Below are 115,343 nucleotides of genomic sequence, written 5' to 3' on the forward strand. Positions count from 1 at the left end.
GCTCTTTTTATTTCTCTAGCTTCTTTCGTCTGATTAATAAAATCATTTAACTCAGAAATAATGTCCATGTTCATTTTAAAATTTAGACAACAATTAATATTATACCTGTTTTGACCTATTTAGGATTGCTATACATCTCACACCGGGTGTGGTTATACCTTTGGCGTTGGGCTAAGCGTAGACATCCCAACAAATCAAAAAGATGGGTTAAACAACGTTACTTCAAGACTATAAAAGGCGCAGATTGGGTCTTTACCTGTATAGGTGAAAATCGAGGAAGAGAGAAGTCATTCACTCTCTATTCTATTGCATCCACCCCCATTGAACGCCACATAAAGGTCAAGGGAGAAGCGTCACCCGATGATCCGAGCCTAAAAGAATATTGGAAAAAACGCCACCAAAAATACGGTAAAAGCTATTGGGAAAAGAACACCAGCAATTACCAAATAGCTCAGAACCAAAACTGGGTATGCCCCATCTGTGGCGAACCACTTTTCAACGGTGAGGAAATCGAAACCCATCACATAGTACCTGTAGCGAAAGGTGGAAGGGACGACATCGAAAACCTAACGCATTTACACAGAGCGTGTCACAAGCAGGTACACACATCAAAATCCAAGTTTGAAAGCTTGAAGTAAGGCTTGAGCCGTGTGAGTGCGAAAGTCTCATGCACGGTTCGAGCTCTTAGGGGCGGGGAGTAATCCCCAAACCTTACCCGACACTCCTTGGGCCTGTGAAACTTTACTCTTCCGGTTAATGTTATAAAGTCGGTGGATTGGGTGGTACAGGCGGATGTTGAGGGGTTGGTGGGACTCCAAAGGCCGGTGTCAGGTTCGTCCATGTTTTATCTCATGGCCATTTTAGACCGGCTCAAACCAAATGTAGATTACCCGCATTCTAAGTGGGCATCGGCCAGATATCGTATCCCATCGGCACCGAATCTTATCCCACCGGCACCCAACTAAACATGGACTAAATTAGCGCACCGACATCCCCGACGGACAGAGGTCAGCTTATCCCACCGGCACCCAAATAAACATGAGTAAATCACGCCAAACCACATACCCAACTAAACCGGGGCAATCACGCAATACCACATACTCCGAAGCCACTTCGGTAATAAAAGCAGACCACCAGCCTCCTAATTAATTTCCTAAAAAATGCCATCCGCCATCGGCCCCATTTAGTCAACGATCCGCAAGCAACTCAAGAATCAACTAAACACCCCGGCAAAACGGCAATATTATCGTTCCAATGAGACTAATGTTTGTGTCTGCTACTTGGCTGCTGATGTCAACTTCGTTATTTCTACCCCATCTAAGCTGATGAAGAGCAGCGAAATGCTTTTCACCAGCATCCTGACAAGAGCAAAGAAAACGCCGCCTACCACCTGCTTTTTACAGCGAACTCTCTAAGAGGCGGCCTCTTAAACCTCATTAAACAGTTCGGTTCGTAGTTGAGCCACTTTTTCTGTAAATTCCTTCAAGTATTTAGATGATTTTACATCGTCCATAAAAGCGGCCTTAAAGCTATTTCTTGCAAGCTTCTCAATATCAGCGGCTATTAAATTAAATGTCTCCGCTACTTGCAAATAATTTTCTACCACATCTGCACCAAACATGGGTGGATCATCTGAGTTTATAGTGACAAAAACTCCTGCATCCATCAACTGCTTTATTGAGTGTTGAGCCATAGTAGGAAACACTTTTAACTGAATATTACTGACCGGACAAATTGTGAGCGGAATTTGGATGTCTACCAGGTGTTGTACTAATTTATTCTCTTCAATAGCACGCACACCGTGATCAATGCGTTCAATCCCCATTGATAGCGCATCCCAGACACTTTCTGGCCCTACATCTTCACCAGCATGAGCAACTAGCCGAAATCCTAATTCTTTCGCTCTCTCAAATGCAGCTTTATGACGAGATGCAGGATTACCGGCTTCTTTACTATCCATACCAATACCAATGATTCCTACATCATGGCGACTGGCATGGGCTAATTCCACCATATTCAAGCTCACTTCTTTCTCAGTAGTTCTGTCGATATCAGCAATAAACCACATCTCAACATTATATTTTTCTTGAGCAATTTTGCGCCCTCTCGCAATGCCTTCATTGACTATATGCCAAGGAATTCCACGTCTCTGATGTGCGTCATAACTCAAGAATACCTCGCGGTAAGTAATTTTTTGTCGCGCTGCATCTGCTCCTAATTCTACTGTAACCGTCTCAAAATCGTTAGCCGTTTTTAAGGTTGATGCCGTAAATGATAAAATGTCAATAAATTGGTTAAGATTTTTAAATTCAAAAAAATTCCTCGCACCTGCTTCATTTTCAAAGGGTAACTCAATAGAATTACTTAGGGCTAACTTCAATAGAGTAGCCGGTTGAATTGAACCTTCTAAATGACAGTGCAATTCGGCTTTAGGAATATTTTGAATAAATGCTCTTAATTCTGAGGTAAGCATAACCGCTGCTCCCAAAACTACATGACAGTTTGTTGACAAGGAAATATTAAGGTAGTCGGGTTTGATTTACCAATTACCTAAACTGGGGCTAAGGTATTCAGAAATTCTGAATTTACTATTAGCCTATTAACGATAATTTTATCTTAGCATTTTTTTAGCTAAAATCATGTCCCAAAAAAAGTTCCGGCTACTAAAATATATTCGGCTCACGGGGCTAACAAAGTTAAGCGGTCTTTCTTTATCAAGTTTTTAGGTGCTTTTTTAATTGTATTTACAGTAAAATTAGTATCAATAACCCTGTCAATAAGCAGCTATTGTGTTAGGCTTGATTTGTCAAGTTTTTAGTTTGATTTTAACTGGAATGACCCCTTGGTTTTGGCCTAAGCTGTGTTTCTTTTCAGCTAATGAACTCCCATAAGGGGGCTGAAATCATACATTGCCCGTAACTATGCCAGCAATTTCTCATCTTTTCCAACCAATAAATCCCCCAAAGACACAGAAATCGCGGAAGAAGTGGGGAACGTGGAGAGGCCGATTAATCTGCCAGCGTGGGGGATGTTGAAAGGCGGGTGAAACTTTAAGGGTTGGTGGAACTCGCTTTTAGCCGGTGCATTCCCGAAAAGCCGGTGGAACTCGCTCGTGCCTATGAAAATCGCTCGTGCCGGTGTCTCGCTCGTCCACGCTTCATTTCATGGAATTTCACAGGGCGACTAAAACAAAATGTAAATTATCGGCAGCCCAGGCGGACACCGGCCAATATCGTATCCCACCGGCACAAACTAAAACATGGGCAAATTAGAGCACCGGCCCCCCAAAAACCTAGACAAATCCCATACACCGGCACCCCAAAAAACCGGGACAAATTACGCAATACCCCAATAAACATGGGCAAATCACGCAATACCACCGGCCTCTATTAACTCCAAATAATGGGATCAGCCACCGGCCCCCTTTACCCCACGATCCGCAAGGCCCTCCAAAGTCAAGAGAAAATTTATGTGGATTCACCGGCACCCCTAGATATTACAGCGCTGGTGGATCTTGCCGAGGCGGTGGATTGGGTGGGACAGTCGGATCTGTCGGGGGCCGGTGGATCTTGCCGAGGCGGTGGATCTGTCGGGGGCCGGTGGATCTGTCGGGGGCCGATGGATGGGGTGGCACAGGCAAATTTCGCTCGTGCCGGTAGATGCGATGATACGAGTGAATTTTATGAGTCCGATTGATACAGAACCTATTGGTGAAATTAGAAAATTAAAAAGGCCGATTAAAAAATATTTCCATCTATGATCTGGAAAGCAACGCTCAGCACCTATCGGCTGTGTAAGTAGGGGGCATCAAGTTTAGCCGTAACGCACCATTAAATGTGATAGCTTTAAATTAGACCTTTATGTCGAATCGTCTATTGTGGCTAAAGATCGTTTTCATCAAGTTGTTAAAATGGCTCTTACGAAGGATGGGTGGAATATTACTCACGACCCACTTAAGATTAAAGTAGGTGGTGTAGAGATGGAAATTGATTTAGGAGCAGAACGATTACTTGCAGCAGAGCGAGGAGATGAAAAAATTGCAGTGGAAATCAAAAGTTTTTTAGCCAGTGCTTCGGCAATTTCAGAGTTTCATACAGCACTAGGAGAATTTATTAATTATCGGGCTGCATTACGCCGTGAAGAACCAGAGCGTATTCTCTATCTTGCTATACCAGATCTAATTTATAACAGCTTTTTTCACCTTGATTTTCCAGCATCAGTGCTGCAAGAAAATTCCGTGAAGTTGATTATTTACGATATTGAAGTGGAGCAAATTTCACAAGGTCAGGACTAACCGATAAACTAAGCCTCTATCAGCAGATTGTCCAGCAGATATTGATGGATTATGCTGAAGTTAAACCAGCTTATGGTGATATTGAAGTTGAAACTATCTTTGATACACAACGAAACCACTATCAAATTGTCCATTTGGGGTGGCAGCATAAACGTTGGGTTCATCATTGTATAGTACATCTTGATATTCGTAATGAAAAAATCTGGATTTTTTACAATTCAACCGAGCATGATATTGCAGCAGATTTAGTAAATTTAGGTGTACCAAAACAAGATATTGTGTTAGGTTTTTATCCTCCTTTCATGCGGGAAATGAGTGATTATGCTGTGGGCTAAAAGTAGGAGCATTACAGAACAGAAGCCATAGCAGAAGTTAGCTCTATTTTTTCATCTTGAAACGATGGACTTTTCGGGGCCGGTGGATATTGAGACACCGGCTTCTGCGGAGGGAGTAGAGGATGCAAGAGGCCGGTGAATTTGCCAGCGTGGGGGGATGTTGAAAAGGCCGGTGGAACGCTTGGGGGCCGGTGGATTTTTAGGGGCCGGTGGATCTGTTAGGACTCACCTTAAATATTTGTGTTAAATCATTGATTGTATATCCATCGTAGCTCAATTTAATACACTGCGCTCTTTGTCTTACTTGGTGATATTTACTACGTTTAGAAAATTTTATAACATCTTAATTTTTTTCGGCGCTTAAGCCTTTAATAAAACGCATATTAAAATGTTTTATTGCCCGATTGTTTGGCCATTTATAACATGAAAACATAAAAATTTTAACATAAAAAATTAATTGAGCCTGATTATTTATTAATATTCTGTAACCATCTGAGCTAAATGGATTATTATTAATCTATTGATTACTAATTATTTAGTGTAATTTTACAAGAAATTGGTATCAAACGCCTCTTTCTATTACTGATTTTTATTTTAGAAACTGATAGAAAAGGGATATAACTACTCACCCAGACTTGATATTATTCGGCTTGACCGATTAAAATAAAACCGGCCCAATCTTTGGGCTTGGGATAATTTTTCATCGTAATTAACATCGCTTGACGCAAGGCTTGGGCTTTATCAGGGGTTTGTTGGAGTTGCTGATAAAATGTTTCCATCAGTTCAAAGGTTGGAGTATCGTCAACTGTCCACAGGGAAACAATTAAACTCGTAACGCCAGCCGCCATTAAGGAACGAGATAACCCTAAAACCCCATCGCTGGTAATAGTTCCTGCTCCTGCATTACAAGCACTTAAAACCACTAAATCAGCCGTTAAATTTAACTGGAGAATTTCCTTTGAGGTGAGTAAACCATCATCAGAAACAGAGGTGGAAAGGACGACCGCACCTGGAATTCCAGACTCGGTTAAATCACTCATAATTCCGTGAGTAGCAAGATGAATATAACGGGCATTTTCTATTCGTTGAATGACGTTAGATTCGGTGGCATTTTCACCTAATAAGGGTTCAGTTTTAAGCATTTTAGCAATAGCGATAGCTTCTTTTTCACTGGCGGGAAGCGGGTTTAAAAGTTGGGGTTCTTCTCCAGGGACGAAAGCAAATTTGGGCATAATTGGATTGCCCAGAACTAAAGCTATATCACCTTGATTTCGTTGCTCTTTCTCTGCCGTTAATTGTAACAATTGAATCGACGGGGAAGTTAAAATAGTATGCTTTTGAATTAGATAATTTCCTTTTTCATCTACTAAAGCCTGAAAAGGAACTAAGAATAAGTCTTGATGAGGAATAAAAATAACCCGGTCTTCGGGATTTTCGGGTAATAAATCTGCAATGGGTTCAATTAAAAGCTCATACAGTTTATTTAATTGCCTATTTAATTGTTCGTCATTCATCTGCTGTACCGTCAGTGATGAAATCCCTGAGTCTAAACTAGCACGAGTTCCCCGAACTAGCTCATTTAGGGAAGGAAGTGCTGGCAGTTCTTCTGGACTTAACATCGGAACAAGGTTATCTGTCTTTAAATTCGTTAAATCAACAGACCGAAACTGCACAGCACCATTAGGTTGTACAACCCAAATTAGTAATGTAGAATTTTGCTTAAATTCATCAACAATAACCGAATATTCAACTAAGGTGGCATTTTGCAGTTTAGCCACTTTTTGAATATCCGAAAAATTAGGGGGTTTTACAGAAATTGAGGTTAATCTTTCCGGTGATATATTATTTTGTGCTACTAACTCAACAAACGCTCTTGCTCTGCCGCGTTCAGCAATTTCTAACGCTTTTTCAATTTGGTTTTGCTCAATTAATACCTGTTGCAAAACGCCATAACTTTTTGATAACGTTTCAAAGAAAGAAACTTTATTTCCATCACTTAATCCTGGGCGTAAAGACTCCACAGTTTCAATGGCAGAATAGAGGGTTTGAGTAGCTTCAGCAAGTTTGCCAACTTCAAACTCAGCAGATCCAATATTAATTAATGTGACCGCTTCTCCCCGTTTATCTCCGATATTTTGGCGAACTTTTAAAGCTTTTTGATAGAACGGGAAAGCTTGAGAGTGTTGATTTTGAATTCGATAAATATAACCGATATTATTTAAAGCTTGTCCAACCGCTTCTAAATCTCCGATTTTTTCCATTATAGGCAAGCCTTCTTGATATAACCTTAAGGCTTTTTCATACTCTTTAAAACGTTCATAAACGGCTCCTAAATTAATCGTTACTTGACCAATACCTTGAGCATCCTGTTCTTGTTTGGCTAAAGTTAAGGATTGTTCAAAAGCCAGTTTAGCTTGTTGATATTCGCCTAAAGAAACATAAGCTGCACCGATATTATTGAAAAGAATTCCTTCTGTCCAGCTATCATCTAAAGTTTTAACTACAGTTAAGGCTTGTTGAAAGTAGGATAACGAGTTTCGATGCTGTCCTAAAACCCGATAAATAGTACCTAAATTCGATAAAATATTGACTTCTCCTGACTTTTCGTCTAGTTTCTGAACCAATTTTAAAGCTTTTTCAAATCCTTGAATTGCCTGGGGATATTGACCTAAAATAAAATAGGCAGTGGCTTGATTATTTAAGGCTAAACTTATCCCTTCTTCATCGTTTAATTCTTGAGACAGTTTTAAAGCCTTTGTCGCCAACTGAAGGGCAAGTTGAGCGTTCCCTGTATTGCGGTGAACTAAGGCTAAATCATTAAGATAGGTAGCTTCTAAAATTTTATTTTGTTGTTGTTGTGCGAGCGCCAATAACTTCTCTAAAGTGAGACGTGCCTCCTCAAACTTTCCTTGATCAATGAATTCGGATGTACTCTTATACATCCGTTCTAACTCAGCATTTGACTGAGCGAATGCCACAGGTATCATCAAGCCAAATTGTAATTGCATCAACACTGTAATGCTCAAAAGACCCCAACGAGAAATATTGAAACCCATAAATTTTTAGAATAAAAAATATCGACTTAATTTGCTAAAATCTTACCTGATATTGGAATTTACCCTTTATTAATCCAAAATCGAAATGACTGGACTCGACGAACAACTCCGGAAACTCATTGCTGAAACCTGCAAACACTCCCCCAAAAGTGTTGAACGTCGTAAGGGTTTTACTCAAATTATTCGCCTGATTCAGAAATCGGGTAAATTGTGGCACGAGTCTACTCCAGACTATGAAGACGCATGGCAACACACCATGACTTTTCTTTACCTAAATCTTTGTGAAGCGAGGACGGCAGCCCAGTATGACCCAGACAAAGCAAGTATTATCACCTGGCTTAATTTTTATCTTAAAGGACGTTTAAAAGATTATCACCGAAAACATCAACAGCAGCAACAACGTTACATTTCTACAGATATTCCCCTCTGTGAAAATCTCAATCTTCTCGATACATTGGAAGCACCTCCTGATATTCCACCGATTTTAGAAGAAGTTCGTCACTGGGCGCAAACTGATGCCACTGGAGAGTTACGCAACAGTCACGTTCGCAGACGTCCAGACATAACGTGCCAATTGTTAATTTTAAGTCGCTTGCCTCCAGAAACCAACTGGGAACAGCTTGCGAAGGAGTTGGGAGTTCCAGTCAGTACCTTAAGTAGCTTTTATGAAAGAAATTGTCGCAAGTTTTTGCGTAATTTTGCTCGGTCACAGGGATATCTTGAGTAGTTGACTGGTGACAGCGAAGCACTGAGCCTGTCGAAGTGTTGACAGTTCTGAAGAGAGGCTAGGGGTTAAAAAAGAGGAAAAATGGCTAATAAAGGTTTGAATTTGGAAGATTACGCTTTACCCATTGTCATATCCCAGGAAGCGAGGGATATTGCCACACAATTTGCGTTGCGACATCCGAAAGGGGGTAAGCGAGAACAGGTTTATCTGAATACATTGGCAGTTTGGGGGGTTCATTGTTATTTAAAATGGATGCAAATTGCAACGGAATTAGAGATGAGTGATAGTTGGAACCCCATTACTCAACTCTGTGGAAATGTGGCAGATTTAAAGATAACTGATGTAGGACGTTTAGAATGCCGGCCGGTGCGAGAAGAACAACAAATGGTGATAATTCCTCCAGAGGTTAGAATTGACCGAATTGGATATGTTGTGGTGCGGATTTTGGAGTCTTTAAAAACAGCAGAGATTTTAGGGTTTGTCCCAACTATTTCGCAGGAAATTTTACCCTTAGCACAGTTACAACCTATCGAAGAATTGTTAGTTTACTTAAATCCATCTCAACCCGGAGTATTTCAAACTCCTGTCCGATTAAGTTTATGGTTGATTGATGAATTTGAGGGGCTTTGGCAGTCGGTTTCTCGGCAACCTGCTTTAGGATTAAGAAATTCATCGCGCAGTGATGAAGAGTTTGTTCAAGGAGCCAAATTAATTGATTTAAAAATGCAGTTGGGGAGTCAATCTGTTGTTTTGTGGGTGGCATTAACTCCAGAAACACAAGGACAAATTGCCGTCAGGGTTCGCTTATATCCTGCCCCCCAAGATAGCTATTTACCGCCGAATGTTCAACTAATTTTAGTTTCTGAAACCGGGGAAATTTTATCGGAAGTTCAATCGCGTTTACAAGATAATTATATCCAACTCCCTCGGTTTCGAGGAATGCCAGAAGAACGATTTAAGATCACCGTTCGTTTAGCGGAGGCATCTGTGACAGAAATATTTATTTTTTGATGATTTTCAAAAGTTGTAGAGAGGGTGACTTCAAAAAATTTTTTAATTTATAGTAAGCTATAAGTTGTTACCCTCAACTTTGTGATGCTACCAACCCAAATTATTGACGAAAGTGATGTAGGTTGGGTTGAGGAACGAAACCCAACACTCTCGACGCTTTGATGGGTTAGGCTACGTCAACTATCACCGTACGCTTACGCTCTACCCATTCTACAAATAATTAAGTGCTTCTTCTTACCCACGCTTTGATGGGTTTCGCTTACGCTCTACCCATCCTACAAATAATTAAGTGCTTCTTCTTACCCACCCAAATTATTGATAAAAAATGGCAGAAAAACTGGTTATTATTGATTTAGGAAAAGGTTCCTTAATAGAAGGATTTCCTTCAGTTACAGCACGACTTTGGGACTTAGAAAATTCCCGCCCGATTAAAATAACGGGTTGTTTGCCGGCTGCTCCGGAATTGATCACGTTTTATCAGCGTTGGCGGTTCATTTATCAAGAGCTATATCATACTTTAGGGATTGGATCTCGAATTGAACTCGATCAAGAAGATGTTACTCATGTTTCCGAAGTTGAACTTCAGGAACTCTGTACTCAATATATTGATCAGTTTAATGAATGGCTTAACTTTGCAGAATTCCGTAACATTGATCAACAGTTGCGTTCGGCGCTACAACCGGCTGATGAAATTTCAATCATCTTAGAAACTGATGATTTCCAAGTGCGACACTTACCTTGGCAATTGTGGAGTTTTTTTTACGATTATCCTCATGCAGAATTAGCCCTCAGTCAACCCCAATATAGTCGTAAAATGCAAACTTCTGTTTCGCGTACTAAAATTAGAATTTTAGCGATTTTAGGCAATAAAGTTGGAATTGATATTGCAGAAGATCGAAAGCTTTTAATGACCTTGACTGATGCGGAAACTGTATTTTTAGTCGAACCCAACCGCCAAGAACTTGATGATGCGTTATGGAATAGTCAAGGTTGGGATATCCTTTTTTTTGCGGGTCATAGTGAAAGTCAAGAGCAGGAAGAATCGGGAAGCTTTAAAATTAATTATCAAGATAAAGTCTCGATTAAAATGTTATTGCCGGCTTTTAGAAAAGCGATTGAAAAAGGCTTGCAAATTGCTATTTTTAATTCCTGTGATGGTTTAGGTTTAGCCACTGAACTTGCCCAGTTAAATATTCCTCAAACGATTGTAATGCGGGAACCTGTGCCTGATGTTGTCGCTCATACATTTTTAAAACATTTTTTACAGGAATTTTCCCAAGGTCAATCTTTATATTTAGCAGTGCGACACGCGAGAGAACGGTTATATATCTTAGAAAATCGTTTTCCTTGTGGCACTTGGTTGCCTGTTATTTGTCAAAATCCGGCAATTGTGCCGGTGCGTTGGCAAGATTTAAAACAAAGTCAAACTATCCAAAAATCACCCAGTTTTCAGTTTAGTAAACTTGGCAAAATCGGATTGATGAGTTTAGCAATTACGCTTTTAGTTTGTTTAATTCGTCAGTGGGGATGGCTCCATTTTGGGGAGTTGAAAGTTTATGATGTAATGATGCGATCACGTCCCCTCGAAAAACAGGATAATCGTTTATTGTTAGTTTCCATAACAGAAGAAGAACTTAAAACATTTGGAAACGAGACTGCTTATGATCAAATTTTGGCTCAATTTTTACAAAAACTTGGCGAATACAAACCCCGAACTGTTGGATTAAATCTTTATCGAGATATGCCGGTTGAGCCGGGATATCAAGACTTAAAAAATCAATTTAATAAACAAGATAATCTATTTTTTATTTGCAAAAAACCTGATAAAAATGATCCTGGTGTTCCTGCTCCGCCGGATGCTCCTGGCCTGCGAGTTGGATTTAATGATGTGATGCGAGATTCTGATAAAATTTTACGCCGTCAACTTTTATATTTCACTACTTATCAAGGATGTAAAGCCAATCGTTCTTTAGCCCTTCAACTCGCATTTCATTATTTAAAGCAGCAAGGAATTCAACCCCAAAACTACCAGAAATATGAGATTAAATTGGGTGAGGTGATTTTAAAACCGATGGAATCTGATATCGGGCTTTATCCAAATTTTGATGGAAAAGGATATCAAATTATGCTCAATTATCGGTTGTCTGAACCCATTGCTCCTGAAGTTACATTTACGCAAATTCTGAATGGCGACGTTGATCCAAATTTAATTAAAGATAAATTAGTTTTAGTGGGTAATAATGGCACCAGTGTTCAAGATGAAGGTCATCGTACCCCCTACAGCCCAGATCAAGAGGTGCGAGGATTAATTATTCAGGCGCAAATGGTTAGTCATATTTTGTCTGCGGCTTTAGACAATCGTCCGTTGTTGAAAGTTGGGTCAAAATGGACGGATGCGCTGTGGATCGGGTTGTGGACGCTGTTGGGTGGGCTGTTGGCAAGGTTGAGAAGTGATCGCACCGGAATGATGATCACCTTGGGAATTGCAGCAGGAGTGTTATACGGCGTTTGTTGGGGGTTGTTTCTTGTGGCGATTTGGGTTCCTTTCTTTCCCGCGCTTTTGGGGTTGGTGGGAGCGGGGCTTTGGGTGTGGAGATCGCTTTTTAATAAAAAAATCTAAAAATTGCGTAAAACCTGTGTTGCCGGTCAATAAAGATTTCAGGGCGGATTAAATTCCCCCAATTGCTCAAAAATACAGGATTTTACTGTCATCTATGATCCACCAGAAGTTATTTTTATTGTTCGTTTTAGCTGGAATTTTAATGACGCTGAATTCCACAAAAGCCGGCATTGCTCAATACCCTGCACAGTCTTTAGAAGTCGCTGTTGAATTTCAAGATCCAGATCGGGGTGAACCAAATGAAGATCGTCAGGGTTCCTCCAGTCGTACAAATTGTCCGGCAGTTTCTAAACCTTTAACGGCATTAATTCCTGAACACAATAGGGGGTTAACGTTGTCGGGATATCCGACTTTTATGATTTATGTTCCCTACAGTTCAACCCCAGCTAGAGATGTAGAATTTGTTTTGTTAGATGAAGAAGAGAATGCAATCTTTAAACAGAAAATGCCTTTGATGGGAGCGCCTGGAATTGTCAAATTTAAGTTGCCCCAATCTGCACCGATGTTAGAAGTTGGTAAACAATATCGTTGGCAATTTTTCTATCGTTGTAATCCGAGATTGCGGGCTGAGGATGATGGTGTTGAAGGAGTGATCGCACGAATTAATCCCAGTGAAAATTTAACCAGTCAGTTAGCAAAAGCAACAACACCCCTAGAACAAATTCAAGTGTACGCTAAAAACGGATTATGGTATGAAACTGTGACTTTATTAGGAGCATTGCGGCAGGAAAAACTTCAAGATCAACAAATTTTGAAAGAGTGGAAAGAGTTGTTAGGCTCTATTGGGTTGGAAAATTTAGCCGGTGAACCTTTTGCTCCTTGTTGTCAACCTTAAAACTCAAAAGTCAAATCTAATATCGTAGGGTGGGTGACACTCCACAGATTAACGTTGGCATAGCAATGCTGCTGATCTCACCCACCTTTCTCAAAATTTTTCAGGAAATTTGCGTAAATCTGTTTTCCGGCACCAATAGATAGACAGGTCAAGCTCTCCAGCTTGTACAAATTATCACGAGGTTAAAGCGATGAGCGGCTGCAACGGTGATCCGGGTGCGAGTGGTTACGACAACAACGACCACGAATATGATTATGAGCGGGATGTTCAGGATAGTTATGACGACTGGCGTGAACAAAACGCCTCTCTTCTCGCGTTAGAACGAGATGCAGAACGGGAGATGTGGGAGGCAAATGAATGTGACCCCGATTGAGAGCAACTATTAAGACGGTTAAGATTGCCTCAATTAGAACTGACACGAATTTTATCTAAGATTAACCTCCCATTATCTCCAATTAATCGCGCCTAATTTTGTAGGGGCAGGTTTTGTAAAATGGTTCAAACTTCCCGCCAATTTAACTCAATCTGCGCCATTTCCATTACTCAGCTAATCGGAGTTATCATTGTATGGATTTCTTAATCAGCATTATCATTTGCCTGTTTTTAGGGTGGTTATTTTATGAATGGTTTAAGACAACCCCGTTAGGTTCAGCTTTCCTTGAAGCGAGAAAGCAAGAAAAAATTTTTAGCTCGATGGTTGAGGCAATGAATGAAGTGCCAATATCGAATTTAGAAGATTTGGAACGTCGGGCTTTATTTAAAGCATTGTCAGGGGATCATCAAGGAGCGATTGAAGATTATTCCCAAATTCTCTATCAAGATCCGAATAACACAACAGCCTATTTAAATCGAGGAAATTCTCGTTATTTAATAGGAGATTACCGAGGCGCATTACAAGACTATAATCTGTTGATTGGTCTTGATGCCCAGTATGCTAGTGGTTATGTGGGCAGAAGTAATGCAAAACGGCTACTCGGAGACTATCGGGGTGCAGTTGCAGATTGTGATCAAGCGATTAGAATTAACCCAAATGATGATAATGCTTATGTTAAACGAGGGTTAGCTCGATTGAAATTGGGCGACCGCACCGGAGCCATCCAAGATTTTGATAGGGCACTGAAAATTAATCCTCAAAATGTAGAAGCCGTACATCATCGTTAGAGTGGCAAGGGTTTTAGCCGATCTAATTTAATTTAAAACCCAAAAATCCTTGGAGTAAACTCGGAATAGCCTGAAACCTGTCCAGTTTAAGCTTTAGCTCCCAAAAAGGACAAGCCAATCAGTCCAGGTGAAATCTAAACAAATATTAAAATTCAGTAATTCTACTGATTTGGAGAACTTCATTTAATGTATAAAATGTAAATATATGGGGCAAAAATGGAGATATTTATCAGTTAAATCCTATCACTGCTTTCTCTTTGAATACCCATATTGTAAATTCAAGACTGAGGAATCTCTAAATTAGTTTGAGATTTTCAATTGACAGTATCTAACCTAAAAAAAGGATAAAGCACAGTATGAATAATTCATCTCCTGAATTTTTACCACAAGACATTGATATCTTAGATTTTTTAAGAATAGAGCTAGTGAATCTGAGTGGATTTTCCACATTAGCTTATGAGTTGATTCAAAATGCAGAAGATTCTAAGTCATCTTGGATCAGATTCAATATTTGTAAGGATGCGCTGATTGTTGAAAATGATAGCGAATTTAGTGAACAAGATTTTGCCAAAATGCAAAGACTAGCTGGAGGTGACAGACGGGCTGAAGACGAATGGACAATAGGCAGATTTGGAATTGGTTTTACCTCAGTTTATCAAATTACCGATCACCCAGAAATTATCTCTTCTGGTAAGCACTGGACTTTTTATCCTGAAAAAGAATCTAATTCCAGAATTAAACAAGTTCTGTTAGAGAAAAAATCTCCAGGTACTCGTTTCTGTTTTCCTTGGGCTAGTTCAGATACCAAAATTCGTCAGAAGTTAGAAGTAGGAATTATTTCTCCAGATTCAGTTAATCAATTTTTTAAAGATATTTCGGAAGCTGCTCCAAAGTCAATGATTTTTTTACAAAATCTTAAAAAAATAGAAATTCAATATGAGAATAATTTAATTAAAATTTTACAAAAAAAAGATAAAGGAAAAACTATCATTGAAAGTATTGATCAACTCAAAAAAATTACTACTTATAAAGGCTGGTATCTTCTTGATGGTAATTTTAATGAATATGCTAATGTATTAAAAGCCAAATCTCAATTGACTATCAAAACGAAACGTCGAGCAGATGTTGTTGTCGCTATTCCTGATAGCAATCAAGATAATTTTTCTGGTTTTTACTATGCTTTCTTACCAACTAAACAAGAAACTCAACTGCCTTTTCATATTAATGCAGATTTCTTCACACTTTCTGATCGCAAAGGAATTGTCTTAGAACAAGGCGATCAAACTATATGGAATGGATTAGCAATTATCGCAGCTGCCGAGATCATTCAGCAAAACCTAATACATCTCAGAAATATTCTAGGTCATAAACATCTCTGGAGTTTCTTAAGCCAGATTGAAGTACAATCTCAGGATCAATTATTAAAATTTTTATGGCAAAAACTATATCCTAAAGTTCAGTCTTCAGAAATAATTTTTACATCTGCAAACAAATGGCAGTCTCCCCAACAAGTCTGTTTGTTAGAAAAAAAAGAAGAATATAAACTCTCCGCAGTTTTAGAGAAAGCCTTGGAGAAAATAAAACGTTCTTCAATCGTACATTCTGATCTGCACTCTTATTCTAGTTTGCTCAAAAAAGTTGGAGTAATTTCACTAGATGCCTCAATGTTAGCAGATGCTCTTTTTGCGTGGGGATTAGTTAAAGCAATAGCTATAAATCAAGTACCGGATTGGATCAAGTCTGAAACTCAGCGAGATCAGTTAGCAAAAGAAGTTGGAATTTTATTTACTCGTCAGTCAGTTGGGAAAGATACAAGCGCTAAAGATAAGTTAAAAAAATGTGCAATCGCCCTAAGTAATGATAAGCAACTATGTCCTCCTATTAACTTGTACCACGCCAAACCAGAAACAGCTACTTTATTTAAAATTTTAGGTGTTCCGCAATCTTTCCTAGCATCTGGTAATCCCAAAGAAATTGAAGATTTAGTTGCTAAATTCACTGTTGATAAAGCTATTGAATTGTTAGAAAAAATTAGTACATCACAATTAGAAAAACAATGGCGGGAGAATCGGAACCTTATATCTGAAGTGATCGGATGGTTAGAAAATCATCAACAAAATATTTTACAACCTGAAAGAAGGCTGTTAGATCGTGTTCGCAAGTTGTCCATTTTTCCTAGTTCTGATCGACTTCGCCCCTTAGAAGGTCTGGCAATTCCTGGCTCTTTTGAAGACACATTAAATCTAGCTTCATTGGTGGATATTCAATATGTGCGTGGACACATACATTTTTTGGTAAAGCTAGGGGCAAAATCTTTAACTTTTTCAGAGTATGCTAGTGAACAAGTTCCCAAAGCTTTCAAAGAAAAACAAATTTCGCCTGAAGCTCGCCGTCAATTAGTTTGTCAATTAGCAACGCATCTGGAAGAAATTGAAGGAAACAAACAAATCCGACAGCTATTATCTCAATGTCCTCTAATTGAATGCAAAGATGGTCAGTTTCGCTCTGCTGATGAAGCTTACTTAGACAGTGAATCTGTTCATAAAATTTTTAGCAATTGGACTTTGGAAAACCAAATCGCGGTCTTACCAAAGAATTGTGCAGAAAAAGCTCACAAGTTCTTGAAATGGCTACAAGTAGTTGATCAACCACGCCTGATTCATATTTTTCAAATCATTAACGCCCTGAAAGCAAAGGAGCCGAAAGGAACTACCAGAAAACAGATGCAAGAGATTTTTGAACATCTCACTGAACGATGGGAATCATTAAAATCAAGAACGTTAGAATTTGAGCCTATAAATTCTTTAAAATCTATGGCTTGGTTGCCTGTAAAAGAAGATGAAACACAATGGTATTGTCCTAATCAAATATTTACTAGCTTCTACCATTATCTAGTTGATACTCAAGTGAAATTTCTGGATATTGATACTAGAGTGGAACTGCAAGCTGAAGCTAATAAATTTAGTGAATTTTTAGGGATTAAAACTACACCTCAAGTACAGCAAGTTATCGAAAATCTATTAACCTGCTCTCAGCAAGGTTACTTCTTGGATAATCGCGTTTATAAATTTTTACAAGATAACATTGATCTGATCAATGATAATAATCTTGAAAGGCTAAAAAATAGCTCAACTATTTATCTGGGGCAGAACAAATATATCCAACCTGAAAAAGTTTTTTGGAACGATCATCCTTTTGGAAAATATCGTTATCATTTACCTGACCATTTACATTCTTATTATACGCTTTTTCAAAAATTAGGGGTTTCTGACTCTCCAGAACCAATCGATGCTATTTTCCTGATCGAAGAAATTAGCAAAAATTTTGAAAATGATAATGTTTGCTTAGATGACGAAAGTTATAAGGTACTCCTTGATTGTTGGAAAATTTTAACCCAGGCTAAAATTGAAAATAGTTTTGGAAATGATAACAACGAGCTACAAAAATTTAAAAATTTGAGTACCCAAAAAGTAATTCCTAATGCTAAAAGAGTTTTAACCATTCCTGAGCAGATATTTTTTGTAGATCGTCCTAATTTATTGGAAAAGTTAACTTTTCTCCAGAGTAACGAAAATGTTATCCCTAGACCGGCAGAAGCTTGGTATGCAATGGAAGCTGTTGGTGTTCGTCCATTAAGTCAGGCAATAAAAACAAAATTAACGCAACTAGAGCCTACCAATCCCAATGTAGATCAAGTCATAACCAAAAGATTGAAAAATAGAAAATCTTTGATCAAGCGAGTTCTTCAAGGGCAGCTTTTGACTACTTTTCAAGCTGGAAATTTGGATTGCTGGGAAAAATTAATTGTTAAAAAAGCCAGCTTGATTAAAGTCCGTTATCACTTTGAGTTACATTCAACTCCTGAAGAAATAATACAAGTTTATCTTGATTATAGCCAAGGAAATCATCAATATATTTTGTACTATCAATTACAAAATGGAGTTGAACCTTGGCCCCACATAGCGAGGGAAATTGCTTATGCCATTAATCCTAATGCAGAAGCTGGAAAAGTTGCCGCAGGTATCAAAGAAGTGATTATGGCAAAAACACCCAAGGCTGCATCTGAAATTCTGGATGCTCTTGGTTATGCACCAAGTTCTGATCCTATTCCTCCTGATGAAGAAAACCATGAAATTGAGAAACTTTCAGTACAAGAAACTTCCCATGAAACAACTACTATTACATCAGAATATCAAGGTACAGGCGATCCAAAATATGGTGCTTTAGGGGAAAAATGGTCACAACTTTTTTATGAATGGCTGGGTTATCAACAGATAATTAAACAAGAAGCTTCTGCTGGGTTTGATTTTCTTTGCACCCAACCTACAAAACAACAAGGGTTGAAGCCATTACTCAAAGTAGAGGCAAAAGCTATTAGCACTCCTGTCATTCGCATAACTATGAATGAATGGACAACCATGATGGATATTCAAAATCGAGAAAAATATGAACTTCTAATTGTTGTTCATACGAGTGGTTCAGTTGAAACAATAATTCGTGTCATGCACGTTTGGTCTACCTTCACTCGCATTTTTTCACAACTCAACGAACAAGATTTAACATCAGCACCTTACAAAAGTGAAAAAATTGATTTTCTAATTGGTTTGCAACGCAGCGCTCCTCAATACCCTGTTCAAAATGATGTTTTAATCAACTGGAAAAAATTAATAGACTCTATACCTCATCCAAACGTCAAAATCTATTCTCCAATAGATGAGAATCAATTCAGACCATTGAATTAAGATTGAACTCATGTTAACAGCCGGTGAACCCTTGGACTCTTGCTGTCAACCCTAATCTTAAAATCCAGAAACCCCCTCTCTCCGAGAAACCCGGTTTCTTCTCCGCCACCCAGACCTACTCAAAAATTTTCAGGAAATTTGCGTAAATCTGTTTTCCGGCATCAATAGATAGACAGGTCAAGCTCTCCAGCTTGTACAAATTATCACGAGGTTAAAGCGATGAATGACAACAACTTCTCTCTTCTCGCGTTGGAACGAGATGCAGAACGGGAGATGTGGCAATAAATCTGACTTTGATTGAGAGCCACTATTAAGACGCTTAAGATTGCTCAAATTGATGGCGATAAGCTTTGCTTAAGCCGTCCGCTATCCCTGTTTCTTGGCACACTACAGATAGCGTGCTTGCCTAATTCCTGGTAAATTTTCTAAAGCAATTTAAGTGTAAATACTGATGTGTTAAATCACGCGAACAGGTTTAATCAAAGGACAAGTAAGAAACAACCAACGACAAATAACTAACAAATAACCAAACTAGAGGATTACAATTAAATGGGTAATGTAGTTGGCATAGACCTGGGCACAACAAACTCCGTAGCAGCCTTTAAGTGGGCTGAGATCGCAGTCGTCAAAGATCAAGAAAACAGTGGAAAAAATCAGGAACTGACCCGCTCGGTTATTGCATTAGACGAAGGTAAACTTGTGGTGGGGACGAAAGCCTATGATCAGCTAAGAAATAATCCAGAAAACGTGATTATTTCCATCAAACGTTTGATGGGGCGCGGATTTAACGACCCTACAGTGCAACAGCAATTGTCTCGCTTAAACTATAAAATTACCCAGTCAACTCAGGGCACTGATAACAGCCTCTCTGTTTGGTTGGATGGGCAAGAATACCAACCAGAAGATATCTCTGCGGAAATTCTTAAAAAGGTGGTGGAAAATGCCCAGCTTCATCAAGAAAAGAAAGCCGATCACAAAGGTAAAATTACTCACGCAGTTGTGACGATTCCGGCTTATTTTAATGACAAACAGCGTTACGCTACTCAAACTGCTGTCCTACGAGCGGGTTTAGGATTACTGGAACTGCTACCCGAACCCACTGCTGCCGCTATTTCTTATAGATTTAAACAGGATTCTGATGAGTGCAACAATATCTTGGTTTATGATTTTGGTGGCGGCACATTCGACTCCTCTTTAATTACTGCTTCTGGCGATCAGTTTATCGAGTCTGGTAAAGCTGGCGATTTGTGGTTGGGGGGCGATGATATTGACCACAAGCTTTTTGAATTCGTTAAAGCTAAAGTAGCGCAAGAAGAAAAAATCGAGAATATCGATGTTTTAATTGCCAAAATGCCCTATTACCATCGGGTTCGCTTTTTAGCCGATGTCAAATTTACTGTAGAGCAAGCGAAAATAGATTTAAGCACCAAGGAGACAGCACAAATTATACCCGCGACTCCCCTCTTAGACGAATTGGGAATGGCAATTCCCATTGATGTAAAAATCACTCGCCGGGAGTTGGAAGAAATGATTTTGCCATTGGTAGAACGCACGATCGCAATTTGCCAGGATACTTTGAAATATTCCGACTATCCCGCCGATCAAGTTGATATTGTTTTGCTGGTCGGGGGTTCTTCAAAAATTCCTTTAGTTCAACGCAAAGTCCGCGAAGCATTTGGTGCAGATAAGGTAGTAGTTCATCCAGACCCCATGCTTGCGGTGGCCGAAGGAGCGGCTATTGTAGCAGCAGGATTGGTACCAGATAAAGTTTCTACTGTTTCCCGCGATTACTTTATTGAATTGGTGAATGAACCGCGATATAAACTCATCGAACAAGCGGAGATGCTGCCGATAAATACAGCCCATACATTTCGCACAGAAGCCGACGGACAACGATTGATTCACTTTAAATTTTTCAGTCCTGATCTGGTTAGTGAAGACATCGATGGCCTCAACCGGGACGAACGCATTGGGGAGATGTGGTTAGCACTCGACAAACCTTATCCACGAGGTACAGAAGTAGTAGTTACAGTAGAACTAGATGAGAAAAATAGTTCTTTGCAAATTACCGCAGCCCTGAAAAATAACCCAGCCGTTAGAGTCAGTTGTTCGTTTTCGCGGGGTGGCGTAGATGAAGAAATTGCCAGCGAAGTAGAGCGAACAATTGCTGAATTGAATCAAGCAGGTAACTTGACAGAAACAGGGGTGCAAACTGCTTATGAAATTGCCGGTGCAGCCATTTCTGCCTCTAACCAAATTCGAGGTCAAGATAATAAACCGCAAGCTGATCGCGTCGCAGTTGCTCAAAGTAAACTTAAGCAATTAAAAACATTTGCTTCAGAAGATCGGGATGTGGCTCAGTTCTTTGTGCGGGAATTTGAATTCCTCATGGAACATTGCTCCTTTATGCTTCCTGATGCTCAAAAACAACGGATTCAAAGTCTCACCAAACAACTCAAAGATGCGATTGCTATTCATAATCTATCGGCAATGCAAAAACTCATCGAAGATGCAGAACGGGAAATGAAAAATATGCCCGAAGAAATCCAAAAGTTATTACTTGCCAAAGATGCCATCCGAAAAGCCAATTCTGTTGACCCCACTCGCGCTAGTTTCATGGCAGATAAATTACAGCGTGTGATTCATGCAATGGAGCATGAAAATATGAATGAAGCTAATCGCCTTTGGAACGAACTCGTTCCAGATATCCGCGAGTATGGATTGCGCGAAGTTTCTACTGCAAATATTGCGACGGGAATTACACGATGAAAACTTATCTCACTTGTCCCGTATGTGATCGCCCCAAAATTGAAGGAAACATCTGCCCTAATTGCGAAACTGATTTATCCCTAATTCGCACCCTCACAGAACTGCCAGAACTGCCTTCCGTACCAACCAAATCAACAGCGATCATGCCTTTGGTGCCAATTGGAGTCGCAATTCTCATCCTGTTATTGGGGATAAGTTTAGGTGCAGTTGGAAATTCATTTTATGTGCAGCAACGTCAACCGGCAGTTGCGAGTATTTCTCCGGCTTTAAAAACCACAGTATCCCCACAAGTTAATCCCACAGTTAATCCCACACAATCGCTAGTTGCCACCTCAAAAAAACCCGACGAAGAATCCCTCCTTTGTGGCGGATTTTATTACAAAGTAAAGCGCGGTGATTCTTTATCGCTCATTGCGAAAAAGTTATATGGAGATGTAAATTTATGGCCGCGAATTGTAGCCGCAAATTCTAACCTAAAAGGTCGCGTAAATACTTTGGCAATCGGTGAGATATTGCTGGTGCCAAATTTGGAGGTAAATTGTTTATGATCGTTGATCAAATCAATCGGGTAAGCAGTCTTTTATTAGGGGTGAACTTTGCTGAAGTTTCGCGGCAAGTTTCCTATTCTAAATTCCTATTCCAAGAGGCTAAAAATCTCTCTAGCCAAAAGAAGCTACCAGAAGCGATTGCCAACGCTGAAGAAATTCTCAATTTGTGGTATCCCATTGAGTCGGTTTCTGAATTCATTGTGCAAAAATTTACCGTAGAATTTCTGTTAGCGGAAGTTAAAGATAGTTTGTCTCTTTGGAAACTTAAATGGAAAGAGCAAACAGAAAAAACCGAAAAATTGCTGAATTCAGCTAATCAAGTTTTGGCGAAAGAAACGGGAGCTTTACCGAGTATAATAGCCTTGTCTGACGCACTGCATCTTTACCAAAATTCCTATTCAATCTATCCTGACGAGCAGGTGGCTATCGCTTTGAATCGATGCAGAAATCTCCTGAAATGGCGACAAAAATATCAGTCACTCGTTGAGTCAGCGGAAAAACTCGCAAAACAGAATTATTTTCAACAAGCAATTTCTCGATATAAAAAAGCGCAAGAACTGTTTGCCACCGATGAGGTGGAGGCAGCGATCACGCATCTTTATTCTCAGCTTGAAAAAGAGGAGAGGTTTGCAGCAACTTGGCGTCAAACCTATCAGTTATCCTGTGAGGGAAAATTTCGAGAAGCGCTCGCCCTTTTGGAAACCGGACTAGCTCAATTTCCCCGTTCTGATGGCCGCGATTTTTTATTAAAATTACAGAATATTGTCCGGGGAATCGAACAGTTTCATCAGGGATGGAGTCACGAAAAAGCTGGGGATTTTTATCGAGCCTTACTCTGCTACGAATCCGCCCAAAAATTATTACCAGATATCCCAGAATGCACGCTCCGAAAAGCATCAGTTGCCGTTAAATTTGGCCAGTTCGATAAGGCACTTGCCACTTTAGAAGCGGTGACAGGAAATCAAGCGGCTTATCTTCGGGGATTTGCTCATGGGAAAAAACAGAATTGGCAGCAAGCTAATCAAGAATGGCAGTCTATTTCAGATCCGAGAGTTGAGCAACAGCGCCAAATTTTGAAGATTTTGGTGGAACGTGATCGCACCCTCAGTTTACAGCAAATCGAGCAATCTGTTGATGCGGCAAATTTTGAATCGGCAAAATCAATCAGTCTTCAATTTATCAACAAATTTGGCACCTATGAACTCGTCAAAACCAATTTAGAACAGCATATTATCCCTCGGATAGACCACGAAATTTGGCAAGGTAAAAACTGGCAGCAAATCGCCGAAACTGCGGCACAAGTTTGGCGGGATAAGGGCGATATTGTTTCCCTACATAATTGGGCGATCACTACTTACTACTGCTGGCAAAATAACCCAAATAAATTTGCACAGTTTATGCCAGATTTTATTGTCACTTGGTCAAGTGCAATCGCCAATATTTACCAAGACTCTTCTCTGAAAAATTTGCCTTGGTTATCAAATACAGCAGTTGACTTAAACGCAGCCACATCAGACTTGCAAAAAATCCTAGAAAATGCCGTTGACTCCCTCAGAGATCGAAGTTTAAACGATTATTTGCGTCTGCGCGATCTTTATCGTCAGGAAATGGTGGCACTGCGTTTGATGGGAACTCCGGCAAATTCAGGAGCGAAAAAAAATAATTTGTACTTGACTCCTGGTTTTTGTTCGCGTTCTCAGATTTCCATAAATCAAATTGAAGTTTCCCTAAAAAATTTCCATAATTCTAACGATATATTGCGGGGACTTTATACGAATTGGGGATTAGCGGTAGCTGCTTGTGTTGAAGGAGATATTGCTCGCGCTATTCAAATTAAACCGGCAATAAAACCCAACAAAACTAGCGAAGTTTTTGCTCAAAAATTTGTCTTGTACCATGAAGGTTGCTATTATCTTCAACAAAAACAATGGCGGCAGGCTATATCGTCTCTCAAGCCAGCGGGTTTAGCCATCAAAGCGAATGGAGAATGGAGTCAAGAAATAGACCGACTTTGCCAACAGCAGCGTCATGCTATTTCTGATTTTAAAGAACATCTAAATTTTGCTCAATCTTGGTATGAATTATTAGGAAGTCAACCAGCTAGAAGCTATTTAGCAGAATATCAAGCGGAGCAAATTCGTGAGCAATTAGTTGCGGAAACAATTCAGGAAACAACGGCACTTAAAAAACTTGAACAAATTAAGCGAATCGACCCTAAAAATCCGGTAGTCCTTGACCTAATTGATCGCCTTGAGATTATTCAAGACGCTCGAAAAGTCGATGAGCTTGTCAAGGCACATAAACTAGAGCAAGCCGTTCAACAAGCCAAGCGCTCACGCCATCAGAAAGTCCGCGATAATCTGACAGAATTTTTCGTCAAGGTATTTATTGAAGGATTCAAAAGTGGTGAATTAAAGTTTGAAGATATTGTTAAATTAGGAGGTTGGATCTACGAACTTTCTCCCGAAGATTCTACGGTTCAAGAAATTTACAAGTGGAGTAAAGAATTTAAAAAAGTTCAGGATTTAATGAAACTTGATCGCTTTGATGAAGCGGTGAACTATGCCAAGTATTCCGGCTGCGATCCGCTTAAATATTATCTGGCGGATTTATTTATAGTGTCTCTGATTAAAGGGTCAAAATCTCAACAAATGTCTTATGAGTTGATCCAGAAGTTTGGCCTATGGGCTTATAAACTTTGCCCGGATAAAGTTGAGTATCAACCAATTTATCGTGATTTAGGTATTCGTAGTTTCTTTTAGGAGGTTTTAAATGGAAAACAAACAGTGTTCTGCCAATCCTTACGATATTCTCGGTGTTTCCCCGGCTGCATCAAAAGCAGAAATTACCAAAGCTATGGGGCTCGCCATGAAGCGCAAGGAATATCCCCTTCAGGAGATTGCCGCCGCGCAAAAAAGTCTCCTAGACTCACAAAAACGCATCATCGCTGATTATCTGCGTCCGATTTTACCACCGATTAAACGGTTCAAGCGAACAGATTTTTCTAGCATACAAACTACTGCCCCACAATTAAATTTACTGGCAGACTTTGAAGCACCAGATTTGGATATTGAGAGGAAAGTCGTTAACTATATTAGAAACGATATTAATCCAAATTTGCCATCGCATTTCGCCGAAATAGATACAAAGTTAGAAGCCGGGGCACAACTTCCCTCTCAAGAGGAATTATCCGTTAAATTTATTGGCGCTAGTTTAAGCAAACTCCCTAAAGTCATCCCCCAAGCTGAGATAAACCCGGAATTAAAATTTAATGGTAGTCATCTGGTTTTAGATGGGATTAGATTTTTTGCCTGGCTATTTGTTTTTGGCCAGATTTTTTCTACGGTTGTCTTAGCTTTTAACACCGGACATGAATTACAAAAAGAGCAAGAACAAGCACAGAATATCGAATATTTAACCTCATCGGAATCCCCAGAAGTTCCACAGAGACAACAGATAACACAACTATCGGAAACACCGGCTTTTGTAAGGCAAGAAAAACAGCGCTCACCACGAACGGAACCAGTGGTTAAACCTGAATTTTCCGAACTTTATTATGCTAAGGGCTTTCCCCAAAATACCTGTGGCGATCAAGTCCCTAGTGGCACAAATGAGTGGTATCCGGTTTATGTAAACTATAGCGAGGATAATTTAAATCGAGTTCGCAATTTTTACTGTAGAGATGCGTTCAAAAAACAGAGACAAACTGGCGAAATATCGGTTCAAGTTGCCTCGTTCTTGAATCGATCTGATGCTGTAGAGTTTGCAAATATTCTCAAATTTGATTTGGATAGTGGAGAAGTTGGCAAATCATCTAGCTATAATTTTGATGCTCCCTCAGTTCGGGCTAATGCCGCCGATCTATTAAGAAACAAAAGTAATTCATTTCCTCTAAGTTCTTGTGGGGATAGTCATCCAGGTAGGATTAATGTGTGGTATCCTGTCAATGTGAATTATAGCGTAAGCAATCTAAGATTTATGCAGAAAAATTACTGTGCAGATGCCTTTGTTAAATATGTCAGAGAGACTAACACAGATATGATTCAAGTAGCATCTTTTCTGAATATCAATGATGCCAGAGAATTCGCCAATTTCTTAAAAACACAAGTTGGTAGCGGAGAACTTGGCGAAAGTTCAATTTATTAATCAATCACCAATATCTTTTGTGATTTGTCATTATGTCAGGAGGGGCAAAAAATACCCACACCCCTACAAATAACCAATAACCAATAACCCATGACCAATCTAACCTTTAACGCCGAACTGCGAGACGAACTTGTAAACAAATTGGGAAACCTGGAAAAAGAACGAGTAGGACTCCAACAAGAATTACGCGAACAAAAGTCACAAGCAATAGCCGCTAAAGAGGAACTGTTTTTAGAGCTATTTGATGTTTTTGATGCTGTGGAATTTTTACTTGATTATATGGAGCAGCATTCTGAACTTCCTCCTCAATTTATTCAGCGTTTACCTAAGTCTCTCTCAATTGTGCAAAAGAAATTGCTGGGGGTACTTCAGCGGCGTCAAGTTGAACTTTTAGAACTGGAAGGAACTAAACCTGATTTCGATTTTTGCCGGGTAGTGGAACGAGAAGTGCGAGCGGATGTTGAGGATCAAAGCATTACTAAAATTGTGCGCCGAGGATTTCGTCATGGGGAAAAAATTCTGCGACCCATCGAAGTGATTACTTCTAAAAAAGAATCATAATCAGCCGATTACTATCCCAAACCGGCTTTCTTTGTGTAACTCCACAGTTAACGATAATATCCACCAGAGAAACCCGGTTTCTTCGTTATCCCTGGGCTGTGAGAAACCGGGTTTCTTTCTGTAACTCCACAGTTAACTGTTACAGCCTATTCGGGGTAAAGCTGAGATACGCGCCAGTGCGATTCGTTCTGGAAAAATCCAAAATCTGGGGAGATTCCAGGCTTCAATAGAGTAACTTTATCAGGAATTGATTCCGCACTTTAATCCTCTACTGAGGGCAACTTGATACCCCCATTTTACCTTGATAACTCAACTACAAAACCCTACAAACCAGCGCTCCGTAAAGTGTCGGTTTTTTAGTTCCTGGGGTAATGTGGAATCTTAGACTACTAGAGAGAACTACTAGATATTAGTGGCCGGTGCGCTACCCAAGGCAAAAGTTATTATTGTTGACCTATCCCATATCCTATCTAAACTTCGAGATTTGATGAATTTTCATCGAATGTTTGTGCAGTTTACATATTCCTGAACAGCTTTATCTTCCAAACTTATGCTTATACCCTTAATGATTTCTCTATCCCAACCTGTGCAGTTAGCGCAAGCGGAACCATGCAAAATGACGGTATTTTTCAATAGTCGCATCCGGTATGACGATGAGATTAACAATTGCCCCATCTTAAAAGGTACTTTTTATAACGATGATTGGAAAGTTGAGCTTAGCCAGTGGGAGCCAGGACTATATGTTTATCGAGGAACTAACCGGATTACTGGGGATAAAATTGAACTTATGTCTTCGCAAATTGCCGGGACTGTAGATCGACCGCAGTACAGATTCAAAAATGGTGAAGTAGTATATGCTGTCAGTTTCCAACGGTCTGATCCTAACACAATTCGAGTAGAAATATTTGAAAACTCAACACGAATTTTCAATCAACTTTTGAATCGTTAATTATTTTATTCATCCAATAGTTACGGAGGTTGTGTAATGACTTTTCAAGAAATAATTGATTCCATTGAGACTTTGCCGGTTGAAGAGCAGGAATATTTGTTTGAGTTAATCCGTAAGCGGCGAATTGAAAATCGTCGCTCTGAAATTGCAGCTAATGCTCAAGAAATTTTCAAGGCTGTAGACGCGGGAACAGCGATGAAAGGGAACTTTGAGGATTTGAAGTCGTATTTGTTGGCAGAGGACGAGGAATGATTTTAACAACAGATGCGAGTTTTAAAATAGCTTTTAAGCGATTGGTTAAGAAAAATCCTCAGTTGCAAGATAAAATATTAGTGGTTTTAGAGTTGTTAAGTGATGATTTTTTCACCCCTCTTTAAAGTCTCACAAATTAACGAACTAGAGGGGTTATGGTCTTGTTCGGTTAGTTATGATTGCCGAATTATTTTTGCTTTTTAAAAAGATGCAGAAACGGGAAACGAGGTAATCGTATTAATTGATATTGGAAGCCCTGATGAGGTTCATTAGATATGAATTTATTTGAAAAAAGCGTATAATTTGTACACCTTTGTTAATAAATTAGTTAAATAAAATTCAATTAAATTGATTTTTTGAAATTTTCTTAAAGTCTTTTCTACTATCTGCTTTAGGCTGATTTCATAAACTAACATCGGCCCAACTTTTACTACCCACTTAGCTTTTCTCAATAAAATTTAAAGGTATAGGTTATTATAAAATTAAAATCAAATGGCTGGAAGAAGAGGGGGAGATGGATAAAAAGCAACTCTCGGAACGCGACATTTAGACGAAATACATCACCCCTGCCATAACAGGCTGTTGAACATAAAGGGGCCGGTGTCACGCGAGCAAATGCTTCATCTAATCGCCTCTCAGACCGGCTCAAACAAAATACACATTATTGCCACCCCTGGGGAACACCGGCCCATATCTTATCCCATCGGCATCAAAATAGACGTGGACAAATTGCTGCACCGGCATTCATGGACACTTCCCTAGACCAATTTCCACCACCGGCCACCCAACTAACTCCAAATAATGCGAGCCATCACCGGCCCCCTTTACCCAAAGATCCGCAAGCCACTCAACAGTTAGCTAAAAGCTTATTTGGATTCACGGGGGCCGGTAAATGTGATAGATCCGGCTTCTGTAGAAGGGCCAGGGATCTTCGGGTGCCGGTGGATGCAGGGAGGCCGGTGGATGGGGTGCGACAGGCGAATTCTTTGGGGCCGGTGGATATTAAGACATTGATTGAATTGGGTATTTGTTCGCTTAATAAATTTGGTTACTCAAACTAAACTAAACTTTTGGCGATCTCAGAGTAGTTAATAATAACAGTGACCAAGGTATATTAATATTCGGAATTAGCCATGAGTATTTTCGCAGTGCCGGTATGGCAGAGGGGATAAGAAATTTTAGTGACCGCAAAGATACAGGCCGCTCGCCATTTTCGTCTACTAATCCATAATGTTGAGCTAATTCAGCCACAATCTGCACTTTCCCCGTGCGATCCATAACAGTCGGATCTGCTGCCAGTGCCGCAATTACCCGCCCTGTCAGCAAAGGAGTTTCCCAATTGTACCCCTCCCTAAACACAGAACTTTGTGGGTCTGTTGCCTCATTTTCCCTCATTTGAGCGGCTAAACGAGTGATATGTTCGGTGCCAACAATTCCCGGCCAAATAGAAAGTGACGTAACATGATGTGGCTTTAATTCTATCGCCATATCTGCGGCTAGGCGATCACAAGCGGCTTTACCCACAGTGTAGGGCACGCCAAAAATGTAAGACAAACCACCCCAAGAAGAAATGGTGCAAATCAATCCCTGCCGGTGTTGCGTCATCATTCTAGCCGCAAAAACACTGGCTACATAATGACTACGCAATCCCACATTATTACAAGCATCCCAAAAATTTGATTCTTCTTCCCAAAAACCTTTGCCAGAAGCATCTGTTAATGCTTGTACTCCTGAATAAACATTGTTCACCAATATATCAAGTTTGCCCTGCTCATTTTGAATGCGCTCGAATAATAAACGCACTTGTTCATCGTCGCTATGATCTACTTGAATGGGTATGCAAATTCCACCGGCGGCGGTAACAGCTAATTCAGTTTCTCGCAGGCTGCCAAAACTATTATCAGACTCTAAAGTGCGACCTGTAATATATACAGTAGCACCAGCTTCACCCAGCCCGACAGCAATTCCTTTGCCTAGACCTCGCGTTGCACCCGTGACTAATGCTATTTTATCTTCCAGTGGTTTGCTCATAATTTATTACCTATCGCACTAAAAACATTTTAAAGCTTAAGCGAGAAAGGGGTCAACCTAGTATAAAGTTAGTTGATGGTTTACGCCATAAAAAACTGCACTCAAGCGTTTTTATCTTGTTCGGTTAGTATTAAGGTGATAAATTAATTTAATTTGACGGAAATTGCTTGATGTAGGCATTAGCTTGGACGATGATTTTATTTGCTTTAACATTAATTTGTTGAATGTAGAAAGTAGTACCACGATTCGCAACATCATAAAAGCTTAAAATCTCGCTTACTTGCGCGAGTATAGCATTGACATATTCATCTGGGATTTTATTTGCTTCATTATTTTGGTGAGCTAGAATAACTGCACTGGCATTTCTCTCAATTTGAGGAAGACTATTGCAAGTTTGGTAGTTATTCTCTTTACCATTAATCCAGCAAACATGAACGGCGATCACGCCACTTTCTCTAAACTCACACTTTACCTGTTGAAGCTGAACTTCCCTCGGCTGGTTTTTGCATATAAATGGTAATTCAGCATTAAGAAAAGCCGTCAATTGTTCTTGAGTAATCGCCATTCGGACTGAGCCTTCGGCGGGATGCAATAGTTCAATTTTGCCATGCCTAACGCTTTGAAGATTAACAGCAGAAGCACCGATATCAAACTGAAATTCTGCGACTCGGAGATGGCGTCGCAGCAGAAAGCCGAATATCTCAATATTGAGAGCATCTAATTTACCAGCTAACAAATCCTTGAGATTGGCTTTTACCCGAACTTGCAGGTGTTCTGCATCGATCAACTTCGACAATACCATCTCAATGAACTTGTTTACTGTTTGTTCGAGAAGCTTGTTTTTTCCCTGAGTCACGGCTTATGATTGTAGCAACTCATTAATGATATCTTTTAAATCAAAATATTGCATTATTTAAGAGCCCAGAAGGAAAGCTTTATGAAAAAGGACAAAATACTGTCAAAAAGGCTACATCAAGATTGAATTTGTGTCTACAAAAAATCAGCGTAAATTTTCGCCATGTTGCACAAATTCTAGCAAATGCTTTGCCACTGGCTAAGGTCGCTCGAAATGTGGTGCGTGACCCGCTTTAGGAATCCATATAAGCTGGCTGTTTAAAATCGCCTGTTCAAACTTTCTCGCATCCTCTATTCCCAATACATCATCAGCTTCTCCCCAAAAAATCAGGGTGGGATGTTTTACCCCAGCAATGCGCTCCCTCAAACTAGCATACCCCCCACTTTTAGTAAAAGAAGTGATCGCAGCTTTCCATCCCGGCATTTCCTGATGTAACAAATCCCCAACAAGAATAAAAGTTTGCTCTACGGATGCCGGCGGGCCAATTGATTCTCCCAAAGGTCGAGATATCAACCGGCGCTTACTCTAGGTCATTGAATAACTCATCAGATTTTGGCCGGTCAGAAGTGATGAGAATTTCGGCATCTACTGCCTTCTTAATCAAATCGAGACAATACCAATTGTCAAGAGTGCTTATCTGTTTGATGATTTCGTCGGTTAATTCGAGTTTGGTTGGGTGCATGGTTGTCTATAAATAAATTTCAGTAAAACATCGAAATTAACAGAAAGTTAAAGTGCAAGAAAAATCTCAAACCAAGCACTGATTTCTGGAACAGAAGTTAACGTAGGGAGAAAAGTATAACACTCTCCAGTCGAGAAAAATTGAGCAAAAGAATTATTAACCGTATTTGGATAATTCATAATAATGGGTGCGTAGCGTATGCCAGATGGTCGCCAACTATTAGGTAACGTAAATATTGGGAGAAATTGCCCCATTCCCGCCTGAAAAGTTATTTTGGCAGCACCACAAATAAACACCCCAGTGTTACTACGTCTTAAGGATAGAGGGTTCGAGCCAGCGCTCCATCCAGTGTTATAAACTGGGTTTGTCCATTGGCTCGTGTAGTGATCATGCGTTGCCGATGGGTAAGTTGCGGGTTTATTTGTAATCCTTTCCCACGTTAACTCACTATCTCTAGCAATAGCCGGATCTATTTGATTCTCAGGGATTGGTGTGCTATGCCCATATTGTTGAATCATTATTGAGCCTTCGCAAATGTAGCACTCCCCCCACCCACTGCATTAGAAAAAACACAGTTTATGGCAGTCGTTGGAGTCTCTGGTAAATAAAGCTTATGAGTCTGCCTAGGGGGAACATAATAATCGTAATAAGTGGGGCTGGCAGGTGTTGCAACAGGGGCAAACCTAACAAATAAATCAGCATCACTGCGATTATTAATAATTAAAGCTTTTCTGTTAGCATTTGCCGCCGCAAACACTGCTGCTGCTGTTGCTTGGGGAATGTTTATAGGAGTTTGCCAGCTTAACGCGGTTGGTAAGGATGGTGGCGGGTTGTGAAGATACATAGTTTTACCTCTATTTGAACTCATCAAGAAAATCAGCACCACTATCACAAAACGATGATTTTCTTACATGAAAGTTAGTAGTGCTAGAAAGATAACTTTCAACATCATTAAACCTGTCGTCTATAGGTCTATGCTTAGCGGTACTTAAACAAAAAAAAAGAGCAAAACAAGCTATAATGCTTGAAGAGCAGAGAGATAAGGTTAAACCAGGAACGATGAAAGAAACCACCCCCGCTGCCATGCCACCCTGCTTTGATAGATGGTGCAAAAGATTTGACGATATCTTTGGTCATAAGGCCCAAAAACGGGACTGAATGAACTATTTAGGCGGATTATTGGGCGAAAGTGAGCGAAAAAACCGTTCGGCTGACGCTCACGGCGAAGCCTTTCCCAAATGGCAGCAAACAGTCTAGGAGTGACTTACCACAAGTTACACCCTTTTTTAACGGAGGCCCCTTGGAGTGCAACGGAACTAAATCAACGCCGTCTTTTGGTAATGGATCAGTGTAGGCAAACCAAGATTAATCGAGGCTTTAGCCTAATTATTGATGATTCTGGACACCGCAAAAGTGGTAATTTTACAGAGGTCGTGGGAAGGCAATACATAGGAGAAATCGGAAAAACAGACAACGGAGTAGTTATAGTGACTAGCCATCTATATGATGGAGTAAAAAGTCTACCCTTAGATATAGAATTATATCAAAAAGCCGACTCATTACCCCAAGGCAAGTCCGACCCAGAATTTAAAAAGAAACCCGAACTAGCCCGCTAAGTTAATAGACAAAAGTTTAGCGAGAGGATATAAACCTGGAATAGTGCTAGTTGATGGAGGGTATGGAAATAATACAAGCTTTTTACAAGAATTAGAAAAAAGAGAATTAAAATATATGGGAGGAATTGCCAAAAACCGTAAAGTAATAATTGAAAAAGGCAACGGGGAAAAAGAATCTCTCACAGTAGCTTAGTTAGCTGCATCGTTGCCCTCAGAAGCTTTCACGAAGATTGAACTATCTCCTGAAAAAGCGAGAAGTGTGTGGGTAGCAACAAGAGAAATAGAGCTATCAAAGTTAGCAGGCAAGAAAGTAATCGCTATCGTAATGAATGCAGAGACTTTCGAGGAAGCAACTGAAATTGATTACTTAATCACCAATTTTGACTCATTAATTGCCACACAATAATGGGTAGTAAAAACCTATTCACAAAGAAATTGCATTGAAGTTTTCTATCGGTAAGAGCTCGTGATGGTTAGGGCTAAAGGAATATCAAGTCCGAGATAAACGCAGCCTAAAAAGGCATTTAATTTTGGTGTTTTGTGCTTATAGTTTCATCCTCTGGCATACCTTAACGCAGAAATGTTGAATGTCGTTACAAAACTTTACATAAATGATGATAAGACTCTTATTAAGGGTTAAAATGTCAACATCGCATAATATCTTCCATCCAATGGACATAACTAATTTTTTGGCACATACAAGCCTGTAAATAGCGGAATTTCTCTAACATTTTATTACCCCATTCTTGGGGAATCGATACAAGTTGTAAAATCAGATAGGCTATGAGACTAGCATAAATTTGTATGCCAATCCCATTGACATTTTTGCTGATTAGTCTATCCAATTTTAGGTGCATTTTTAAAAACTTCCATCCTGAATTCAACTCCCCAACGTAAGCGATAAATATCTCTGATTTCATCATCGCTAATTGCCGCCTCACCATCTCTAGGTAAATTAGTGACTAAGCGAAATTCTGTTTTAGTTTCTACATCGCAAAAATTCACAACTCTATAAGAGTGAGCTTCAGAAGATGAGCCAATTTTTATTAATCCAGTTTCTTCGTCAAATTCGAGTTTCCAATTCTTTTGAATTCGCAGGACAAAATATTTATCTTTTTGGACTGCGAATTCTATTAAATCTAGTCCGGCAAATCCTCTATCCATTACACCGAGTACAGACGTTCTGCCAGAACGTCTCTACATTTGGAGGTAATTCAGATATCATTTTTGAGCCAAATTTATAATCATGTGTATCTCCAAAATTTACCAAGCTCTCTTCTAAACTTCCCTTGGACAAATTTAGAGAACTAAAAAGTTTTACTTGATGATATCCTAGACTCCATAGTAATTTACTCGTTAAGGTAATGACGGTTGAATCAATTGGACATATAGCGTATTTATCCCGGAATTTAGTAGGAACTTTTTTCTGGACTAACCGATTCAGTTGAGCATAAATTTTCTTAAATATTTCATGGCTTCTGTGATTGTTGGCCTTGGAAAATGTTGAAATTCTTACGTCAATCCCTGTATTATTTAAAAGGTTAAATAAGTCCCTCATACTGGCGCGAGCTATTACCCTGGGCATAAGCCAACCAACACTCAACGTACAGGCGGCTGTTCAAAACAGGATAATCCTTTTTAGGTAAAGTTTTGAGGATGTCTTTGACAATTTGCGGAAATGAGGTTACAATCATTATCAATTATTTGTTTTAATTGTTTCCCCAAAATTTACCATATTTTAGGCGCTTTTTTTCACCTCGTTCTTAACATTCAACACTTCTGGGATGATGCAAAGCAAAATCAAGCGCAACTGCACCTCCTAAAGAAGCACAAACTAAAATGATAGGTCGAGTAATCCAGCTTTTTAAAATGCTCAACAGATGCTGACGGATGTTGTAAGGATTGACTGCAATAGTAGGGAGATATTCCGTAAATCCGAAGCCGAATAAATCCAATGCCCAAATCTCTCGATTAGTTGCTAATAAAGGAAGCAAATGCCGAAATTCTAGCAGGGAACTATCAAATCCGGGGAGTAACAAAATCGGGGATTCGTTGGATACCAAGCTATCGGGAAAGTAGTGAATATAGGCACTTGCAATTGCCGTTTTCCCTTGCTCAAAGCGAACTGGAATTACCTGGCGCTGAAGGTTTACAAGAAAGTTGCAAAAAATCAGCGAACATTTGTTTTAACCAACCACAGATTTTTTTACTAAAGCTATAGCTATTCTATGATAACGCAAGCCACTTGCATGAATGCCTTCCGGTATAAACGTGCTATCCTTCCCACATACCGAACTAAGAGACAAACTAGCCAGAATTACCGGCATTCATCGGTTCTCGCCTAGGCAAAATGCAACCACCGGCCTTTAATTTAATATGGGCCTCAAACTACCATCTGCCTGCCAAGTTAACACGCTCCAGAATTTGTTCTAGCGGAATCAACCAAAATTCCCCCTACGGCCATTGAGTCCAGACAACCACAATAAAGTAAAATTTTATTGCAACTAATCGCTGTAACCCTTACCCAAGACCGGTGGGGGTTGTTTAAAATTTTCGGCTGGGCATCGCTTCTTTGTTTATAATTCTTGAGCCAGAGTATTCTTAACACGCCCATACTCAGCCTCGATTTCAGCAAATAAAAGAGAAGCTTGATCTAATTCACCATCACCACTTATGGCTTCTAACCGGCCACAAAGCTGAGCAAGATGAGCCGCACTCAAGTTTGCACTACTGCCTCTGAGAGTATGAGCAGCTCGCTTTAAGGCTTGAGCATCAGCTTGAGCTATTGCAGAACTCATAGCTTGTAGCAACTTTGGCACCTCCTCAAAGTAGCAGTTTGTCAGCAACAGCAAAATTTTAGTTGAATCTTCATCAATCGCTCTACAGAAAGCTTGCAGTTCTGCAAGATTAACCGCCGGCATCTCAACTTCTGGCTGATTAGTATCTAATTCAACCTTCTGGGGTTGTAGTTCTTTGCGGCTTGTTCGGCATTGGCTCAGCGCTTCGATCAGAGCCTCTAGACGGATGGGTTTACTTACATAATCATTCATACCTGCATCAAGACAAACCAGGCGATCACCCTGCATAGCATTCGCCGTCATTGCAATAATCCAGGGACGAGCATCAGCAGGCCACTCCTGGCAAATACGACGGCTGGCTTCTAACCCATCCATTTCTGGCATCTGTACATCCATCAGCACTAGATCATACGGCTGGCGACGCAGAGCTTCCAAAGCTTCTAATCCATTCGCAACAACATCCGCCCGATACCCCAAACGCTCCAACAGAAGCAGAGCAACCTTTTGATTAACTAAATGATCCTCTGCTAACAGAATTCGCAGTGGAAATCTCTCAGCCAATTTAACATCATCCTGAACAGCGGTAGGAGGCTGTTGTTTAACTTTTGTCGGTTGAGCCTGTAGCACCTGAGTAAGCACTTCATAAAGCTGGGATTGTTTGATGGGTTTAGTTAAACAAGCCGCAAAGTGGGCCAATATTTCTGAAGAACTCGCTTCTGGTTTGCCTATAGAAGTCAACATCACCAAAGGTAAACGATGAAACTTAGGATTTTGGTGGATTCGTGCGGCAAGCGTAAGACCGTCCATCTTAGGCATTTGCATATCTAAAATAGCCATATCAAACGTTTCTCCATTCTCAAGCCAGTTGAGCGCTTCGGAGGCCGATTGAGCAGCGCGAGTCTCCATCCCCCAAGTCTCAGCTTGCAGCGTCAGAATTTGCCGGTTAGTAGGCTGGTCATCCACAATTAATAAACGCTTGCCAGATAGTTCTGGTAGCATTTCAATTTTTTCGCTCAAGTCAGCAGCAACAGCAGGGGCTACAATCGTGAAGTAGAAAGTGGAACCCCTTGTGACTTGATGAGGCTTAGTGGCAAGCCATTTTGCTGTAGGTCTTCCTCCGACGTTACCTCCGCTCTCAACCCAAATCATGCCGTTCATCATTTCACTAAGTCGCTTACTAATCGCCAGACCTAAACCAGTCCCTCCATACTGGCGAGTCGTGGAAGTATCTACTTGACTAAAAGACTTGAAGAGTCGATCAAGGCGGTCTGCTGGAATACCAATGCCTGTATCTTGAATGGCAAACTGAATTTCATATAACTTTTCAAGCGAGTTTTCTGTCTCGGAAATCGTTTTGTCAGAGTCAATTAGAGAGGCTTCTACCGAAATAGTAACTTCCCCAGTTTCAGTAAATTTAATCGCATTGTTGAGCAAATTAACTATAATCTGACGCAGACGAGTTATATCACCCACAATCGAGATCGGAGTCTGAGGGTGAATCAGGTAGCCTAACTCAATTTCCTTTTCAGATGCTTTAACGGCAACTAAGTCGATGGCCCCTTCTATACTGTCCCTTAAGTTCAAGGGGTGCATTTCTAACTCCAGCTTCCCAGACTCAATTTTGGAAAAGTCAAGAATATCGTTAATGATGCTCAGGAGGGTGTCGCCACTACTACGAATCGTCTCAATAAAGTCTCGCTGTTGAGCGCTGAGTGCTGTATCGAGTAATAGTCCCGTCATTCCAATAACCGCATTCATGGGAGTGCGAATTTCATGGCTCATCATCGCCAGAAAATCACTTTTCGCTCGGTTCGCCGCTTCTGCTTCCCGTCTAGTTTGCTCCAAAGCTCTGTTTTTGAGAGTTAATTCTTCTCGCTGTCGAGTTTCTTGCTCTAATAATTTGGCTTGAGCGAGGGCAATACCTACTTGATCGGCGACGGATTCTAGTAATTCGACTTGATCGGCGCTCCAACGACGGTAGCGATCACACTGGTGCAAACTAATAGCGCCATTCGGCTCTCCTTGGTAAGAAGTCCTCACTGCTAAGGCGGATCTCAAATTGAGCTTGGTACAAATTCGCTGATCCCCGACGAGCAATGAATCGCAATAGACATCCGGGGAGGCTATCGCTTTATCTTGAGTCATCAACTTTTCTGTATAGCCAGGACTGGTTGCCAGAAGGTCAACCTCCGCGCTGGGGGAAGATCCCAGTGCTACATACTCTGCAACTACAGGAAAATGAGGCTGTGGGTTTTCTTCGTATGTGCTAATTAAGCAGCGACTGACGCCAAAAGCTTGCCCAATCTGAACAGCCGCCGTTTCAAATATCTGCTGAGCATTGAGGCTTTGACGAATTTCTTGGGTAATTTGCTTAATCAGGAGAGTTTTTTCTAATTCTCGTTGTAGTGCTTGTTCTGCCTGCTTGCGATCAGTAATATCCTTCATAAAGCAGTGGTGCCCCACAAAGACATTTTGCTCGTCATAAGCAGAAACCATCACAACTTGTTTATAAAAGCTAGAGCCATTTTTTCGCATCCCTCTAGCTTCGGCTTCGACTCTGCCGTCTCTCAACATCTGTCTATAAGCAGCCACCATCTTCTGAACATCTTCAGCATGAACAGTTTTTTGCCATGCCATCCCTACCATTTCCTCTGGCTGATATCCGCAGATGGCCGCATAAGTGACATTGGCAGAGATATAGCGTCCATCAGTATCCAGTCGAGAAATTCCTGCTACGGCATTTTCTAGCGCCGCGCTCATTTGTTGCAATTCCGCTTCGGCTCGTTTTCGATCACTAATGTCAATGAGGATGCACCCTACTGCTATAGGCTGGCCGGCATCCTTAAAAATCGGGAAGTGAGAAGCGAGCCAGTGGCGCTTGACACCGGCCAGGCTTGGTAGTTCTCCACTCATTTCTAAATTAATCGAAGCTTGGCCAGTTCCTAAAACCTGTTGTAACAACCCATTCACTTCACCGGCAAACTCACCTAGAACCTCTTGAGTTGCCTTGCCTAAGTGAGCCTCCACAGGATGACCATTAATTTCAGCTAGTGCCTCATTAATTTGTAAAAATCGAAAGTGTTGATCGTGAATGCAAAGCCCCACTCCTGCTAAGGAAGCCCCGTTAAAGAAAGCATTTAATAATTGCTCTCTGGCTTTAATTTCCTGCTCTAAGTTTTTGCGCTCGGTAATATCGCTGTGAGAACCCGTCATCCGAACAATCGCCCCTGTTTCATCAGAAAGCGCTTGCCCTCGACCCAGAATCCATTTGTAACTGCCATCCTTGCAAAGTAGACGATAATCTACACAGTAGAAGGGTGTCTTTCCCTCAAAGTGGTCTTGAATCGCTTGCGTCACCCACTCAAAATCATCTGGATGAACTCGCTTGCTCCATTCGCCGAAGTCATTTGAGATTTCATGCTCCTCGTAACCTAACATTTGTTTCCAGCGGCTAGAGAAAAATACCTCATGGGTTTTGACATTCCAATCCCATACCCCTTCATTGGTGCCGCGTAGCGCGAGTTGCCACCTCTCTTCACTAGCTTGTAGGGCTGTTTGTGCCTGCTGCTGTTCGATTTCACTACCCACCCACTGAGCCATCAGCTTTAGCAATTCCCGATGGGCTGATTTAAAGCTGTCTGCACGGGGAGATGTACTAGAAAAGCTGAGCGTACTGTAGACTTTGCCTCGAACTAAAACTCGGATTCCAATATAAGCTTCCATCCTAAAGCCAAGATAGGCAGGATGGTTTTGCCATTTGGAGGTGCCTATATGGTGGATGCTTAGTGGCTCATCCCTATGTAAAACTTCGCCACACAATGTTTGATTAATATCCAAGCTCTCCCCTGGTTTCAAGACTTGACCCGGTGATCGCGCAACCATCACTTCATAACGGTTATCTTGGACGAGAGCTAAAATTCCGAATTCAACCCCAAAAGTCTGACATCCCATGTCAATCAGCGCTTGTAAGCGCTGTTCAAAATCAAGATTAGGGGCAGCAGTGACTTCATATAAATCTCGTATCGCCGCCTCTCTTGTTCTTAGTTCAGTTTCAGCTTTTTTACGTCTCTTAATTTCAGCTTTCAGATCGCGGTTAATTCTCGATAATCTTTGTGTCCGTTGTTGAACCCGCTGCTCTAATGTAGCGTTAGCGTGTCTAATTTCGGTAAACTTTTGGTTGAGTGCAATAGCCATCCATTGAAAATTATAAGCAAGGTCATTGATTTCGGTAACAGAGCTATGTTTCCATTCAAATGTTTTTTCTGAAAGCTGGTTCGGTAAGTCAGTAGTCGCACGAGCTAAATAGGATAATGGCTGCACCAGTCGTTTGCTAACTACCGTAGCAAATACAAATGCCAACATTGTGATGACTAAAAGAATAATTAGGTCGGTTTTGTAGCGCTTTTGTAAATTTTCTATATAAGGAGCGGCTGGAATTTGTAAGCGTAATCTCCAGTTCAAATCAGGGCTAACACTAAACTCTTGTATATATATAGAGTTTTTCCAGCGCATCATCGGATTATTGCCCTTGCTAGGAACCCACTGCTGCAAGCTTCCCTCTAAGGTGTGGATGCTTCCCTCCTTTGAGTTTTTAACACGGCTCAAAAGCTTTTGATCGGAGTGATTACTAGCAATAACTTGGTTGTTTTGATCGAGCAATGTAATGCTTAGGGGCTGATTTTTTCTGTCGAAAATGTATAGATTTTGTATCTGGCTCAACGCTAATGAACCGTGAATCAGCCCAAGAAAATTACCTTTAACTTGCAGGGGCACATTCAACCCTACATGAGGTTCGTCTATTAATAAATCTTTGTGGATAGGAGTCATCCAAGGTGTTAACCGCTCTTGAGCCTGGGTTATTAAAGATTTATGTTCGGTGTTTTGTTCAATCAACCGCTGACGGGTTTGATTTAAAGAAGAAGAGGCAGCTAAAATTATCCCAGATGAATTGGCAACATAAATTTTGTCGAAATCTGCAAACAACTGCTCGATCAGGCTAATGTCTTGTTGTAGCTGCTCTGATGATTGAATCACTGGATTAGTAGCAGTGGCGGCTTCAGAGAGGAGCGCTCTTTCAGCTAATTGCGTCAAAGCTGCGAGGTGTCGCTGATGCCATCTGGATATTGCGCCTGAGAGATTGGGTGCGCTTGTTTGTAACTCCGTTTGCACGGTCGTTTGGATTTGGTTAACAAAGGCTCTACCATCCAAAACTAATAAAAGTAGCCCTGGAATAAAGACAAAAGCAATCAACAGATGAAAAATAGTTTGTTGTAAAGAAAGGGCATGAAGATGGTTTGCATGGCGAACCCACCGATTAATCGGCGCATAAGAAATGATTAAACTGGCAACTAAAGCATTAAAAATGCCGTTGACTGCTTGTTTGCACATAACAAGGATGAGTTGATTCGCCTCCATCTGCATTATTTGACCGTAGAAAAGCCAAACGAGAGGCATCCCAATTAAGAACCAGTAAAGCCCATCAAATAACAGGATATTTGGCTGTTTCCGCTTGCAAAAAAAACCTACAAACACAGCCTCAATTACTAAGATGATGGTGGCGTAGGGATGATGCCAAAGAAAATAAGTATAGCTACCTGCTATTAGAGCGCCTAAACCTCCCCAGAGCCAGCCGAAGTAGTAAGTAATAGTCAATGTGGCAATGCTACCAAAGAGGAAATCAACCCCAAATAAAAGAGACAAACTGAAATAGTTACCCAGAAAACCCACACCCGTGAGAAGGGCGAACAAACCAAACCATTTTTTATTAAGCACTGCTCTAGCCTCTTTCATAAACTCCTAGTCTTGCTATTTGTTGAATATGATTTAATTTTTTTTAAAATGAGCTATAGAATCGATATCGGTGTTGATTTAAAAAATTTTATACATCTGGCCTCGCTTTCTTTTAGTTTGAAAAGAGCAATCAAGCCTTATTTATGCACCGCTTTGATTTCTCAGCCACTTTTCTAAGCTCCTTCACTAATATTAATAATTGCTCTCAAAAAAAATTTCCAAATCAGGAGAGGCATAGTTTTTCTTGTTTTGAATCAACCGTTTAATTTATTAATTGAATGAACCTTTGTACAGAAAGTATTTCGACCTAGAGCTTTTGCCTGATAGAGCGCTTGATCTGCCGCAGCAATTAAAGTTTCTGGCAAAGTTCCTTGGCTAGGAATCACCGTGCTAATACCGAAACTGAGGGTAATGTAATGATTCGGACAAGTCTCATGGATTATTTCTAAAGCTTGGATGTTAGCCTGTATTTTTTTGACGATGTGGATGGCTCCCTCTAACTCTGTGTCAGCTAAAATCACTACAAATTCTTCACCTCCATAACGCGCTACTAAATCCCCAGATCGATTAATGCTGCGGTTTAGAGCGGCTGCAACTTGCTGTAAGCATACATCCCCTGCTTGGTGTCCATAAGTATCGTTGTAAAGTTTGAAGAAGTCAATATCACACAAAATCAATGACAAAGGAGTTTGCTGCCTGATCATGCGTCGCCACTCCTGCTCTAGCTGTTCGTCAAACTGACGGCGGTTCGCAACGTGAGTTAAACCGTCAATTAATGCGAGGTATTTTAATTGTTGATTAGCGGCCTCTAGTTGGTTGTAAAGTAGGGTTTGTTGCTTTTGCAAGTGGAATTGCTGAATCAACCGCCGCATTCTCTGTCGCAGAACAGCCCAGTGAATTGGTTTAGTAATATAATCTGCTGCACCGGCTTCAAAAGCTTGATCGACAGATTTTTGGTCTTCTAAGCTTGTAATCATCAAAATAGGTGGGCGCTCACTCTCAGGAATGGCGGAGAGTTTTTTACAACAAGCAAAACCATCCATCGTGGGCATGACTGCATCTAATAGGATAAGGTCTGGATGTAGTTCTTCGTATGCTTCTAGGGCTGTCACCCCATCACTCGCTTCTGCCACCTGGTATTTTTCTTTCTGTAAATATAGCCGCAGTTGTAGGCGGATAAAGGGATCATCATCCACAATGAGAATTAGAGAGGCCGTTTCTGGATATGGGTTAGCCGAACTTCCTGAGTCTTGTAAGGATTGATACATATTTCATCGTGCAAGGGGTAGTATCTTAATATTCGTATGGGGAAGTGGAACTCCACCTTAGCATCGTAGCAATTCGAGGAGGGAGCTTAACCTCATCGGATGCTTTGCTGATGGTGCTTCCGGCTTAATAGTTTTGGATAATTTTGGAATTTATCAACCTTACCTTAGTGCTCAGCAATAACAGAGGCATCGCTTGAGTTTCGGGTTTTTTGTGAGTTGTTCCAAAAAAGCCAAATTATCTATCCTCCAAATGGAGACATGGAGTAGACTCGCATCAGAACGGTCGTTTGCTCTTCGGTGTCATAATCGTTTTAAGCGAGAAGAGACGGCGAACACATCCCTACGGCCTAAATCGGAAAGACAAAGTTTGACAATCTCGCTGATGGTCACTTCATCAAAGATGAGTAATATCATCTTAGTCGGCATCATACCTAGTGGTAAAGTCTTTTAGAGCTTTGTTGTAAAAAATAAAAATTTTAGGATTTGTTAATTTTTTTAGAGATTGAGAACAACTAATACTTGATTGCCTAAAATAAATTTCTTCTTATTGACTCACCCCGTAGTTGATATTAGTCTTCAGTGAGAGCGTACATTATTTCAAATCCTTATTTTTTAATATCTGAAACATTAAGGAAGGAAAAACAAATAAGTTGATGACTTATCCGTTGTAATGGAAAAAGTGCGTTTATTGCAATTTTCCCAAAGTAGAGATAAACTCACAACGGATTTTTCTATTTAACTATTCTAATTTACTTTTGAAACCATGTTGTTTTTCTAGTTCAATTGAGTCAGAAATGAAAAATAAATTATAAATTTTTATCAAAAAATCATAAAAGAAGGTATGCCGCTTTCTTAAGCTAAAAAATTAGGATGGGGTGAAATTAGCTATATAATCCAACTTTTGGGATGCAGTCGAAATACTATCGTCAAGGGAATAGAAGATGCACGAAAAAATTGACGATCAGACACTCAATATTTCCAGAATTAGAAAGACTCGTAGGGGGAATAAAAAGTATTATGTCTACTCAAAGCGGCATTGATGTAGCATTTTTATAAGTTTTCAAATAACACACTGCCGGAGAGCCAATAAATGAGTTAATCTGAACTAATTTGAGACATAAAGAAATAGCTTCTGGACTACGAGCAGCAGGTTTTACCATTAGTCTCCCCTTAGTTGGCAAATTATTAAAAAAGCATGGATATGGAAAAAGGAAAGCCCAAAATAAGCAAACAATAAAAACTACTAATCTCTTCCTAGAATTGGTCGATTTTGATGCAGTTTTTCGGTAGGTTTGTTACAATGATGACAAACATTTCCTTCTGATAAAATGCTCAGTCCCAAGAAAATTTTTCCCTCAACTTGAGTACAAGTTTCAACCCTGACTCCAAGCAAGGCTAATAGATAGTCCAGATGGAAGCTGATAACGGTAAATGTATTATTAGGTACATTTGACACCATAAACTCAGGAGAGCCATCTCAATGAGCCAATAAATTCTCAATGCTCATAACCAATATCGGGCAGAAGTTGGTGTTACGCCTCTGACTTGATCCGATACTCTAGCCAATCATGCTCAGGAGTGGGCAGACTACCTGGCTTCGTTGGGAGGAATCTTGCAACATAGCCAAAACACGGGTGAAGGTGAAAATTTGGGGATGGCATCATCTGGCTACTTTAGTTATACCCAAAAGATTGAGAGTTTTGGAAACGAAAAGCAGTATTTTATCGATGGTATATTCCCCGATTTGACCGTATTTATCACGCCCAGAAACAATCATGCTTGGTATGCGGTTTGATTTAATCCCATTTCAAGCGGAACATTACTTTGGCTGTCTGGTTAAATCCGGTGCTGAATATTCGGTTAAAGTCTTCTTGGTGGAGAAGTTTTAAACATTTTATTTCGTCGCTCTTCCAAACTTCAATAGTAATATTTAATGCTTGGGTGATAGTTTTTTCTACTGCAAACAGTCCGCCATTGTGTTCGAGAAAGTTAGCGGTTTCTTGAGATTCATTGGCTAGGTACTGAAGGGATAATTCCCACTGTTTGGCGTATTTGTTTTGAATCAAAGGAATGCCAGGTTTCTCAGGGGGAGTAGTTTTTTTGGTTTCGGCTATTTGTGGTATTTTCTTGTTCTGCTGGGGTACTTTTTGTAATAGTTCATTCTGGCGTTTTTTTTCTCTAAAGGCGAGAGCGGCAAGTCGATTTTTATGCCGATTTAAGCCTTCTACATATAGTTCGTAGGCTTTTCTTGTTATCCATCTTTCTTCGGGTTCTACGAAGGCGACAATTGCTCTCCAATCTCCTAAAGTAAATTCTGAGATTTTTTCGATAAATGTCATGTAAATGGCTTTATAAATTTCGGATGCTTTGGCTTTTTTCAAGTTTTTGGTGATAATCATGTTATATATTTCGCGTTTCCTGGCTGTTGATGTGGTTAAATCAATTTCTTGGATTTCGGGATGAATGCTGGTTTTGATTTTAACGCGATCTCGGTAGTGAGGGTTGTTGTGTTCGGAGGTTTGAAATTCTACTTCTTGGCCACAACTAGGACAAATTGCTAGATGATGGTAAAGGAGTGTCCCGTCATTTGTGAGTTCGGAATATTGGGGTTTTAATTCATCATTGAGGGGTCGGAAGATATGGGTACAATGGGTGCATTTAATAAGGCCCCATTCTCTGTCTGATTGATTTACTTCTAGGGGTTCTAAGCTCCATTTACGTTTTTCATCGGGTAAACCTAGGCGCTTCCAGTTATCGGTTAAGTCGATTAAAATTGCTGGTTGTCTTGTTATTAAGGGTCTTAACGCTCTGCCTAACATTTGCAACCATAATATTTCTGAAATTGTGGGTCTAACGCAGATTACGCAGCCTATGCCTTCGACATCAAAGCCTTCGGATATAATTTGATAGTTGGTTAGAATTTGGATTTTTCCATCTCGATATTTTTCTACAATTGATGCTCGTTCATCTGGGGGGGTGTCGCTATCTAGGTGTTCGCATTTTATATGATTTCGGCGGAATATTTGGGCTATGCTGCGAGAATGTTCTACGCTGGCGGCGAAGATGACGGTTTGCTCTCCACCTGCATAGTTTTTCCAGATATTTAATATTTCTTCTAAGCTTATTTGACTGTTTACGGCTAAGGCTAATTCTGTGGAAAGGAAATCAACTTTTCCTTTTGTTATTCCTGTGGTGTCTATTGATTTATCAGTCGCAAATAATTTGAAGGATGATAAATAACCTCTGGAAATTAGTTCGGCGGCACTTACTCCGGCAACTAAATCATCAAATAAGTCTTTAAAGCCTTGTCCATCTAAGCGCTTGGGTGTGGCTGTGACTCCTAAGATTTTGGCGGAGGGATAAGCATCAATAACTCGGCGATAGGATGAGGTTGTGGCATGATGTGCTTCGTCTATGATGACGAGTCCTATATTTTGTGGGAGGTCTTTTTTATGAGATATTGTTTGAATGCTTGCTACTTGGACGCGACAGTGTGGTTTAGGTTTTACTTTGTATTTAATGATTCCTATTTCGGTTTGGAGTATATGAGAAAGTTTATTGACTGCTTGCTCAATGAGTTCTAATCTATGAGCGATGACTAATACTCCTTCGCCTGCTTTTAAGAAGCGCGATGCAATGGATACAAAACAAATTGTTTTGCCGGCACCGGTGGGTAATTGAGCCAAAACTGCGCGATTTCCTTGTTTCCAAGAATTAATTACTTGGTTTATCCAGAGTATTTGGTAATCCCGAAGTTGATAAAGGTTTGTTTTTTCCATAATTTTGTGTCTCTCTTGATTTCAGGGTTTTTTCAGCGGAGGTATGTCTGAAATTATATATTATTTTACGGCAAATGTTCAAGGAGTGTAGATATTTGATGGCTTTTTAATACTATAGGCTGTCTATTTTGTGTCATATTATGTTTGAAGTCGGCTGTATTATTGAGCGTTCTATTTTTAATTATAGCAGTGTCAATAGGTTTATTTTTGTTGTTTAATTTGGGTTCTATAAGACTTTTTTTTGCTAAAAATATATAATTGCCTGGACGTAATCCTAGAGTACCTATTTCTAGCCCAATATTCTTTTATTTCTCCACATAATGAGCTTTTTCAATTGGAGACATAAGTCTACTTTCTTCGCTGATAGGTAAGTTGCGAGTTGGACAAAGCAGAATTTTCTATCTTTTAAAACCTAGATTTTATCGTTTTTAAATATGGGAAAACTTTACTGAAAATAGCTTTTTGTTGTTACCAAGACTATCTTGCTCAATGCTTGCAGCAGGAAGAGATTTAGAAGTTTATGCTAATCCAGAGGACTTTCTGCGGAAACGTGGGTTAGAGAATGATAAAGAAACAATTTCACTGCCAATGATAAACTTTGGGTCAGTGTCCCATCGTTGCTTAAAAGAGGATTTATCAATGCGTGAAAAAACGATGATCTTAGCATTATTGCTACGCCACTTTGATTGGGAATTAGTTAACGGTCGTTCTTCTTTACAAGACTTGCAGCAGAACCTCTTAATTTATCCCTCAGATCGAATGCCGGTGAGTTTTCAAAAGAGGAACTGAGGCAGAATCAGAATATAATGCAGCTTTAACCGATTAAAGCCCCATGCTAATTGTCCATCATCTCAATGTTTCCCAGTCCGAACGAGTCATCTGGTTACTAGAGGAATTAAAGTTACCCTACCAACTGCGTCTGTACCAGCGAGATCAAACTACGCAGTTTGCACCGGCTGAACTACGCTCTATTCATCCGCTTGGCAGTGCGCCGGTGATAGAAGATGGTGATGTGGTGATGGCTGAATCTGGTGCAATCGTTGAGTATGTGCTCGCTCGTTATGGAAATGGCCGGCTTACAGTACCCGTTGCCTCCCCGCAGTATCCTCATTACCTGTATTGGTTCCATTATGCCAACGCCAGCTTGATGAACCAGATCGCTATAAATTGGATCGCAACAATGGCCGCCGGGACTTCTAACAACTCTGGGCTGCTTTCGGTTCTACACGAACGTCTGGAACGCCACTTGCAAATGGTAGAAAATCACCTGTTGCAAGCCACCTACTTTGCCGGAGAGGAATTTACGGCTGCTGATATTATGATGCACTTCCCTTTCGGGACGATGAAGGCGTTCTATAATGTTGGCCTCGACAACCGGCCAAATATTAAAAGATGGTTAGCTACCCTTAGCACTCGCCCTGGCTACCAACAGGCAATGAAGGCGGCAGGACATGACCAAGATCCGGCCCTTGAATGGGACACGACCCGAAGGGCATTGTGACATTCAAACACCGGGTGATCACACTTTTCTGTTTAGTAACGCGCTGAACCCTGTTATGCAAGGCTGTTCAGAAAATTAGGTGTCGTCTCAACAGGTTAGTCTAGTCATGCCGGTGGGGGATAAACCAGCCCTAGAATGACACCGCATCTCAAGAAAAAGTTAGGCTTAAATTGTCTGTAAAGTTTAGACTAAATTAATTAGATAGCTTTACCTAATTAATTTCTCAGCCTGTAATTCGGCTTGTTTTAGTTATAAAAAGGAGCATACGAAATGTGGATATTTGAGCCAACGGCAAAATTAACTGATTTTGAACAAGTACCGGGTTTAAAAGATTTATGGAGTTCTTTCATTAATGATTTATATGAAACAAACCTTTATGGAAAACCAAATGATAGATCGGCTTCAGCATTAGAAGAATTACAAAGGTGGGGACGTTCCGACAGTGACCTGCGTTTATATAATCCAGCATCAATGCCTATCCCGTCTCCTTCAGAAATGAAGAATGTTATATGGTCAGCGCTTCCAATCAGCTTTGATGAGCAGTTTAATAATACGAAGGAAAAATTTACCTATTTAGATCAACCGCAACGTTTCAATCCTCAAGATTATTCATCTATTATCACCCGAATTCAAGATGAATACTGCGAATGGGTGGTCAAGCGGAACAGCGCTAACAAAATTACCGAAGTCTTGTTTACAAGTGAGCCACCAGAATATTACAATTTTATGTTTTATTCTTCCCCAGAATCACGGGAGTTGTTAGTAGATGTTTACCGTCAAATTACGGCGAACCAATCAATCACAATTGATGATTTAGTTGATAGCAGTGGTGAATATGATTGGTATAACCGTTACAATAACGAATTTGCTGTACATATGCAGCAACCAAACAACACGCTAGGAGCACAGGTAAATATTGTATCGCGTTCTTGTATTTTACGGGTAAATCGTTTAGGCAATCCGATTACAGATGCACAAGGGCTTATTACCTGTGGTCGATATGGTGATAAAAAACGTCAAAGCGATCCTCGTATTGGAGATGCTATCAATCAGTTTGCCAGAGAAAACCGTTTTATTACGATTGAAAATCCAGTAGGATTATATATGAGCGGAGTTGATTGGAAAGGGTGGGAAACTCCAGATGGAACCCCAGCCGATACATTTTGGAAAGTATTAAGGGGAACACAGGATGCTGATCCTAACAAATCTTATATTGTTCGTGCTGTTTACTCAGTGCCAGAAAGCAAAGGTTACACAGTATCCGATATCAAAATAGGTGGTCAGCCTATTGAATTTGGCTCACAGATTGCAGCTTGTATTGATGTGCGTGTGGGAGTTTTGGTAAGTGAACCCCAACAAATTCCTTTACCTAGAGCAATTGGTTGCACGGATACTACTCCATTTCCCCTACAAACACCAGTGGCAGGAACTTCTACAAGTCCAGCAAATGCGCTTACTAATATGCAGAGTCGTATGAACACAAATAAAACACGAGGATAAAAGAAATGCTTGAAGAGCCAGTTTTAGATATCGATGACATTCAAGGCAATATTTTCCCTGGCTTCAAAAAGGATAGTCAGCACTTTTTGTTTTTCCAAATAATTGAGCCGGAGTCGGCAAAATTGTGGCTCAAATCTCTCGCTCCTAAACTATCAAAAGCTAGAGAGGTTCTTGAGGCTCACAGTATTTGGAAGGCGAGGCGTTTGGAATTAGGACACGAACCAAAGAATCTTGATTTCTTGTTTATCAACTGTGCAATTTCCGCACAAGGGTTTGTAAAACTTGGTGTACCTGGGATTGAGGAGTTTGATGATATTGCTTTTAAATTAGGATTGGAGAAAAGATCCGGTACTCTTGGCGATCCTCCTGCGGGTAGCGGTTCTGTGGGGTCTCCAGAAACATGGGTTTTTGGGGCCGGTTCACGTTCTCCAGATGTACTTTTGATTCTGGCTAGTGATAATCTTGATTGGGCAGTCAGGGCTGAAGAGGAATTTATTGCTTCCGCACAAAAGCAAGGGTTAGAGTTAATTCATGTTGATAGAGGTCGCGTACGACCCGGCGCACTGGCTGGACATGAACATTTCGGTTTTAAGGATGGCATCTCGCATCCAGCAATTAGAGGGCGTAAATCTAATGCACCGGCTGATTTTATTGAACCGCGAACATGGCCAGAAGATTCCGCATTTGATATTTATCGTGATAGATTTGCTGCACCTGGTCGTCCTCTAGTATGGCCTGGTCATTTTTTGTTTGGCTATGTGAGACAGCAATTTGATGAGCCTGAATTAAGCCGTCCAAACTCAGAGCCACCAGGCCCAGCTTGGGCTGTGAATGGTTCGTTTTTGGTTTATCGGAGATTATCGCAAGATGTGCAAAAGTTTCTTAGCTTTCTTGCGGAAGCATCGGAAACTCTGCGTCACAATAATGGTTTTGATGAAAACCTTACTCCTGAACGACTGGGTGCGTTGCTTGTGGGTAGATGGGCGTCTGGATGGCCGGTGATGCGTGATCCAAATATTGATCGTGGAGAACAACATTTAGCTAATGCTACAGAACCAGAATTAGCAGAGAATTATTTTAAATTTAGTGAGGCAACGACTATAGCTTTGCCAAACGATCCCTATCCACTTAATCAAGCAGATCCAAATGGGTTAATATGTCCTTTCGCTGCACATATTCGTAAGGTAAACCCCAGGGATGATGCGACAGATATGGGTTCAAAAGAGCGAACTTTTCAAAAGTTACTGTTAAGGCGCGGTATTACTTTTGGCCCAGAAATTACAGAGCAAGCATCCGCTGAGAGAGGTCTTTTGTTTGTGGCGTTCCAAACATCAATTGTTAATCAATTTGAGTTTTTAATGAATGAATGGGTAAATGAGGCGAATAAGCCTCATTCAAATGGAGGGGTAGATCCTATTATTGGTGCTGCACGGGATACTAAAATTTCTTTGGGAAATGGGACTAAAAAATTTGAATTGCCAATTCCGGGGGGATGGGTAACGCCAACGGGCGGTGAGTATATGTTTGCTCCAGGGGTGCGTTTTTTTTCAGATATCCTTTGACTTTTGGCCGATAGCTGGGCGAAATTCTGAAACTGTCTTGAAAATCGGTGAGATTGAATTGCTTTTGCTTGGGAAAAAATTGTGAAAAATCGGGCTAGGCAGTGGGGATATGTGGCGAGTAAATCGGGTAAAAGTGGCAATCACTGGTACTCTCCCACCAAGGCTTTTAATTCAGGTAAAAGTTTTTCTAATTTCTTCCGTTTTTTAGGATCTTTCCAATTATTTGATTTTTTGAGTTTCGCGTGGATCAGCATCTACACTGCTTTTTAACGATTTGTCTGGAAAAGCGGACTTGGCTTTATTTTTAGCGGTGGCAATACGCTCTTTAATCTGACTCAGAGTAATCCCCAAACCTTACCCGACTATTGCAAGACCGATGAATCTGTTTAGGGCCGGTGGATGTTTAAATGTCGATGGATTGGGATGTGGTTGTTGATGAAAATATTTTAGGATAATTCGTTATTGTTGCGGGTTTTCGTAGCGAGAAAGAAGCGCTTTTGCGGCTTGTTGGTGTTGTTCTATTAGGATGCGGGGGGATAAAATTTGTGCGTTGGCGCTGTGCCGGTTTACCCATAGCATGAATTCTTGAAAGGAGCGGGGGGGTAATTTTACGTTGTAGTCTACATAAATATGATTGCCGGTAGTGTCTTTGGGGCCTTTTATTATTTTTTGTTTGGGATGGCGTAGTTCTCCTTCTAAGATAAAGGTTGTTACTGGGGGATAAAAGCGGATTTTGATTGATTCAAATTTTAAAGATCCGGCTAGTTCTGCTTGTTGTTCTTCGAGGTTTCCTAGATATAATCCCCAGCCGTTGCTTAATAGTTGATGGGCTTTTTGTAGGTTTTCTTTTTGCTGTTCTAAATTACGTCCTTGTTGGGATGTTATTTTGCAATAGTTTCTAAAGCGGTTGATTCTGCCGATGGCAAAATGGCCGGTTTCGTACTCTTGGGAGAGGAGATACCAGGCGATGTCGTGATATAAAATTTGCAGGGGGTAAATGTGGCTGAATCCGACTTTGCCGGTGCTGTAGGGGGCGCTGTTTCGGGAAAGTTCGATGGGTAGTCCTTGTAATATGGCTCTCTCGATGATGTCGAGTTTATGGAAAAGGGTGTTTTGGTTGTTTCCTTTTTCCATCATTTCTTCAGGATCTGTAGAAATTATGGCGCGGTTAAGAAATTGTCGGATCGGATAAAATAATTCTCCTTTTGTTTCTAATTCTAGTCCTTTGAGGCGTTTATTTAGGTTTTCTATCAGGCGTTTTGATGTGGGATCTCCTTGATATTTAGCTTGGGATTGAAGGGCGTTTAAGGCAATTTTTAATTCTTGAAAGTTAAGTGCGCCGGTGCCAAGATAATATCCCCAGCGATACATTCTTCTTTCTAAAATTCCATAGTTTCTTAAGGTTTCTATGTCTTTGCGAATCGTGGGAGTAGCGGGATAATTTTCGGGAAAAGATATGTTTATTTCTGCTGCTGTCTGCTGCATAGCTTTTTGCACTTCTAAGAGTGTGTCTCGGTATCCGCTGGTGGGGGATGTTTGGCCGGTGCTCCCTACCCCCGGATTTTGGATAATTGTTGTCAGTAATATCATCAAGCGTTCAAATGCTTGTTTGTCTGAGTAGGGGTGGAGGATGGGGTTTTTTGCCATTGCTTTAGCCGGTGGGTTGGTTTATTGTCTATTAAAAGCCAATATTTACATATTTTTTTTCTCTGGCTAGAGTTTATTATTTTGTGTGGATTTGTTGCTTTCTGTGATGTTGAGATAAATATTGTGAATTTGAGGACAGTTAAAGAGGGGAACTGATAGCTTATAGGGAGTCTGTGCTGGGAGCCGGTGTTTGATGGCGGTGTTTGATGCTGACACCTAGACGAATAAAAAAACCCCTTGGTAGTTGAGCCCCTATGAAAACTCCGGGGTTCGTTATTGGGCGGGGGTTTGCTTTGACGCGGTTATTGATGCCGGCCATGAAATTTTTCGTAGAATTGCGTAATTGCCGTAAATTTTGCGAAACAACCCAATATATTAACACAGCCTATATTCAGTGAGGAAAGAAACAATGACAGCCTATTGGCAAGCAAAAATTTGGGCATTATTACATGACCCCGTGCTTAAGGCATTGCATGATAATGCTGGTAGAGGAAAAGAAGGTGCTTGGAACTCTTTAACTTGTATGGAAGGGTGGGTTTCTCCAAAGGGAAAATCGCTCCCAAATAGCCCTTACAGCACTCAGTGGTTAAAGCACGTTGGTTTGTGTGATTTAATTTCTTCAGCTAGTGATCGTGCTGCTATTGGCCGACTGCAAAATACGGCTGTTGACTATGATGCTGAGGGGTTACAAATTCGCCACTTGCTATCAGGAGAGCCGTTAGAATTTAAGCTTGGGCAATGGCATGATTCTTTGATGGGGATGGGGAAAAATCGCGCTACAGTTTTGGCGGATTTTGAACAAAACTTAATTCCAGAAACCATACGCACTTGTACGGATGCACGCAAGGTTTATTGGTGGTTATGGCGATGTTATCCAGAGGTTCTCTCACAGGCTTTTGACCGAGATTTTAATATTCCTAATGAGCCTTGTTTGCCTTTGTTGCCGGCAGATACTCGTATTCCTGATGCTTCTTTGTGGAGTCATACAACGATGACTTCTGCTTTGGCCGGTTCTTTGGCTGGGTTTTATTCTGATAATAACAGTTATCCGAAAAAAGGAGCGAGAAAAGGCAAAGCTTATCAGGAATCTCGCCCTCATCTGGCAATTTTTAGTTTTACGCCGGTGCAAGAATTAATTAAAGCTAGTCGCAAAATGCGGGATTTTTGGGCCGGTTCTTGGTTGCTTCATTATCTTTCTGCTAAGGCTTGTTGGGCAATTGCTTGGAAATATGGCCCTGATAGTTTGGTCTATCCTTGTCTTTATCAACAGCCTCTCATTGATTTGTGGTTGTTAGAAAAATATCCTCAGTTTTCGGAGTGGATAAAAGCGCCGACGGAACGCCAGTTATTAACGGCTGGGTTTCCTAATGTGGTGGTTTTAATTTTGCCTGATAATGGCGCTTCTAACACAGAAAAAAGTCCTGTTAAAGCGGCTATGCAGCAAGCTGAAGAAACCATCAAAAAGGAGTGGTTACGTTTAGGAAATTTGGTGCTGCAAAATTTGCAAAAAAATAGTAGTAATCAATGGCAAAAAATTAACAAACATACTTGGGATGATTGGTTAAAAACTCAGTGGCAAACTTACTGGACTGCTTTGCCTATTGGTAACAGAGACACTGTACTGCATCATTCTCCTCGTAAAGAAAGGAATTATAAAGAATGGCAAGACGAACAAAATAATTTTGCTTGTCCAAAAAAGGATTTATTTGTGGAGGCTGAATCTGAGTTTTTGAAGGCGACTTATGAATCTGCTTTGCGGGAAGATTGGCCTCATCGTTCTCAACCTAATTTTAAACGCCGGCAGCCTAATTTGAATGTAGGTTCTTGGTGGGCAAGTATTTTTGATCAGATTCGGTTTGCGCTGAATGCTGTTAAAAATACGCGGACTTGGGAGTTACCTACGGCTTTTGGGCCGCGTTCTACGGTGTCAGGAATTGGGCCGGTTGTTCATGGTTTAAAAAATGATAAAGATTGGATTACGGAGGGGGAGACGGCAAAGTTTTGGGAGGAACACGCGGGTTTATTTGATGGTATTGAAGAGTTGAATGCAACGGAGGTTTTAAAACGGGGTTTGCATCGGATTTTGCCTGAAGTTTTAGGTCGGGAAAATACTCGGTTAGAGTTGTATTATCCTGATTTGAGTTCGGGGGTGGCCGGTTGGTTACGGAAGCATCCAGAGGCGCGAGATTACTATGTTCAAGTGTGTGAAGAAGTGGCTGGTCATTTTAAGTGGATTAAAGCGGAAAATCAATCTTGGGGTATTCCTTGGATATTGTCTGAAAACGCAAATTTATTGAATCCTCGTTTGTTAAATGCCGGTTGGTTGATTGAGGATTTTGAGCCTAAATCTGATTTGCCGAATCAAGTTTTAACAAAGGAGAAGAAAAAGGAAAAAACTCAAGCGGAGTTGAAAAAAGTTCGCACGTTTATTGAGGAACGTTTTGCGGCGGGAAATAATCCGACTGATTGGTATGTTTTGGCGGGGGGTGATGGAGATGATATGAGTAGTTGGTTGAAGGGGGAACCGCTACATAATTATGAGGAATATCTTGCAACAGAGGTAAAAAACGAACTCGATAAAGAATTGAAAAGTGTACAAGGCGAACCCAATAAAAAAACCCGAAATGTCTGGGAATCGTTTAAGGAGTTTTTGGGTATGAAAAAACGCATGGGGCCGGCAACTCATAATGCTTTGAGTCGTGCTTTGTTGGATTTTTCTAATCAATTGCTGCCGTATTTAACGGAAGAACGTTATGCGGGCCGGTTGATTTATGGGGGTGGGGATGATGTTTTGGCTTACACAAATCTCTGGGAGTGGGATGAGTGGTTATGGGATATTCGTGAGTGTTTCCGAGGTGATAAAGATCCCCGTAATGAGTTTAATAATGGAGGTCATTATTGGCGATGGGATGGTGGGGAATTGCCGAAATATTTATCGGAACGTCCGCTTTTTACGATGGGAAAAAAGGCGACGATTAGTTTTGGAATTGTGATAGCCGGTCATTCTGTACCTTTGGCTATTGCGCTGGAGAATCGTTGGGAAGCTGAGGACGAAGCAAAGGAACATGAATCTCCTAATGGTGATAAGAAAGATGCGGTACAAGTGCGGGTGATTTACAACAATGGTAATGTCTTGAAAGCTACGGCCAAATTTGATGCTTTTAAGCTGTGGAAAAATTTAATTTCTTTGGATAATTTGGATGCAGCAATTTTTGAACAAGTGGCGGAAGTTTGGAGTCAGCATCCTGCGCCTTTGGAGAAAGCAATTCAACCTTGGACGCAGGCTTTTTGTTCTCGTCGTGAGCAATTACCTGGGGATACAACGGGTGATTTTCAGCGATGTTTGGCTGAGTTTATTGAGGCTTTGTGGGATTCAACTCAACCTGAAAAACTCGACCGCCAATTACAAAGCTGGTGCAAACTTGCGGCTTTTGTGATTCGCAAACGTGACATTAAATTAGGAGCATAAAGTATGATGTTTTGGTACACTTTGACACCTTTGGATATCTTGTTATTGCGGGATGCAAAACCTTTTACTCCGGGGGAACGTGCATGGGCCGGCAGTGTTTTTCCGCCGAATAATCATACATTGGCCGGTGCGGTTCGTGGTTTGTTAAATGCCAAGGTAGATTTAGAGTTAACCGGCCCGTTTTTGGTTTACAAAGAAACTCTTTATTTACCGCGTCCTTTGGGTTTTGTGGGGTCTATTCCTTTAGTGCCTTTACTTTGGGAAGAAGATTCTAATTTACGGCAAGCTATGTGGAACCGGCAACAACCTTGTCCTCTTGTTAAACCGCCTAATCGTCAAAAAGATAAGGAAGAAGAGGAGAAAAAAGATAAAAGTTTTCTGCAATATTTACCTATAAATGTTGCTAGAAAATATCTGGAATGTGGTAAAATAGAAGAGGATGAATGGGAGGCCAATAATTCTGATGAAATCAAACCCTGGAAGGTAGAAAGCCGCCCTCATAATGCCATCCAAGAAGGTACTCGTCAAGTGAAAGATAGCGATGGATATTTTGTGGAGAATGCTATCCGGATGATGTCGGGTTGGAGTTTAGGAATTGGCATTAATCAAGACATTGAAACGCCTACAGTTTTGCAATTGGGAGGGGAAGGACACAGGGCTATTTTGCAGCGGTGTGAACCTCTTAAAGAGCAATGGGAGGCTATCAAGAAAGTCTCGGATGATAACTTCCAAAAAGGGGGTAAATGTCTGGCTTATTTGGTGACTCCGGGGGTGTTTGAGCGTAAACATGATGGGGGTCAAGCTATTTGTCGTGCTTGGCCTTGGGAATGGGATTTAGCTTATCCTGAAAATCCGAATGCACGCAAGGGAAATTTGGTGAGTGTGGCAACAGATAAGCCGGTTCCTATTAGTTGTCGCATTCGAGATAAGGATAATAACAGTGTGCCGGCGCCCCAAGTTTTTGCAGCGCCGCCTGGGAGTGTTTATTATTTGGAGAAACCTGATTTGCTATTTTGTAAAAATCCTAATTCTAAGGAGGGTAAGGGTTTAGAAAAGGCGAAAAGTTTGCGAAAGTTGGGTTATTCTGAGTTACTTTGGATTTCTTACAAGGAGGAAAAATAATGAATTACGTCTACTTATATCTGCTGGCACCTTTGCACACCGGCGGTACAACTCAAGAAGGAAATTTGTTAGGAATTGCCCGTGAATCTCACACCAATTTGCCTTACGTTCCTTCTAGTACAATTCGCGGTAAATTGCGTTCGACAGTTGGCAATGATATTGAACAACGCATTAAGCGTGTGCAACTTTTTGGCCCCGATTTAAAGGATACTCAAGATACAGGTTTTCTGGAGATGTATGAGGCAGAAACTGATAAAAAGATAACTCAACTTGAACAAGGAAATATCTGGATTGGTGATGGTTCAATTTTGTGGATGCCGGTGCCTTCTTTGAGTCATGGAGTGATTTGGATAAGTTGCCCTTTACTGTTACAACGTTGGGCAAAATTTAATGGCAACCCAGAAATACCGGCTGAATATAGTACCAATTTAGCTACCAAAGCGCCGGTTTATCTTAAAGATGCAATTCTACCGGCCAAAAGCTTACAAAATTGGGATAATTGGCAGAATTTTATTCCCCAATCACCCGAAGCAAATGCTATTACACGAGTCTTAGTTTTACCAGATCGGCATTGTGCAACCTTGATTCAAATGAGTTTATGGCGCCAGGTGAAAATTAAGCTGGATGAACATAAATCAGTTGATGGTGGTTTCCGTTATGAGGAAGCAATTCCCCCAGATACGCTGATGTATTTTACTTGGGGAATTACTTCTCAAGCCAATGGCAAAGGTGAAGAATCTTCCGCAGATTTTAAAGCACTCTTAAGCGAAAACTCCATTCTGCAAATTGGCGGACAGGAAAGCTTAGGACGTGGGTTTGTGCAACAGTGGTTAGGCAATAATTAAGCAAAATCAGGAGAGATAAAAAATGGCTGTCGAGTATTTTGACCCCCGCACGATTGCAACGCCGGTTTATGATGCTTTGAGTGAGTTAAGAACTCAAAATAACACTGATCAATCTCGGTTAAAAGAGCAAAAAAGCCAAGCTGTTGAACTTTATACTTACCTTTCTACTTGGGGGATGATGCGTCTTAAAGCTGAGGAAAAAGCTTTAAGCCAAGAGGGAAAAAAACAAGTGGTTAAGAAGTTTTTTCAATGCTTGGAAACGCTTTCAAAAGTAGGAGATTTGGCAAATAACACCGGCTTGGATGTTATCAAAAAGCTGGATGTAGATGAATATTTGGGGTTAACCGGCCTAGGATTAGCATTAGCACAAGAGTTTAGTTTTTGGGCAAATGCTATTTATCACGATATCAAAGGAGAAGAATAAAACAATGGCATCTCAACAAAGACCTAATCTTAAGGGTGGAAATGGGGGTGCCAACACCCCGCCTCAGCATCGTAATAGTGGAAATGGGGGTGCCAACACCCCGCCTCAGCCTTCTCCTTGGCTTTATCCAGGGAGGGAACATAAGCCAGATAACAATGCAAGTTTTGTGAGTTTTGTGGAATTTTTGCGGTGGATGCGTGCACCCGATAGCGAATATAAAGACCCCACAAAAATTCAAATTTTGCAAATGGCAGAAGAGAAATCTAAAAGCTATAAAGACTGGCTTAAACAACTCAACGAACGCACCCGAAAACTTGCTGGGGAAGGTAATTGTTTTCAGGCAAAATGTAGTTGGCGAATTCGTGTCGGTGGCCACCGAGGGCCAGAAAGTATTTTACTGCCTGCTTTTGATGCTTTGGGGATGCCTTTTATTCCTTCTTCTAGCTTACGCGGTGTTGCCAGAACTCAGGCAATTAAAGAGATAATGCGTAAGCAAAAAATAGACTGGAAACAAGCAGAAAAACAGATAGCCCCTTGGTTTGGTTCCTTAGAGGCAAATAATCCCAAAGATCGGGCCGGTAAGGTGGTTTTTTTTGATGCTTATCCTATCTCCAGTGCTGCGCCAATGCTGGCGGTGGATATGGCGAATAATATCTGGAAATGGCAGGGAAATAGCCTAGAATACAAGCCAAATCCTAATGCTTTTTTATCGCTAACAGAACCTACTTTTTTAATTGGTTTACGTCTGGCTAGTGGTTGCACAGATACGGCAATTTTAGACCAGGTTAAACAGTGGTTGCAGGCTGGTTTGCAGTCGGGTATAGGTTCTCAGGTAAATAGCGGCTATGGGGGATTGTTGATTGCGGGTGCCGGTGTTCCTAGTGATGAATTTTTGCGGCTTAATTTTAGTTTAAAAGGACAGCTAATTCATGGCCGGCAAAAGTTTAATAACTCTTCTCAACCTTTCCAAAGAGAACGGAACGGCAGCTTAAGATTTGACGGCAGAGGTAACTTAAGAACAGATACCGTTCCTGATGCAGAAGTGCGTGCAGTTGCTTTTAAATCGATGCTACGTTATTGGTTTCGTGTTTTGGCTTTCGGGGTGCTATCTGTTCAGGAAGTACAGGAATGGGAAGCTACACTTTTTGGGGGTATTAATCCCAAAAAACACGGCTGGATTAAGGTGAATTTGACGGATGGCAAAATTACTCAAAAAGAACCCAGAGGCACTTTTGAAGGCAAAAATGCTCCCTGTGGTGAACAAAAAGGAACGCTGTTACTGAGTTATTCTTCGGAAGCACCGGCAGCAAATCAAAAAAACCTCGCTGAGTTGTTAAAAAACCTGACTTGGTTGATGTTTCATTTAGGAGGAATTGGTCAAGGTGCGCGGCGTCCTTGTTATTCGCGCCAAACTCGCTCAAATGCTCCTTGGTGGCGGGGTTCAACTTTAACGCCAGATAGAGATAATGAGTTTTGGAAACTGCCGGCAACTGTGAAAGAATTCCAAGTTATTTTTAAGCAACGCTTGGAAGGTTTTTATGCCAAACTTGCCAGCATCAGCGGCAAAAAAATCAACCTAAAACCACCCCTAAGTTTTGGTAGAGTTACCGGTGATCAATGGTCAGAAGCTGTTGATAGTAATTGTAAAATTGTGGTGTGTTCTGGAAAGGAAGATTTTGGCAAACCTTATGCTTTGGCTGTGCTGCACAGTGAGGATTTTAAAAGGTATGGAAAGTATGATGGCAATCTTTGTGGCAAAGTTGCCGGTGGTGTTAAACCTTCGCCGGTTTGGATTGCCAATTTAGGCGATTATCAAATAGTAACGGTGTTTGGTTCTACTCAAGAGCCTCGCAAAAAATATTTAGAGACTCTGCGAACAAATACCACGAGTAATGATTTTGCTCAAATTTGGCCGTTAACTTGATGAACAGAAACCGGGTTTTTTTAATCAACCTGGTTTCTAAAATCTTCTTTCAAAGAAAGACGATTTTTAATCAAAAATCCTCAACCAAGAACCTAAACCTATGTCAAATAATCAAACAGCAATAAACCGCGTCGATACCCTCATTATTACCGTTGGAACTCGTCAAGTTGGATGGCTTTGTAATGATGGAATTATCCGCTCTTTCGGCGCTGATGGAAACATCGGTTATCCCCGTCACGTTGAAGAACTTTACCAGCAATTAGAACTAAAACGCGGGTTTTATCAAGAAAAGGAAAAAACTTATCCCCACAGTGCCCGCGACTTAGGCGAACGTTTCTATAACCACTGTATTTATGAACTTGGTTACGACTTTAGCCGCGTTCAACTTTTACTCGATTTTCATATCATCAAAGCTGCGGAAAAAAACGGTCTTAAACACATTATACTCTGGGGAACAGACCAACCTGAAAAAGTTTCTTGGTCCTATCGCCGGCTCGATACTCTCTGGCTTGCAAAACTCATGGAAGGCAAAATTAAATCTGTTTGGAAAAACCTCCGCGTTGATGTTCACACTCCCCCTATCGAAGCTAATGATAACATGGCTATTCGGGAAGAATTAGAAGAATTAATTTTAAAAGAAGCTTTGGAATTTTCTTCACCGGCAGGGATTGACAATGAGTTTGTTTTGTGGATTCAAAACAAAGGTTGCACCCCCGCTATTGCTTCTGGTGTTGAAATTTGCGCTGCTGCTTTAGGCCGGCAATGTAAAGTTTTTAATGCTTGTCCTGACGATCCAGAAAGCTTTTTTGAACCTGATTCATCTGGCTTCCAAAAGGCTGTTGCTTCCACCGGCTATAAACTCATTTCAATGGGTGAGTATTTCTGGCCTTTGGAACGAGTCCGCGTCATTTCTGCTTGGAAACGTGGCGATTTTTCTGAGGTGCAAATTTGGCTGAAGCCTCACGAAACTCGCTATCCGGTTCTCTATAAGTTAGCCGGTTATTTATCCCGTTCTGCCAATTGGGAAACTTCCAATTCTTTAACTAAAATTGGGGACTGGATAAATTCAAAAGATGTGTTAAAATTAGCAGGAGAAGCACAAGTAACAACCTGGAAGCAACGTTTAGAAATTGTAAAACAAGAGCCGATTGCTCAAGCTTGGGAGTCTTCTTTTTTAATTGATTTACCGCTCAAACGAGAAAACTACACTGCTGCTTTTATCCAATTTGTTCAAACTTTAGAACGTCTCTTGTTTTTGCAATTTCAGGCTGGAAATTGGTTAAAAGCTGGTTACATTACTATACCCGCAAATTTGCAACATTTAGGCAATGATTATCAGCCTGGTTTTACCGGTTTAATAGAGGGATGGCGAAATTCTAAAAAGCTAAATGCTTCTGATAACTGGTACAAATTGCTGCATCGAATTCGGGAAAAACGCAATAATGTCATTCATTCTGCGGAGTCGGTGACTTTGCCAAACATCCGCTCAATGTGGACGGATGGGGGTTTGTTTACTGTGGGGTATTCCGAAGATCCACAAGTTGTTAAAAATTTAATGTTGGATGTGCTTAAAAAAATTTCGCCTTCTTCAAAAGTTCCTGATATTTTGCTTTTGCATTCTCTCTATGAATGGGGATTAAAAACGTTATGTGAGGAGGCCGGTTCTTCTCACAAGTAATGGTTGTTAAGGGCCGGTTTTAGAGACGAATTTTAACCTGTCGCTTTTACCGGCCAATTTTATGAGTAACAATAAACTTAATTCTTCCACAACTATTTTTAGTTTTACATATCAGGGTGTCCCTATTTTTCCGCACCCCTTTCTCAGAATCTCAAGGAGTTTGTTTATGTACGTCACTTATCGCGCTGCTGTGGTTCGTAATTTCTCTGTTGCTATGGTTAACGGTTCTATTACTTTGGTAATTTTGCTGATTGCACCAATGGGTTTAGCTGCGGTGATTATGAATACTTTTCTTGTCACGGTTGCTAGTTTTTTCACTTCCACTATTGCAGATTCTGTGGTACGTTTTTTGCAACCTTCTCGTGTTGATAATATCCATGCTTCTGTGGAAGAACAAACTAATTGGCCCACAATTCAGCATCGGAATATTAAAGAAATTGAGCGGCAATAATGCAAACGCTTTATGTTTCTCAGCAAGGTTGTTATGTTTCGCTAAATCAAGAATTGCTGGTTGTTAAGCAAGGCGAAACTGTCCAAGCAGAAGTGCAGTTACCTTTGCTGGAAATGGTGCTGGTTTTTGGCAATTCGCAAATCACAACGCAGGCTATTCGTGCTTGCTTGTGGCGCAATATTCCCATTGCTTATGTGTCTCGGATGGGTTTTTGTTATGGGCGAATTTTGCCAATTGAACGTGGTTTTCGTCAACTTGCGCGTTATCAGCAGCAGTTATTAGCTGTAGAACGTTTGCAGGTGGCTCGCTCTATTGTTCAGGCAAAATTACGCAATTCACGGGTGATTTTGCAACGCCAAAACCGGCGCCGTTCTTCTGATACTCTGAGCTTGGCGATCCAAAGTTTGGAGTATTTGATTGATAAAGCGGGGGAGGCTGATAATACTCAGCGTTTAATGGGGTTTGAGGGGGCCGGTGCTGCTCAATATTTCTCGGCTTTTGCTGAGTGTTTGGAGGGAAATGATTTTGTGTTTGCGGGCCGGTCTCGTCGTCCTCCTGGCAATCCTGTTAATGCAATGTTGAGTTTTGGTTATCAGATTCTTTGGAATCATTTGTTGAGTTTAATTGAGTTGCAGGGTTTAGATCCTTATTCGGCTTGTTTGCATGAGGGTTCTGAGCGTCATGCGGCTTTGGCTTCGGATTTAATTGAGGAGTTTCGTGCACCTATGATAGATTCGTTGGTAATGTATTTGGTGAATCGAAAAATGATGGATGTGTTGAATGATTTTGAGTACAAAAATGGGGGATGTTTTTTGAATAATTCGGGCCGCAAGAAGTTTTTGAAGGCTTTTTTGCGTCGGATGGCGGAGGAGATTGATACGGAGTCTGGTAAGCAGCCGAAGTGGGATTTGTTGAATCAGCAGGTGAAGCTTTTTAAGCAGTTTGTTTATGAGCCGAGCCGGTTGTATAAGCCTTATTTAATTCGATGAATCATGCTTTTTTATGTTGTGATTTACGATATTCCTTGCGATAAACGTCGGCGTAAGGTATTTAATTTGTTGGAGGGTTATGGTCAGTGGGTGCAGTACAGTTGTTTTGAGTGTGTATTGTCTGAGAAAAAGTTTGAGGAGTTGCGCCGCCGGTTGAAAAAACGGGTGAAGTTGGATGAGGATAGTCTGCGTTTTTATCCTTTATCTAAACATACTCGTGGTCAGGTGGAAACTTGGGGTGTTGGCCCTTCTGTTCGTGAGTTTCCGGGGTCGGTGATTGTTTGATTTTGCGAGGCTGGGGGTGATGGGGGTGGGATGACGTTTTCTCGTTGGGAGCCTCGCAGTTAGACGGGGTAAGGGTTTCAGGATTTTTGTTAGGAGGGTTATGTTGCAGCTTTTAGTGATTTTTAGTGAGCCTCGCAATCGGTGTCTGGACATCTTGCCGGTTATGGGTTTTAATAAGGGTACCTCCCCACTCGCTGGGGAAATTAATTGAATGGAAACCCACCGAGGCAGTGTCCTCTATGACTACTTCTCGGCTCCCCACTCGCTGGGGAAATTAATTGAATGGAAACTATTGAGGAAATACCCGGTGTACTCCTCAATATCCTCCCCACTCGCTGGGGAAATTAATTGAATGGAAACTAGAAGTTAATTCTTCTAGGCTTATAGGTTTATTTAGTACACTCCCCACTCGCTGGGGAAATTAATTGAATGGAAACAGTGTCCCCGTTACCATCAAGAACTTTCCAATCAGTTAGCTCCCCACTCGCTGGGGAAATTAATTGAATGGAAACCCAATTACACTTAACTAAGCCTCCTGTGTAATGTTGGATGTAACCTCCCCACTCGCTGGGGAAATTAATTGAATGGAAACAGCCAAGGAGGTAACATGTCCTTTACAGAATCCCAGTTGGAGTCTCCCCACTCGCTGGGGAAATTAATTGAATGGAAACTGTGTAGGTTACCTCGAGGTAACCATTTTCAATCTCGTAAGGTAATTGTTGGGCCTCTCCCCACTCGCTGGGGAAATTAATTGAATGGAAACGCTTTATTAACCTTGAAGAGATGCTTTACCTCCTGAAACTCCCCACTCGCTGGGGAAATTAATTGAATGGAAACTCATATAGAAGTAAGGTGTTCTCTTCCTTCACCTCCGCTCCCCACTCGCTGGGGAAATTAATTGAATGGAAACGTAGCTGTGGCTATTGCCACCATTCCAACACCATAGGCTCTCCCCACTCGCTGGGGAAATTAATTGAATGGAAACCCTAACTTAGCCTGAGCTTGAGCCATCCCATTAGCCTTCATAGCCTGGAGTTCAGCTACTCCCCACTCGCTGGGGAAATTAATTGAATGGAAACGCCATTGAGATGTAATTAGCCTCTAATCCAGGGTTTCTCCTCCCCACTCGCTGGGGAAATTAATTGAATGGAAACCGAGTTTGGCATACACCCATTTAAATAAGTTATCCCTCCCCACTCGCTGGGGAAATTAATTGAATGGAAACGTTCTAATACTTTTTTCTGAATTTGGATATAGGCAACTGTCCACTCCCCACTCGCTGGGGAAATTAATTGAATGGAAACGCATGGTACTCGTGTGTTGTGTTGTTTGTTATTACCTCCCCACTCGCTGGGGAAATTAATTGAATGGAAACAGATTAAGACATCGGCTTTTTCATTTAGATATTCAGAAACTCCCCACTCGCTGGGGAAATTAATTGAATGGAAACGGTAGAGTTCAAATGAACTCCGGTATAGAGTTTCCCTCCCCACTCGCTGGGGAAATTAATTGAATGGAAACTCCATTAGGGTCAAGGACATCAAACGTGGTGTCTCCTTCTCCCCACTCGCTGGGGAAATTAATTGAATGGAAACTTAGCTCCTAAACCAAGACGTAGTTCTAGAATCACTCTCCCCACTCGCTGGGGAAATTAATTGAATGGAAACTTCTAAGTGATGTAATAATCCTTAGGAGAAATCTCAACTCCCCACTCGCTGGGGAAATTAATTGAATGGAAACATCTAAGGTATGCTTACCTACCTTAATCTCATTGAACGGCTCCCCACTCGCTGGGGAAATTAATTGAATGGAAACTGATTGATAAACATGTCTGTTTCCCCTAAGGTTTGAGTCTCCCCACTCGCTGGGGAAATTAATTGAATGGAAACTGAGGGAGTATGGGCTCGTTGGGTTGATGAAGAGATCTCCCCACTCGCTGGGGAAATTAATTGAATGGAAACACTCCATTGACTTTAGAGCCTCCAACCTTTACTCCTACCTCCCCACTCGCTGGGGAAATTAATTGAATGGAAACTTTTGCAAAGTTAGTATTTCCCGGCAATTAACTCGCGGACAGACCTCCCCACTCGCTGGGGAAATTAATTGAATGGAAACTGGCAACTTCTCTGGGTTCGTTGTTTTCGTAATTCCGCTCTAGTTTGGGCTCCCCACTCGCTGGGGAAATTAATTGAATGGAAACCATGCGATAACATGTATAAAGTTGATATTCCTATGGCTCTCCCCACTCGCTGGGGAAATTAATTGAATGGAAACGGTAAAGGTATCTCTCTCGCCATATAGAAATGAGTACTCCCCACTCGCTGGGGAAATTAATTGAATGGAAACATTTACCAGTTCCAGTCGGAAAACAATATAAAAAACTCCCCACTCGCTGGGGAAATTAATTGAATGGAAACAAAAAATACTGGTGCTGCATTAGGTGTTGTGGCATCTCTCCCCACTCGCTGGGGAAATTAATTGAATGGAAACCCAAAGATTTAATATATAGAGAAGTTAAAACCTTATCGTCTCCCCACTCGCTGGGGAAATTAATTGAATGGAAACATGAGGGCTTGGTCTACTCCACTGCGGTCTGGGTTGACTCCCCACTCGCTGGGGAAATTAATTGAATGGAAACGTATAAGTTTGTCACTGAACTAAATTATCGTTGTCTCCCCACTCGCTGGGGAAATTAATTGAATGGAAACCACACCGAATGAATCGTCGACAATCTCCCAGTATTTCACCTCCCCACTCGCTGGGGAAATTAATTGAATGGAAACGCCTCATGGCAGTTATGGACGTCGACATAAGGGATCTCCCCACTCGCTGGGGAAATTAATTGAATGGAAACTAATCTAAACTGGGTAAGTCACCCGTTCGAGCCCAGTTTTATCCATTTAATAATATCTACATAGCACTGCAATATCTCCAACCCAACTAATTTAGTGGAATGATATAAGCTATCAGAAAAGATACCAACAGACCATTGGTAAGTGTGAAATTCTCAATGTAATTTTCCTTTTTAGACTCTTTTGATCAACAAAAAAATCAGGCAGGCCACCGGCCCAAGTCTGGACAATAGCGAAAAATTGTCAGCATTAGACAAAAGCCAATTTTGTGTATTTGCATACAAAAAAAGGCCCACTAAGGCCAAAAAACATAAAAATTTAACTTTTAAACAACCCCCCAGGTAGGACTCGAACCTACGACTCTCGGTTTAGAAAACCGATGCTCTAATCCGGCTGAGCTACTGGAGGAGGATTAGGCGAAATGTGGACTAGGCTTAGATCCCCATTGCAGTTGAGATAGTGGTCAAACCTTAAACAGACATCCAAGCCACCAACTGCAAAATAGACCGCCCAAAAAACAATAATACATTAAGATGTCGTTTAAGACGACTAAACTTATGATATCAAAATTGTAACGGTGCTGGCAGCAACAGGCAAGCCGTCGGGCCAAACTTTTCCTTTACAACAGAGGTGCAAGTGTCTACAGAATAAATGTACACTAAAAACCAGATCCGAAGCGCATGGATTGAGATAGGGAGTTAATTAGCACTTCCGTAGTGAGCCGGCTTGCCTCCCTACTCAGGCATTCTGCAAACTCGAAACCGTCGCTGTTGTGATGACCATGTAGCCCCACAGCAACAACCAGGCTCAGACAGGACTCAAGTGGCATAGTCATGTTTATTCTCAAAAGGCAGGATGTTGACATTTCTACCATTCAACACCCTAAAACTGGCCAGCCAGTTCCAATTCTCAACTATCAGGGCCAAACCTTTCGGCTTATCCAAGTCTTCCCCGCCAAACAAGAGGAAGATGCCAAAGCCTTTTGGCGGGACTTAACCGATAACAGAGGCAAAGCTTGTGTACTGCTCGAAGAGCCAGATCGGTTTAGCGTCTGGGGAAAAATCCGCATAGAGCAGCTAAATGAAGAAGGGGCCGGCGGGGGAGTCACAGTGGCTCCATTTTTCGTGCAAGCCTGTCTTTTGCTGCTGCAAGCGCTTTACTTTGAAATAGAGGACTTATTGGGGGCTCGTCAAGCAGGGTCGTTCCAAAAAGAAATTACCAGCGTCTTTCAACAATGGAAATTTCCGCAGGCAGACTCAGCCAGTGCTGTCAACCAGCTATTGACTGTCGATCCGTTAGATAATGGCCAGATCCCCTCCTGGCAAGAGCATCACCTGAATACCTTACTGCAAGAACTGCATCGTTTGGGAAAGCAGTATTTTGGCAACGTCAGCTTTACAGTGCGAGTGATGGATGCCTTGCAAGATATGCCAGACTCAGAGCGCAAACAGTTTATCAGTTGGTTGAACCAAACTCCGCTGGGACGACTGTGGACGCCAGGTTAAAGAATAATTTACAAATTCGCTTGAGGCCGGTATATCCCACCCTTGAACCTAAACACACTTGTCAAAAATTCTGATCGCCAAACCGGCCTCAAAGCGAATGCCCAAAGCCCTCAACAAATGCTATTTATACCTGTTTAAATCCTTATGAGCAGCACATCAGACAAATCTACCTCGCCTCAACAATCATTTTTGTCAGCCCAGACGCTGGTGATCGCCGGCCTAGTTTGGGCTGTGCTGGCATTGCTGTTTTTTTTACTGTTTAGCGTTCCCGACGCCAGCGGTGAAAAACCTTTGTGGTACGTTATCGGTACCTATATTTTTGAGTGCGGCGCCCTTTTAGCAGCAGGACTTTTGTGTTTAAGAAACTGGCGCAGCCCCCAAATCGTTAGCGGACGCAATGTCTGGCTGGGTATTGGTTTGGGCGTTTTGTCCTATTTTGTTGGAAACTTGCTTTTTGGTTGCTGGGAGTTGGTGTGGGGTCTTGATCCCGATGTCTCCTTGGGTGATGTGTTCTACATCATCAGCTATTTGTTGCTGGCTTGGGGAATGATTTTAGCGGTGATTTCCAGGCGTTTGAATCTGGAGTTATGGCAGTGGGCTGTTTTGGTGGGTATCGCTGCCGGTGGCATTGCTTTGGCCGTTTGGGTGGCTACTCCGGCTCAAGAACCGGCTGCCAAACCTGCAACGGCAGTCGTTTCGACTCTGCAAGACAAAGCAAAACCGGCCCAACAAGCTAAAACTCCCGCCAAAGCCCCAACAGTTAAACCGGCCACAACTAAGCAACCGACAACCGCCAAAGCTGCCCAAAATGCACAACCAGCCGCAGAAGAAGAAATTACAGCCCCAGGCTGGGTATTGGGGATTGACAAGTTCCTCGAACCCTATGCCTACCCCGTTAACTTGTTCTACATTGTCGGCGATGTATTTTTGTTGATTATTGCCACAGCCTTGCTTTTAGCCTTTTGGGGTGGCCGGTTCTCTAATTCTTGGCGGATGATTGCGGCAGCGGCTTTTTCCTTGTACATCGCCGATATGTGGTTTAAATATGCCGAAACCCGCTTTCAAGGCGACTACCAAAGCGGCAGTCTTTTGGAGGTGTTTTTTGTATTCATGGGTGTTTTGTTTGGGATCGGAGCCGTTTTAGAGTACGATATCTCAACCCGATCTCGCCAAACAAGGCGCAAACGAGGGTAAGGCCAATCTAAAAAGCATAAAATAGAAATGATTTGTCCTGGCCTTAACTGGCCCGGACTTTAAAGTGTCTATCCCCCTGGCAAATGTTTCCACTCTGTTTTTGTTTTTCCTGCGTGGCGAGCGTGGCATGACTCCCAGAAAATTATCTGACTCTGACAAACGCGAGATTATTGACCTCTACCGGCAGCCTGGTGAAACAACCGTAACGCTGGCTTCCCGATACGGCGTGAGCAATTCAACGATCAGCCGTATCCTCAAAACCAGTTTTTCGGAAAAAGATTATGCTGTTTTGGTTCAGCAAAAACGGGATGCTCGTTTTTCGGGCCACAACCAGGAAGAGGGTTCTGCGGAGGTTGCTTCACCGGCACTCCCTGAACTAGAACCGGAACCGCTGCCCACTCTAAGCGCCTCGAAAGTACGGCGGCGTTCTTCTGTGACAACGCCCGCACAAGGCGTTTCATTGCCCGTTAAAGCCAGAGTTTCTGATGATGGCGATGATGCGGACTCAATCGTAGCGACAGGTTTGGTGGGAACTCAACTAGAATTGCTCGATCCGTCCTATTTCCAACCCTCGGAAATAGGCAAGGGGGATAGCTTTGCTCAAAATTCCTCACAAGCAGAGGAAGGCAGTGTACTTAATGAAATGCTGGCTTCTGACTTGCTCAACTCGGAAGATTTCTCTGATTTAGATGAGGATGAGGCCGGTCTTGACGAGGACGGCGATGAGGATGAGGATGATTTCAACGATGAGGATGAGGATGAGGATGATTATGATTTGCCCTCTCCTGCGGGCCGGTTTCGCGCCACCGGCCAAGTCCGCGTTTTACCTCTGGCCGAAGCTTCTCTGCCAAAAACTTGTTATTTAGTGGTAGACCGGGCCGCCGAGTTGATTGTTCGGCCTTTACGCGATTTTGGCGATCTCGGTCAAATTCCGCCGGCTGAAGTGCTGCAAAAAACTTTGCCGGTTTTTGATAACCATCGCGTTGCTCGCCGCTTTTCTAACCGCAGTCAGCGGGTGATTAAAGTTCCCGATGGCCGGATGCTTCAAAAAACTAGCTCTTATCTTTATGCCAAAGGCATTACTAGGCTTTTGATAGATGGCCAGGTTTATTCTCTTTAGTTGTTTTTTGGTTTAATTTATTTCCCCATCTTTGGGGATTTTTTTTGGGAATTTGTACTTGACAATTTTAGCGAAATATGGTAATTGATCGAGCCGATTTTGATGGGATCTTTTTGTGTGGAAGGGTTTTTTTTTAACCGCATCCTATAGGCAGGCAGGATGCCTGCCCCACTACAGATAAATGCAGATGTAGAGACGTAAGGCGCGGAACGTCTGTATTTATTTTTTAAACCGGATAGGGTATCAAGTTTTATTCTGACTGGTTTAAAAGCAGTTGGGCAAAGGCTCCAGCGAGCAAACCGGCACCGGCACTGAAGGCTAAAACTACCCCCACCGGCATCTGGATCGATTGCCAGCTTAAGAATTTTAAAGAAACTCCTGTGGCATTTTGGACGGAGAGGATGGCAACCCCCACCAGCCAAAGGGCCACAATAACAGAAGTTATCAGCGGAAAAATCGGTTTCATAAAATCAGGTTGTAGGTGTTTATAGAAACCGGGTTTCTTAAAAAAACCCAGTTTCTAAAAATGATGACAAAATTTAAACAGCAGCCGGTGCAAGCTCATTAATGACGCGCTGCATATATTCAGCCACTTTTGCTTCTTTTTCCGGCGAGTTGGTTTCCATATAAACACGCATTAGCGGTTCAGTTCCCGACGGACGCAATAATACCCAGCTTCCCTCTTCTAAATAAAGTTTAATGCCATCTTTGCGGCCTAATTCTTTAACACCAATTCCGGCAATTTCTTTAGGCGGATTTTTGGTAAAGGAGTCGAGGACGGCTGCTTTGTGGGCATCTTCTAAATGCAGATCCAGGCGTTTGTTATATAAAGGCCCACCGGCTTCGCTGATCGCTTCTTCTACTAATTGAGAAAGCGGTTTTCCTTCATAGGCAATTGCTTCTGCTACTAGCATATCGGCTAAAATTCCATCTTTTTCTGGAATATGCCCAATCACACTTAAACCGCCTGATTCTTCACCACCAATTAAAACGGCTGTTTCGCGCATTTTTTCGCCGACATATTTAAAACCAACGGCGGTTTCATAAAGAGGTAATCCGTAGGTGGCGGCGAGATTATCTAACAGGTGAGTTGTGGCAACAGTACGGACAATTGCACCGTTTTTGCCTTTGTTTTTGACGAGGTGGCGGGCAAGTAATAGCAAAATTGTATTGGGGGTTAAAACATTACCCAATTCATCGACTACGCCAAACCGGTCACTGTCGCCGTCGGTGGCTAATCCTAAGTCGGCTGCATCTTTTTTCACGGCTTCAACTAATCCTACCAATTGCTCGCCTTTTGGTTCTGGCATTCCGCCGCCAAAAAGCACATCGCGGTGGGTGTTAAAGCTTTCTGTTTCGCAGCCACAATGCTCTAATACTGTGTCAAGATAGCCGCGTGAGGTGGAGTAAAGGGCATCATATTTGACTTTAAGCTGGGCGCTGCGGATGCGTTCTACGTCAATGATCGTATAGAGAAATTTTAGATAGTCGGGTTTGGGGTCGAAGCTGCTGATTTTGCTGGAGTTTTTGCCGGTTGGTGGGGCGTCGGAGGAGGTTTCTATCTTACCCACGATGGCGTCGGTGATTTCTTTGGTGGCTGGGCCGGCATAATCGGGTATATATTTGATGCCACAGTAGGGCGCTGGGTTGTGGGAAGCTGTGAACATCAGGGCGCCGGCGGAGTTGAGGTGTTTGGCGTTGTAGGCGATCACCGGCGTCGGGCAATCTCTGTCTACTATCTTGACATTCCAGCCGTTATCTGCTAAAACTTCGGCGGCGGTACGGGCAAATTGGTCGGCTAAAAAACGGGTGTCATAGCTGACTAATACGGGCCGGTCTTTTGTGTAGGCGGTTTCTAAGTAGCTGGCGATGGCGCGTGTTACTTTGCATACGTTAGCAAAAGTAAAATCGTTGGCGATGAGCCCGCGCCAGCCGTCGGTTCCAAAGACAATTTTTCCTGTGTTGACTGCACTCATCTGTTGCCACTCCCTTTGTTTTGTTTTAATACTACCTGATGGTTGTAATTTGAGGGCGTTGGTTTTGAAATGTTTGGAAAAAAGTTTTTTGGGACTATCGGTTTGGCTGTCCAGTCAGGTGTGTTTGCGCTGACTGGTTTGGTATAATTTATTGCTGCCGGTTATTTACATTCTTGTTGGCGACACGTTACCATGATGGCGCGAATTGTGGCTTGGGAGTTATATTTATTGGTTTCGTGATAGTCTCCGCCTACTTTTGGATAAACGCCGGCTAGGGTTCCGTTGTTGGCATTTCCCAGGAGAAACATTAGGTTTTTTGGTTGGTTGGCAAAGTTAACTATTTCTCGGCCTTCGTTGTCTATGTTATAGGATAATTTTGGTTTTCCATAAACTTTTTCGGCTTCTTTAATTAGGGTTCCTGCGCTAATGTTTTTTTCTGTTTTGTAGCCTGGATTTTCTGTTAATAAAAGCGTGATGGTGTCGTTGTCTTTGAGGGGTTGGCCGGCTGGGTATAAAATATAATATTGTATTTTTCCGCCTTGGCTAACTTCTATGGCGTCAAAGTCTACGATGTAGGGCGATTTTGTTTGAAATTTAGCCATAGATCCCAAATAGGTTTTGAGTTCTTTTAGCGTCATTCCAAGTTTGGCTGCGCCTATGCTTTTTGGGGTTATAGGGTTGTTTTGCAGGGTTGGCGGGTTGGGGGGACTGTTGGGTGGTTTGGGGGTTGTTTGACTGAGGATGCTTTCTGGTGGCGGTGGGGGTGGTGTTTGGGTGGTGGCTTGGTTGCAGCCGGTGAGGGTAATTAGAGTTACGATTAAAGGTAGTAGCTTTTTCATGGTTTTTTTTTGGGTGATTTAAAGGCTTAATGCAATTTGATAAATTTGTCGTTTGGGTAAGTTGATTTGTTCCGATAAATATTTGCTTGCTTGTGAACGCGACATTCCTTGATTAAGCAAGGTTTCTAATTCGGATTTTATAGTATCTTCTGATATTATTGTTTCTTCTTCTTCCCTTCCAGAAATCACTACGGTGTATTCGCCTTTTGGGTTTGTTTCTGTTTGATAATAGGCTATGGCTTCGGCAATAGTTCCGCGCCAAAATTCCTCAAACATTTTTGTTAGTTCTCTGGCTAAAACAATTGGGCGTTCTGGTTCTAAAACTGTGGTTAAGTCTTGTAGGGTTTGTTGTAATCGGTGGGGTGCTTCGTATAAAATTATAGTCCGGGGTTCTGTTTTTAAAACTTGAAGTCGTGCTTGCCGGTCTTTGGTTTTTGTTGGTAAGAATCCTTCAAAAATAAATCGGTCTGCGGGCAATCCTGAAACGCACAAAGCGGTAATTGCTGCGGTAGAACCGGGAATTGGAATAACATTTAGTTCGGCTTCTATACAAGCTTTCACAAGTTCATAACCTGGATCGGAAATTGCCGGCATTCCTGCATCTGTAACTAAGGCTATTGTTTTGTCGCGTTGGAGAATTTCTAATAGTTCTGGTATGCGTTCGTGGCGGTTGTGTTCGTGATAGCTGATTTGGGGTGTGGTAATTTGAAAGTGTTGTAAAAGTTTGCCGGTGTGTCTGGTGTCTTCGGCTGCTATTAAATCGACGTTTTGTAAAATTCGGACGGCGCGAAACGTCATGTCTTCTAAGTTTCCTATGGGTGTTCCTACAATATAAAGTGTGTTAGGTTTTAAGGGGTTTTGGGTCATTTATCATTTTTTTATGGTTTGGGTTATTACATTATAGCACAAATTTATGGGATTTTTAAACCGCAGATGAACGCAGATGAACGCAGATAGGTTTTTTGTTTTAAGGAGGGTTAGGAAGAAAAAGGGGGCGAAAATATTAGGTAAATTTAAAGGATGAGGATAGAGGGATGAAGCGAGGGATTTTTGCAGGGTTGGTTACTTTGGATTTTGTTTATTTAACGGCGGATTTTTTATCAGCAAATCAGAAGGTGGTGGCGCTTGATTCAACGGTGGCGGCTGGGGGGCCGGCTACTAATGCGGCGGTTACTTTTTCTTTTTTGGGAAATGAATCTATTTTGTTAGGTGGGGTGGGGAAACATCCTATTACTCAATTGATTTTGGCTGATTTAAAGTCTTGTGGTGTGGAGTTGATTGATTTAGATTCGCAACGATTGGAAAGTCCGCCGGTTTCTTCTATTATTGTAACTCAATCTACGGGGGAAAGGGCTGTTATTTCAATTAATGCTACGAAATCTCAAGTGAATGGGTTAAGTATTGAGGCTGAGATTTTAAATAATATTGATATAGTTTTGGTGGATGGTCATCAATTAGAGGTAGGCGAAAAAATTGCTGGCTTTGCTAAAAATAAAAATTTGCCGGTTGTGCTTGATGGGGGTAGTTGGAAACCTGGTTTGGAGAAGCTTTTGCCTTTGGTAAATTATGCCGTTTGTTCGGAAAATTTTTATCCGCCTGGATGCAAAAATGTGAAAGATGTGTTTGCTTATTTGGCGGGGGTTGGTATTTTGAATATTGCTGTGACGCGGGGTGAAAAATCAATTTTGTATCACACAGCAAAGGGGAAAGGTGAGGTGTGTGTACCGTCTATTAATGCTGTGGTTGATACTCTTGGGGCGGGTGATATTTTTCATGGTGCTTTTTGCTATTATATTTTGCAGGAAGGTTTTATCGAGGCGCTGGAGTCGGCGGCAAAAATTGCAGCCTATTCTTGTCAGTTTTTTGGGACACGCCGGTGGATGGATGAGTAAAATTTGATAAACAAGCTAAAGGTAGTAGCGCCGGCGTTAACAAAATGTCACAATAGAAGTAAAGGTCAAACGCGAAAAACAATAACCCATGAGTGCTGACGTATTGGTTGAGAAGAAAAAGTTAGAGAATCCCCCCTTGGAAATTCATCAGATCGGGGATCGGGTGTTGCGGATGAATGCCAAGCGCATCGCTAAGGTAGATGCGGAAATTAGGCAGTTGGTTCGAGAAATGCTACAAACGATGTATAGCGCTGACGGTATTGGTTTGGCGGCGCCGCAAGTGGGTATTCACAAACAATTAATTGTTATAGACTGCGATCCAGAAAATGCGGCAAACCGGCCTCTGATTTTGATTAATCCGGCGATTAAACAAATCAGCAAGGAGTTGTGTTCTTATCAGGAAGGCTGTTTGAGTGTTCCTGGGGTTTATATGGATGTGCTTCGTCCCGACGTAATTGAGGTTTCTTATAAAGATGAATTAGGCCGGCCTCAAACTTTGAAAGCTAGTGGTTTATTATCTCGCGCTATTCAGCATGAAATGGATCACTTGAATGGTGTTTTGTTTGTGGATCGTGTGGAAAATCAGCTTGCTTTAACTGAAGAATTACGCAAGCGTGGTTTTTCTCACCGCGATGTTAAAATTATTTCTTAAAATTTGATAAAGGGTTGGGTTGAAAAACCCAATCTTTTATCAAGTTGGGATTTCGGGGGCTTGGTTTTTATTGCATCAACTCTACAGGAATTTGTACCTCGCTGCGCTTCATTGGTTCGGGTGTCATGGGAGAGTTATAAAGTAGCCGTCGCGGTGGGCCTACTATGTTATATTCGGGGTGTTGATGCAGCCAATTTTGCAATTCTTGCAGAGTGCTTTGATAGTTTTCCCAACTGTAAGCGCCTTGAATTCCGGCACTAATTACAGTCATGGCTGGATAGTCTGTAACTTTTACATTGGGGTCAATTGTTTGAGGGTTAATGTTTGAATTTGGATAAAGAAAGGAAACTTCAACGGCTGTCTTTTGTTCTAAATAACGGGCTTCTACCGGCGTGGTCATGGCAATTTGATTGCTGCTAATATGTTGGTAGAGGGGGTCAAAAGCGGCTCTTGTTGCATATTGCGGCTGGCCGGTGTGTGTATAGGTGACAGCGCGATATTCAGGGTAAAACTTTAATTCAATGATGCCATCTTCTGTAGGTGGCGGAAATCCAATCGGTAAACCGGCCGGCATAATGTTATGGGGTAGAGGTGAGTAGGGAAGACGGAATTACTGAAATTACGCCTTAGTTATTATTTAATACCATACTTAAGGAACAAACAGGCCGGTGCTAAATTCGATAAAATCACTTATGAATCACAAAAGCGAGAATTTAAAATCTATGAAAACGCTTAGCTGGTTGACTGGCAAATTTCCAAAAAAAACGCAGTCATGGCTGATGAAAACGCTATTGCTGGGAATGGTTGCGGGAGGAGGTATTTTTGGGGCTGGAATGCCGGCTTTTGCAGCAGATACTTTAATTGTGAAGTTAGGGCCATTTCAACATCAAGTGCCGGTGGAAGATATCGAACGTTATGCGGAAAGTGGCGAAGTTTCTGAAAGCCTTAAACCTTTTGCCTATATGTTGACACCGGATGTGAAGAGAGCTTTATCAGAACGTTTGGAAGTTAACCGAGAAGAAGCCGATAAAAAGCTGCAAGAATTGTTTAACTCTCCCTCTGGTGAGCGAATTGAACAAGCGGTTAAAATTGCCTTACCTGGAACAAGTTTAGAACAACTACAAGGTGCCGTTTTGCTGGCTGCGGAAATGGCAAACCAAGTCAGTGTTCCCACTGTTTTACGAGCTTTACCAATGGAAACTGTTACGCTTGATGCGAGTGCTTTGGTGATGGTTATTTCAAAAATTAATTTGCCTGATTTAAGCACTCCCTAAGAAAGTTTTATGGCTCGTCTGGTAGTGTTATCAACCTCTAGTTAAAAGTCCCCTGTGGGGACTTTTTTTATGAGGAGTTATAAACTTGGGGTTACGCCAGTTTCGGCAAGGGTTGTTTTTTGGATAACTTCTGTATAACCCATGCCTTCAGCAATTTGCCGGAAAATTGAAATTTGATCTTGAAATTCCATTCCTTCAATTTGCTGCAAAATGTTATTAATTCCTTCGGATGCTTGATAATTATCTGGAATATCTACAACGGTATCGCCCATACCTTGCGCCCAAGCATACCACACCACTAATTGATTATTTGCACTCAGCGCTCCATAAGCACGAGAATATTCTGTAGGTTCGCGGTTGACAATGGCTCGCATGACGTTTAATTGCTCATCGTCGGACAGTTCGTAAAAATCTCCTAGCAAAATTGGGGCGATTTCTGGCTGCGCTGCCTGGGGTGCAGCGGGGGTGATAGAATCTCCCATTTGTTCATAGATATAATAAAGCAAAGCCAGTTTATCATCGGTGTTGAGAGCTTGAAAATTTTTAACGAATTCTTGAGAATCGCTGCTCAAAACATGAGACGCTCTGGGGCTGTGAGATCCCTGCATAAATTAACTCCGTAATTTGCTTTGGTTGTATTTTATACTTTCTTCATTTAATGGTTATTTCTTAATGCTTGAATCTTCCATAAGACAGATTTAACTTTTATTTTTCCAAACCTCTATCGATGGTGCATATTTCTCAAGATAGATAAGGAGGAGTTTTAATTTGATATTAACTCTTCCGGCTTAAGAGCCAACTCTCCTCAAACATAAAAAATGAAATATTTCCTATCTTTTTAATTATTTTCCCCCTTTCGTCAAGCCGGTAAAAGCCCCTTGAATTTTCTCAATAACGGGGTTAATTTTATTTTTTGAAGGGTTAACCCCTAAAATCTAAAATTCTTAAAGCCGGCTCTCAGTCTACAGCTTTGGCATAAAATAAGCTTGGTTGCTACACTTTAAGTAACTTGCGCCGACTATAAGAGGTTTCAGTATGGAAACAATTGTTGCAATTCTTGTCCCGATTATTGGTATAGCCTTTGGTTTAGGCGTGCGATCTGTCAAAATAGTTAGCGAAGAAAACCAAGCACTTGTAGAACGATTGGGCAAATTTCACACAAAACTTAATGCCGGTCTTAATTTCGTTAATCCCCTCATTGACCGCGTAGTTTTAGAAGATACTCTCAGCGAACGAGTATTAGATATTCTTCCCCATCAAGCCATTACTAAAGACAATGTTTCTTTGACAGTCGATGCCGTAGTTTATTGGCGAGTTATTGAATTACAACTGGCTTATTATAAAGTCGAAAACATTGAAGAAGCTTTAATTAATTTAGTTGTTACTACCATGCGCTCACAAATTGGCGTAATGGAATTAGAAACCACTTTTTCTTCACGAGAAGATATTAATAAACAACTCTTAAAAAAACTCGATGACGAAACCGAACGCTGGGGAGTAAAGGTGATGAGAGTTGAAGTAAAAGATATTAAACCGGCACCAATGGTTTTAGAAGCATTGGAAATGGAAAAAGCCGCCGAAAGTCGAAAACGAGCAGCAATTTTAGAAGCAGAAGGAACCGTAGAAGCGATGAAAAAACTCGCTGATGCACTGCGAACTCATCCCAGTAGTCGGGAAGTTTTGCAATATTTGGTAGCCCAAAGATATGTGGATGCAAGTGAAAGATTAAGCGAAAGTCCGAATACAAAAATAGTTTATATGAGTCCTGAACCGATGGGAAAAACCTTTGGAGAACTGCTACAAAATGGCGGTATGGATGGGGGACAAACCCCACCTCCCCCGGCACCGCCCAATATCAACTCACCAAACCAACCCAACCCAAATGGCAGTTCCAGCTAATCATTTATTCTTCGCAAAAACTCGCCGATCAGCAGTTACCAATCAGCGAAATATTGCATCAGCAACCCGCACCACATCCCGCATTTGCTGCACATCATGTACTCGCACAATATCCGCACCAAAACAAACCGCAGCACTACAAGCAGCAGCAGTACCCCAAACGCGATCTTTCGGGTTCGGTTTATTTAAAATATGACCGATAAAACTTTTCCGAGAAGGGCCGGCCAAAATTGGACAACCCAACCCAGCAAAATCGCCAAGCCGGCGAATTAACTCTATATTTTGGCTGTAATTTTTAGCAAAGCCAATCCCCGGATCTAAAATAATATGAGAACGAGGAACACCGGCATCAAAAGCCGCCCCTATTCTTTGCGCTAAAAACTCGTAAATTTCCCCGATTAAATCTTGATAATCGGTTAATTTCTGCATTGTTTGTGGCGTTCCCCGGATGTGCATTAAAATAATCGGAACCCCCAACGCCGCAACAGTTGACAACATTTTCTCATCAAAAGTTGCCCCCGAAATATCATTAACAATATCCGCACCACTCTCTATCGCAGCCTTAGCAACTTCTGAGCGTGTTGTATCCACAGAAATCGGCACATCAAAACCGCTATTGCGTATCGCTTTAATCACCGGCAAAACGCGATTCAATTCTTCAACCAGAGAAACTTCTTCCGAACCCGGACGAGTTGATTGTCCACCAATATCGAGAATATCCGCACCGCTATTTATAAGTTCTTCTGCTTGAGTCAATGCTGTTTCTAAAGAATTAAAATCACCTCCATCACTAAAACTGTCAGGCGTGACATTGAGGACACCCATAATATAAGTTTGTTCGCCCCAATTAAACATCTTGTTGCGAACTCGTAATTTTTTTGTGTCCTCTGTCTCACCCATAACTCGTCACCTATTTATAATTAACAATTCGCCCAAAACTGGCCGGTTCTAAACTCGCACCGCCCACCAAGACACCATCAATTTCTGGCTGAGCCATGATTTCATCAATGTTATCAGGTTTAACCGATCCACCGTATTGAATGGAAACGTTAGAATTGCTAAGTTTACTGCGAATTAAACCTATTACACGATTAGCTTCTTTTGACTCACAAGTTTCGCCGGTACCAATAGCCCAAATTGGCTCATAAGCGATGACAAGATTTTGCTGATTTACCTCTACGAGGTCTTTTTCTAACTGACTGAAAATATGCGCTTCGGTTTCACCATTATCGCGTTGTTGTTTGGTTTCGCCAACGCACAAAATAGGAGTTAGGCCGTGTTTTTGAGCAGCTTTGAGGCGCTTATTTACAGTTTCGTCAGTTTCGCCAAAATATTGCCGGCGTTCGCTATGTCCAATTACAACATAACGCACCCCAATTTCTAGCAACATAGGGCCAGAAATTTCCCCAGTGAAAGCCCCTGCATCTTCCCAGTGGACGTTTTGGGCACCCAGCATAATACGAGAACCGTGCATACTCCCACTGAGAGTGCTAAGGTCGGTAAAAGGAGCGCAGAGCACGATTTCCCTATTCTCTGGGGTATCGTTGATTTGGGGTAGAAACCCTTGCAAAAACGACCGCGTTTCTGCCTGAGTTTTGTACATTTTCCAATTGCCGGCTAGAACGATTTTCCTCACAGTTGTACTACAGGCATTTTGCCTGTTATATGAACTACAAAAATTGCACCCTTTAGTTTAAGGCTTTTTGCGGCACAAATCGATACCCAGATTTTTGATTCCAACTTAGATGGGTATTTCTTGATTTTTGTCAAGATAAAAATCCATCTTTTTTTAAACTCTTGAGGGGTCTTACCCTACTACAGGATTTCGGCGTAACGGTTGAAAATTGTAGTAATTAATCAATACTTTTCCTGATTGGGGGATGGGCTCAGGTATTGGAATACGGGTTATATCTCTACCGGCTAAGTTTTTATGACACAGCCAAATTTTCGAGAACAGGCTTTGCAAGGCGATGCTAAGGCAATTTCTATATTGTTGAATTTTCAGCTACAAATTCACGGTCTAACAGCAGAAGCTAATGTTAAGGATGGTTGTTTGCATATTTTTCTGACATCACCGGCAACTGTCCCAGATCGGCAAAATTGTTTAGAATTTATCCGCCAAGAAATTACCGACTTAGAACCGCAGTCTATTGAACGGGTCAAGGTTTACGGATATTTAAAAGGCAAAAAAGAGCCGGTTTGGTGTCAAGAGTTTGGTTTAAAATTTGGCGCTTATTCGATGTTAATTGCCTCGCAAGCGCAGGATAATAATTCGCGGTTGAGTTTACCGGCATCCCAAGAAGAAGAAACTCCACCACTTAGCAAACAATTTCAACGCTGGCCTTTTGTTGTCGCCGGAATTCTTATTTCTATTTTAGTGATTTCTGGCTTGGTTTTTGTTGGGGAAAAGTTTTTGCAGCAACAAAGCGGAAATTTTGAGAAAATTCAAAAGTAGGTTGGGTTAATTAACCCAACATCCAGCGCTTAATTTACGGTTACAAACGGTCTAGGTAGGTTGTTAAATCAGAGATTTGCTGAAAATCTCAAAGCGCTTCTCCATTTCCTAAAACTGGCATCCGATCTTGCTACAATAGTTGCAGCAAAATTAACGCTTATTTAGGTTCAGGCAAATGGACAATGAATTGACTGCCTTTTCCTAATTCGCTAGTGACAGTAACCGTACCGCGATGAGCTTGTATAATTGCTTGAACAATTGCTAATCCTAATCCAGTTCCGCCTGTTTTACGAGAGCGATCCCCATCAACCCGATAAAAACGTTCAAAAATGCGAAATAACTCAGTAGATGCAATCCCAATTCCCGTGTCTTTAACCGTAATCACAGCAGAGCGATCACGGCTTTGCAAAGTAATGTCAATACATCCTCCAGAAGGAGTGTAGTGAATTGCATTTGCAATTAAATTAGATACTGCTCGATATAGCTGCTGCTCATTTCCTAAAACATAAATTGAATCAACAGGAACCTCACTAAATAACTTAATTTCTGCTGCAACAGCAAGTTCTAAAAATTCCTCTGATAAATCATTGATCAAATCATTTAAACAACATAAGTGGAACTGTTCGGAAAATGTATTTTGTTCCAAATTGCTCAGTAATAACAAATCATTGACTAAGTAACTTAAACGCCGTCCTTGCCGCTCAACTGTATTTAACATCGCATAGATATTTTGGGAATTAGACAACGGTACACGCAATACAGCTTCTACCGTTGCCAAAAGACTAGCAAGAGGAGAGCGGAGCTCGTGAGCAGCATCCGCAGTAAATTGTTGTTGTCGCTGGTAAGACAAATAGATTGGTTTCATTGCCAACCCTGAGAGCCACCAACTAGAGAGAGCCACCACAAACAAAGCAAGGGGAAAACCAACCATCAGAATCCAGAGAATTCGCTGATTTTCAGCATCAAACGGTGCAAGAGTTCGCCCAACTTGCAAATATCCCCAAGAGGGATGAACATTCGAGTCATAGAATCGCTGATGTACACTCGCACTGTGCAGAATCGTCGTGAATTGGTGATAGCGAATTCCGTCAGCAGTGCGAAATGTTTGCCAAAGCTCTCTGTTTAAAGTGTTAGGAAGAGAGGGAGGTTGATTCGGGGAAAAAGCAAGGAGTTTGCCGCGATAATCAAACAGACGAATATAGTAGGTGCTGCGATCACTAATGCCAATCGTGTGACGCTCAATAAGCGTTGAATTGCTGTTGCAGGGTTGCTCAGCCAGGCAAAGTTCAGGAAAAACCTGTTGCAAAACAGGCGTTGGATCGCCAGAAGCAGGCAACATAGGTTCGAGACTATCATGCAGCGTTCCAGCAATTGACTCAATTTCTCGCTCTAGCGCTGTCCAGTTTGACTGCACCAAAGAACGATACATTCCAAACCCAGACAAACTCAAAATTACACCCATCACAGAGGCATACCAGAGGGCTAAACGAACCCGGCTGCGGCGAAACAGTTGATGACTGTTCATTGTTGCAATTTTCATACAGATGTATTGAAACGATAACCCTGACCAGGAATCGTCTCAATAGGGCAGGTACATCCATAGCTGGCGAGTTTCCGCCGCAACAATCGCATCTGAGCAGCGACAACATTACTAATAGGTTCTTCTTCTAAATCCCACAATTGATGTCGAATTTTGCTGCCTGCAATAATCCGATCAGGATTTTGCATCAAATAGGTAAGAATCTGAAATTCCTTAACAGTTAATGGGATGGTTTGAGGTGGTTGAGTATTGGTAACAGACAAAGCATTATTGGCATAATCGACACTAAAAAAACCAACTTGAAGATTTTGGGGTTGAAACTGGGGCGAGCGCCGCTGAAGAGCCCGCAGTCGTGCTAGCAATTCTTCCATCACAAAAGGCTTCACCAAATAATCATCCGCCCCAGCATCTAACCCTTTGACTCGGTTTTCGGGTTGCCCCAGCGCAGTAAGCATCAGCACAGGTAAAGTTTTTTGGTGCAATCTCAGTTTTTGGCATAGCTGCAAACCTGACATCTCAGGAAGCAGCCAATCAACAATAGCCACCGTATAGTCTGTCCACTGACTTTCCAGACAATGCCATGCCTGAGAGCCGTCAAGCACCCAGTCTACGACATATTTTTCACTAACCAGAACTTGCTTAATTGCCAGCCCTAGATCCGCTTCATCTTCCACCAACAAAACACGCATTGTCTTTTGAGATAAACCACGAGCTTGATTTTATCTAAGCCTTCATCATTTCACCTGATTTTCACCGGCCCTTTGTTAAACTGTGGTGAATTTTGTTGAAATTTCCCGTGTTGTGAGGAGAGATTATGAAGCCTTTGTCCCTGATTGGTTGTGTGCTTGCTGCTGGTTTGGTGGTTGCTACCCCCACTGTTACCTATGCTCATGTAGGACATGGTGATGAATTCCAGGCAGAGGGAGGAATTAACCGCGTGCCGGTCAACTCTCAAACCGACCAACTTATGGGGATTATGGTGACGCCGATTAAGCCAGCTACAGATGGTAGCACTGCGATTCTAGTTCCCGCCACAGCACTGGTGGATGCCGATGGTAAACAGTTAGTCTTTGTCCAGTATGAAAATTTTTATGAGCCGGTTCCTATTACCACCGGCACAACCAAAGGCGAACTAATTGAAGTAACTAACGGGTTATCAGTTGGTGAAAAACTCGTCACTCAAGGCGGTTTATCTTTGTATGCAGAGTCGCGTAAAACTCAAACAGCCACAGCATCACCTAGCCCCGTTGCTTCTAAACCTGCTACAACCACTACGGATACTGCCCATGCACAGGCAGATGCACAGGGTATCCCCCACAGCCATGATAAGGCCGGAAATTTAGTCGCTTCAGCGGAAGCTACTCAACAGCCCGGTAATTTTCCGAGCGGGCTTTTAATCGCTCTAGGAGGGGGAATCGCTTTACTGGTTGGAGGGTTAGCCGTGATAGCCGATGGTCGTAAAAAAAAGAATTCCTTGTCTAACAAAGAAGAAAACTTATAACCTAAGATGCTGAAATCCCTTCTCAATCAAACCCTCAAAACTTCGATTGTTCAGCGATGGCTCATTGTTGTGGGTGCCATTTTAGTGACCATCTGGGGCATATTCACCATCACCCAAATGCCGTTAGATGTATTTCCCGAATTTGCACCGCCTCAAGTCGATATTCATACCGAAGCATCAGGACTTGCTCCCGAAGAAGTTGAGGCGCAAATTACAGTTCCCATTGAAACGGCGGTCAATGGCTTACCTGGTGTGACGCTCGTGCGATCATCCTCTAAGGTTGGCCTATCGATGGTACAGGTAGTTTTCGATGAGGATGCCGATATTTACAAAGCGCGACAATCGGTTACAGAACGACTCCAACAGATCACAAATCAGTTACCCGAAGGCGCACACCCCCCAGAAATTTCGCCGCTCGTATCGCCGTTAGGAACGATTTTACAATATGCTTTCACCCTCAATGGGAAAGGGCAAACTTCCCTAATGGACTTGCGCCGGCTGGTCGAAACAAGCCTCAGCAATCAAGTTCTCTCGGTACCAGGCGTTTCTCAAGTCACCATCTACGGGGGAGATGAACGACAGGAACAAGTGCTGATTGATCCGGCAAAGTTGCGAGCGCTGAACGTTTCTCTCACCCAAGTCACCGACGCAGCCAAAGGTGCAAACTCCAATGCACCGGCAGGCTTTCTGATTGGTGGAGGTCAAGAGCTACTAATTCGTGGGATGGGACAGGTGCGATCAATTGAAGATTTGCGCCAGTCTGTCGTGAAGGTTGAGAACGGCAAACCGATTTTGCTGCAAGATGTGGCAGAGGTCAAAACCGGCTCAGCCCTCAAGCGGGGAGATGCCAGCTTTAATGGTCAGCCTGCGGTGGTTTTGATGATTAACAAGCAGCCCGATGTGGATACACCCACCGTCACCAGAGCCGTTGAAGAAGTTATGCGATCTTTGCAAAAAACCTTCCCAGCGGATGTGCAGAGGTTGCTGACCTTCCGTCAAGCCAATTTTATTGATACTGCCATTCGCAATGTCGGCAGTTCTCTGCTCGAAGGCATTGTAATTGTCTCAGTCGTTATGCTGCTGTTCTTAATGAACTGGCGTACTGCCCTGATTACCTTAAGTGCGATTCCCTTATCGCTGTTGATTGGGGTGATGCTGATGAAAGCCTTTGGACTCGGCATCAATACCATGACCTTGGGAGGTTTGGTCGTGGCATTGGGGGGCTTTGTCGATGATTCAATCGTTTATATGGAGAACTGCTACCGCAAACTTAGAGAAAATCAGGCCCAAGGGCATCCGATTCCGCCGTTTAAAGTCGTGTTTGATGCTTTTGTAGAGGTTCGATTGGCGGTTGTCTTTTCAACGGTGATCATTATTGTGGTGTTTGCGCCGATCTTCAGCTTGACCGGCGTGGAAGGAAATATTTTTGCCCCGATGGGCTGGGCTTATTTGCTTTCGATAGCGGCTTCTCTTTTTGTAGCAATGACTCTCACTCCGGCAATGTGTGCGATTCTGCTGGCAAATCGTCCTCTACCCCTGGAAAATACGTTTGTTTCTCGCTTAGCACAACGGCTTTATCGTCCGTTGCTCGACCTGTCGCTGCGAGCACCGCAAATCATTTTGGGTGTTGCACTAGCGTCTCTGGTTGCGGCGTTTGCAATCGTTCCTTCGCTGGGACGGGTTTTTCTGCCTGAATTTCAGGAGAAATCAATGGTTAACTCGATGGTTTTGTTTCCTGGTGTTTCACTGGATATGACAAACCGGGCTGGTATGGCATTGTCTAACTCGCTTAAAGATAATCCGCTTTTTGAGTGGGTGCAAGTCCGATCCGGACGTTCTCCTGGTGATGCTGATGGGGCCGGTGTCAATATGGCGCACGTCGATGTAGAACTGAGTGACCTGGCCATGAAAGACCGGGAAGCCAGCATTAAGCAACTGCGGGAATCGTTCAACAAACTGCCGGGGGTGGCATCTAATATTGGTGGGTTTATTTCACACCGCATGGATGAAGTGCTGTCTGGGGTGAGAAGTGCTATCGCGGTGAAAATCTTTGGCCCTGATCTCGCTGAACTGCGTCGCATTGGCGAACAGGTGCGTGATGTGATCAAACCGATTGCTGGGGTGGTTGATTTGCAGCTTGAACCTCAATTACCGATTCGTCAGGTACAAATTCAATACCAACGCTCAGCAGCGGCTCGGTACGGCTTGAGTATGGAGGCAATTTCAGAGATTGTTGAAACAGCGCTTAATGGTCGTGTTGTGTCGCAAGTGCCTGAGAATCAACAACTGATTAATATTGTGGTGGGCTTACCAGAATCGGCTCGCAATAATTTAGATGCGATTCGTGGGATTCCGATCTCTACACCAACGGGCCAAGTGATACCCCTGAGTACCGTCGCCAAAGTAGAGTACGGCATGGGCCCCAATGTTGTGAACAGAGAAGATGTTTCGCGGCTGATAGTTGTTTCAGCAAACGTAGCAGAACGTGATCTCGGTAGTGTGGTGGGCGATATTCAATCCCAGATTCAGAAAAATGTCCAATTGCCCAATGGTTACTTTATCCAGTACGGCGGACAATTTGAGGCTGAGCAAAATGCCGCTAATAATCTGTTAATTTTTAGTATTCTGGCAGCAGTTGTAATTGCGGTGTTGATGTTTTTCTCGGTTCAGTCTTTGCCTGCCACAATCGCTATTATGCTCAACTTACCACTTGCATTAGTTGGGGGTATTGTTTCGATTCTTTTTAGTGGGGGTGTGATGTCTGTTGCGTCCTTAGTTGGTTTTATTACTCTGTTTGGGGTTGCCGTTCGTAATGGTTTGTTGCTGGTAGATAACTACAACAACAAGTTTGCTCAGGGAATGCCTATTAAAGATGTGATTGTGAAAGGCTCACTAGAACGAATTGATGCGATTTTGATGACGGCACTCACCTCTGCTTTGGGAACTTTGCCGCTAGTGCTGGCAGGCGGTTCTGGTAACGAAATTCTGCAACCGTTGGCAATCGTTGTTTTTGGTGGTTTGTTTACCTCCACTGTTTTAACTTTGCTGGTGATTCCTGCGCTTTATAGCAAGTTTGGTAAGTGGTTGATGCCTAAACAAAAAAACACCACTATTGATGCTGGTTTTGTAGTAAACGTGAAACCGCAATCAACGGTAATTTCAGAGCTATAACAGGTTGGAATTTTACTAAAAAGTGAGCGTTTATCTCAATTGGGAGACGCTCACTCTTCATATTTAGTCGATAAATCATTTCGAGGGAAAAAAACCGCGATCTACTAAGAATGTGTTAGTGGGTAAACAATTAACCCAACAATCGCTGCGGCTAAAACGATGATAGGCTCTGGCAACTTTTTGCCAAACTTCCATAGCAGAGCAAGTGTCACCACACCGATGAGAATGGTTGGAATATCTCGCAAGGATTGTTGCCCCAAAACCACAACGGCTCCAGCGATAGCGCCGGTGGCCGCAACCGTTACACCGTTAACAAAGGCAGCAATTCCGGGCTTTTTTCCATGCTTCTTAAAGTAGGGGGCGGGAATAATTGTGAGTAGATAGCAGGGAATAAAAGTGCCTACAGCCGCAACACAAGCGCCTGCAAATCCAGCTACCAAAAAGCCAATAAACCCGGTTGTAATTACGACAGGACCAGGCGTAATCATAGCCACTGCTACTGCATCAAGAAACTGTTGAGGATTAAGCCACTGATAGTGTTTTACTACTCCACCATATAAAAAAGGAACGATCGCTAAACCACTGCCAAACACAAATGAACCCGCTGTACCAAAAAAGATGAATATCTGCCAAAGTAAATTGGGAGAGGCAGATGGCACAGATGCCAATATTGATATTAGAGGTAAGCCAATGAAACCATTAACCTTGTTGCCTCTGAACCAGTTTTTAGGCGGCGCTTTGATTAACCAGGTGAGAACCCCTGCTGCTAAGATAAGTTCGACTCGTTCTGATTGGGTGATGATGGTAGATATAGCGTTTACCACATAAATTGCCCATAGTAGCCAATCTCTGCCTATGGTTTTCTTGGTCAATTTATAGGCGCTTTGGGCAATGATGCCAATGACGCAAGCCCCAACTCCGTAAAACACTGCCTGCATCCAACTCAAACCACCATAGTTTGTGTAAGCCCAACCCAATGCCACAACCATAAAAAAGGAGGGCAAGACAAAGGCAATACCGACGAGTGTAGATCCTAGAATGCCGTAATGAACATAGCCCATGTAAAACCCCAATTGGGCAGCGAGTGGACCAGGGGCAACTTGAGCTAAGGTTAATCCTTCTTGATAACTCGCCTCAGAAATCCATTTTCGTTCTTCAACAAGATCACGGTGCATATAACCGACGAGGGCAATGGGACCACCAAACCCTAAACTACCTAATTTAAGGAAATATAGCGTCAGTTGCCAAAGTGAGTACAGTGGTTTGGTGAGTTCGGATGAAAACTGTTCCTGTGTTTCGGGTGCATCCGTCATAAATTAAATCCCCCTCTCAATTTTCTAATTTGTTTGAGATCGAGCCACTAAAGTAATTGATTGTGATTACAGATAGTGTTAACTATAACTTGAGTCAAGTTGAAAAAAGACTTGGCTGAGATTTATAACATATAAATCAACTAAAGTAAAGTTCAGAAGCCACCGGTTAAAAGAAAATCTAAACACAAAGGAAATTCTACGGACTAGAGAATTAAGTAATTCACTCTAAAGGGGTTTTATTCGTGTAGTAGGAGCCGGTTTCAACCTACGTCTTAGTGGGGGTGGGGATGGCCGGTGATACAGATCATACCAAATCCGATTTATAAAGGGTATTTTTTTCCTAAACTTGTTGGGGGGCCGGTTTAAAGACATAACTCAGAGGCGGAAAGACATCCAGATAGAACCCGCGACACACAGCACCAATTTAAATAGGGGATTAATTAAAATCGGATTTGGTAGAATTTTTGAAATTTATCTAACATTTATAAGCACTTATACCAATTCTTGAAAGTAGGACTACAAATATTTTATTATTTTACGCATTTAAATAGCCAATGCTGACCGATTTTTTTGGATCTAGTGGCCCAAAAATTACCCTTCCGGCATATTAATCATCGAATTAGATAACGGCGGTTTTCCTAAAGCCAAAAAGCTTCGTAGCTGATAACATTATTTTAATGTTTCAACCCTCTAACTGTGCCGAATCGAATTTGATTGAACAGGTATGGCAGTATTTGAAACGGGGGAGCTTGTTGGCAATTACCAGCTAATCTTGAGGAGTTGCGGCTTTTAATTCGTCAACAAGTAGAAAGAAGTAAGAATGAAGTTATTGCATCAATTACAGGAAGAGCATATATTCTTTAAGCCTTATCTGTAGTTAAGATTTAAGGAATTGATATTAAAAACCCGGTTTATTAAAGAAACCGGGTTTTTAGCCTAGCAAAGAAACTTTTACTTATTGACACCGGCATCTGCTTTTGCCGCCGCAGTTTCATCCGGGTGAATACCTAAACAAGTTAAATTAATCCGACCTTTGATAAGTAACAGATTCTTCCATCATTTCCTCCGTTAAAAAAAAAGGGTTGATTGCTGATTAGTGACTGAGTAAAAGTTTTGAATTTTCCCCAATCACTAATCTTGAATCTTGAATTGTTAACCTCCAATTCGGTTTAAATAGCCGGTTAAATCAGAGATTTGCTGAAAATCTAAAAGCGCTTCTCCTAAGTCTTCTAATTGTGTCAAACTTAAGCCGCGTAGACGTTCTTGTAAGGCCGGTTCGAGTTCTCCCAGCCGGCGGGTAAGCAGGCGCGTCACCAGGGAAACTTCCCGTTGCCGGCCTTCTTCTAGTCCTCGTTGTAGTCCTTGTTGTATTCCTTGCTGGACTCCTCGCTGCACACCTTTTTCAAGAATTGCTTGATAAGTAACAGATTCTTCCATCATTTCCTCCGTGAAAAATTGACGAATCAAACCGGCCTCAAAACGCAAACCGGCCAAAATATCCGCACAGACTAAAATATTTGCTCGCTCGTTTGTATCTTCGATACTAGCGATGTTTTGCGCCACTTGCTGTAATAAACTTTCTGGCGAGTCTGTTTGAGCAAGCGTTGCCAAAGGTAACAAAGCTGGATTTCCTAAAAGTGGCGTGGGATCTTGCTCCCATAACCGGATAACTCGATATCGGTGCCGAGTATTGGAAGCTTCAAAAACATCGGTGTAGGCGGCACCGGCAGTAGTGCGTTTTAAAAATATCACCACTTGCTCAATTTCACACTCGTATTTATCATACAGTGTCACCCAATATTTTAGCATCCGAAACGACACCGGCTTATTTGATTGCGGCAGCGTTTGAAATTCGATATGCAATATTTTCTCAGCCAGTTGCAGCAAAATTAACGCATCGGCGCGTATTGGTTCCGGTATCAGTTCCGTTTTGATGATGTTGATATTTTCCGTCTCTAGGGAGAGCAACCACCGCACAAATTCGGCTGGAAAAGTTTCGGCTAAATATTTGCAAGCGTTATCGTACAAGATTATTATTTGGGTAGGGTTTACTTTTGATAGTTTAACAGCCCTTTCTGGGGGTAGGGATGGCCGGTATAATACCAATTCAAAATTCAAAATTCAAAATTCAAAATTTAAAATTCAGATGAAGTCTGGATTTCAGGTTTTAAATCTGTTGCTCTATTTTAAATAATTGGTATAACCCCTCATTTTTGAAATTTATCTAACATTTATAGGCACTTAAAAACCCAGTTTCTTCAAGAAACCGGGTTTTTAGTTTAGCAAAGAAAGTGTTACTTATTGGCTCCTGCCGCAGCCTTCGCCGCCGCAGCTTCATCAGGGTGAATATTTAAACGGGTTAAATTAATCCGACCTTTTTGGTCAATTTCCCGCACTTTAATAATCACTTCATCGCCAACAGTAAGTTCATCTTCAACCTTGCCAACACGATAATCTGCCAACTGGGAAATGTGAATCATCCCCTCTTTTCCGGGTAAAAATTCCACAAAAGCACCAATCGGAATAATCCGAGTTACTCGTCCCACATACACATCACCAGCAGACAACTTGCGCGTCATATTTTGGATAATGGTGCGAGCACGTTTGGCCTTTTCGCCATCCACCGCAGAAATAGTAACCGTCCCATCATCTTCAATATCAATGCGGGCGCCGGTTTCTTCGGTAATGCCTTTAATTGTTTTGCCACCAGGGCCAATTACCATGCCAATAAAATCAGGATCAATTTTAATGGTGAGTAAACGCGGTGCATAAGCCGATAACTCAGTACGCGGTTTATCGATAGTGCTGAGCATTTTTTCAAGGATGTGCATCCGGGCCGGTTTGGCTTGCTCGATAGCTTGCGCCACTACTTCCATAGGCAAACCGCTGATTTTCATATCCATTTGCAAGGCAGTAATACCACTATCGGTACCGGCCACCTTAAAGTCCATATCGCCCAAAAAGTCCTCAATGCCTTGAATATCGGTCAAAATGCGGACTTCTGAACCTTCCTTAATTAACCCCATTGCGGCACCACTAACCGGCTTGATCAGAGGAACACCGGCATCCATCAAAGCCAAAGTTGAACCGCAAACCGAGCCCATCGAAGTTGAACCATTGGAAGACAAAACCTCCGAAACCACCCGAATAACGTAAGGAAACTCATTTTGGGGAGGGAGAACCGGCACTAAAGCACGTTCTGCCAAAGCACCATGCCCAATTTCCCGACGACCCGGCGCCCGCATCGGTTTAGTTTCCCCCACCGAGAACGGCGGGAAGTTGTAATGATGCAGATAACGTTTTTCATCTTCTGGGTGGAGGTCGTCTGCCAGTTCTTGAGCATCGCCCGGAGTGCCCAAAGTCACCACAGACATTACCTGAGTCAGCCCCCGGTTAAACAAACCGGTTCCATGGACACGAGAAGGCAACACGCCAACACGACAAGAAACCGGCCTTACCTCATCAAGTTTACGGCCATCTACGCGCACGCCGTCTTCGACAATTTGCCGGCGCATAAATTCTTTAGTAACATCCTTAAACACATTGCTCAGCGCCTTTGGTTCAGCAGCCGCCGCAACTCGCACAGGATCTTCTTCTGGCAATTCTTCAATAGCAGCCACAACCTTCGAGGCTTTCACTTCATCAAGGGCTGCATCGCGGGCATTTTTATCTAAATCAAACCTCGATAAAATACCCTTAATATCAATGCTGGTGCGTTCGCGGATAAAGTTTTCCAAAGTTGGATCAACTATAGGTGCTTGGGCTTGTACCAGTTCCAGACCTAATTCTGCCAGCAACTCTTGCTGAGCTTTAATCAAGTCACAAGCGGCCTCATAACCAAAATCAATCGCTTCGATGATATCTTGTTCCGGCAATTGATTCGCACCGGCTTCTACCATCACCACACCATCCGGCGAACCAGCCACAACCAAATCTAAATCGCCTTTTTCAATTTCTGCGTAGGTCGGGTTAATAATAAAATCATCTCCCAATAATCCCACTCGCACCGCTGCCATCGGCCCATTAAAGGGAATTTGTGCCAGCAATACAGCCACCGATGCACCTGTCACAGCTAAAACATCGGGCGGTACTTGCTCATCCATCGATAAAGTTGTGGCGACAATTTGAATATCATCGCGTAACCAAGAGGGAAATAGCGGACGCAGGGGCCGGTCAATCAACCGGCTGGTGAGGGTGACTTTTTCTGGCGGACGTCCTTCGCGGCGCAGAAAACCCCCCGGAATACGACCGGCTGCGTAGAGTCTTTCTTCGTAGTCTACCAATAGCGGCAAGAAATCAATTCCTTCTCTGCCAGTCGAACGGGTAGCAGTTACTAAAACTGCTGTATCTCCCGATTGAATTAACACTGAACCGCCGGCCTGTGGCGCGAGGAGGCCAACCTTCAGCCGAATATCCCGTCCATCAAAGGATATCGACTTATCAAGTTCTTTCATGCAGTACGTTTTCCTTTTTATTCTTCTCTATGCCAATCGTAGCACTCATTACAGGTCACTTGTGATGAGGAATAAAAGGCCGGTGAGTATCTAATGTTTACTGATGTTGGGTGCGTTTGGCCAAAAAATGCGGTTAATTGCTCGCAAAAATTGCTAAATTCTTTTAAGTAAAGGGCAGTCTAAATAGGCTTTGACCATAATTTAGAGAACGCAGAGTTAAGCAAAGTTTTTATTTAAAGGTTTGTAAAGCAAATGGCAATTTTACACGGTAGCTGGGTGGTTGAGCCAACAGGGGGCTTTCTATTTATTTGGGCCGAAGTTTGGCGTCGAGTTGGGCCATTAGAAGCAAACCAAGCACAACCACTTGTCTATCCTTTTGCAATGTCACCGACTGAGTTATTAGATTTTTGTCAAAGTCTCCACCAAACCGCTGCACTTAAATGGCAAGGTTTCCCCAAACCAGAAACCAAGACTAAAAAAGCAAAATCTAAACAAGTTTTAGAAACCACAAAATGGCAAACTTTAGAAGTTGCTTTACCCACCGCTCTTTTATCATCCGGTCAAGTTTTAGCACAACCTTCGGCAAGTTTGCCTGAAAAAGAAGAAATGCAGATTTTTCTTCATCCTTGGCAAATAGAAGGAATGCGTTTAAATGCCGGTGAAGCTATCGAGTTTCTCCAAGGGCTTCCCTTGGGAAATTTGGGGGAAGAATTGTTTTTTGGGGGAAATTTGAGGTTTTGGAGTTATGTAAATCGGTGGGGTTTAGATTTACGCGCTAGGGGAAAGTTTTTACCCGCCCTTCAAAAGCAAGAAAATTCTTATTTGGCAGTTTGGCAACCGTTGTTAGATAGTGGCATAGATCGGGAACGCTTGCAAAAGTTTAGTAAACAAATGCCTTTGAGTTGTCGCACTTATCAAAACAACTCAGCCGAGAATTTAGCAATTAATTTACCCACGCCTCCTAAAGACTTATTGCTGGATTTTATCTCAGCAACGCTTGACGCTCAAATTCGCTCCATTTCCGAAAGCTTAAATGCCCCGGCTCTCCCCGTACCGATGAGAGAATTTTTAGCAGGTTTAGGGGCAAAAACAGGGCAAATGGCGGCGAATTTGAAGGGGATTGAATCGCTGGAAACGTCGTTAAAAAATTGGACGGCCCCGATAGATTATGAATTAGCCAAACAAAGAGAGTTTCGGGCTTGTTTTTCGCTGCAACCACCGGAAAATGGTAAAGGAAATTGGCGGTTAAATTATGGCTTGCAGGCGGCGGATGATCCGGGGTTTGTGGTGGATGCTAAAATCATTTGGAGTAGGCCGGTGGAACGGTTAATTTATGGGGGGAGAAGCATTGAACAACCTCAAGAAACGCTGTTAAAAGGTTTGGGTTTAGCGTCGAGGTTAAATGCGGCAATTGAACCAAGTTTAAATGAAGCGTCGCCGGTGTTTTGTCCGCTGACTCCTTTGCAAGCTTATGAATTTTTGAAAGCTGGGGCGTGGCGGTTTGAAGATAGCGGTTTGGGGGTAATTTTACCAGGAAGTTTGGCAAACCGAGAAGGGTGGGCAAACCGGCTGGGGTTGAGTATTAAAGCCGAAACTCCAAAGTTGAAAAAACATGAGCAAATAGGGTTACAAAGTTTGCTTAATTTTAAATGGGAATTGACGATTGGCGGCCAGAAAATTTCAAAAGCGGAGTTTGATAGATTAGTGAGGTTAAATTCGCCGCTTGTTGAAATTAATGGGGAGTGGGTGGAGTTGCGCCCGTCGGATGTGAAGGCGGCGGAAGTGTTTTTTGCAGGGCGTAAGGATCAGATGGCAGTTTCTTTGCAAGATGCGCTGAGGTTGGCAACGGGGGACTCCCAGACAATTGAAAAGTTGCCGGTGGTGAATTTTGAGGCGGCGGGGGCTTTGCAAGATTTGTTTACTAATTTAACGACAAATCGAGGAGTGGAAGCGATAGAAACGCCGGAGAATTTTAAAGGAGAATTGCGGGAATATCAGGCGCGAGGTGCGGGGTGGTTGGCATTTTTAGAAAAGTGGGGTTTAGGCGCGTGTTTAGCGGACGACATGGGCTTGGGAAAATGCACGACGGGAGATAGCAATGTTTTTGTCAATGGCAAACTTGAAAAAGCGGCAGAAATTTGGGTAAATTATGCAGGAGAAACCGAGTTTGATGGGGAGGGATTTTGGGCAAAACCAACTCAGGAATTACTGGTAAATTCGATTGATGAAAATACCGGCAAAATTGTCCAAGCTTCTGTACGGCGGTTATACCGGCAACAAGTGCGAGAAACGTTGCGGAAAGTAACGCTTAAAGATGGCAGTTGTCTTACCATTACTCGTCGGCATAAGTTGCTGACGCGGGATGGTTGGTCAAATGATTTTAAGGTGGGAGATTATATTTGTGTGCCGGCAAAATTGTTGTGGGATGGAAAAGGAGAAGATCCTGATTTAGTGCAGTTTCTGGCATGGCAAATTTCGGAGGGATACGAAAATAACAAATCTGGAACTTTAGGGATTTCTCAAAATGATAAATTCCGCTTAGAGGAGTTACGCCAGATATTGCATCGGATCGGTGTTCGATATGGGTTAAAAATTAATTCTCCCAGTATTCAAGAGTTCCCTGGAAAAGTGCCGGTTTTGCGTGTAAATTCTCAGGCATACCGCCAGTTTTTGGAAGCCAAAGGTTATCAATGGGGTAAACGTTCGCGGGAGAAGGTTTTTCCGCCGTTCATTATGCAGTCAGATAATGATAATGTGCGGCTGTTTTTGCGCCACTATTTTGATGCGGAAGGTTCAGTTAGCACTAACATGAGGTCTGTGGAAATTAGCACTGCTTCACCGCAAATTATTGAGCAAATTTCGACACTTTTACGCCGGTTTGGAATTTGGCTAAGGGTGACAGCTAAACAAAAACGTGCTACCAATGGTTCAGGTATTTTTCGTACTTATTATATTGGGACATTGGGAGGAAATTCGGCGCGCCGGTATGCCGAGGAAATTGGATTTAGCTATCCAGAAAAACAACGTAAATTAGAGGTAATTTGCGAAAAAGTATGCAATACCAATGTTGAAGGAATACCGGCCTCTGATATTGTGGCTGAGGCTGTTAACCTGACAAGGTTGCCGGTGCGCCATTTGGGGATGCACAACACAGTTTATATCAATGGAACTCAACAATTTTCTCGCAGTAGTTTAGAACGAGGAATGGCAGAAATCAATCGTGTTTTAGCTGGCGTTTCAGAACAAGAATATCGCTTGCAGAAAGTTTCTAAATGGACAACTCAAACCCTAGAAGCTTATGCAAACTTAGATACAGAATTTTTGACTTTGATTCAGCAAGGTTTGCAAAGCCTGCTTGATTTAGAGGTGTTTTATTGCCAAATCGAATCAATTGAGGATATTGATTATGAAGGGTGGGTTTATGATTTGGAGGTAAACAAACATCATAATTTTGTAGCCAATAATATTCTCTGTCATAACACCATTCAAACCATTGCTTTTTTCCTTCACCTGCAAGAAAATGAAGCTTTAGAAAAGCCAATTTTATTAATTTGCCCCACCTCGGTTTTAGGCAATTGGGAAAGGGAAGTCAGGAAATTTGGCCCCACCTTAAAAGTTATGCAATATCATGGCAATAACCGGCCCAAAGGTAGCGCCTTCAGCAAAGCTGTCAAAGGCAAAAATTTAGTGATTACCAGTTATCCGCTTGTACAAAGAGATTTAAAAGATTTACAGAGTGTTAAATGGCAAGGAATTGTTTTAGATGAAGCCCAAAATATCAAAAATGCCGAGTCGAAACAATCACAAGCAGTACGGGAAATAGAAAGCGATTTTCGGATAGCTTTAACAGGGACGCCGGTGGAAAATCGCCTCTCAGAATTATGGTCAATTATGGAATTTCTTAACCCCGGATATTTAGGCGCTAAAAACTTCTTTCAACGCCGGTTTGCTATTCCCATTGAAAAATACGGAGATAGCGCCTCATTGCAAACCTTACGATCTCTTGTTCAACCGTTTCTTTTGAGGCGTTTAAAAACCGACCGCGACATCATTCAAGACTTGCCAGAAAAGCAAGAAAATAACATATTCTGCGGTCTTTCCGAAGAACAAGCATCGCTTTATCAAAACAGCGTTGAGCAATCTTTGGCAGAAATAGAATCAGCCGAAGGAATACAACGCCGAGGAATGATTTTAGGGCTGTTGGTGAAGCTAAAACAAATTTGCAATCACCCAATTTTGTTTACCAAAACCGGCACCCTCAACCCCCAACAATCAGGCAAAATTCTACGCTTGCAAGAAATGCTAGAAGAAGTTTTAGCAGAAAAAGAACGCGCTTTAATTTTCACTCAATTTGCGGAATGGGGTAAACTATTAAAACCCTATTTAGAAAAAGAATTAGGCCGCGAAGTATTGTTTTTATATGGGAGTACAAGCAAACAACAACGTGAGGAAATGGTAGATCGTTTTCAACAAGATCCGCAAGGCCCGCCGGTGATGATATTATCATTAAAAGCAGGAGGAACCGGCCTCAATTTAACGCGAGCAAATCATGTATTCCATTTTGACAGATGGTGGAACCCAGCCGTCGAAAATCAAGCAACCGACCGCGTATTTCGCATCGGACAAACTCGCAATGTACAAGTGCATAAATTTGTTTGCACCGGCACTCTCGAAGAGAAAATTCACGATATGATAGAAAGCAAAAAAGCCCTCGCTGAACAAGTAATAGGTGACGGCGAAAACTGGTTAACAGAACTCGACACCGATCAATTGCGAAATCTTCTATTACTTGACCGCAATGCTATTATTGATGAAGATAAATAATAACCGCAGATATAAGGCAGGCAAGATGCCTGCCCCACTACAGATGGACGCGGATAGGTTATCTGTATTTATCTGTGGAGTAGGCATCTTGCCTGCTTAACATAAATTATTAACTGAGGCTAAAATTATGAACAATTCTACACAAACAGACCGGCAATGGTGGACAGAACAATGGTTAGATTTACTTAACTCTTATCGCTTTAAAAAGCGTTTAGAAAGAGGCTGGAAATACGCCAGAGAAGGAAACGTCCTTAGTATAGAATTTGAAAATGAAGAAGTTTTAGCTACTGTTCAAGGTACCGATCCTCAACCCTATAAAGTTGACCTAGGCTTAGATACCTTTACCGATGAACAATGGGAATATATAATCGAAATAATGGCAGAAAGAGCAATTTTTTCTGCTAAACTTTTGGCCGGTGAAATGCCACCAAATATTGAAGATGTTTTTGCAGCTAGTGGGGTACGGTTGTTTCCTTTTCGCTTAGATGAAGTCCGCAGCCGGTGTAGTTGTCCCGATAAAGCTAATCCCTGTAAACATATCAGCGCTGTCTATTATTTACTGGGAGAAAGATTTAGCGAAGATCCTTTTGTTTTGTTTCAATTGCGCGGACGTACCAAAGTACAAGTCCTCGAAGCATTGCGTCAAAAACGCGGTCTAACTGGGGAAAATGAAGTTTTAGAATCCGCGCCTAAATCAACCGCCTCAGCCGCTATTTCAGAAGCAGAAATAAAGCAATTTTGGCAATATGAGGAAAGCTTAGAACCGGCCCTCGTTGTCATTGTCCCCCCTCCCAGTAGCGGCACAATTTTAGATGTGCTTGGCTTAATTAATTTACCGTCAGAAAAAGCCGGAAAAGATGCTGCTCAAACAGTCAATCAACATCTCAATTCAATTTATCAAACTGTAAGTCAGCAAGCCATTTTATCTGCAATGGCAAATGATGCTTAATAAGCCGGTTTTAGCCATCCACCACAACCTTAATTATCCCCGTCATTCCCGCCTCCGTATGACCGGCAATTGGACAACGTAACAAATAACTCCCCGGTTTCACCGGCACAAAAAACCACTCCGCAACCGCCCCAGGTTTCAACTCCAACTCGTGAATATTTCCCTTAATTTCTACCTTTCCCGCCTCCACCTTTTGCGTCCAACTTGCATCTGCAAAATCCTTAGACGTAAAATAATGTTTCTGTAAACTCGGATTATCCAAAACCAATTTATACCGCTTCCCCACCACAAACTCAAAATTATTCGGAATAAACTTTAACTCATTTTCCCTATTTCCCAAACTCACCCGCACCTCACTCACCGGCTGCTTCAACAAATCCCCCACCGGCACCGCCAAAACACCCCCCACATAACTCAACCACAAAAACATTCCCAACACCACCAACAAACCCCAGCGCAACCACTTCTTAATCATCGAAAAACCTCCTTTCTTCTCTTATCCAACCCTTAAGTATTAAACACCATAAACGCCTCATTTCAACCGGCGAATAAACTCCAAAGGCAAATTATCCGCATCCGCAATAAAAGCCACCTCATAAACCCCCTCCCCAATCATTTGCTGAGTCGGTTCAAGCAAAATTTTTAAAGGCTCAAAAAAATCTCCTTGTTCCTCAACAGCCCCATCAAACTTTGCCCGTAACTCATTTAACCACATTGGCAAATCAGGCGTACTTTCCGTTAAATCAAAAGACAAATGATAATAGCCTGTATAATGCTCATCAGAAAACGCATCAGGCGTCGGCTTTGGTTGAGGAATTTGTAATAACTCAATTCTTCCCCCCAAACCCTCCATCCAACAAGCTAACGTAATCCCCGCCGTAAACCTTTCACAAACCCTAAAACCCAACAACTCATAAAACGCCATTGCCCGATGAATATTTGCAGTTCGTATAGATGCGTGGTGCATAAAAATGTTTATTTGTCAAGCCTTTTTTTTAACGGTTTTATTAGTCATTAGTCCTTAGTTATTCCCAACAACCAAAGACTAATCACCAATTACCAGAAAACATCATTCAAACAAGCGAAAATAGGGATAACGAATTGGCACCCCAGGCTCCTTTTCCAACTCAAAATTAATCACATCCCAACAAGGCTCCTCAGTCGGCTCAGGGCTAAACTCCACCGGCAACCCATAAAGCCGAGGTTTCGGACTATCTTGCTGACCTCGCCAAGGTGTACTACGCTCCAAATAAGAACTAATCAACTCCTTATAACGCGAGGCAATAATCACCCGCGTTGCTCGATAACCCTGCGTATAAAGCCGGTCTAAAGCCTCGTGAATTTCAAACCGAATACCATCTGGGTGAGTGTGTTGGCGGTACCATTCATTATTCCACCGGCGCCAGTGACGCCCCGATTGAAGATGAATTAACTCCTCCGTCTTTGGATTTGCCTCAAAAGCACCATGACGCTGACACAGATAAGTATCCGTCAACGTCAGAGCCGGAATCATTTGCCGACAGTGGGGACATTGAATTTCCGAGCCAAAAATAGGGTATTGCAAACTTGGATTAATCATTGAGTAGATACAAACTAATTTTATGGAAAATCTTTTTGTTCTCGACAGTAGAATTCATTATAACGACAGGCATTGTAGCTTAAGCTGAAAATTTATCCACCTTTTGTTAGAAATCAGCCCCTATGTTAAACGAAATTTCTCCAAATCTAATCCACCCCTCATTTTGGCCACCCGTTGACTTATCCGCCGCCGCCTTTGTCGCAGCCAACAGCACCATCATCGGCCAAGTCACCATTAGTGCCGGTGCTAGTATTTGGTACAACGCCGTTTTACGCGGCGACGTCGAAAGCATCCACATAGGCGAACACACCAACATTCAAGACGGAGCCATCTTACACGGCGACCCAGGCCACCCCACCATCCTAGAAGAATATGTCACCGTTGGGCACCGCGCCGTCATCCACAGCGCCCACATTGAACGCGGTTGTCTGATCGGAATTGGAGCCATCATACTCAACGGCGTGCGCGTTGGACAAGGCAGCATCATCGGTGCCGGTGCCACTGTCACCAAAGAGGTTCCGCCCTATTCCCTGATTGTAGGTATCCCCGGCAAAAAACTCCGCGACATCACCCCAGAACAAGCCGCAGAACTCATCGAACACGCCCGTCACTACGAACAACTGGCCCTCGTTCATGCCGGTAAAGGCACCAATTTGGGATTTAAATAAATAGAGATTGGTCGTGGCAATTATTCTCACTCAGGACTAGACCGAATTGCCCCTTTGACCGCACAATATAAAAACTGAGAACTCTATGACAATCTATTAAGAGAGGAAAAAAAATGGACTGGCGTGTACTGATCGTTGTTGGCCCCCTGTTGTTTGCGGCAAGCTGGGCATTATTTAACATCGCACCGGCAGCAATTCGTCAAATTCAAGGCTTTTTGAGTAAAGAAAGCTAAACCACTAGGCTTTTCTTCCATGCCCAAAACCCGTAGGGCGATGCCCCGTGCTCGCCCCTTTTGCCAACCCTTCAGCGAAAATCTTCATTCAAGCGAACCGTCACCACCAGCCCCGGTTCCAGCCTAAAAACTTCCCGTAACCGACTCGATGCCGCTTCCAGAGGCACATTTCGACCCCCAAGCGTAATCGCCTGAGCCACAAACTTACTACCTCGATTGTTCGTTTCAAACCGGCCAATCACCGGCGTCCCCGCAGAGGCAATCACATTTCCCGCCCCATCTCTAAGTGCCTCATCCAACACCAAAACTTCCTGACGCTCAAAATTTTCTTCCAACTCCACAAACCGAGTGCCGGTATAACGCAACTTTAACTCGGTACCCTTTCGCACAAACAACTCAGCCGGCTGATTTATGTTAAAGTCCAAACTCGGCAAACTTGGAGGAGGAACCATCGGCACACCATTAAGCGATCCCATCTCCACCGGCGGCGGCACCGTAACCATCGGCGTTTGTGGAGGTGTCCAACTTTCTGCCGGTAATTCCAGCGATGGTAGCGATGGCGGAGGTGCCGGTATCTCCTCTGCTATGGGCACAGCTACCGGCACAGCAGGCACAACCGGCGTAAACACTTCAGGCATTGGCACCCCAATTCCCTGGATAGGACGAACCGGCAAACTCGCCACACTTGGAATTGCATTTTGTCCAACCGCAGCCCTTGCTTCAGGCATAGGAGTTGCTACTTCCGTTGTCGTTGTTTGAGCTACTTGCGGACTTAACCCACGCACCACCCAACGATCCAGAAACGCACCCCCCGTCACTAAAGCCGGTTCTTGCTGAATTATCACTTGATTGGGGTCTACAACCGCCTCCGCCAACTCCAAAATAATCCGAATTTTTCCCCCTTGAATTTGCGAAACTTGAATGCCGCGCACACTGCCGGTAGAATAACTTTGGCGAATTGGATTACCCCCCAAAATCGTATTACCCACCTCCAAAACAACCCGCGCCGGTTGACTCAGCGTGTAATAATTCACAGGCGTTCCCTGCTGGACATTAATTGCAAATACACCTGTTACAGGATCAAACTTCCAAGTAGATGCCACACTCCCTGCCGGTTGCGCCAAAACCGGCATCTGCAACATCAACAAACCCACCAAACCAGAAAATAAATACCGACCAGCCATATTCGTAAACACTTCAGTAAATGTTTCTGAAACCGCATTTTTTAATAAAATTCTCAACTTTGAAGAAAGTGTCAGGCGTAATTGCTCAACATTTCCTTACACCTTCTCCAAAATCAAGGATTTCTACATCTTAACCCTTAACCATTCCCGCCTTTTTTTCCTTTAATCTTCCTCTTTATAAATTTTGCCATCCGGCATTGTTGCCCGCGTTAAAATCGTCTTCGTCAAATCCACTTCAGCCAAATTAGCTTGTCGTAAATTTGCCCGAATCAAAAAGGCACCACGCAAGTCAGCTTTGCGAAGATTAGCCTGTACCAGCACCGCAAAACTCATTTCTGTTTCTCGCATATCCGCACCCGTTAAATCGGCATTATTCAGCATGGTATGCTTTAAATCTGCCCCCACCAACTTCGCAGAGGTTAAATTACTGCTGCTCATATCTGCGCCCACCAATTTCGCCCCTGAAAGATCTGCTCTTTCCAAATTTGCACCGGCCAGATAAGCATCTCGTAAATCCACATCTCGTAAATCGGCTTGCCCTAAATTCACGCCTCTGAGGTTACAGCCGCGACACTCTTTTGTTTCCAACAACCTCCTAACGTGCTGAGGATTTTCGGCGCTGGCCGGAACTTGTCCAACCAAAGAAAATAATAGAGCCAAAATAGTTAAATTTTTCAGTTTCATAATAGGTATGTAGTGGCGATGATTGCGCTTTTTAAGTATCTAGCTGCGCTGATTGCAGTGTTAGGAAATAGACATTAATAAGTCGGGAAAAGCTGAGTTTTTGTTCCTTGCTCATTAAATCCATTTCCAAAAGAAGAATCAATCCATTTTAAAATAATCGGGTTCACTTCATCGGGGCATTCATCGTGAGGACAATGACCGGCATTATCTAGTTCAACGACTTTTAAATCAGAATTATACTGGCTAAATTGACGAGCAAAACCAGGAGGAATCATCCGATCCTGCCGGCCCCAAATCAATAACATGGGAATCTTAAGAGATTGCAAGACATTTTTTACACTTGGGCCAAATTTGGGATTAATCATAGCCTTAAGGATCGCACAAAAAGCCGCAGCCGAACCGCGATCCTGGGCTGGGCCGGTTAAAATATCCACCAGTTCGTCTGTTACAGCCGCCGGATTAGCATAAGCAATACCGGCCCAGCGGCGAACTATACCCGGACGACGGACAAAATAAAACACCGTTTTGAGAACCGGCCCAGAAGCCACAAGATTTTCCACCGCCGCAATCACCGGACGCAACATTGCTGGGACAGCTTCTTCGCGGGCCGATGGATCGGGCAAACTCAACATAATAATGCCTTTTACCATATCTGGATGAGCAACAGCAGCCGCCAGACAGACCAAAGAGCCGATAGAATTACCGATTAAAATTGTCGGAGTGCCGATAAAAGTTTTCCAGAAATCGTACACCTGCTCAACCCACAAAGAGATGTTATAAGTTGCCGGGGCTTTTTGGGAAGCACCAAAACCGAGCATATCAAGTGCATACACAGGGTGATGTTCCGCAAAAACATCAAGATTATTGCGCCAATGACCAATGGATGTACCAAAACCATGCAACAAAATCAGCGGTGAAGAATTGCCAACCGCAGGCGAGCCGGTCGGACGGAGATAAGTATAGCGAGTTTGCCAACCCCGCCAGATCCAATCACGCTGAAAACCAACTCGTTGCTGCCACAGCAAAGAAACTGTCACAGGAAATGCCTCTACTTGAAATAATTGGTAACTTTTTAGAACGTAGACAAAAACCCAGTTGCTGTGAAAATTTAAGCGCTAACAAAGAAAGCTTTGCCCAAAAGCGGCGTTTTTCGCACCCTCAAACAAGCCAGACTAGGATAAAAGCCTTACAGGGTCTACAATCAAAGCATAGCGCGAACTTTTAATTTTTGTGAAGATTGACTTGGCCGCTAGTAAAAATATCAACAGCGAGAATAGGCCAGAAAACTTGTTACATATATTTACAATAGGCCGAAAAAATAAGTAGAGAAATTGGTCGAGACCGCTGAACCCAGAGCAAGGCAGAAAAAAACAAAGCAAAAATCAGATAAGTGCGTGGCAAGCCATGACAGTAAAGAGGTTTGAGCAGTAAGATAAAGTCAAAGACCTTTTGAGGAAAGTCGGTTATCAGACCGGCACCAAAAAAAGGAACTAGCAGAGGCGGGTTAAGGGCCGGTGTAAATACCTCCCAAACCGCAGGCAAAACCCAAAAACAGAAACATAGATAGTAGAAAAGCAAATACCCGTGATAGGAAACGAATTCAATGAATTAATTGCGCTATAATAAACACCTTCATAAGTCAAGCCTGAAGTTTTCACATTGGTAGGAAAACTGAAAAAAGGCAACAACCAAACAAAAGGTACAACAGTCAAAGCCTCAAAGAACAAAACGCATCACCCATAGAAAAAACAACGCCTGTGATTGAAAAAAAACGACCCAACCGAGATTTACCGCAAATTAACGAAAGACTCCGCTTTCCGAAGATCCGAGTCATAGACACCGACGGCGGCCAATTGGGGATTTTAACACCCCAGGAAGCCTTGCGAATGGCACAAGAAAAAGAACTGGATTTAGTTCTGGTCAGCGATAAGGCCGATCCGCCGGTGTGCCGGATCATGGACTACGGAAAATATAAATTTGAACAAGAAAAAAGGCTCAAAGAAGCCAAGAAAAAGCAACACACCGCCGAAGTAAAAGAAGTCAAGATGCGCTACAAGATTGAGGAGCATGACTATCAAGTGCGGATCAATCAAGCAGAGCGTTTTCTCAAAGCCGGCGACAAAGTAAAAGCCACCATCATGTTCCGAGGACGGGAGATCCAGCACTCGGATCTAGCCGAAGGCTTACTCAAACGCATGGCAGGCGACTTGCAAGAATTGGCTGAAGTGCAGCAAGCGCCGAAAAAAGAAGGACGCAGCATGATGATGTTGCTATCGCCGAAAAAATTAAAAGGAGCAGTAGGAGTCGGCGAATAAAAGCAGAGCCGTGTTGAAAAGGTTTCTTGTCAAGAAAAGAGGCCCGTTTTAGGAAGCTCCCCTCCCAACTTGGTAGGGGAGTTTTTAAAACAGACATCCGCATCTAACTTGAAAAACTGTTCCCCAGCAGCGCCGGCAGCAATTGGCGAAAAAACCTATGAATGGACATCTACAAAAAAGGGATGAGTTGTGAATGGAACTCAGAGAAGGTGCTACACAAACGCACAAGTTTCAGCGCTTAGGGGCAAAATGGTTACAAACCGTACTCCAAGGGCTTAATCTACGTCCAGAGGAAGCAGAGCGAACCTTTTTAATGTTCGCCTTTTACACAGCCACCTCCATCGGCGTCTTGTGGTTAGAAGCCAGTACCGTCGGGCTATTCTTAGACGAATACGGAGCCGATCAACTGCCTTGGATTTATATTTCTGGAGCAGTAATTGGCTCAGCCTTGGGAGGACTTTATACCTGGCTGCAAAGTGTTATTCCCCTGCGACGGACAATTGTCGTGGTGGCGTTGCTGATGGCCATGCCATTGCTGCTATTTCGCATTGGTTTAGGGATGAAAGTCGCCTGGGTGGCCGGTATAACCGTATTTTTGATGCGATTATGGCTGGATGGCATATATACCCTCAACGACCTCAACACCTCAATTACCGCCAACCAACTTTTTAACATCCGCGAAATTAAACGCACCTTTCCCATTGTCAGCAGCGGCATTTTAGTTGCCGATGTGATCAGTGGTTTTTCATTACCATTATTAATTTCAATTGTCAAGCTCAACAACGTTATCATTGTAGCTTGCTTGATGATGGTGGTCGGTGCCGGTGTTTTGTACTACCTCAGCGAAGCCTACAAACAAGCCTTTCCCGACTCCCCCCTGCGAGAAGAAGACGAAGAACAAGCCGAATTTGCCAACAAACGGCTACGGGGGCCCATTTGGCGCTACATCATACCCCTCATAGCCTTTTTCGTCTTAGCAGAAGTCCTCAACATCTTGGTAGACTTTCAATTTTTAAGCGAACTTGAACAACAAGACTTAGGCGAACAAAGTCTAGGCAGTGGCATTGCCGCATTTCTTGGTTTATTTAACGGCACCTTAGGAATTTTTGAACTAATAACCCAGTGGTTTGCCTCATCAAGGCTTGAAGAACGCATCGGAGTATTTTTCTCCGCAATGATATTACCGGCCGGTATGGCAGCCATTGGCATTGTCACCTTTTTTGGTTCCTTCACCGGCCTATTTCCCTTCTTTTATGGCCTAGTCTTTTTAAAATTCTTTGAAGAACTCTTTCACTACACCCTCTTTGAAGGCTTAAGCCCAGTTTTATTTCAACCCATCCCAGAAGCCAACCGCGACGACGTACAAGCCTGGGTTAACGGCATCGGCGAACCTCTATCAGACGGCCTGATCGGCTTAATAATTTTCGCCACCATTTGGGTTTGCCAACAACTGATGCCAGGGGTTGCCGAAAAAACCGTTCAAGATGTCGAAGCCTGGGTTCTAATCTCCCTAATGACTTTCCTCGCTTTGGGGTGGGTCTATATCGTCTGGATGCTGCGGTCATTGTACGTTAACTTGCTGGTGTCCTCCGCCGAAAGGGGCCGGTTGGGAGTTTCCGACGTTGACCTCAAAGCCTTAAAACGCAACGTTGTCGAAATTTTAGAAAAACCCGGAGCCGAAGCCGATAAACGCTCTTGTATCGAACTGCTTAGCCAAATTGACCCCAAAAATGTCGGGGAAGTGCTCGCACCCTTGCTGGTTTCGTTGTCACCGGCCCTACAGCGGCAAAGTTTGGAAACCATGCTCCACCACCCCAGCGCCACTTACCTGCCTCAAGTGCGAGCGCTGATCGACCGGCCCATGCTGCCTCCCGAAGTCACCGCCCTCGCCTTGCGCTACGTTTGGCTCAACGACAAAAACCCAGACATTGAAGCCTTAAGACAATATCTCATCCCCACCGTCGATGCCGTTGTTCGAGGTACCGCTGCATCCTTAATTATGCGCCGGGGCAACCGCGAACAAAAAGCCGAAGCCACCAACGCCCTGCGCCGAATGCTCACCCACAAACAAGAGCGAGAGCGCGTCATGGGCTGCCGCGCCTTGGGAGAAGCCGATTATTTACAAGGTTTGCGCCTTTATATCCCCAATTTGCTGCAAGATGAGTCCTTAAGAGTGCGTTGCGCTTTGCTTGATGTCATCGCCTCCACACATTTAGAGGAATTTTACCCCTCATTGTTAAAAGGACTCTATTACAAATCAACGCGGGAAGCTGCTCTCAAAGCTTTGGTACGCTTAGATAATGAAATCATCGATAAGTTGGTGGCTTTGGCAGATGACCCGCACAAACCGGATCTGGTGCGGATGTATGCTTGGAGTGCGATTGGTCAAATAGGCACCGGCCCGGCTTTGAATGCTTTATCGTCTCGCTTGCTGACGTCTTGGGGAACCACCCGGCGGAATATCTTGCGGACGTTGTTAAAAATGCCCCATGATGCCGGTATTGACGGTGTACTTGATCGGGTTGGACGTAGTGGCATTGAAACCTTAATCAACCACGAACTAATGTTTATGGGGCAAACCTATGCCGCCTTGCTCGATCTCTCCCCAGCACAAGTTGATGCTCCAGAAGGCGAGTTGTTGCGGCGAGCATTGCGAGACTTGCAAACCGATGCCACAGATCGGCTGTTTTTGTTGATGAAGTTTCTTTATCCGATCAACAGTATTCAGGCGGCGGCGTTTAACCTTAAGTCTGGATCTCGCTCTAATGTTGCACGCGGCATCGAAATTCTCGATAATACCCTTGATATCCCCACCAAACGGGCTTTGCTGACAGTTCTCGACCGCCGCGAAGACACCGAAAAGTTGCAAAGTCTTTCGGAATTGGTTTTTTATCAGCCAATGTCACCCACTGACCGGCTACGGCGGTTGGTAGAATTGCGGTATTTCTTATCAGATTGGCCTTTGGCCTGTTGTTTCCATTTGGCCAAAGTCAACCGCTGGCCTTTGACTACCGAGCAAATTTTTGCTTGTCTTCGCCACCCACGCGGTTTAGTCCGAGAAGCTGTCCTGGGTTATCTGCGCGTCGTATCGCGCCGCTCATTGGTAGAATTGCTACCAAGCTTGCAAAATGATCCTGACCGATTGGTAGCTGCTCAAGTCAAGTGGATGATGGCTGAAGAAGGCATTAGCGGTGATGAGCAATTATCTGTTCAGTCCTCTGCTGGACTGGGATTTTCAGAAGTGGCCGGTTTTTACCCAGAGGCTTAAGCTAACCGCGACCGGCAAAAGTAAAAACCGAAAAAGGAAAAAAGATAGCCGTCTAATTTTTCCTTTTTACTTCTTACTCTTTCGTGTTTACTTCTTACTTTTTACTTTATTAAATGTTAACAAGCGTTGACCGCCTACTATTTGTGAGAGCCGTCCCAATTTTTAAAGAATTACGGGACGACTTTCTTGTAAGGTTAGCTTCAGTGATGGACGAACTTTCTTTTCCCGCAAATCACACAATTTTTACCCAAGGACAAGAAGGACGCTCGCTCTATATTGTAGTTTCGGGGAAAGTGCGGGTACACCTCGGAGAACAAGACTTAGCTCAACTTGAACAAGGTGCCTGTTTTGGGGAAATGTCTTTATTTGACGCCGAACCTCGTTCTGCCTCTGTCACTACCCTAGAAACTTGTGAGTGTCTGATGTTAACTCAACAACAACTCTACGACGCCATCGAAGAAACCCCCGGTATTGCTGTTAACATTATCCGCCTTTTATCGCGCCGAATTAGAGAGTTTAACCGCAAACTAAATGCCAAAGAAGCAGACCCACAAACCCAAGAATTGCAAGGCGCCGCCCGCAATACCGCCGCTTAGAAGATAAAAAATAGCGCCTAAATTTTTGCTCAAAGAAAAAGGGGTTTCCGTGAACCTCAAAAACCCCCCGCGTTTAACAATTCTCAAACTTCTACAAACCAACCATAACCATAAGCCGGTAAAACGATTTCATCCTGCAAAATTTCCTGGTTTTCTGGGTTAAGAACATCTTGCAATTTCAAACCGGCAGGCAAAGACAACCGCAAAACATCATCGCTCAAATTATGCACAATTAAGACATTAATTTCTTCAACTTGACGCCAAAAACATAATGCTTGTTTTGGCAAGTCTTTAACCCATTTGAACTCACCAATGCCTAAAACTGGTAAGCGTTTACGGCTATAAATCATCTTCCGAATACTGTGCAATAATGACCCCGGCGTGTTTATTTGCGCTTCTACATTCACCTGGGCGTAACCATACAGAGGATCACTGACAACCGGCAAGTAAGTTTTCTCAGCACTCGAAAAACCGCCATTGCTAGTATTATTCCACTGCATCGCTGTCCGTACCCCTGAGCGATCTGGCAAAGAAATATCATCTCCCATGCCAATTTCATCGCCATAATATAACACCGGCACCCCTGGCAATGTAAATAATAATGAGTGCATTAATTCAATTTTGCGCTGGTCATTTTTCATCAAAGGTGCCAGCCGGCGTACCAGTCCCCGACCGGCAAAGTGAGAGTTTTTATCCGGTTCGTAATAATGCAGTAAACTTTGGGCTTCTTCTTCCCCTAAAGTCTCGAAATTTAATTCATCATGGTTACGCAAAAATAACCCCCATTGACAATCTTGTGGCAAAGTCGGTGTGTTTTCTAAAACCTCTAAAACTGCGCTGGAATCTGCTTTTGCCAAAGCTTGATAAAGGGTAGCAATGAGAGGGAAATGAAAGGCTGTTTGAAACTCGTTGCTATTGCCAAAATAATTTAACAATTGATGGGGAGCCATACAAGCTTCTGCCAACATCAACGCATCAGGATATTCTTCATCAATGACGCGCCGCATTTTTTGTAAAAATTCATGGGTTTCGGGTAGGTTTTCGTAGGTTCCTTCCCGTTCAAATAAAAATGGTGCCGCATCAACACGAAACCCATCTACGCCCATTTTTAGCCAAAATCTCATTACGTCTAAGATGGCTTTTTGAACGCGAGGGTTATCATAGTTTAAATCTGGCTGGCTGGTGTAAAATCGATGCCAGTAATATTCGCCGGTTTTTTCATCATAAGCCCAATTTGAAGTTTCTACATCTGAAAAGATAATTGAGGAGTGGTTATATTTATCTGTGGTGGAACTCCAGACATAAAAATCTCGCATAGGTGAGTCTTTAGACCGGCGCGATTCTTGAAACCAAGGATGCTGATCGGATGTATGATTGACAACTAAATCTGCTAAGACCCGCATTCCCCGTTTATGAATTTCTTCAACAGCCATTTGGAAGTCTTCCATCAGTCCGTATTGAGGATGAATACCGCCATAACTGGCGACATCATAGCCATCATCTTTGAGAGGAGAAGGATACATCGGTAATAACCAAATGCAATCAACTCCTAACCATTGTAAATAGTCTAGTTTTTGACGTAGGCCGATAAAATCTCCGTGTCCGTCGCCGTTTCCATCCGCAAATGCTCTGATATAAAGTTCATAGAAAATAGCGTTGTTGTACCAATTGTGCATGATTTTTGCTCCAAATTAAAGTGATTACGAAGTTGAGTAAATTGCCCTGTTTTTTTTTGAATAGCCAAGAAAACTCTTCCTCTAGGCAACCCTTTAGGTGTTTTAGATTCTTTTCGCTCTTAGGTGCTTCCGTTCAGTTTAGAGAAAACTCCACAAGGTTTTATAAGTTATAAATGGGGCTATATTTTTGACGAATATAGCGCAAAAAAGGTTCAACAGAAAGGGAAGTGCCGGTGACTTTTTCCATTATTTCATTGGCTGTGTATTTCCGTCCGTATTGATAGATATTTTCTCGCAACCATTCGTGCAGAGTTTGGAAATTTCCGCGTTCTATATCAACGGGTATTTCTGGATTTTGGTTGAGCGCTGCTTCATAAAATTGCGCTGCCATTAAATTGCCGAGTGTATAGCCTTGAAAAGCGCCTCCAATGTAGCCACTATACCAGTGTACATCTTGCAAAACTCCTTCGCTATCGTTTTGGGGTGTGATGCCTAAATCACTGCGGTAGCGTTCGTTCCAAGCGTCGGGTAGGTCACGGATCGGCAAGGAACCTTCCAACATTTCTAATTCTAAATCATAGCGAATCATAATGTGCAGGTTATAAGTAAGCTCATCGGCATCCGTACGAATAAGAGAGGGGCTTACTTTATTAATTGCTCGATAAAATTGATTAATACTAACATTGCCTAATTCTCGGAGAAAAATGCCTTGTAATTGTGGATAAAAGCATTCCCAAAAACCGCGACTGCGGGCGACTATATTTTCCCATAAACGCGATTGGCTTTCGTGAACGCCAGAGGAAATTCCACCGGCCAGGGGTGTGCCTTCATAATGACGATTGATGCCTTGTTCATACATGGCATGACCGGCTTCGTGGATGCTGCTAAATAAGCCTTGAGTGAGTTCGTTTTCGTAGATGCGGGTGGTGATGCGGACATCGCCGATAGAAAATTTGGTGGTGAAGGGATGGAGGGTTTTATCAACACGGCCTCTTTGAAAATCATAGCCAAGTCTGGCGATAATTTTATTACAAAATTCTAGCTGTTTTTGTAGGGGGAAATGTTGAAAAAGCAAGCCGTTCTCAAGGGCCGGTTGGGAGGTGATTTCTGCGACTAGGGGAACGAGATGCTGGCGTAATTTGCTGAATATTTCTCGTAAAAAGGAAGCATTCATGCCGTAGTCGGAAAAATTAATTAAGGGGTCGGCAATGTGTTCGCTTTCTGGGAAAAAACCGGCCATTTCTTGACTAAGTTCGAGGGTTTTTTCTAAATAAGGCTGAACGCGGCTAAAGTCGTTGGCCGGCCTTGCTTGGGCCCAAGCTTCATAGGATGCGGCCCGGTGTTGGGAGACTCTGGCCATGAAAGAAGCGGGGATGCGGATAGCGCGTTTATAGTTGCGTTTGGTGATGCGGATCAGGCTGGCTTCGTCGGAGTCGTAGGGGAGGTTTTCTTCGTAGGGGGTGAGGTCTTCGAGGAGTTGGCCAATTTGGGAATCGGTGAATTTTTGATGGGCTAATTGGCGGAGAGTAGCGATCTGCCGACCTCTGGCAGTTGCCCCACCGGCCGGCATATAAGTTGCTTGATCCCAGTACAGTAAGGATACGGCTGATTCGATATCGTTAATTTCGCTGAGAAGGCTTTTCAGTTGTTCGTATTGGGGTAACGCCGGCGGAGTCGCTGGGCTAATGCTTTTGTCGGAAGTTTGCATGGGGAGAGTCTTGGGGGAGTGAGAGGCTAATTTTTACTTGGGGGCGGGTGTTTTATTTGTGCCGCAGATAACTTTTTGAGAGGGTCAAAGTTGAGCAAATCTGTTTTTTATCTTCTCGCAGAGGATTTTTATTTCAAAATGCCCGGATAGTTAAATTTTACATCCCAAAAATTTGTGATCAGTATCAACTTGGCGTGGCTATGAACCGGCCTTGTGTGTTGGGGTGCCGGTGTAAGCAAAAAGTAAAATTTTTTGCCTCCGGGTAGCTTATTTTTAATTTTCCCAAAATTTTGACTTTCTATCAATCTCTGGGGGGCTGGATTAAAGCACGAAATCGGCCATCTTTACGAATTTTTTCAAAGTCGGGATCGGTTCTCGCCATGTCTCGATATCTGTCTGGGTTGAGGTTGATAGCTACTTGGAGGCTGTCGGTGGCTAATTTTGTTTGATATTGCAAAGCATAACAGCAGGCTTTGTTATACCAAATTAGGGCGTTTTTTTGCTCTAGGGCTAAGGCTTCATTGTAGCTGTCAATAGCATTTTCATACCGGCCTAATTTACCCAGGGCGTTGCCTCGGTTTGTCCAGGCTTCATAGTTATTTGGTTTGACAATTAAAGATTTATCGTAGCTAATAATAGCTTCTCGATATTGCCCTAATTCGTATAAAGCAATTCCTCGATTATTCCATACTTCCCAGTCGTCGGGTTTAAGGGCGAGGGCTTTATCATAGCTGGCGACGGCAGCTTGATATCGTCCGAGTTTGCGTAGGGATATAGCGCGATTATTCCAGGCGTTAGATAAATTAGGCTTAATGATAAGGGCACGATCATAACAGCGAATAGCGTCTTGATAGCGTTCAACTTTTTCGAGGGCGATGCCGCGATTATTCCATGCTTCTGCTAGGTTTGGATTGAACGCTATTGCTCGATCATAGCTTTTGATCGCTTCCATGTATTGGCCGAGTTTTTCGAGGGCGACTCCGCGATCATTCCAGATGTTTGCATCGTCGGGGTTTTCGCTTAGGTGTTGGTCGTATTCGGCTAGGATTTGTTCAAGGGATTGTTTTGTGTTTTCCATTGTTGAGTTTTAAGGTTTATTGTAGGTTTTTTGGCCGGCGGAATGCTTGCTGTCTGCTTCGCAGTTTTTCTGTGCTTTTTTCCCAGTAGGCGAGTTCTTCTTCTATTGTTGTCATGTTATTAATTTTTTTGAGTATCTGTTGAACTGCTTTATATTTCATTTCTACGCAGTCAAACAATTTGCATTTTTCTGTGATGGCTTGAGGTTCTAAAAAAGGTAAAATTTGGCCGGTGCTTAGGCTTTCCCGACGGAGATTTTGTTGTTTTTTGCGTAAAATTTCTGTTTTTTCTTGCCAGTAAGTATATTGTTGCTCTATATTGATAGGTTTAATTTTTTGCAAAGATTCTGTACTTTTATCGGGGGTATTTTGAGGGTTATTTTTCGTCATAGGTGATGACTTCTAAAGGTGAGTAAATGGCGATTTGTGAGTAGCCTTCAAGGAGATTGATGGCGTTATAAAAACGGATTTTTTTATAGTGTACAAGGTTTTTAAAGTCCCAGCTTACAATGGCAAAACATTCGGAGACGGTGGCCATTGCGACGTGAAGGGCATCGAGAATCAATTCTGGAGGGATGCTTTGGGCGTCGAGGTAGGCTTGATGCAGTTTCCAGACATCTCCGCTGAGGTTGACTATGCCGGCGAGTCCGATGGTTTTTTCATAAAAGTCTTTAAGTTGAGGAGGGCCGGTTTCGATTTCGTTTTGGACAACTGCGGAGGTGA

The 115,343-nt window shown here is 42.3% G+C and carries 90 protein-coding genes, 1 tRNA gene, 4 pseudogenes and 1 CRISPR repeat array (1 of these 96 running past the window's edge); of the genes and pseudogenes, 55 read left to right on the forward strand and 40 right to left on the reverse strand.

The genetic code is table 11. The annotated features are described in order from the left end of the window. The first annotated feature begins 146 nt into the window (after positions 1 to 146). Both NG798_RS20560 and NG798_RS20565 read left to right on the forward strand, forming a co-directional pair. A complete protein-coding gene (locus NG798_RS20560) occupies positions 147 to 638 on the forward strand; it encodes an HNH endonuclease (RefSeq protein ID WP_375338989.1) in 492 nt (163 codons plus the stop codon). Positions 639 to 770: 132 nt separating this feature from the next. After that, positions 771 to 965, forward strand: a complete 195-nt coding sequence (locus NG798_RS20565; protein WP_261225580.1) for a hypothetical protein — start codon at positions 771 to 773, stop codon at positions 963 to 965. Between the two features lie 461 nt (positions 966 to 1,426). Here NG798_RS20565 and add read toward each other — a convergent pair whose 3' ends face one another. Then, on the reverse strand, positions 1,427 to 2,473 hold the full coding sequence (gene add, locus NG798_RS20570; protein WP_261225581.1) for an adenosine deaminase: 1,047 nt from the start codon (positions 2,471 to 2,473) through the stop codon (positions 1,427 to 1,429). Between the two features lie 587 nt (positions 2,474 to 3,060). Here add and NG798_RS20575 point away from each other — a divergent pair. The 4 genes and pseudogenes from NG798_RS20575 to NG798_RS20590 all read left to right on the forward strand — a co-directional run. Next, positions 3,061 to 3,393: a hypothetical protein gene (locus NG798_RS20575; protein ID WP_261225582.1), complete on the forward strand. Its 333-nt coding sequence runs from the start codon at positions 3,061 to 3,063 to the stop codon at positions 3,391 to 3,393. A gap of 9 nt (positions 3,394 to 3,402) precedes the next feature. After that, positions 3,403 to 3,696, forward strand: a complete 294-nt coding sequence (locus tag NG798_RS20580) for a hypothetical protein (RefSeq protein WP_261225583.1) — start codon at positions 3,403 to 3,405, stop codon at positions 3,694 to 3,696. A 181-nt stretch (positions 3,697 to 3,877) separates the two neighbouring features. After that, positions 3,878 to 4,294, forward strand: a complete 417-nt coding sequence (locus NG798_RS20585) for a XisH family protein (protein WP_261225584.1) — start codon at positions 3,878 to 3,880, stop codon at positions 4,292 to 4,294. Then, positions 4,291 to 4,629, forward strand: a pseudogene (locus NG798_RS20590) (XisI protein); the annotation flags it as partial. The gene NG798_RS20585 and the pseudogene NG798_RS20590, both read left to right, overlap by 4 nt. 641 nt (positions 4,630 to 5,270) lie before the next feature. On the opposite strand, the gene NG798_RS20595 reads toward NG798_RS20590, so the two are convergent. Then, positions 5,271 to 7,685 carry a CHAT domain-containing tetratricopeptide repeat protein gene (locus NG798_RS20595; protein ID WP_261225585.1) on the reverse strand — a complete coding sequence of 805 codons (2,415 nt, stop codon included), beginning with the start codon at positions 7,683 to 7,685 and terminating at the stop codon, positions 5,271 to 5,273. 85 nt (positions 7,686 to 7,770) lie between these two features. Here NG798_RS20595 and NG798_RS20600 point away from each other — a divergent pair, with 85 nt between their 5' ends. The 17 genes from NG798_RS20600 (at position 7,771) to NG798_RS20680 (ending at position 29,067) form a co-directional block, all read left to right on the forward strand. Continuing rightward, positions 7,771 to 8,412: a sigma-70 family RNA polymerase sigma factor gene (locus NG798_RS20600; RefSeq protein WP_261225586.1), complete on the forward strand. Its 642-nt coding sequence runs from the start codon at positions 7,771 to 7,773 to the stop codon at positions 8,410 to 8,412. Positions 8,413 to 8,493: 81 nt separating this feature from the next. Further along, complete coding sequence (locus NG798_RS20605; RefSeq protein ID WP_261225587.1) at positions 8,494 to 9,423, forward strand: DUF1822 family protein; 930 nt, start codon at positions 8,494 to 8,496, stop codon at positions 9,421 to 9,423. A gap of 325 nt (positions 9,424 to 9,748) precedes the next feature. Further along, a complete protein-coding gene (locus tag NG798_RS20610; RefSeq protein WP_261225588.1) occupies positions 9,749 to 12,043 on the forward strand; it encodes a CHASE2 domain-containing protein in 2,295 nt (764 codons plus the stop codon). A gap of 142 nt (positions 12,044 to 12,185) precedes the next feature. Next, positions 12,186 to 12,878 (forward strand): DUF928 domain-containing protein, encoded by a 693-nt coding sequence (locus tag NG798_RS20615; RefSeq protein WP_261225589.1) that lies wholly within the window; start codon positions 12,186 to 12,188, stop codon positions 12,876 to 12,878. A gap of 190 nt (positions 12,879 to 13,068) precedes the next feature. Further along, a complete protein-coding gene (locus NG798_RS20620; protein WP_261225590.1) occupies positions 13,069 to 13,251 on the forward strand; it encodes a hypothetical protein in 183 nt (60 codons plus the stop codon). A 194-nt stretch (positions 13,252 to 13,445) separates the two neighbouring features. After that, a complete protein-coding gene (locus NG798_RS20625) occupies positions 13,446 to 14,039 on the forward strand; it encodes a tetratricopeptide repeat protein (protein ID WP_261225591.1) in 594 nt (197 codons plus the stop codon). Positions 14,040 to 14,395: 356 nt separating this feature from the next. Continuing rightward, positions 14,396 to 18,781, forward strand: coding sequence for a sacsin N-terminal ATP-binding-like domain-containing protein (locus NG798_RS20630; RefSeq protein ID WP_261225592.1), 4,386 nt, complete (start codon positions 14,396 to 14,398; stop codon positions 18,779 to 18,781). A gap of 549 nt (positions 18,782 to 19,330) precedes the next feature. Further along, entirely contained in the window at positions 19,331 to 21,550 is a 2,220-nt protein-coding gene (locus tag NG798_RS20635; RefSeq protein WP_261225593.1) for an Hsp70 family protein, read from the forward strand. Next, on the forward strand, positions 21,547 to 22,098 hold the full coding sequence (locus NG798_RS20640) for a LysM peptidoglycan-binding domain-containing protein (RefSeq protein WP_261225594.1): 552 nt from the start codon (positions 21,547 to 21,549) through the stop codon (positions 22,096 to 22,098). Before NG798_RS20635 ends, NG798_RS20640 begins: the two co-directional genes overlap by 4 nt. Then, on the forward strand, positions 22,095 to 24,860 hold the full coding sequence (locus tag NG798_RS20645) for a M48 family metallopeptidase (RefSeq protein ID WP_261225595.1): 2,766 nt from the start codon (positions 22,095 to 22,097) through the stop codon (positions 24,858 to 24,860). Before NG798_RS20640 ends, NG798_RS20645 begins: the two co-directional genes overlap by 4 nt. 10 nt (positions 24,861 to 24,870) lie before the next feature. Further along, positions 24,871 to 26,244: a J domain-containing protein gene (locus NG798_RS20650; RefSeq protein WP_261225596.1), complete on the forward strand. Its 1,374-nt coding sequence runs from the start codon at positions 24,871 to 24,873 to the stop codon at positions 26,242 to 26,244. A gap of 90 nt (positions 26,245 to 26,334) precedes the next feature. After that, complete coding sequence (locus NG798_RS20655; protein ID WP_261225597.1) at positions 26,335 to 26,805, forward strand: nucleotide exchange factor GrpE; 471 nt, start codon at positions 26,335 to 26,337, stop codon at positions 26,803 to 26,805. A 550-nt stretch (positions 26,806 to 27,355) separates the two neighbouring features. Then, a complete protein-coding gene (locus tag NG798_RS20660) occupies positions 27,356 to 27,754 on the forward strand; it encodes a hypothetical protein (RefSeq protein WP_261225598.1) in 399 nt (132 codons plus the stop codon). Between the two features lie 36 nt (positions 27,755 to 27,790). Next, entirely contained in the window at positions 27,791 to 28,006 is a 216-nt protein-coding gene (locus NG798_RS20665) for a hypothetical protein (protein ID WP_261225599.1), read from the forward strand. Further along, positions 28,003 to 28,131 (forward strand): hypothetical protein, encoded by a 129-nt coding sequence (locus tag NG798_RS20670; RefSeq protein WP_261225600.1) that lies wholly within the window; start codon positions 28,003 to 28,005, stop codon positions 28,129 to 28,131. The genes NG798_RS20665 and NG798_RS20670 overlap by 4 nt, the downstream gene beginning before the upstream one ends. A gap of 490 nt (positions 28,132 to 28,621) precedes the next feature. Further along, positions 28,622 to 28,768, forward strand: a complete 147-nt coding sequence (locus NG798_RS20675) for a hypothetical protein (RefSeq protein ID WP_261225601.1) — start codon at positions 28,622 to 28,624, stop codon at positions 28,766 to 28,768. Further along, a complete protein-coding gene (locus NG798_RS20680; RefSeq protein WP_261225602.1) occupies positions 28,753 to 29,067 on the forward strand; it encodes a hypothetical protein in 315 nt (104 codons plus the stop codon). Before NG798_RS20675 ends, NG798_RS20680 begins: the two co-directional genes overlap by 16 nt. 1 nt (position 29,068) lies before the next feature. Here NG798_RS20680 and NG798_RS20685 read toward each other — a convergent pair whose 3' ends face one another. The 6 genes from NG798_RS20685 to NG798_RS20710 all read right to left on the reverse strand — a co-directional run bounded on the left by NG798_RS20685 (position 29,069) and on the right by NG798_RS20710 (position 32,419). Beyond that, a complete protein-coding gene (locus NG798_RS20685) occupies positions 29,069 to 30,037 on the reverse strand; it encodes an SDR family NAD(P)-dependent oxidoreductase (protein WP_261225603.1) in 969 nt (322 codons plus the stop codon). 148 nt (positions 30,038 to 30,185) lie between these two features. Beyond that, positions 30,186 to 30,893 carry a DUF2993 domain-containing protein gene (locus NG798_RS20690; RefSeq protein ID WP_375338988.1) on the reverse strand — a complete coding sequence of 236 codons (708 nt, stop codon included), beginning with the start codon at positions 30,891 to 30,893 and terminating at the stop codon, positions 30,186 to 30,188. 198 nt (positions 30,894 to 31,091) lie between these two features. Beyond that, a complete protein-coding gene (locus NG798_RS20695; protein WP_261225605.1) occupies positions 31,092 to 31,406 on the reverse strand; it encodes an alpha/beta fold hydrolase in 315 nt (104 codons plus the stop codon). A 7-nt stretch (positions 31,407 to 31,413) separates the two neighbouring features. Beyond that, positions 31,414 to 31,575, reverse strand: coding sequence for a hypothetical protein (locus NG798_RS20700; RefSeq protein WP_261225606.1), 162 nt, complete (start codon positions 31,573 to 31,575; stop codon positions 31,414 to 31,416). A gap of 47 nt (positions 31,576 to 31,622) precedes the next feature. After that, positions 31,623 to 32,093, reverse strand: a complete 471-nt coding sequence (locus tag NG798_RS20705; RefSeq protein WP_261225607.1) for a hypothetical protein — start codon at positions 32,091 to 32,093, stop codon at positions 31,623 to 31,625. Then, positions 32,093 to 32,419, reverse strand: a complete 327-nt coding sequence (locus NG798_RS20710; RefSeq protein ID WP_261225608.1) for a hypothetical protein — start codon at positions 32,417 to 32,419, stop codon at positions 32,093 to 32,095. The genes NG798_RS20705 and NG798_RS20710 overlap by 1 nt, the downstream gene beginning before the upstream one ends. A gap of 215 nt (positions 32,420 to 32,634) precedes the next feature. Here NG798_RS20710 and NG798_RS20715 point away from each other — a divergent pair. Beyond that, positions 32,635 to 33,766, forward strand: a pseudogene (locus tag NG798_RS20715) (IS701 family transposase); the annotation flags it as partial. A gap of 69 nt (positions 33,767 to 33,835) precedes the next feature. Here the strand turns inward: NG798_RS20715 and NG798_RS20720 are convergent. The 5 genes and pseudogenes from NG798_RS20720 to NG798_RS20740 all read right to left on the reverse strand — a co-directional run bounded on the left by NG798_RS20720 (position 33,836) and on the right by NG798_RS20740 (position 46,826). Beyond that, a pseudogene (locus tag NG798_RS20720) lies at positions 33,836 to 34,885 on the reverse strand (IS4 family transposase). A 69-nt stretch (positions 34,886 to 34,954) separates the two neighbouring features. Continuing rightward, on the reverse strand, positions 34,955 to 35,230 hold the full coding sequence (locus NG798_RS20725; protein ID WP_261225609.1) for an alpha/beta fold hydrolase: 276 nt from the start codon (positions 35,228 to 35,230) through the stop codon (positions 34,955 to 34,957). A 537-nt stretch (positions 35,231 to 35,767) separates the two neighbouring features. Next, entirely contained in the window at positions 35,768 to 41,779 is a 6,012-nt protein-coding gene (locus tag NG798_RS20730) for a response regulator (protein WP_261225610.1), read from the reverse strand. Positions 41,780 to 42,033: 254 nt separating this feature from the next. After that, positions 42,034 to 43,047, reverse strand: a complete 1,014-nt coding sequence (locus tag NG798_RS20735; RefSeq protein WP_261225611.1) for a PleD family two-component system response regulator — start codon at positions 43,045 to 43,047, stop codon at positions 42,034 to 42,036. A 1,796-nt stretch (positions 43,048 to 44,843) separates the two neighbouring features. Next, positions 44,844 to 46,826, reverse strand: a complete 1,983-nt coding sequence (locus NG798_RS20740; RefSeq protein ID WP_261225612.1) for a DEAD/DEAH box helicase — start codon at positions 46,824 to 46,826, stop codon at positions 44,844 to 44,846. A gap of 489 nt (positions 46,827 to 47,315) precedes the next feature. Between NG798_RS20740 and NG798_RS20745 the strand changes: the two genes are divergently transcribed. From NG798_RS20745 to NG798_RS20760, 4 genes are all read left to right on the forward strand, one after another. Beyond that, a complete protein-coding gene (locus NG798_RS20745; protein ID WP_261225613.1) occupies positions 47,316 to 47,615 on the forward strand; it encodes a cytochrome P450 in 300 nt (99 codons plus the stop codon). Between the two features lie 43 nt (positions 47,616 to 47,658). Then, positions 47,659 to 48,327 (forward strand): glutathione S-transferase family protein, encoded by a 669-nt coding sequence (locus NG798_RS20750; protein ID WP_261225614.1) that lies wholly within the window; start codon positions 47,659 to 47,661, stop codon positions 48,325 to 48,327. A 270-nt stretch (positions 48,328 to 48,597) separates the two neighbouring features. Continuing rightward, on the forward strand, positions 48,598 to 49,827 hold the full coding sequence (locus tag NG798_RS20755; protein ID WP_261225615.1) for a hypothetical protein: 1,230 nt from the start codon (positions 48,598 to 48,600) through the stop codon (positions 49,825 to 49,827). 5 nt (positions 49,828 to 49,832) lie between these two features. Beyond that, the gene (locus tag NG798_RS20760) at positions 49,833 to 51,389 is read left to right on the forward strand and encodes a Dyp-type peroxidase (RefSeq protein WP_261225616.1); all 1,557 of its coding nucleotides are present in this window, start codon (positions 49,833 to 49,835) and stop codon (positions 51,387 to 51,389) included. Positions 51,390 to 51,848: 459 nt separating this feature from the next. On the opposite strand, the gene NG798_RS20765 is transcribed toward NG798_RS20760, so the two are convergent. Both NG798_RS20765 and NG798_RS20770 read right to left on the reverse strand, forming a co-directional pair. Then, positions 51,849 to 53,036 carry a YafY family protein gene (locus tag NG798_RS20765; RefSeq protein ID WP_261225617.1) on the reverse strand — a complete coding sequence of 396 codons (1,188 nt, stop codon included), beginning with the start codon at positions 53,034 to 53,036 and terminating at the stop codon, positions 51,849 to 51,851. Between the two features lie 160 nt (positions 53,037 to 53,196). Continuing rightward, positions 53,197 to 53,418: a hypothetical protein gene (locus NG798_RS20770; RefSeq protein ID WP_261225618.1), complete on the reverse strand. Its 222-nt coding sequence runs from the start codon at positions 53,416 to 53,418 to the stop codon at positions 53,197 to 53,199. 27 nt (positions 53,419 to 53,445) lie between these two features. Here NG798_RS20770 and cas10 point away from each other — a divergent pair, with 27 nt between their 5' ends. From cas10 to cas2, 9 genes are all read left to right on the forward strand, one after another. Beyond that, positions 53,446 to 56,505, forward strand: coding sequence for a type III-B CRISPR-associated protein Cas10/Cmr2 (cas10, locus tag NG798_RS20775; protein ID WP_261225619.1), 3,060 nt, complete (start codon positions 53,446 to 53,448; stop codon positions 56,503 to 56,505). Between the two features lie 3 nt (positions 56,506 to 56,508). Continuing rightward, the gene (locus NG798_RS20780; protein ID WP_261225620.1) at positions 56,509 to 57,627 is read left to right on the forward strand and encodes a type III-B CRISPR module-associated Cmr3 family protein; all 1,119 of its coding nucleotides are present in this window, start codon (positions 56,509 to 56,511) and stop codon (positions 57,625 to 57,627) included. Beyond that, positions 57,627 to 58,472: a type III-B CRISPR module RAMP protein Cmr4 gene (gene cmr4, locus NG798_RS20785; protein ID WP_261225621.1), complete on the forward strand. Its 846-nt coding sequence runs from the start codon at positions 57,627 to 57,629 to the stop codon at positions 58,470 to 58,472. Before NG798_RS20780 ends, cmr4 begins: the two co-directional genes overlap by 1 nt. 22 nt (positions 58,473 to 58,494) lie before the next feature. Beyond that, positions 58,495 to 58,896 carry a hypothetical protein gene (locus tag NG798_RS20790; RefSeq protein ID WP_261225622.1) on the forward strand — a complete coding sequence of 134 codons (402 nt, stop codon included), beginning with the start codon at positions 58,495 to 58,497 and terminating at the stop codon, positions 58,894 to 58,896. Between the two features lie 4 nt (positions 58,897 to 58,900). Beyond that, positions 58,901 to 60,820 carry an RAMP superfamily CRISPR-associated protein gene (locus NG798_RS20795; RefSeq protein WP_261225623.1) on the forward strand — a complete coding sequence of 640 codons (1,920 nt, stop codon included), beginning with the start codon at positions 58,901 to 58,903 and terminating at the stop codon, positions 60,818 to 60,820. A gap of 100 nt (positions 60,821 to 60,920) precedes the next feature. Further along, positions 60,921 to 62,498: a hypothetical protein gene (locus NG798_RS20800; protein ID WP_261225624.1), complete on the forward strand. Its 1,578-nt coding sequence runs from the start codon at positions 60,921 to 60,923 to the stop codon at positions 62,496 to 62,498. Positions 62,499 to 62,664: 166 nt separating this feature from the next. Beyond that, on the forward strand, positions 62,665 to 62,949 hold the full coding sequence (gene csx18, locus NG798_RS20805; protein ID WP_261225625.1) for a CRISPR-associated protein Csx18: 285 nt from the start codon (positions 62,665 to 62,667) through the stop codon (positions 62,947 to 62,949). Then, complete coding sequence (gene cas1 / locus NG798_RS20810; RefSeq protein WP_261225626.1) at positions 62,949 to 63,938, forward strand: CRISPR-associated endonuclease Cas1; 990 nt, start codon at positions 62,949 to 62,951, stop codon at positions 63,936 to 63,938. Before csx18 ends, cas1 begins: the two co-directional genes overlap by 1 nt. A gap of 3 nt (positions 63,939 to 63,941) precedes the next feature. Continuing rightward, positions 63,942 to 64,223: a CRISPR-associated endonuclease Cas2 gene (cas2, locus tag NG798_RS20815; protein ID WP_261225627.1), complete on the forward strand. Its 282-nt coding sequence runs from the start codon at positions 63,942 to 63,944 to the stop codon at positions 64,221 to 64,223. Positions 64,224 to 64,406: 183 nt separating this feature from the next. Beyond that, positions 64,407 to 67,077: direct repeats of the CRISPR family, unit length 36 nt; unit sequence CTCCCCACTCGCTGGGGAAATTAATTGAATGGAAAC. Between the two features lie 331 nt (positions 67,078 to 67,408). On the opposite strand, the gene NG798_RS20820 is transcribed toward cas2, so the two are convergent. After that, positions 67,409 to 67,483: transfer RNA gene (locus NG798_RS20820), tRNA-Arg, on the reverse strand. A 425-nt stretch (positions 67,484 to 67,908) separates the two neighbouring features. Here NG798_RS20820 and NG798_RS20825 point away from each other — a divergent pair. The 3 genes from NG798_RS20825 to NG798_RS20835 all read left to right on the forward strand — a co-directional run bounded on the left by NG798_RS20825 (position 67,909) and on the right by NG798_RS20835 (position 70,894). Next, the gene (locus NG798_RS20825) at positions 67,909 to 68,580 is read left to right on the forward strand and encodes an Npun_F0813 family protein (RefSeq protein WP_261225628.1); all 672 of its coding nucleotides are present in this window, start codon (positions 67,909 to 67,911) and stop codon (positions 68,578 to 68,580) included. A gap of 144 nt (positions 68,581 to 68,724) precedes the next feature. After that, on the forward strand, positions 68,725 to 69,774 hold the full coding sequence (locus NG798_RS20830; protein ID WP_261225629.1) for an SPOR domain-containing protein: 1,050 nt from the start codon (positions 68,725 to 68,727) through the stop codon (positions 69,772 to 69,774). Between the two features lie 127 nt (positions 69,775 to 69,901). Further along, positions 69,902 to 70,894, forward strand: a complete 993-nt coding sequence (locus NG798_RS20835) for a hypothetical protein (RefSeq protein WP_261225678.1) — start codon at positions 69,902 to 69,904, stop codon at positions 70,892 to 70,894. Between the two features lie 250 nt (positions 70,895 to 71,144). Here NG798_RS20835 and NG798_RS20840 read toward each other — a convergent pair whose 3' ends face one another. From NG798_RS20840 to rsmI, 4 genes are all read right to left on the reverse strand, one after another. Continuing rightward, the gene (locus NG798_RS20840; protein ID WP_261225630.1) at positions 71,145 to 71,360 is read right to left on the reverse strand and encodes a LapA family protein; all 216 of its coding nucleotides are present in this window, start codon (positions 71,358 to 71,360) and stop codon (positions 71,145 to 71,147) included. Positions 71,361 to 71,433: 73 nt separating this feature from the next. Beyond that, positions 71,434 to 72,870 carry a phosphoglucomutase/phosphomannomutase family protein gene (locus tag NG798_RS20845; protein WP_261225631.1) on the reverse strand — a complete coding sequence of 479 codons (1,437 nt, stop codon included), beginning with the start codon at positions 72,868 to 72,870 and terminating at the stop codon, positions 71,434 to 71,436. A 161-nt stretch (positions 72,871 to 73,031) separates the two neighbouring features. Continuing rightward, positions 73,032 to 73,709, reverse strand: a complete 678-nt coding sequence (locus NG798_RS20850) for a hypothetical protein (RefSeq protein WP_261225632.1) — start codon at positions 73,707 to 73,709, stop codon at positions 73,032 to 73,034. Positions 73,710 to 73,727: 18 nt separating this feature from the next. Then, positions 73,728 to 74,576 (reverse strand): 16S rRNA (cytidine(1402)-2'-O)-methyltransferase, encoded by an 849-nt coding sequence (gene rsmI / locus NG798_RS20855; RefSeq protein WP_261225633.1) that lies wholly within the window; start codon positions 74,574 to 74,576, stop codon positions 73,728 to 73,730. Positions 74,577 to 74,743: 167 nt separating this feature from the next. Between rsmI and NG798_RS20860 the strand changes: the two genes are divergently transcribed. Further along, positions 74,744 to 75,601 carry a sugar kinase gene (locus NG798_RS20860; RefSeq protein WP_261225634.1) on the forward strand — a complete coding sequence of 286 codons (858 nt, stop codon included), beginning with the start codon at positions 74,744 to 74,746 and terminating at the stop codon, positions 75,599 to 75,601. A gap of 88 nt (positions 75,602 to 75,689) precedes the next feature. Next, positions 75,690 to 76,253, forward strand: coding sequence for a peptide deformylase (gene def, locus NG798_RS20865; RefSeq protein WP_261225635.1), 564 nt, complete (start codon positions 75,690 to 75,692; stop codon positions 76,251 to 76,253). A 67-nt stretch (positions 76,254 to 76,320) separates the two neighbouring features. Here the strand turns inward: def and NG798_RS20870 are convergent, their stop codons facing one another. After that, positions 76,321 to 76,827, reverse strand: coding sequence for a heme-binding protein (locus tag NG798_RS20870; RefSeq protein ID WP_261225636.1), 507 nt, complete (start codon positions 76,825 to 76,827; stop codon positions 76,321 to 76,323). A 148-nt stretch (positions 76,828 to 76,975) separates the two neighbouring features. Here NG798_RS20870 and NG798_RS20875 point away from each other — a divergent pair, with 148 nt between their 5' ends. Beyond that, complete coding sequence (locus NG798_RS20875; RefSeq protein ID WP_261225637.1) at positions 76,976 to 77,527, forward strand: alpha/beta hydrolase; 552 nt, start codon at positions 76,976 to 76,978, stop codon at positions 77,525 to 77,527. Positions 77,528 to 77,604: 77 nt separating this feature from the next. Here NG798_RS20875 and NG798_RS20880 read toward each other — a convergent pair whose 3' ends face one another. Then, entirely contained in the window at positions 77,605 to 78,135 is a 531-nt protein-coding gene (locus NG798_RS20880; RefSeq protein WP_261225638.1) for an orange carotenoid protein N-terminal domain-containing protein, read from the reverse strand. A gap of 427 nt (positions 78,136 to 78,562) precedes the next feature. Between NG798_RS20880 and NG798_RS20885 the strand changes: the two genes are divergently transcribed. Beyond that, positions 78,563 to 79,426: an SPFH domain-containing protein gene (locus NG798_RS20885; RefSeq protein WP_261225639.1), complete on the forward strand. Its 864-nt coding sequence runs from the start codon at positions 78,563 to 78,565 to the stop codon at positions 79,424 to 79,426. Between the two features lie 42 nt (positions 79,427 to 79,468). On the opposite strand, the gene folP is transcribed toward NG798_RS20885, so the two are convergent. Next, the gene (folP, locus tag NG798_RS20890; protein ID WP_261225640.1) at positions 79,469 to 80,326 is read right to left on the reverse strand and encodes a dihydropteroate synthase; all 858 of its coding nucleotides are present in this window, start codon (positions 80,324 to 80,326) and stop codon (positions 79,469 to 79,471) included. A gap of 10 nt (positions 80,327 to 80,336) precedes the next feature. Continuing rightward, positions 80,337 to 81,062, reverse strand: coding sequence for a triose-phosphate isomerase (tpiA, locus tag NG798_RS20895; protein WP_261225641.1), 726 nt, complete (start codon positions 81,060 to 81,062; stop codon positions 80,337 to 80,339). Between the two features lie 294 nt (positions 81,063 to 81,356). Between tpiA and NG798_RS20900 the strand changes: the two genes are divergently transcribed. Then, positions 81,357 to 81,881: a hypothetical protein gene (locus NG798_RS20900; protein WP_261225642.1), complete on the forward strand. Its 525-nt coding sequence runs from the start codon at positions 81,357 to 81,359 to the stop codon at positions 81,879 to 81,881. A gap of 157 nt (positions 81,882 to 82,038) precedes the next feature. Here the strand turns inward: NG798_RS20900 and rppB are convergent, their stop codons facing one another. Then, entirely contained in the window at positions 82,039 to 83,406 is a 1,368-nt protein-coding gene (gene rppB, locus NG798_RS20905) for a two-component system sensor histidine kinase RppB (RefSeq protein ID WP_261225643.1), read from the reverse strand. Between the two features lie 11 nt (positions 83,407 to 83,417). Further along, a complete protein-coding gene (gene rppA / locus NG798_RS20910; RefSeq protein ID WP_261225644.1) occupies positions 83,418 to 84,110 on the reverse strand; it encodes a two-component system response regulator RppA in 693 nt (230 codons plus the stop codon). Between the two features lie 125 nt (positions 84,111 to 84,235). On the opposite strand from rppA, the gene NG798_RS20915 reads away from it, so the two are divergent. Next, positions 84,236 to 84,922: an efflux RND transporter periplasmic adaptor subunit gene (locus NG798_RS20915; protein ID WP_261225645.1), complete on the forward strand. Its 687-nt coding sequence runs from the start codon at positions 84,236 to 84,238 to the stop codon at positions 84,920 to 84,922. A 6-nt stretch (positions 84,923 to 84,928) separates the two neighbouring features. Next, complete coding sequence (locus tag NG798_RS20920) at positions 84,929 to 88,093, forward strand: efflux RND transporter permease subunit (RefSeq protein WP_261225646.1); 3,165 nt, start codon at positions 84,929 to 84,931, stop codon at positions 88,091 to 88,093. A gap of 104 nt (positions 88,094 to 88,197) precedes the next feature. Here NG798_RS20920 and NG798_RS20925 read toward each other — a convergent pair whose 3' ends face one another. The 3 genes from NG798_RS20925 to NG798_RS20935 all read right to left on the reverse strand — a co-directional run bounded on the left by NG798_RS20925 (position 88,198) and on the right by NG798_RS20935 (position 93,860). Next, positions 88,198 to 89,406 (reverse strand): chromate transporter, encoded by a 1,209-nt coding sequence (locus NG798_RS20925; RefSeq protein WP_261225647.1) that lies wholly within the window; start codon positions 89,404 to 89,406, stop codon positions 88,198 to 88,200. 1,152 nt (positions 89,407 to 90,558) lie between these two features. After that, on the reverse strand, positions 90,559 to 91,437 hold the full coding sequence (locus tag NG798_RS20930) for an Rpn family recombination-promoting nuclease/putative transposase (protein WP_261225679.1): 879 nt from the start codon (positions 91,435 to 91,437) through the stop codon (positions 90,559 to 90,561). A 263-nt stretch (positions 91,438 to 91,700) separates the two neighbouring features. Further along, positions 91,701 to 93,860, reverse strand: coding sequence for a polyribonucleotide nucleotidyltransferase (locus NG798_RS20935; protein ID WP_261225648.1), 2,160 nt, complete (start codon positions 93,858 to 93,860; stop codon positions 91,701 to 91,703). Between the two features lie 1,098 nt (positions 93,861 to 94,958). Here NG798_RS20935 and NG798_RS28210 point away from each other — a divergent pair. The 3 genes and pseudogenes from NG798_RS28210 to NG798_RS20950 form a co-directional block, all read left to right on the forward strand. Next, positions 94,959 to 95,693, forward strand: a pseudogene (locus NG798_RS28210) (SNF2 helicase-associated domain-containing protein); the annotation flags it as partial. A 231-nt stretch (positions 95,694 to 95,924) separates the two neighbouring features. Continuing rightward, positions 95,925 to 98,684 (forward strand): SNF2-related protein, encoded by a 2,760-nt coding sequence (locus NG798_RS28215; RefSeq protein ID WP_261225680.1) that lies wholly within the window; start codon positions 95,925 to 95,927, stop codon positions 98,682 to 98,684. A gap of 127 nt (positions 98,685 to 98,811) precedes the next feature. Continuing rightward, the gene (locus NG798_RS20950; RefSeq protein ID WP_261225649.1) at positions 98,812 to 99,633 is read left to right on the forward strand and encodes an SWIM zinc finger family protein; all 822 of its coding nucleotides are present in this window, start codon (positions 98,812 to 98,814) and stop codon (positions 99,631 to 99,633) included. Positions 99,634 to 99,643: 10 nt separating this feature from the next. Here the strand turns inward: NG798_RS20950 and NG798_RS20955 are convergent, their stop codons facing one another. The 3 genes from NG798_RS20955 to NG798_RS20965 all read right to left on the reverse strand — a co-directional run bounded on the left by NG798_RS20955 (position 99,644) and on the right by NG798_RS20965 (position 101,212). Next, a complete protein-coding gene (locus tag NG798_RS20955; protein ID WP_261225650.1) occupies positions 99,644 to 100,108 on the reverse strand; it encodes a copper-binding protein in 465 nt (154 codons plus the stop codon). 57 nt (positions 100,109 to 100,165) lie between these two features. Beyond that, complete coding sequence (locus NG798_RS20960; RefSeq protein ID WP_261225651.1) at positions 100,166 to 100,600, reverse strand: VOC family protein; 435 nt, start codon at positions 100,598 to 100,600, stop codon at positions 100,166 to 100,168. Positions 100,601 to 100,702: 102 nt separating this feature from the next. Next, complete coding sequence (locus tag NG798_RS20965; protein WP_261225652.1) at positions 100,703 to 101,212, reverse strand: TIGR02652 family protein; 510 nt, start codon at positions 101,210 to 101,212, stop codon at positions 100,703 to 100,705. Positions 101,213 to 101,334: 122 nt separating this feature from the next. Between NG798_RS20965 and NG798_RS20970 the strand changes: the two genes are divergently transcribed. Next, positions 101,335 to 101,880, forward strand: coding sequence for a gamma carbonic anhydrase family protein (locus NG798_RS20970; RefSeq protein ID WP_261225653.1), 546 nt, complete (start codon positions 101,335 to 101,337; stop codon positions 101,878 to 101,880). A gap of 113 nt (positions 101,881 to 101,993) precedes the next feature. Then, positions 101,994 to 102,113 (forward strand): photosystem II protein Y, encoded by a 120-nt coding sequence (locus tag NG798_RS20975; RefSeq protein ID WP_261225654.1) that lies wholly within the window; start codon positions 101,994 to 101,996, stop codon positions 102,111 to 102,113. Between the two features lie 71 nt (positions 102,114 to 102,184). Here the strand turns inward: NG798_RS20975 and NG798_RS20980 are convergent, their stop codons facing one another. From NG798_RS20980 to NG798_RS20990, 3 genes are all read right to left on the reverse strand, one after another. After that, positions 102,185 to 103,297: an AMIN domain-containing protein gene (locus NG798_RS20980; protein ID WP_261225655.1), complete on the reverse strand. Its 1,113-nt coding sequence runs from the start codon at positions 103,295 to 103,297 to the stop codon at positions 102,185 to 102,187. A 162-nt stretch (positions 103,298 to 103,459) separates the two neighbouring features. Beyond that, on the reverse strand, positions 103,460 to 103,981 hold the full coding sequence (locus NG798_RS20985; protein WP_261225656.1) for a pentapeptide repeat-containing protein: 522 nt from the start codon (positions 103,979 to 103,981) through the stop codon (positions 103,460 to 103,462). Positions 103,982 to 104,055: 74 nt separating this feature from the next. Next, complete coding sequence (locus NG798_RS20990; RefSeq protein ID WP_261225657.1) at positions 104,056 to 105,018, reverse strand: alpha/beta fold hydrolase; 963 nt, start codon at positions 105,016 to 105,018, stop codon at positions 104,056 to 104,058. Positions 105,019 to 105,720: 702 nt separating this feature from the next. Here NG798_RS20990 and infC point away from each other — a divergent pair. From infC to NG798_RS21005, 3 genes are all read left to right on the forward strand, one after another. After that, positions 105,721 to 106,296 (forward strand): translation initiation factor IF-3, encoded by a 576-nt coding sequence (gene infC / locus NG798_RS20995; RefSeq protein ID WP_261225681.1) that lies wholly within the window; start codon positions 105,721 to 105,723, stop codon positions 106,294 to 106,296. 193 nt (positions 106,297 to 106,489) lie between these two features. After that, positions 106,490 to 109,564 carry a HEAT repeat domain-containing protein gene (locus NG798_RS21000; RefSeq protein WP_261225658.1) on the forward strand — a complete coding sequence of 1,025 codons (3,075 nt, stop codon included), beginning with the start codon at positions 106,490 to 106,492 and terminating at the stop codon, positions 109,562 to 109,564. A gap of 113 nt (positions 109,565 to 109,677) precedes the next feature. Continuing rightward, complete coding sequence (locus tag NG798_RS21005; protein WP_261225659.1) at positions 109,678 to 110,160, forward strand: Crp/Fnr family transcriptional regulator; 483 nt, start codon at positions 109,678 to 109,680, stop codon at positions 110,158 to 110,160. 83 nt (positions 110,161 to 110,243) lie between these two features. On the opposite strand, the gene treS is transcribed toward NG798_RS21005, so the two are convergent. From treS to NG798_RS21030, 5 genes are all read right to left on the reverse strand, one after another. Beyond that, positions 110,244 to 111,836, reverse strand: a complete 1,593-nt coding sequence (gene treS / locus NG798_RS21010) for a maltose alpha-D-glucosyltransferase (RefSeq protein WP_261225660.1) — start codon at positions 111,834 to 111,836, stop codon at positions 110,244 to 110,246. Between the two features lie 160 nt (positions 111,837 to 111,996). Further along, positions 111,997 to 113,544: a carboxypeptidase M32 gene (locus NG798_RS21015; protein ID WP_261225661.1), complete on the reverse strand. Its 1,548-nt coding sequence runs from the start codon at positions 113,542 to 113,544 to the stop codon at positions 111,997 to 111,999. Between the two features lie 301 nt (positions 113,545 to 113,845). Next, positions 113,846 to 114,622 carry a tetratricopeptide repeat protein gene (locus NG798_RS21020; protein WP_261225662.1) on the reverse strand — a complete coding sequence of 259 codons (777 nt, stop codon included), beginning with the start codon at positions 114,620 to 114,622 and terminating at the stop codon, positions 113,846 to 113,848. A 16-nt stretch (positions 114,623 to 114,638) separates the two neighbouring features. Continuing rightward, positions 114,639 to 115,010 carry a hypothetical protein gene (locus NG798_RS21025; RefSeq protein WP_261225663.1) on the reverse strand — a complete coding sequence of 124 codons (372 nt, stop codon included), beginning with the start codon at positions 115,008 to 115,010 and terminating at the stop codon, positions 114,639 to 114,641. Further along, positions 114,997 to 115,343, reverse strand: partial view of a hypothetical protein gene (locus tag NG798_RS21030; protein ID WP_261225664.1) — the 3' portion only. The gene runs 124 nt beyond the window's last position; only the last 347 of its 471 coding nucleotides appear in the window; its start codon lies off the right edge, out of view — the gene reads right to left on this strand; it ends in the stop codon at positions 114,997 to 114,999. Before NG798_RS21030 ends, NG798_RS21025 begins: the two co-directional genes overlap by 14 nt.

The sequence above is a fragment of the Ancylothrix sp. D3o genome (assembly GCF_025370775.1).
Lineage (GTDB): Bacteria > Cyanobacteriota > Cyanobacteriia > Cyanobacteriales > Oscillatoriaceae > Ancylothrix.

What these genes read in the sequence shown, in the direction of transcription:
- add (WP_261225581.1), bottom strand. Translation starts at nt 2,473, where the DNA reads ATGCTTACCTCAGAATTAAGAGCATTTATTCAAAATATTCCTAAAGCC.
- NG798_RS20580 (WP_261225583.1), top strand. Translation starts at nt 3,403, where the DNA reads ATGGGATCAGCCACCGGCCCCCTTTACCCCACGATCCGCAAGGCCCTC.
- NG798_RS20595 (WP_261225585.1), bottom strand. Translation starts at nt 7,685, where the DNA reads ATGGGTTTCAATATTTCTCGTTGGGGTCTTTTGAGCATTACAGTGTTG.
- NG798_RS20600 (WP_261225586.1), top strand. Translation starts at nt 7,771, where the DNA reads ATGACTGGACTCGACGAACAACTCCGGAAACTCATTGCTGAAACCTGC.
- NG798_RS20605 (WP_261225587.1), top strand. Translation starts at nt 8,494, where the DNA reads ATGGCTAATAAAGGTTTGAATTTGGAAGATTACGCTTTACCCATTGTC.
- NG798_RS20610 (WP_261225588.1), top strand. Translation starts at nt 9,749, where the DNA reads ATGGCAGAAAAACTGGTTATTATTGATTTAGGAAAAGGTTCCTTAATA.
- NG798_RS20615 (WP_261225589.1), top strand. Translation starts at nt 12,186, where the DNA reads ATGACGCTGAATTCCACAAAAGCCGGCATTGCTCAATACCCTGCACAG.
- NG798_RS20620 (WP_261225590.1), top strand. Translation starts at nt 13,069, where the DNA reads ATGAGCGGCTGCAACGGTGATCCGGGTGCGAGTGGTTACGACAACAAC.
- NG798_RS20625 (WP_261225591.1), top strand. Translation starts at nt 13,446, where the DNA reads ATGGATTTCTTAATCAGCATTATCATTTGCCTGTTTTTAGGGTGGTTA.
- NG798_RS20630 (WP_261225592.1), top strand. Translation starts at nt 14,396, where the DNA reads ATGAATAATTCATCTCCTGAATTTTTACCACAAGACATTGATATCTTA.
- NG798_RS20635 (WP_261225593.1), top strand. Translation starts at nt 19,331, where the DNA reads ATGGGTAATGTAGTTGGCATAGACCTGGGCACAACAAACTCCGTAGCA.
- NG798_RS20640 (WP_261225594.1), top strand. Translation starts at nt 21,547, where the DNA reads ATGAAAACTTATCTCACTTGTCCCGTATGTGATCGCCCCAAAATTGAA.
- NG798_RS20645 (WP_261225595.1), top strand. Translation starts at nt 22,095, where the DNA reads ATGATCGTTGATCAAATCAATCGGGTAAGCAGTCTTTTATTAGGGGTG.
- NG798_RS20650 (WP_261225596.1), top strand. Translation starts at nt 24,871, where the DNA reads ATGGAAAACAAACAGTGTTCTGCCAATCCTTACGATATTCTCGGTGTT.
- NG798_RS20655 (WP_261225597.1), top strand. Translation starts at nt 26,335, where the DNA reads ATGACCAATCTAACCTTTAACGCCGAACTGCGAGACGAACTTGTAAAC.
- NG798_RS20660 (WP_261225598.1), top strand. Translation starts at nt 27,356, where the DNA reads ATGCTTATACCCTTAATGATTTCTCTATCCCAACCTGTGCAGTTAGCG.
- NG798_RS20665 (WP_261225599.1), top strand. Translation starts at nt 27,791, where the DNA reads ATGACTTTTCAAGAAATAATTGATTCCATTGAGACTTTGCCGGTTGAA.
- NG798_RS20670 (WP_261225600.1), top strand. Translation starts at nt 28,003, where the DNA reads ATGATTTTAACAACAGATGCGAGTTTTAAAATAGCTTTTAAGCGATTG.
- NG798_RS20675 (WP_261225601.1), top strand. Translation starts at nt 28,622, where the DNA reads ATGCTTCATCTAATCGCCTCTCAGACCGGCTCAAACAAAATACACATT.
- NG798_RS20680 (WP_261225602.1), top strand. Translation starts at nt 28,753, where the DNA reads ATGGACACTTCCCTAGACCAATTTCCACCACCGGCCACCCAACTAACT.
- NG798_RS20685 (WP_261225603.1), bottom strand. Translation starts at nt 30,037, where the DNA reads ATGAGCAAACCACTGGAAGATAAAATAGCATTAGTCACGGGTGCAACG.
- NG798_RS20700 (WP_261225606.1), bottom strand. Translation starts at nt 31,575, where the DNA reads ATGCACCCAACCAAACTCGAATTAACCGACGAAATCATCAAACAGATA.
- NG798_RS20705 (WP_261225607.1), bottom strand. Translation starts at nt 32,093, where the DNA reads ATGATTCAACAATATGGGCATAGCACACCAATCCCTGAGAATCAAATA.
- NG798_RS20710 (WP_261225608.1), bottom strand. Translation starts at nt 32,419, where the DNA reads ATGTATCTTCACAACCCGCCACCATCCTTACCAACCGCGTTAAGCTGG.
- NG798_RS20730 (WP_261225610.1), bottom strand. Translation starts at nt 41,779, where the DNA reads ATGAAAGAGGCTAGAGCAGTGCTTAATAAAAAATGGTTTGGTTTGTTC.
- NG798_RS20735 (WP_261225611.1), bottom strand. Translation starts at nt 43,047, where the DNA reads ATGTATCAATCCTTACAAGACTCAGGAAGTTCGGCTAACCCATATCCA.
- NG798_RS20740 (WP_261225612.1), bottom strand. Translation starts at nt 46,826, where the DNA reads ATGGAAAAAACAAACCTTTATCAACTTCGGGATTACCAAATACTCTGG.
- NG798_RS20745 (WP_261225613.1), top strand. Translation starts at nt 47,316, where the DNA reads ATGCTTGCAGCAGGAAGAGATTTAGAAGTTTATGCTAATCCAGAGGAC.
- NG798_RS20750 (WP_261225614.1), top strand. Translation starts at nt 47,659, where the DNA reads ATGCTAATTGTCCATCATCTCAATGTTTCCCAGTCCGAACGAGTCATC.
- NG798_RS20755 (WP_261225615.1), top strand. Translation starts at nt 48,598, where the DNA reads ATGTGGATATTTGAGCCAACGGCAAAATTAACTGATTTTGAACAAGTA.
- NG798_RS20760 (WP_261225616.1), top strand. Translation starts at nt 49,833, where the DNA reads ATGCTTGAAGAGCCAGTTTTAGATATCGATGACATTCAAGGCAATATT.
- NG798_RS20765 (WP_261225617.1), bottom strand. Translation starts at nt 53,036, where the DNA reads ATGGCAAAAAACCCCATCCTCCACCCCTACTCAGACAAACAAGCATTT.
- cas10 (WP_261225619.1), top strand. Translation starts at nt 53,446, where the DNA reads ATGACAGCCTATTGGCAAGCAAAAATTTGGGCATTATTACATGACCCC.
- NG798_RS20780 (WP_261225620.1), top strand. Translation starts at nt 56,509, where the DNA reads ATGATGTTTTGGTACACTTTGACACCTTTGGATATCTTGTTATTGCGG.
- cmr4 (WP_261225621.1), top strand. Translation starts at nt 57,627, where the DNA reads ATGAATTACGTCTACTTATATCTGCTGGCACCTTTGCACACCGGCGGT.
- NG798_RS20790 (WP_261225622.1), top strand. Translation starts at nt 58,495, where the DNA reads ATGGCTGTCGAGTATTTTGACCCCCGCACGATTGCAACGCCGGTTTAT.
- NG798_RS20795 (WP_261225623.1), top strand. Translation starts at nt 58,901, where the DNA reads ATGGCATCTCAACAAAGACCTAATCTTAAGGGTGGAAATGGGGGTGCC.
- NG798_RS20800 (WP_261225624.1), top strand. Translation starts at nt 60,921, where the DNA reads ATGTCAAATAATCAAACAGCAATAAACCGCGTCGATACCCTCATTATT.
- csx18 (WP_261225625.1), top strand. Translation starts at nt 62,665, where the DNA reads ATGTACGTCACTTATCGCGCTGCTGTGGTTCGTAATTTCTCTGTTGCT.
- cas1 (WP_261225626.1), top strand. Translation starts at nt 62,949, where the DNA reads ATGCAAACGCTTTATGTTTCTCAGCAAGGTTGTTATGTTTCGCTAAAT.
- cas2 (WP_261225627.1), top strand. Translation starts at nt 63,942, where the DNA reads ATGCTTTTTTATGTTGTGATTTACGATATTCCTTGCGATAAACGTCGG.
- NG798_RS20825 (WP_261225628.1), top strand. Translation starts at nt 67,909, where the DNA reads ATGTTTATTCTCAAAAGGCAGGATGTTGACATTTCTACCATTCAACAC.
- NG798_RS20830 (WP_261225629.1), top strand. Translation starts at nt 68,725, where the DNA reads ATGAGCAGCACATCAGACAAATCTACCTCGCCTCAACAATCATTTTTG.
- NG798_RS20835 (WP_261225678.1), top strand. Translation starts at nt 69,902, where the DNA reads ATGACTCCCAGAAAATTATCTGACTCTGACAAACGCGAGATTATTGAC.
- NG798_RS20840 (WP_261225630.1), bottom strand. Translation starts at nt 71,360, where the DNA reads ATGAAACCGATTTTTCCGCTGATAACTTCTGTTATTGTGGCCCTTTGG.
- NG798_RS20845 (WP_261225631.1), bottom strand. Translation starts at nt 72,870, where the DNA reads ATGAGTGCAGTCAACACAGGAAAAATTGTCTTTGGAACCGACGGCTGG.
- NG798_RS20850 (WP_261225632.1), bottom strand. Translation starts at nt 73,709, where the DNA reads ATGAAAAAGCTACTACCTTTAATCGTAACTCTAATTACCCTCACCGGC.
- rsmI (WP_261225633.1), bottom strand. Translation starts at nt 74,576, where the DNA reads ATGACCCAAAACCCCTTAAAACCTAACACACTTTATATTGTAGGAACA.
- NG798_RS20860 (WP_261225634.1), top strand. Translation starts at nt 74,744, where the DNA reads ATGAAGCGAGGGATTTTTGCAGGGTTGGTTACTTTGGATTTTGTTTAT.
- def (WP_261225635.1), top strand. Translation starts at nt 75,690, where the DNA reads ATGAGTGCTGACGTATTGGTTGAGAAGAAAAAGTTAGAGAATCCCCCC.
- NG798_RS20870 (WP_261225636.1), bottom strand. Translation starts at nt 76,827, where the DNA reads ATGCCGGCCGGTTTACCGATTGGATTTCCGCCACCTACAGAAGATGGC.
- NG798_RS20875 (WP_261225637.1), top strand. Translation starts at nt 76,976, where the DNA reads ATGAAAACGCTTAGCTGGTTGACTGGCAAATTTCCAAAAAAAACGCAG.
- NG798_RS20880 (WP_261225638.1), bottom strand. Translation starts at nt 78,135, where the DNA reads ATGCAGGGATCTCACAGCCCCAGAGCGTCTCATGTTTTGAGCAGCGAT.
- NG798_RS20885 (WP_261225639.1), top strand. Translation starts at nt 78,563, where the DNA reads ATGGAAACAATTGTTGCAATTCTTGTCCCGATTATTGGTATAGCCTTT.
- folP (WP_261225640.1), bottom strand. Translation starts at nt 80,326, where the DNA reads ATGGGTGAGACAGAGGACACAAAAAAATTACGAGTTCGCAACAAGATG.
- NG798_RS20900 (WP_261225642.1), top strand. Translation starts at nt 81,357, where the DNA reads ATGACACAGCCAAATTTTCGAGAACAGGCTTTGCAAGGCGATGCTAAG.
- rppB (WP_261225643.1), bottom strand. Translation starts at nt 83,406, where the DNA reads ATGAACAGTCATCAACTGTTTCGCCGCAGCCGGGTTCGTTTAGCCCTC.
- rppA (WP_261225644.1), bottom strand. Translation starts at nt 84,110, where the DNA reads ATGCGTGTTTTGTTGGTGGAAGATGAAGCGGATCTAGGGCTGGCAATT.
- NG798_RS20915 (WP_261225645.1), top strand. Translation starts at nt 84,236, where the DNA reads ATGAAGCCTTTGTCCCTGATTGGTTGTGTGCTTGCTGCTGGTTTGGTG.
- NG798_RS20920 (WP_261225646.1), top strand. Translation starts at nt 84,929, where the DNA reads ATGCTGAAATCCCTTCTCAATCAAACCCTCAAAACTTCGATTGTTCAG.
- NG798_RS20925 (WP_261225647.1), bottom strand. Translation starts at nt 89,406, where the DNA reads ATGACGGATGCACCCGAAACACAGGAACAGTTTTCATCCGAACTCACC.
- NG798_RS20935 (WP_261225648.1), bottom strand. Translation starts at nt 93,860, where the DNA reads ATGAAAGAACTTGATAAGTCGATATCCTTTGATGGACGGGATATTCGG.
- NG798_RS28215 (WP_261225680.1), top strand. Translation starts at nt 95,925, where the DNA reads ATGGGCTTGGGAAAATGCACGACGGGAGATAGCAATGTTTTTGTCAAT.
- NG798_RS20950 (WP_261225649.1), top strand. Translation starts at nt 98,812, where the DNA reads ATGAACAATTCTACACAAACAGACCGGCAATGGTGGACAGAACAATGG.
- NG798_RS20955 (WP_261225650.1), bottom strand. Translation starts at nt 100,108, where the DNA reads ATGATTAAGAAGTGGTTGCGCTGGGGTTTGTTGGTGGTGTTGGGAATG.
- NG798_RS20960 (WP_261225651.1), bottom strand. Translation starts at nt 100,600, where the DNA reads ATGCACCACGCATCTATACGAACTGCAAATATTCATCGGGCAATGGCG.
- NG798_RS20965 (WP_261225652.1), bottom strand. Translation starts at nt 101,212, where the DNA reads ATGATTAATCCAAGTTTGCAATACCCTATTTTTGGCTCGGAAATTCAA.
- NG798_RS20970 (WP_261225653.1), top strand. Translation starts at nt 101,335, where the DNA reads ATGTTAAACGAAATTTCTCCAAATCTAATCCACCCCTCATTTTGGCCA.
- NG798_RS20975 (WP_261225654.1), top strand. Translation starts at nt 101,994, where the DNA reads ATGGACTGGCGTGTACTGATCGTTGTTGGCCCCCTGTTGTTTGCGGCA.
- NG798_RS20980 (WP_261225655.1), bottom strand. Translation starts at nt 103,297, where the DNA reads ATGGCTGGTCGGTATTTATTTTCTGGTTTGGTGGGTTTGTTGATGTTG.
- NG798_RS20985 (WP_261225656.1), bottom strand. Translation starts at nt 103,981, where the DNA reads ATGAAACTGAAAAATTTAACTATTTTGGCTCTATTATTTTCTTTGGTT.
- NG798_RS21000 (WP_261225658.1), top strand. Translation starts at nt 106,490, where the DNA reads ATGGAACTCAGAGAAGGTGCTACACAAACGCACAAGTTTCAGCGCTTA.
- NG798_RS21005 (WP_261225659.1), top strand. Translation starts at nt 109,678, where the DNA reads ATGTTAACAAGCGTTGACCGCCTACTATTTGTGAGAGCCGTCCCAATT.
- treS (WP_261225660.1), bottom strand. Translation starts at nt 111,836, where the DNA reads ATGCACAATTGGTACAACAACGCTATTTTCTATGAACTTTATATCAGA.
- NG798_RS21015 (WP_261225661.1), bottom strand. Translation starts at nt 113,544, where the DNA reads ATGCAAACTTCCGACAAAAGCATTAGCCCAGCGACTCCGCCGGCGTTA.
- NG798_RS21020 (WP_261225662.1), bottom strand. Translation starts at nt 114,622, where the DNA reads ATGGAAAACACAAAACAATCCCTTGAACAAATCCTAGCCGAATACGAC.
- NG798_RS21025 (WP_261225663.1), bottom strand. Translation starts at nt 115,010, where the DNA reads ATGACGAAAAATAACCCTCAAAATACCCCCGATAAAAGTACAGAATCT.